105 protein-coding genes, 2 tRNA genes, 1 rRNA gene and 5 pseudogenes (2 of these 113 cut by a window edge) are annotated in these 111,432 nt (G+C 60.7%); 56 read left to right on the forward strand and 57 right to left on the reverse strand.

The genetic code is table 11. From position 1 onward, the window contains the following. Both AERO9A_RS15490 and AERO9A_RS15495 read left to right on the forward strand, forming a co-directional pair. A protein-coding gene (locus tag AERO9A_RS15490; protein ID WP_159972838.1) for a UDP-2,3-diacylglucosamine diphosphatase crosses the window boundary here: on the forward strand, nt 1–517 show its 3' portion. Its footprint begins 305 nt before the window's first position; 517 of the gene's 822 nt are visible here — the last part of the coding sequence; the start codon falls outside the window, past its left edge; its stop codon occupies nt 515–517. Continuing rightward, nucleotides 514–1,511, forward strand: a pseudogene (locus AERO9A_RS15495) (glycosyltransferase family 4 protein). The gene AERO9A_RS15490 and the pseudogene AERO9A_RS15495 overlap by 4 nt, the downstream one beginning before the upstream one ends. A gap of 8 nt (nt 1,512–1,519) precedes the next feature. Here the strand turns inward: AERO9A_RS15495 and AERO9A_RS15500 are convergent. Beyond that, nucleotides 1,520–2,908 carry an adenylate/guanylate cyclase domain-containing protein gene (locus tag AERO9A_RS15500; RefSeq protein ID WP_159972839.1) on the reverse strand — a complete coding sequence of 463 codons (1,389 nt, stop codon included), beginning with the start codon at nt 2,906–2,908 and terminating at the stop codon, nt 1,520–1,522. A 206-nt stretch (nt 2,909–3,114) separates the two neighbouring features. Beyond that, nucleotides 3,115–3,432, reverse strand: coding sequence for an Mpo1-like protein (locus tag AERO9A_RS15505; protein WP_159972840.1), 318 nt, complete (start codon nt 3,430–3,432; stop codon nt 3,115–3,117). Between the two features lie 121 nt (nt 3,433–3,553). Here AERO9A_RS15505 and AERO9A_RS15510 point away from each other — a divergent pair, with 121 nt between their 5' ends. Beyond that, a complete protein-coding gene (locus AERO9A_RS15510) occupies nt 3,554–4,609 on the forward strand; it encodes an AraC family transcriptional regulator (RefSeq protein ID WP_159972841.1) in 1,056 nt (351 codons plus the stop codon). Here the strand turns inward: AERO9A_RS15510 and AERO9A_RS15515 are convergent. Both AERO9A_RS15515 and AERO9A_RS15520 read right to left on the reverse strand, forming a co-directional pair. After that, nucleotides 4,566–6,020, reverse strand: a complete 1,455-nt coding sequence (locus tag AERO9A_RS15515) for a TrkH family potassium uptake protein (protein ID WP_159972842.1) — start codon at nt 6,018–6,020, stop codon at nt 4,566–4,568. The genes AERO9A_RS15510 and AERO9A_RS15515 overlap by 44 nt on opposite strands. A 3-nt stretch (nt 6,021–6,023) precedes the next feature. Then, nucleotides 6,024–7,478 carry a TrkH family potassium uptake protein gene (locus tag AERO9A_RS15520; protein WP_159972843.1) on the reverse strand — a complete coding sequence of 485 codons (1,455 nt, stop codon included), beginning with the start codon at nt 7,476–7,478 and terminating at the stop codon, nt 6,024–6,026. A 153-nt stretch (nt 7,479–7,631) separates the two neighbouring features. On the opposite strand from AERO9A_RS15520, the gene AERO9A_RS15525 reads away from it, so the two are divergent. Further along, complete coding sequence (locus AERO9A_RS15525) at nt 7,632–8,003, forward strand: YkgJ family cysteine cluster protein (RefSeq protein WP_159972844.1); 372 nt, start codon at nt 7,632–7,634, stop codon at nt 8,001–8,003. A gap of 227 nt (nt 8,004–8,230) precedes the next feature. Next, nucleotides 8,231–8,791, forward strand: coding sequence for a nitroreductase family protein (locus AERO9A_RS15530; RefSeq protein ID WP_159972845.1), 561 nt, complete (start codon nt 8,231–8,233; stop codon nt 8,789–8,791). A gap of 5 nt (nt 8,792–8,796) precedes the next feature. Here AERO9A_RS15530 and AERO9A_RS15535 read toward each other — a convergent pair whose 3' ends face one another. The 5 genes from AERO9A_RS15535 to AERO9A_RS15555 all read right to left on the reverse strand — a co-directional run bounded on the left by AERO9A_RS15535 (nt 8,797) and on the right by AERO9A_RS15555 (nt 12,132). Further along, complete coding sequence (locus AERO9A_RS15535) at nt 8,797–10,119, reverse strand: HAMP domain-containing sensor histidine kinase (protein WP_159972846.1); 1,323 nt, start codon at nt 10,117–10,119, stop codon at nt 8,797–8,799. A gap of 72 nt (nt 10,120–10,191) precedes the next feature. Beyond that, nucleotides 10,192–10,599 carry a Spy/CpxP family protein refolding chaperone gene (locus AERO9A_RS15540; protein ID WP_159972847.1) on the reverse strand — a complete coding sequence of 136 codons (408 nt, stop codon included), beginning with the start codon at nt 10,597–10,599 and terminating at the stop codon, nt 10,192–10,194. A gap of 134 nt (nt 10,600–10,733) precedes the next feature. Continuing rightward, on the reverse strand, nt 10,734–11,411 hold the full coding sequence (locus tag AERO9A_RS15545) for a response regulator transcription factor (RefSeq protein WP_159972848.1): 678 nt from the start codon (nt 11,409–11,411) through the stop codon (nt 10,734–10,736). A 5-nt stretch (nt 11,412–11,416) separates the two neighbouring features. Next, nucleotides 11,417–11,803, reverse strand: a complete 387-nt coding sequence (locus AERO9A_RS15550) for a translation initiation factor 2 (IF-2, GTPase) (protein WP_159972849.1) — start codon at nt 11,801–11,803, stop codon at nt 11,417–11,419. Between the two features lie 29 nt (nt 11,804–11,832). Then, on the reverse strand, nt 11,833–12,132 hold the full coding sequence (locus AERO9A_RS15555) for a YciI family protein (RefSeq protein WP_159972850.1): 300 nt from the start codon (nt 12,130–12,132) through the stop codon (nt 11,833–11,835). Nucleotides 12,133–12,251: 119 nt separating this feature from the next. On the opposite strand from AERO9A_RS15555, the gene AERO9A_RS15560 reads away from it, so the two are divergent. The 7 genes from AERO9A_RS15560 (at nt 12,252) to rluB (ending at nt 18,180) form a co-directional block, all read left to right on the forward strand. Beyond that, nucleotides 12,252–13,118 (forward strand): PHP domain-containing protein, encoded by an 867-nt coding sequence (locus AERO9A_RS15560; protein WP_159972851.1) that lies wholly within the window; start codon nt 12,252–12,254, stop codon nt 13,116–13,118. Nucleotides 13,119–13,131: 13 nt separating this feature from the next. Next, a complete protein-coding gene (locus tag AERO9A_RS15565; RefSeq protein ID WP_159972852.1) occupies nt 13,132–13,761 on the forward strand; it encodes an L-threonylcarbamoyladenylate synthase in 630 nt (209 codons plus the stop codon). Between the two features lie 44 nt (nt 13,762–13,805). Beyond that, the gene (locus AERO9A_RS15570; protein ID WP_159972853.1) at nt 13,806–15,020 is read left to right on the forward strand and encodes a tryptophan--tRNA ligase; all 1,215 of its coding nucleotides are present in this window, start codon (nt 13,806–13,808) and stop codon (nt 15,018–15,020) included. A gap of 133 nt (nt 15,021–15,153) precedes the next feature. Continuing rightward, entirely contained in the window at nt 15,154–15,852 is a 699-nt protein-coding gene (locus AERO9A_RS15575; RefSeq protein WP_178111182.1) for a ScpA family protein, read from the forward strand. Further along, a complete protein-coding gene (gene scpB, locus AERO9A_RS15580) occupies nt 15,849–16,625 on the forward strand; it encodes an SMC-Scp complex subunit ScpB (protein WP_159972855.1) in 777 nt (258 codons plus the stop codon). Before AERO9A_RS15575 ends, scpB begins: the two co-directional genes overlap by 4 nt. A 92-nt stretch (nt 16,626–16,717) precedes the next feature. Beyond that, nucleotides 16,718–16,900, forward strand: a complete 183-nt coding sequence (locus tag AERO9A_RS15585; protein ID WP_159972856.1) for a DUF1289 domain-containing protein — start codon at nt 16,718–16,720, stop codon at nt 16,898–16,900. A gap of 125 nt (nt 16,901–17,025) precedes the next feature. Then, nucleotides 17,026–18,180, forward strand: a complete 1,155-nt coding sequence (gene rluB, locus AERO9A_RS15590; RefSeq protein WP_159972857.1) for a 23S rRNA pseudouridine(2605) synthase RluB — start codon at nt 17,026–17,028, stop codon at nt 18,178–18,180. Nucleotides 18,181–18,269: 89 nt separating this feature from the next. On the opposite strand, the gene AERO9A_RS15595 is transcribed toward rluB, so the two are convergent. The 5 genes from AERO9A_RS15595 to AERO9A_RS15615 form a co-directional block, all read right to left on the reverse strand. Continuing rightward, nucleotides 18,270–19,196 (reverse strand): GGDEF domain-containing protein, encoded by a 927-nt coding sequence (locus AERO9A_RS15595; RefSeq protein ID WP_159972858.1) that lies wholly within the window; start codon nt 19,194–19,196, stop codon nt 18,270–18,272. A gap of 213 nt (nt 19,197–19,409) precedes the next feature. Further along, nucleotides 19,410–20,150, reverse strand: a complete 741-nt coding sequence (locus AERO9A_RS15600; protein ID WP_159972859.1) for a YciK family oxidoreductase — start codon at nt 20,148–20,150, stop codon at nt 19,410–19,412. Between the two features lie 86 nt (nt 20,151–20,236). Further along, nucleotides 20,237–20,908 carry an N-acetylmuramic acid 6-phosphate phosphatase MupP gene (mupP, locus tag AERO9A_RS15605; protein ID WP_159972860.1) on the reverse strand — a complete coding sequence of 224 codons (672 nt, stop codon included), beginning with the start codon at nt 20,906–20,908 and terminating at the stop codon, nt 20,237–20,239. After that, a complete protein-coding gene (gene ubiG / locus AERO9A_RS15610; RefSeq protein WP_372239686.1) occupies nt 20,908–21,606 on the reverse strand; it encodes a bifunctional 2-polyprenyl-6-hydroxyphenol methylase/3-demethylubiquinol 3-O-methyltransferase UbiG in 699 nt (232 codons plus the stop codon). Before ubiG ends, mupP begins: the two co-directional genes overlap by 1 nt. Before the next feature lie 138 nt (nt 21,607–21,744). Beyond that, complete coding sequence (locus tag AERO9A_RS15615) at nt 21,745–23,064, reverse strand: TRZ/ATZ family hydrolase (RefSeq protein WP_159972862.1); 1,320 nt, start codon at nt 23,062–23,064, stop codon at nt 21,745–21,747. 158 nt (nt 23,065–23,222) lie between these two features. On the opposite strand from AERO9A_RS15615, the gene mtnA reads away from it, so the two are divergent. The 9 genes from mtnA to rpsA all read left to right on the forward strand — a co-directional run bounded on the left by mtnA (nt 23,223) and on the right by rpsA (nt 36,139). Then, nucleotides 23,223–24,299, forward strand: a complete 1,077-nt coding sequence (mtnA, locus tag AERO9A_RS15620; RefSeq protein WP_159972863.1) for an S-methyl-5-thioribose-1-phosphate isomerase — start codon at nt 23,223–23,225, stop codon at nt 24,297–24,299. 244 nt (nt 24,300–24,543) lie between these two features. Continuing rightward, nucleotides 24,544–27,312: a DNA gyrase subunit A gene (gene gyrA / locus AERO9A_RS15625; protein ID WP_159972864.1), complete on the forward strand. Its 2,769-nt coding sequence runs from the start codon at nt 24,544–24,546 to the stop codon at nt 27,310–27,312. A 140-nt stretch (nt 27,313–27,452) separates the two neighbouring features. After that, the gene (gene serC / locus AERO9A_RS15630) at nt 27,453–28,538 is read left to right on the forward strand and encodes a 3-phosphoserine/phosphohydroxythreonine transaminase (protein WP_159972865.1); all 1,086 of its coding nucleotides are present in this window, start codon (nt 27,453–27,455) and stop codon (nt 28,536–28,538) included. 1 nt (nt 28,539) lies between these two features. Then, nucleotides 28,540–29,634 carry a prephenate dehydratase gene (gene pheA, locus AERO9A_RS15635; RefSeq protein WP_159972866.1) on the forward strand — a complete coding sequence of 365 codons (1,095 nt, stop codon included), beginning with the start codon at nt 28,540–28,542 and terminating at the stop codon, nt 29,632–29,634. 17 nt (nt 29,635–29,651) lie between these two features. Continuing rightward, nucleotides 29,652–30,221, forward strand: a complete 570-nt coding sequence (gene cysC, locus AERO9A_RS15640) for an adenylyl-sulfate kinase (RefSeq protein ID WP_159972867.1) — start codon at nt 29,652–29,654, stop codon at nt 30,219–30,221. A 72-nt stretch (nt 30,222–30,293) separates the two neighbouring features. After that, nucleotides 30,294–31,403, forward strand: coding sequence for a histidinol-phosphate transaminase (hisC, locus tag AERO9A_RS15645; protein WP_159972868.1), 1,110 nt, complete (start codon nt 30,294–30,296; stop codon nt 31,401–31,403). Between the two features lie 2 nt (nt 31,404–31,405). Further along, complete coding sequence (locus AERO9A_RS15650) at nt 31,406–33,646, forward strand: bifunctional prephenate dehydrogenase/3-phosphoshikimate 1-carboxyvinyltransferase (protein WP_159974067.1); 2,241 nt, start codon at nt 31,406–31,408, stop codon at nt 33,644–33,646. After that, nucleotides 33,643–34,308, forward strand: coding sequence for a (d)CMP kinase (cmk, locus tag AERO9A_RS15655; RefSeq protein ID WP_159972869.1), 666 nt, complete (start codon nt 33,643–33,645; stop codon nt 34,306–34,308). Before AERO9A_RS15650 ends, cmk begins: the two co-directional genes overlap by 4 nt. Before the next feature lie 148 nt (nt 34,309–34,456). Next, nucleotides 34,457–36,139: a 30S ribosomal protein S1 gene (gene rpsA, locus AERO9A_RS15660; RefSeq protein WP_159972870.1), complete on the forward strand. Its 1,683-nt coding sequence runs from the start codon at nt 34,457–34,459 to the stop codon at nt 36,137–36,139. A gap of 394 nt (nt 36,140–36,533) precedes the next feature. On the opposite strand, the gene AERO9A_RS15665 is transcribed toward rpsA, so the two are convergent. Continuing rightward, a complete protein-coding gene (locus AERO9A_RS15665; protein WP_159974068.1) occupies nt 36,534–36,974 on the reverse strand; it encodes a siderophore-interacting protein in 441 nt (146 codons plus the stop codon). Between AERO9A_RS15665 and AERO9A_RS22510 the strand changes: the two genes are divergently transcribed. The 9 genes and pseudogenes from AERO9A_RS22510 to nfsB all read left to right on the forward strand — a co-directional run bounded on the left by AERO9A_RS22510 (nt 36,941) and on the right by nfsB (nt 42,355). After that, nucleotides 36,941–37,063, forward strand: a complete 123-nt coding sequence (locus AERO9A_RS22510) for a hypothetical protein (RefSeq protein ID WP_256665978.1) — start codon at nt 36,941–36,943, stop codon at nt 37,061–37,063. The two genes, AERO9A_RS15665 and AERO9A_RS22510, sit on opposite strands and share 34 nt — an antisense overlap. Before the next feature lie 51 nt (nt 37,064–37,114). Then, the gene (locus AERO9A_RS15670) at nt 37,115–37,270 is read left to right on the forward strand and encodes a hypothetical protein (protein ID WP_159972871.1); all 156 of its coding nucleotides are present in this window, start codon (nt 37,115–37,117) and stop codon (nt 37,268–37,270) included. 182 nt (nt 37,271–37,452) lie between these two features. After that, a complete protein-coding gene (locus AERO9A_RS15675) occupies nt 37,453–37,662 on the forward strand; it encodes a hypothetical protein (RefSeq protein ID WP_159972872.1) in 210 nt (69 codons plus the stop codon). Nucleotides 37,663–37,766: 104 nt separating this feature from the next. Then, nucleotides 37,767–38,894, forward strand: a complete 1,128-nt coding sequence (gene earP, locus AERO9A_RS15680) for an elongation factor P maturation arginine rhamnosyltransferase EarP (RefSeq protein ID WP_159972873.1) — start codon at nt 37,767–37,769, stop codon at nt 38,892–38,894. Nucleotides 38,895–38,937: 43 nt separating this feature from the next. Beyond that, complete coding sequence (gene efp / locus AERO9A_RS15685) at nt 38,938–39,510, forward strand: elongation factor P (protein ID WP_159972874.1); 573 nt, start codon at nt 38,938–38,940, stop codon at nt 39,508–39,510. A gap of 100 nt (nt 39,511–39,610) precedes the next feature. Next, nucleotides 39,611–40,131: pseudogene (locus AERO9A_RS15690) on the forward strand (transposase); the annotation flags it as partial. 40 nt (nt 40,132–40,171) lie between these two features. Continuing rightward, a complete protein-coding gene (locus AERO9A_RS15695) occupies nt 40,172–40,360 on the forward strand; it encodes a hypothetical protein (RefSeq protein ID WP_159972875.1) in 189 nt (62 codons plus the stop codon). Nucleotides 40,361–40,647: 287 nt separating this feature from the next. Continuing rightward, nucleotides 40,648–41,520: a pyridoxal kinase PdxY gene (pdxY, locus tag AERO9A_RS15700; protein ID WP_159972876.1), complete on the forward strand. Its 873-nt coding sequence runs from the start codon at nt 40,648–40,650 to the stop codon at nt 41,518–41,520. Nucleotides 41,521–41,704: 184 nt separating this feature from the next. Then, nucleotides 41,705–42,355, forward strand: a complete 651-nt coding sequence (nfsB, locus tag AERO9A_RS15705; protein ID WP_159972877.1) for an oxygen-insensitive NAD(P)H nitroreductase — start codon at nt 41,705–41,707, stop codon at nt 42,353–42,355. Between the two features lie 23 nt (nt 42,356–42,378). Here the strand turns inward: nfsB and AERO9A_RS15710 are convergent, their stop codons facing one another. From AERO9A_RS15710 to AERO9A_RS15720, 3 genes are all read right to left on the reverse strand, one after another. Continuing rightward, nucleotides 42,379–43,317 carry an L-threonylcarbamoyladenylate synthase gene (locus tag AERO9A_RS15710; protein ID WP_159972878.1) on the reverse strand — a complete coding sequence of 313 codons (939 nt, stop codon included), beginning with the start codon at nt 43,315–43,317 and terminating at the stop codon, nt 42,379–42,381. Nucleotides 43,318–43,402: 85 nt separating this feature from the next. After that, nucleotides 43,403–45,298: a patatin-like phospholipase family protein gene (locus AERO9A_RS15715; protein WP_159972879.1), complete on the reverse strand. Its 1,896-nt coding sequence runs from the start codon at nt 45,296–45,298 to the stop codon at nt 43,403–43,405. A gap of 70 nt (nt 45,299–45,368) precedes the next feature. Beyond that, complete coding sequence (locus AERO9A_RS15720; RefSeq protein ID WP_159972880.1) at nt 45,369–45,647, reverse strand: peptidylprolyl isomerase; 279 nt, start codon at nt 45,645–45,647, stop codon at nt 45,369–45,371. A gap of 149 nt (nt 45,648–45,796) precedes the next feature. On the opposite strand from AERO9A_RS15720, the gene AERO9A_RS15725 reads away from it, so the two are divergent. Continuing rightward, nucleotides 45,797–47,005 carry a PilT/PilU family type 4a pilus ATPase gene (locus AERO9A_RS15725; protein ID WP_178111147.1) on the forward strand — a complete coding sequence of 403 codons (1,209 nt, stop codon included), beginning with the start codon at nt 45,797–45,799 and terminating at the stop codon, nt 47,003–47,005. Between the two features lie 16 nt (nt 47,006–47,021). Here the strand turns inward: AERO9A_RS15725 and AERO9A_RS15730 are convergent, their stop codons facing one another. From AERO9A_RS15730 to AERO9A_RS15760, 7 genes are all read right to left on the reverse strand, one after another. Further along, nucleotides 47,022–47,771 carry a transporter substrate-binding domain-containing protein gene (locus AERO9A_RS15730; protein WP_159972881.1) on the reverse strand — a complete coding sequence of 250 codons (750 nt, stop codon included), beginning with the start codon at nt 47,769–47,771 and terminating at the stop codon, nt 47,022–47,024. Between the two features lie 92 nt (nt 47,772–47,863). Continuing rightward, on the reverse strand, nt 47,864–49,819 hold the full coding sequence (locus AERO9A_RS15735) for an acetoacetate--CoA ligase (RefSeq protein WP_159972882.1): 1,956 nt from the start codon (nt 49,817–49,819) through the stop codon (nt 47,864–47,866). A 216-nt stretch (nt 49,820–50,035) separates the two neighbouring features. Next, the gene (locus AERO9A_RS15740) at nt 50,036–50,938 is read right to left on the reverse strand and encodes a hydroxymethylglutaryl-CoA lyase (protein ID WP_159972883.1); all 903 of its coding nucleotides are present in this window, start codon (nt 50,936–50,938) and stop codon (nt 50,036–50,038) included. A 287-nt stretch (nt 50,939–51,225) separates the two neighbouring features. Beyond that, nucleotides 51,226–53,157 carry an acetyl/propionyl/methylcrotonyl-CoA carboxylase subunit alpha gene (locus tag AERO9A_RS15745; protein WP_159972884.1) on the reverse strand — a complete coding sequence of 644 codons (1,932 nt, stop codon included), beginning with the start codon at nt 53,155–53,157 and terminating at the stop codon, nt 51,226–51,228. Nucleotides 53,158–53,159: 2 nt separating this feature from the next. After that, on the reverse strand, nt 53,160–53,954 hold the full coding sequence (locus AERO9A_RS15750; RefSeq protein ID WP_159972885.1) for a gamma-carboxygeranoyl-CoA hydratase: 795 nt from the start codon (nt 53,952–53,954) through the stop codon (nt 53,160–53,162). 81 nt (nt 53,955–54,035) lie between these two features. After that, nucleotides 54,036–55,643, reverse strand: coding sequence for a carboxyl transferase domain-containing protein (locus AERO9A_RS15755; protein ID WP_159972886.1), 1,608 nt, complete (start codon nt 55,641–55,643; stop codon nt 54,036–54,038). Between the two features lie 74 nt (nt 55,644–55,717). Beyond that, nucleotides 55,718–56,881: an isovaleryl-CoA dehydrogenase gene (locus tag AERO9A_RS15760; protein WP_159972887.1), complete on the reverse strand. Its 1,164-nt coding sequence runs from the start codon at nt 56,879–56,881 to the stop codon at nt 55,718–55,720. Between the two features lie 225 nt (nt 56,882–57,106). On the opposite strand from AERO9A_RS15760, the gene AERO9A_RS15765 reads away from it, so the two are divergent. From AERO9A_RS15765 to AERO9A_RS15775, 3 genes are all read left to right on the forward strand, one after another. Further along, nucleotides 57,107–57,496 carry a MerR family DNA-binding transcriptional regulator gene (locus AERO9A_RS15765; protein WP_159972888.1) on the forward strand — a complete coding sequence of 130 codons (390 nt, stop codon included), beginning with the start codon at nt 57,107–57,109 and terminating at the stop codon, nt 57,494–57,496. A 180-nt stretch (nt 57,497–57,676) separates the two neighbouring features. Continuing rightward, complete coding sequence (locus AERO9A_RS15770; protein WP_159972889.1) at nt 57,677–59,356, forward strand: AMP-binding protein; 1,680 nt, start codon at nt 57,677–57,679, stop codon at nt 59,354–59,356. A gap of 39 nt (nt 59,357–59,395) precedes the next feature. Then, a complete protein-coding gene (locus AERO9A_RS15775) occupies nt 59,396–60,586 on the forward strand; it encodes an acetyl-CoA C-acyltransferase (RefSeq protein ID WP_159972890.1) in 1,191 nt (396 codons plus the stop codon). Between the two features lie 51 nt (nt 60,587–60,637). Here the strand turns inward: AERO9A_RS15775 and AERO9A_RS15780 are convergent, their stop codons facing one another. From AERO9A_RS15780 to AERO9A_RS15790, 3 genes are all read right to left on the reverse strand, one after another. Beyond that, the gene (locus tag AERO9A_RS15780; RefSeq protein WP_159972891.1) at nt 60,638–62,740 is read right to left on the reverse strand and encodes a TonB-dependent receptor; all 2,103 of its coding nucleotides are present in this window, start codon (nt 62,738–62,740) and stop codon (nt 60,638–60,640) included. Between the two features lie 104 nt (nt 62,741–62,844). After that, nucleotides 62,845–63,870 carry a lipase secretion chaperone gene (locus tag AERO9A_RS15785; protein ID WP_159972892.1) on the reverse strand — a complete coding sequence of 342 codons (1,026 nt, stop codon included), beginning with the start codon at nt 63,868–63,870 and terminating at the stop codon, nt 62,845–62,847. A 51-nt stretch (nt 63,871–63,921) separates the two neighbouring features. Then, nucleotides 63,922–64,866 carry a triacylglycerol lipase gene (locus tag AERO9A_RS15790; RefSeq protein ID WP_159972893.1) on the reverse strand — a complete coding sequence of 315 codons (945 nt, stop codon included), beginning with the start codon at nt 64,864–64,866 and terminating at the stop codon, nt 63,922–63,924. A gap of 447 nt (nt 64,867–65,313) precedes the next feature. Here AERO9A_RS15790 and AERO9A_RS15795 point away from each other — a divergent pair, with 447 nt between their 5' ends. Further along, entirely contained in the window at nt 65,314–65,622 is a 309-nt protein-coding gene (locus AERO9A_RS15795; RefSeq protein WP_159972894.1) for a class I SAM-dependent methyltransferase, read from the forward strand. Nucleotides 65,623–65,659: 37 nt separating this feature from the next. Here AERO9A_RS15795 and greB read toward each other — a convergent pair whose 3' ends face one another. The 3 genes from greB to AERO9A_RS15810 are packed head-to-tail and all read right to left on the reverse strand — an operon-like array spanning nt 65,660 to nt 69,404. After that, a complete protein-coding gene (greB, locus tag AERO9A_RS15800) occupies nt 65,660–66,157 on the reverse strand; it encodes a transcription elongation factor GreB (protein ID WP_159972895.1) in 498 nt (165 codons plus the stop codon). A 59-nt stretch (nt 66,158–66,216) separates the two neighbouring features. Next, nucleotides 66,217–68,721 (reverse strand): ABC transporter permease, encoded by a 2,505-nt coding sequence (locus AERO9A_RS15805; protein WP_159972896.1) that lies wholly within the window; start codon nt 68,719–68,721, stop codon nt 66,217–66,219. Continuing rightward, nucleotides 68,721–69,404 carry an ABC transporter ATP-binding protein gene (locus tag AERO9A_RS15810; protein WP_159972897.1) on the reverse strand — a complete coding sequence of 228 codons (684 nt, stop codon included), beginning with the start codon at nt 69,402–69,404 and terminating at the stop codon, nt 68,721–68,723. The genes AERO9A_RS15805 and AERO9A_RS15810 overlap by 1 nt, the downstream gene beginning before the upstream one ends. A gap of 10 nt (nt 69,405–69,414) precedes the next feature. On the opposite strand from AERO9A_RS15810, the gene AERO9A_RS15815 reads away from it, so the two are divergent. The 3 genes from AERO9A_RS15815 (at nt 69,415) to AERO9A_RS15825 (ending at nt 71,395) form a co-directional block, all read left to right on the forward strand. Beyond that, the gene (locus tag AERO9A_RS15815; RefSeq protein ID WP_159972898.1) at nt 69,415–70,020 is read left to right on the forward strand and encodes an arylesterase; all 606 of its coding nucleotides are present in this window, start codon (nt 69,415–69,417) and stop codon (nt 70,018–70,020) included. 56 nt (nt 70,021–70,076) lie between these two features. Further along, nucleotides 70,077–70,358, forward strand: coding sequence for a hypothetical protein (locus tag AERO9A_RS15820; RefSeq protein WP_159972899.1), 282 nt, complete (start codon nt 70,077–70,079; stop codon nt 70,356–70,358). A gap of 71 nt (nt 70,359–70,429) precedes the next feature. Then, entirely contained in the window at nt 70,430–71,395 is a 966-nt protein-coding gene (locus AERO9A_RS15825) for a L,D-transpeptidase family protein (protein WP_159972900.1), read from the forward strand. A gap of 139 nt (nt 71,396–71,534) precedes the next feature. Here the strand turns inward: AERO9A_RS15825 and oprI are convergent, their stop codons facing one another. Next, a complete protein-coding gene (gene oprI, locus AERO9A_RS15830) occupies nt 71,535–71,786 on the reverse strand; it encodes an outer membrane lipoprotei OprI (RefSeq protein WP_003239826.1) in 252 nt (83 codons plus the stop codon). A gap of 284 nt (nt 71,787–72,070) precedes the next feature. Between oprI and AERO9A_RS15835 the strand changes: the two genes are divergently transcribed. Beyond that, the gene (locus tag AERO9A_RS15835) at nt 72,071–73,447 is read left to right on the forward strand and encodes a GntP family permease (RefSeq protein ID WP_159972901.1); all 1,377 of its coding nucleotides are present in this window, start codon (nt 72,071–72,073) and stop codon (nt 73,445–73,447) included. A gap of 206 nt (nt 73,448–73,653) precedes the next feature. Next, nucleotides 73,654–73,932, forward strand: coding sequence for a GNAT family N-acetyltransferase (locus AERO9A_RS15840; RefSeq protein ID WP_159972902.1), 279 nt, complete (start codon nt 73,654–73,656; stop codon nt 73,930–73,932). 60 nt (nt 73,933–73,992) lie between these two features. On the opposite strand, the gene AERO9A_RS15845 is transcribed toward AERO9A_RS15840, so the two are convergent. Then, nucleotides 73,993–75,069, reverse strand: coding sequence for a 3-deoxy-7-phosphoheptulonate synthase (locus tag AERO9A_RS15845; protein WP_159974071.1), 1,077 nt, complete (start codon nt 75,067–75,069; stop codon nt 73,993–73,995). A gap of 159 nt (nt 75,070–75,228) precedes the next feature. Continuing rightward, entirely contained in the window at nt 75,229–75,642 is a 414-nt protein-coding gene (locus tag AERO9A_RS15850; protein WP_159972903.1) for a PilZ domain-containing protein, read from the reverse strand. Between AERO9A_RS15850 and AERO9A_RS15855 the strand changes: the two genes are divergently transcribed. The 5 genes from AERO9A_RS15855 to cysB all read left to right on the forward strand — a co-directional run bounded on the left by AERO9A_RS15855 (nt 75,641) and on the right by cysB (nt 79,577). Then, nucleotides 75,641–76,027, forward strand: a complete 387-nt coding sequence (locus tag AERO9A_RS15855) for a thioredoxin (RefSeq protein ID WP_159972904.1) — start codon at nt 75,641–75,643, stop codon at nt 76,025–76,027. The genes AERO9A_RS15850 and AERO9A_RS15855 overlap by 2 nt on opposite strands. Further along, nucleotides 76,027–76,980, forward strand: coding sequence for a putative 2-dehydropantoate 2-reductase (locus AERO9A_RS15860; protein WP_159972905.1), 954 nt, complete (start codon nt 76,027–76,029; stop codon nt 76,978–76,980). Before AERO9A_RS15855 ends, AERO9A_RS15860 begins: the two co-directional genes overlap by 1 nt. A gap of 3 nt (nt 76,981–76,983) precedes the next feature. Continuing rightward, nucleotides 76,984–77,889, forward strand: a complete 906-nt coding sequence (locus tag AERO9A_RS15865) for a 5'-nucleotidase (RefSeq protein WP_159972906.1) — start codon at nt 76,984–76,986, stop codon at nt 77,887–77,889. Nucleotides 77,890–77,991: 102 nt separating this feature from the next. Then, nucleotides 77,992–78,492 carry a universal stress protein gene (locus tag AERO9A_RS15870; RefSeq protein WP_159972907.1) on the forward strand — a complete coding sequence of 167 codons (501 nt, stop codon included), beginning with the start codon at nt 77,992–77,994 and terminating at the stop codon, nt 78,490–78,492. Between the two features lie 110 nt (nt 78,493–78,602). Continuing rightward, on the forward strand, nt 78,603–79,577 hold the full coding sequence (gene cysB / locus AERO9A_RS15875) for an HTH-type transcriptional regulator CysB (protein WP_159972908.1): 975 nt from the start codon (nt 78,603–78,605) through the stop codon (nt 79,575–79,577). A gap of 63 nt (nt 79,578–79,640) precedes the next feature. Here cysB and AERO9A_RS15880 read toward each other — a convergent pair whose 3' ends face one another. Next, nucleotides 79,641–80,261 carry a phosphoadenosine phosphosulfate reductase family protein gene (locus tag AERO9A_RS15880; protein ID WP_159972909.1) on the reverse strand — a complete coding sequence of 207 codons (621 nt, stop codon included), beginning with the start codon at nt 80,259–80,261 and terminating at the stop codon, nt 79,641–79,643. Between the two features lie 175 nt (nt 80,262–80,436). Here AERO9A_RS15880 and thrH point away from each other — a divergent pair, with 175 nt between their 5' ends. Beyond that, entirely contained in the window at nt 80,437–81,054 is a 618-nt protein-coding gene (gene thrH, locus AERO9A_RS15885) for a bifunctional phosphoserine phosphatase/homoserine phosphotransferase ThrH (RefSeq protein WP_024308402.1), read from the forward strand. 34 nt (nt 81,055–81,088) lie between these two features. Here the strand turns inward: thrH and pabB are convergent, their stop codons facing one another. The 4 genes from pabB to AERO9A_RS15905 all read right to left on the reverse strand — a co-directional run bounded on the left by pabB (nt 81,089) and on the right by AERO9A_RS15905 (nt 85,687). After that, nucleotides 81,089–82,432, reverse strand: a complete 1,344-nt coding sequence (gene pabB, locus AERO9A_RS15890) for an aminodeoxychorismate synthase component I (RefSeq protein ID WP_159972910.1) — start codon at nt 82,430–82,432, stop codon at nt 81,089–81,091. A gap of 198 nt (nt 82,433–82,630) precedes the next feature. Then, on the reverse strand, nt 82,631–83,617 hold the full coding sequence (locus AERO9A_RS15895; protein WP_159972911.1) for an alpha-L-glutamate ligase-like protein: 987 nt from the start codon (nt 83,615–83,617) through the stop codon (nt 82,631–82,633). Between the two features lie 4 nt (nt 83,618–83,621). Then, nucleotides 83,622–85,148 carry an inactive transglutaminase family protein gene (locus AERO9A_RS15900; protein ID WP_159972912.1) on the reverse strand — a complete coding sequence of 509 codons (1,527 nt, stop codon included), beginning with the start codon at nt 85,146–85,148 and terminating at the stop codon, nt 83,622–83,624. A gap of 5 nt (nt 85,149–85,153) precedes the next feature. Then, complete coding sequence (locus AERO9A_RS15905; protein ID WP_159974072.1) at nt 85,154–85,687, reverse strand: ATP-dependent zinc protease; 534 nt, start codon at nt 85,685–85,687, stop codon at nt 85,154–85,156. A 300-nt stretch (nt 85,688–85,987) separates the two neighbouring features. Here AERO9A_RS15905 and AERO9A_RS15910 point away from each other — a divergent pair, with 300 nt between their 5' ends. From AERO9A_RS15910 to AERO9A_RS15920, 3 genes and pseudogenes are all read left to right on the forward strand, one after another. Then, the gene (locus AERO9A_RS15910; RefSeq protein ID WP_159972913.1) at nt 85,988–86,710 is read left to right on the forward strand and encodes a GntR family transcriptional regulator; all 723 of its coding nucleotides are present in this window, start codon (nt 85,988–85,990) and stop codon (nt 86,708–86,710) included. Continuing rightward, nucleotides 86,707–87,594 (forward strand): methylisocitrate lyase, encoded by an 888-nt coding sequence (gene prpB, locus AERO9A_RS15915; protein ID WP_159972914.1) that lies wholly within the window; start codon nt 86,707–86,709, stop codon nt 87,592–87,594. Before AERO9A_RS15910 ends, prpB begins: the two co-directional genes overlap by 4 nt. A gap of 57 nt (nt 87,595–87,651) precedes the next feature. Then, nucleotides 87,652–87,918, forward strand: a pseudogene (locus tag AERO9A_RS15920) (aspartate aminotransferase family protein); the annotation flags it as partial. A gap of 278 nt (nt 87,919–88,196) precedes the next feature. Here the strand turns inward: AERO9A_RS15920 and AERO9A_RS15925 are convergent. The 4 genes from AERO9A_RS15925 to rrf all read right to left on the reverse strand — a co-directional run bounded on the left by AERO9A_RS15925 (nt 88,197) and on the right by rrf (nt 90,909). Continuing rightward, on the reverse strand, nt 88,197–89,213 hold the full coding sequence (locus tag AERO9A_RS15925) for an alpha/beta hydrolase (RefSeq protein ID WP_159972915.1): 1,017 nt from the start codon (nt 89,211–89,213) through the stop codon (nt 88,197–88,199). A 50-nt stretch (nt 89,214–89,263) separates the two neighbouring features. Beyond that, a complete protein-coding gene (locus tag AERO9A_RS15930) occupies nt 89,264–89,689 on the reverse strand; it encodes an organic hydroperoxide resistance protein (RefSeq protein ID WP_159972916.1) in 426 nt (141 codons plus the stop codon). Nucleotides 89,690–89,960: 271 nt separating this feature from the next. Beyond that, nucleotides 89,961–90,413: a MarR family winged helix-turn-helix transcriptional regulator gene (locus AERO9A_RS15935; protein WP_159972917.1), complete on the reverse strand. Its 453-nt coding sequence runs from the start codon at nt 90,411–90,413 to the stop codon at nt 89,961–89,963. 380 nt (nt 90,414–90,793) lie between these two features. Continuing rightward, a 5S ribosomal RNA gene (gene rrf, locus AERO9A_RS15940) occupies nt 90,794–90,909 on the reverse strand. A gap of 70 nt (nt 90,910–90,979) precedes the next feature. On the opposite strand from rrf, the pseudogene AERO9A_RS15945 reads away from it, so the two are divergent. The 4 genes and pseudogenes from AERO9A_RS15945 to gspD all read left to right on the forward strand — a co-directional run. After that, nucleotides 90,980–91,213 (forward strand): annotated as a pseudogene (locus AERO9A_RS15945) (type II secretion system protein GspD); the annotation flags it as partial. Between the two features lie 21 nt (nt 91,214–91,234). Then, nucleotides 91,235–91,735, forward strand: coding sequence for a type II secretion system protein N (locus AERO9A_RS15950; protein ID WP_159972918.1), 501 nt, complete (start codon nt 91,235–91,237; stop codon nt 91,733–91,735). Nucleotides 91,736–91,870: 135 nt separating this feature from the next. Then, nucleotides 91,871–92,518 carry a type II secretion system protein N gene (locus AERO9A_RS15955; RefSeq protein WP_256665981.1) on the forward strand — a complete coding sequence of 216 codons (648 nt, stop codon included), beginning with the start codon at nt 91,871–91,873 and terminating at the stop codon, nt 92,516–92,518. Between the two features lie 4 nt (nt 92,519–92,522). Beyond that, nucleotides 92,523–94,463, forward strand: a complete 1,941-nt coding sequence (gspD, locus tag AERO9A_RS15960; RefSeq protein ID WP_159972920.1) for a type II secretion system secretin GspD — start codon at nt 92,523–92,525, stop codon at nt 94,461–94,463. Nucleotides 94,464–94,709: 246 nt separating this feature from the next. Here the strand turns inward: gspD and AERO9A_RS15965 are convergent, their stop codons facing one another. The 3 genes from AERO9A_RS15965 to metE form a co-directional block, all read right to left on the reverse strand. Continuing rightward, nucleotides 94,710–96,413, reverse strand: a complete 1,704-nt coding sequence (locus AERO9A_RS15965; protein WP_159972921.1) for an amidase — start codon at nt 96,411–96,413, stop codon at nt 94,710–94,712. 339 nt (nt 96,414–96,752) lie between these two features. Beyond that, complete coding sequence (locus AERO9A_RS15970) at nt 96,753–97,760, reverse strand: alpha/beta fold hydrolase (protein WP_159972922.1); 1,008 nt, start codon at nt 97,758–97,760, stop codon at nt 96,753–96,755. Nucleotides 97,761–97,927: 167 nt separating this feature from the next. Then, a complete protein-coding gene (gene metE / locus AERO9A_RS15975; RefSeq protein WP_159972923.1) occupies nt 97,928–100,240 on the reverse strand; it encodes a 5-methyltetrahydropteroyltriglutamate--homocysteine S-methyltransferase in 2,313 nt (770 codons plus the stop codon). Between the two features lie 167 nt (nt 100,241–100,407). Here metE and metR point away from each other — a divergent pair, with 167 nt between their 5' ends. Together metR and AERO9A_RS15985 are read left to right on the forward strand one after the other, a co-directional pair. Then, a complete protein-coding gene (gene metR / locus AERO9A_RS15980) occupies nt 100,408–101,325 on the forward strand; it encodes a transcriptional regulator MetR (RefSeq protein WP_159972924.1) in 918 nt (305 codons plus the stop codon). Nucleotides 101,326–101,535: 210 nt separating this feature from the next. Continuing rightward, nucleotides 101,536–101,861 (forward strand): annotated as a pseudogene (locus tag AERO9A_RS15985) (tyrosine-type recombinase/integrase); the annotation flags it as partial. A 73-nt stretch (nt 101,862–101,934) separates the two neighbouring features. Here the strand turns inward: AERO9A_RS15985 and AERO9A_RS15990 are convergent. The 10 genes from AERO9A_RS15990 to AERO9A_RS16035 all read right to left on the reverse strand — a co-directional run bounded on the left by AERO9A_RS15990 (nt 101,935) and on the right by AERO9A_RS16035 (nt 109,745). Continuing rightward, a tRNA-Pro gene (locus AERO9A_RS15990) sits at nt 101,935–102,011 on the reverse strand. 76 nt (nt 102,012–102,087) lie between these two features. After that, nucleotides 102,088–102,444, reverse strand: coding sequence for a MerR family transcriptional regulator (locus AERO9A_RS15995; protein WP_159972925.1), 357 nt, complete (start codon nt 102,442–102,444; stop codon nt 102,088–102,090). Continuing rightward, entirely contained in the window at nt 102,425–102,727 is a 303-nt protein-coding gene (ihfA, locus tag AERO9A_RS16000; protein ID WP_003243414.1) for an integration host factor subunit alpha, read from the reverse strand. Before ihfA ends, AERO9A_RS15995 begins: the two co-directional genes overlap by 20 nt. 3 nt (nt 102,728–102,730) lie before the next feature. Beyond that, nucleotides 102,731–105,109, reverse strand: a complete 2,379-nt coding sequence (gene pheT / locus AERO9A_RS16005; RefSeq protein ID WP_159972926.1) for a phenylalanine--tRNA ligase subunit beta — start codon at nt 105,107–105,109, stop codon at nt 102,731–102,733. 45 nt (nt 105,110–105,154) lie between these two features. Continuing rightward, complete coding sequence (gene pheS / locus AERO9A_RS16010; RefSeq protein WP_159972927.1) at nt 105,155–106,171, reverse strand: phenylalanine--tRNA ligase subunit alpha; 1,017 nt, start codon at nt 106,169–106,171, stop codon at nt 105,155–105,157. A 94-nt stretch (nt 106,172–106,265) separates the two neighbouring features. After that, nucleotides 106,266–106,622, reverse strand: a complete 357-nt coding sequence (gene rplT, locus AERO9A_RS16015) for a 50S ribosomal protein L20 (protein ID WP_003243409.1) — start codon at nt 106,620–106,622, stop codon at nt 106,266–106,268. A 30-nt stretch (nt 106,623–106,652) separates the two neighbouring features. After that, complete coding sequence (gene rpmI, locus AERO9A_RS16020; RefSeq protein WP_044401775.1) at nt 106,653–106,847, reverse strand: 50S ribosomal protein L35; 195 nt, start codon at nt 106,845–106,847, stop codon at nt 106,653–106,655. Nucleotides 106,848–106,907: 60 nt separating this feature from the next. Beyond that, complete coding sequence (gene infC, locus AERO9A_RS16025; protein WP_037055100.1) at nt 106,908–107,441, reverse strand: translation initiation factor IF-3; 534 nt, start codon at nt 107,439–107,441, stop codon at nt 106,908–106,910. Between the two features lie 17 nt (nt 107,442–107,458). Next, nucleotides 107,459–109,381 carry a threonine--tRNA ligase gene (thrS, locus tag AERO9A_RS16030; RefSeq protein WP_159972928.1) on the reverse strand — a complete coding sequence of 641 codons (1,923 nt, stop codon included), beginning with the start codon at nt 109,379–109,381 and terminating at the stop codon, nt 107,459–107,461. Between the two features lie 287 nt (nt 109,382–109,668). Further along, nucleotides 109,669–109,745: transfer RNA gene (locus tag AERO9A_RS16035), tRNA-Val, on the reverse strand. Nucleotides 109,746–109,928: 183 nt separating this feature from the next. Between AERO9A_RS16035 and AERO9A_RS16040 the strand changes: the two genes are divergently transcribed. After that, a complete protein-coding gene (locus AERO9A_RS16040) occupies nt 109,929–111,212 on the forward strand; it encodes an FAD-binding oxidoreductase (RefSeq protein ID WP_159972929.1) in 1,284 nt (427 codons plus the stop codon). 92 nt (nt 111,213–111,304) lie between these two features. Here AERO9A_RS16040 and AERO9A_RS16045 read toward each other — a convergent pair whose 3' ends face one another. Further along, nucleotides 111,305–111,432, reverse strand: partial view of a VacJ family lipoprotein gene (locus AERO9A_RS16045; protein WP_159972930.1) — the end only. 577 nt of this gene lie beyond the right edge of the window; only the last 128 of its 705 coding nucleotides appear in the window; its start codon lies off the right edge, out of view; the stop codon is at nt 111,305–111,307.

Raw genomic sequence — 111,432 nt, forward strand, 5'->3', positions numbered from 1 at the left:
CCTGCTGCTGGGCAATATCCAGTTGGTCGATGAGGCGGTGCACGTGACCGCCGACGGTCGCCGCCTGTTGGTGATTCATGGCGATCAGTTCGATGTGATTACCCGCTACCACCGCTGGCTGGCCTTCCTCGGCGATTCGGCCTACGAGTTCACCCTGACCCTCAACCGCTGGCTCAATCATTGGCGGCGCCGTTACGGTTACGGCTACTGGTCGTTGTCGGCCTACCTCAAGCACAAGGTCAAGACGGCGGTGAATTTCATCAGCGACTTCGAGGAAGCCATCGCTCATGAATGCGTCAAGCGTGGGCTCGATGGCGTGGTCTGCGGGCACATCCACCATGCCGAGATTCGTCAGGTCGGCGGCGTGGAATACCTGAACTGCGGCGATTGGGTGGAGTCCTGTACGGCGCTGATCGAGCACTGGGATGGGCAGATCGAGCTGTATCGCCTGGCCGAGGCGCAGGCGCGTGAGGTTGAACAGGACCGCGCCGCCGCGCTGCTTGAGCCGGGCGCATGAGGGTTTTGATTGTCAGCGATGCCTGGTCACCAGCCTGGCGGCGCTGGTGCGTGAGCTGCGCGGTCTGAGGCATCAGGTGAAACTGCTGTCACCTGCCGGTTTTCGCAGCCTGCCGTGCCCGACCTACCCGGAAATCCCGCTGGTGTGGGATCTGTGGCGCGTCGGCGCGGCGATTCGTGATTACCGCCCCGACTGCGTGCATATCGCCACCGAAGGGCCGCTTGGCTGGGCGGCTCGGCGCTGGCTGGTCAAGCGTGGGCTGGCTTTCTCGACGGCTATCCATACGCGCTTTCCCGAATACGTCAGCACCCGCTGGCCCTGGATCGCGCCACGCTGGGGCTATGCCTTCCTGCGCGCCTTCCATCGTCCCAGTCAGGTGGTGCTGGTGACCACCGAAGCGGCTGCGCGAGGAGTTCGCCAGTTGGGATTTCGCGGGTCTGCAGCGATGGCGCAAGGGCGCCGATACTGCGCTGTTTCGCCCGGATAACCAGCGTCTGCGGCCTGCTCTGCCGGTGTTTTTGTATGTCGGGCGCATCGCCGCGGAAAAGAAATTACCGGCCTTTCTCGATCTGGATTTGCCGGGCGAGAAGTGGGTGGTGGGTGATGGCCCGCAGCGTGAGGCGTTGCAGCTCCAGTATCCGCAGGTGCGTTTTCTCGGTTACCGCCATGCTCAGGCACTGGCTGAGGTTTATCAGGATGCCTCGGTGCTGGTCTTCCCTTCGCGCACCGATATCTACGGTCTGGTGATGCTGGAGGCGTTGGCCTGTGGCGCGCCCGTAGCTGCCTCCCGGTCGCGGGGCCGCAGGATGTACTGCAGGCGGGGGTGAGTGGGGTGATGGACGAGGATCTGCGCGCTGCCTCTCTGGCAGCGCTAGAGCTCGATCGCGAGCGCTACGCTGCGGCGCAGTCCTGGCGTGCCTCGGCGCTGGAGTTCCTCGCCCTGCAGCCGCTGATCAATGGCGAGCCTGCGTTGGCGGCAGCGCTGGGGACGTAGGTGCAGGCTTACAGAATAATCTTGTCGCGTAGCTTCTCGGCAGCCTGATTGAGCGCCTGGATCACCCGCTCCTTGTCGTAGTTTTGGATGCCGTTGGTGTCCAGGTACATGGAGAAGCCCGGTAGCTCGTGCTCGACGTAGCTGGAGGTGGCGCCGAGGTCGCGGCGGAAATCCACCACCTGATAGATCTGCACCGGGCGGGTGAAGCCTTTGACCGTAATCTGGCCTTTGTCGCGGCACATGATCACGTCTTTGACCAGTGAGTAGGCCTCGTGGGAAATGAGGATCTCGCCGGCTTCGGCGGCGCTTTCCAGGCGACTGGCTAGGTTCACTTCGCGGCCAACGATGGTGTAGTCCATGCGTGTGTCGGCGCCAAAGTTGCCCACCGTGCAATAACCGGTGTTCAGGCCCATGCGGATTTCCAGTGGCTTGGTGATGCCCTGAGCACGCCATTGCTGGCGCAGCACTTTCATGTGCTTGCGCATGGCGATGGCCATGGACACGGCGGCCACGGCATCCTTCTTGGCGCCCAGGCTGCTGGGGTCGCCGAAGAACACCATGACGCTGTCACCGATGAACTTGTCGATGGTGCCGCCGTATTTCAGGGCGATCTTCGACATCTCGTTGAGGTAGGTGTTGAGCAGGTCGGTGAGTTGCTCGGCTTCCAGCTCTTCGGTCAGTTCGGTGAAGCCCTTGATGTCGGAGAAGAACACCGTGAGCTTCTTGCGCTGGGTCTCCAGGCGCACGCTCTTCTTGCCACTGAAGATCGATTCCCACACCTGCGGCGACAGGTACTTGGCCAGGTTGCGTGCCAGGCGTGCGGCCTTTTCCTGCTCGCGCTTGATCTCCACGCGTACCTGCGCCAGGCGTAGACCCTGTTGGTGCATGAAGTAGGCGGTGATGCCGATATACAGCGCGGTGAAGAAGATGCTCGCCATGCTTACGGTGGTCGGGGTATCGACCGTTAGATGGAGGTTGGTCACGGCGGTGCACAGCAAACTGGCGCTGAGGGTGGCCAGCAGGGCGATACCCAGATAACGCAGGCCACCAATCACCAGCGCACTGAAGCTCAGAATCAGCAGGAGCATCGAGCTGGGCACGCTGGAAAAGCCCATCAAGGCTGCTGAGATACCAACATGCAAGGCATCGATGAACAGCAGGGCCAGATCGGTTTGTTGCGGGTGATCGTTCTTGAAGCGGCGGCTGACCTGATAGGCCAGGTGTGGATAGAGCAGGGCGTAGGGGACAACCCACAGGATGTCGTAGGTGAAGTGCCCGACTGCCGTGCCTGCGGCGATGCTGGCTGCCGTGGTGATGTAGGCAAGCACTCGGGAGTAGTATTCGCGCAGCGGCGGCGTCGGCAGACTACTGGATCGGCTTGAGGTGGCTGGCTTCATTCGCGCTAGGGATCCCTGATTGGGCGCCTTTTTCAGGCGCCTGAGCGGTCTGCGACACCCGAACCAGAGGCCGGGTGGGCGGGGATCATAACCAAGGGGACAAGAAGCAGCCAAGCATCACCGCCGAACGGCACAAGGCCAGCATACCGGCGGTCGCGTGCTGTTATGCCCTGCCTGCAGGAAACTGAGCGAACGCAGAGGGCCTGTTAGAAGCGAATGCGACCAGTACAAACATCCTTGAGCATCACCCAATCGCCCATCAGGCTATACAGCGGATATTGAAAGGTCGCTGGGCGGTTTTTCTCGAAGATGAAGTGCCCGACCCAGGCGAAGCCGTAACCGGCCAGCGGCATGGCCAGCAACCACAGCCACTGCTGGGTTAGCAGGGCATAGGCGAGGATCGCCAGCACCAGCAGGCTGCCGACATAGTGCAGGCGACGACAGGTGGCGTTACTGTGCTCCTGCAGATAGTAGGGATAGAACTCGGCGAAGCTCTGGAAGCGTTCGGCGGTTTGGGCGGTCATGGCGCACCTCCTGTTATTGTCGAACTCAGTTTAGAAGAGTGCTCTGTAGGGACCAGTGACTTGCAGGGCCAGTCTTGTATCCTTGCGCCGCCAGCCCGCACAAAAACACAAGAACAACAGCATGAGTGAAAGAACCACCTCTTCCAGTTGGGCCATGGCCATCGTTCAGGCGTTGGAGCTTGGCGGCGTTGATTGCTGCAGCTTGTTCGCCGAATTGGGGCTCGATTATGCGGCGTTGAACGACCCGGATGCGCGTTTCCCGCAGGATGGCATGACTCGCCTTTGGCAGCGGGCGGTTGAGTGCTCGGGCGACCCTGCCATCGGCTTGAACATGGCGCAGGTGGTACGGCCGGCTTCTTTTCATGTGGTCGGCTACGCGCTGATGGCCAGCCGCAATCTGCTTGATGGTTTTACTCGCCTGGTGCGTTATCAGCGCATCATCGGTGAGGGCGCCGAGCTGCATCTGCTGGCGCAACCCGACGGCTATGCGCTGACGTTGACCATCCATGGTGATCGGCTGCCCGCCGTGCGGCAGAGTGCTGAAGCCTCGCTTGCCTATTGTCTGGCGTTCTGTCGCTGGCTCAGTGGTAAGCCTTTGCAGCCGCGCGAAGTGCGTTTGCAAAGCCAGGCACCGAAGGATCTGGCGCGTTATCAGGCGGTGTTTCAGGCGCCGCTGCGCTTCAATGCTGAGCAGGATGCGCTGATTTTCACGCGGGCTGATCTGGAGGCTTCGCTGCCGAGCGCCAACGAGGCTTTGGCGCAGTTGCATGATCGCTTCGCCGGGGAGTATCTGGCGCGCTTTTCTGGCAGTCGCGTCACTCATCAGGCGCGTCAGGCGTTGTGCCGGTTGTTGCCGCAAGGCGAGCCGCGGCGCGAGGTAGTGGCGCAGCACCTGCACCTGTCGCAACGTACCTTGCAGCGGCGTTTGCACGAGGAGGGCACCAGCTTCCAGCAACTGCTCGACGATACGCGCTGCGAACTGGCCGGGCAGTACCTGCGGCAAGCCAATCTGACCTTGCTGGAAATTGCCTATCTGCTGGGCTTTGCTGATTCGAGCAATTTCTTTCGGGCGTTTCGTCGTTGGTTCGGGCAGACGCCGGGCGAGTACCGCACTGCTTTGCTGGGCGAGGGTTTCAGTGACGCCAGAACGCCGGGAATGCCAGCACCAGCACGGTGAGAATCTCCAGACGACCGAGCAGCATGCCCAAGGTCAGAAACCACTTGGCCAGGTCAGGAATGTTGGCGTAGTTGCCAGCCGGGCCGACCATCTCGCCCATGCCAGGGCCAACACCAGACACCATGGCGGCTGCACCGGTTAGTGCTGTGATCCAGTCCACGCCGCACATGGCCACTGCCAGTGCCAGGGTGGCAATGGTGATGGTGTAGAAAAAGGCGAAGGCCAGGATTGAGCGCACGATGTCTTCGTCGAGGCGATGGCCGTTGTACTGCTGCTTTATCACCGCGCGCGGGTGAACCAACAGCTTGAGGTTGGCCTTGAGCAGGATGTAGGCAACCTGGAAGCGGAAGATTTTCAGACCGCCGGCGGTGGAGCCGGAGCAGCCGCCGACGAACCCGAGGTAGAAGAACATCATGCTGGCGAAGGGGCCCCACAGGTGGTAGTCGCCGACAGCGAAGCCGGTGGTGGTCATGATCGAGGTGATGTTCACCGCGACCAGGCGCAGCGCATCTAGCCAATACAGGTCGGTGGTCAGCCACTTCCAACTGGCCAGCATCAGCCAACTGCCAACCAGTAGCAGGAGAAAACCGCGCACTTGGGCATCGCGTAGTAGCGGCCGATAGTTGCCGCGCAGCGCCGTGACATAGAGCACGAAGGGCAGGCTGCCGAGCACCATCACCAGTACCGCCACCCAATGAATGGCAGGCTGCTGCCACTTGCCCAGCGATGCATCGGAGGTGGAGAAACCGCCGGTGGCGATGGCCGACATGGCGTGGTTGATCGAGTCGAACAGCCCCATGCCGGCCAGCCAGAAGGCTGTCACAGCCAGAATGCTGAGGCCGACGTAGGCCAGCACCATGTATTTGGCGACCATGTGCGAGCGCGGCATGACCTTTTCCGAGCGATCCGAGGACTCGGTCTGGAACAGGCGCATGCCGCCGATACGCAGCATGGGCAGAATCGCCACGGCCATGGCGATAAAACCGATGCCGCCGAGCCAGTGCAGCAGCGAGCGCCAGATCAGGGTGCCGGGGGACATCTCATCGAGGCCGCTGAACACCGTGGCGCCGGTGGCGGTGATGCCGGACATGCTCTCGAAATAGGCATCGGTAATGCTCGCGCGCTCGGCGAAAAGAAACGGCAGAGCGGCGAAGATCGACACCATCATCCAGCTCGACACCGTCAGCATGTACATGTCGCGTGGGCGCAGGTTGGTTTGTTGTGGGCGGCCCTGAGCCACCATTGCCATGCCGCTCAGCGCGGTGATCAGGCTCGACCAGAGGAAGGCGTTGATCTCCTGCGGGCGCTCGAAAATGATCAGAGTCACCACCGGTACCAGCATGCTCAGCGCCAGCGTGAGCAGGAAGATGCCGTTGATGAAGGCGAGGATACGCAGGCTCGAGGCTGGCATGGTTTAACTTTTCCAGAAGCTGCGGGTGACCAGCACCAGCACGGTGAGAATTTCTAGGCGTCCGAGCAACATGCCGATGCTTAGCAGCCATTTGGCGGTGTCTGGCAGGCTGGCGAAGTTGCCGGCCGGGCCGATGATCGGGCCGAGACCCGGGCCGACGTTACATACCGCGGTGGCGGCGCCGGTCAGTGCGGTGATCCAGTCCAGCCCGGTGAGGGTCAGGGCCAGCGCCAGCACACCAATGGTGATGGTGAAAAAGAATGAGAAGGTGATCAGCGAGCGGACGATTTCCTCGTCCAGGTTGTGATCGTTGTACTGCTGCTTGATTACCGCCCGTGGATGCACCAACTGCATCAGGTTGGCCTTGAGCAGCACGAAGGCGACCTGAAAACGGAAGATCTTCAGGCCGCCTGCCGTGGAACCTGAGCAGCCGCCAACGAAAGTCAGATAGAAGAACAGCAGCACGGCGAAACTGCCCCAGGTGGTGTAGTCGCCGAGGGCAAAGCCTGTGGTGGTGACCACCGAGGTGACGTTGACCGCGACGATGCGTACGGCATCGAGCCAGGCGTAGTCGGAGTTCAGCCACAGCCAGGTGCCAAACACCAGCCAGGTCAGTACGAGAAAACCGAGAAAGCCGCGCACCTGATGATCTCTGAACAGGGCCCGGCGATTGCCGCGGATGAAGGCGACATAGAGCATGAACGGCATGCCGCCGAGGAGCATTAGCACCACTGCCGTCCAGTGCACGGCGGGCTGCTGCCAGTTGGCCAGTGAGGAGTCGGATGTGGAATAACCGCCGGTGGAGATGGACGTCATCGCATGGTTGAACGCCTCGAACAGGGTCATGCCCGAAGCCCAGAAAGCCAGTACACCGAACAGCGTGATCGCGACGTACACCAGCAACAGGTACTTGGCCGCCATGTGCGAACGTGGCATGACCTTCTCGCCCCAGTCCGAGGATTCGGTCTGGAACAGGCGCATACCGCCGACGCGCAGCAGCGGCAGAATCGCCACCGCCATGCCGATAAAGCCGATACCGCCCAGCCATTGCAGCAACGAGCGCCAGATCAGGATGCCGGGAGACATGCTGTCCAGGCCGGTCAGCACGGTGGAGCCTGTGGTGGTGATGCCGGACATGGTTTCGAACACTGCGTCGGTGTAGCTGATATGGGCAATCAGCATCATCGGTAGCGCGGCGAAGCTACAGACTACCAGCCAACTGCCGGTGGTCAGCAGGTACATATCGCGCGGGCGCAGTTGGGCATTGCTGGGGCGACCGGGTATCACCAAGGCAAGGCCTGCGGCCAGGGTGATCAGGCTCGACCAGAGGAATGCTTCAAGGTCTTCGGGGTGTTCCAGAATCAGCAGCGTCAGCATGGGAACAGCCATGCTCAGGGCCAGAGTGATGAGGAAAATGCCGATGATGAAACCGATGATGCGTAAGGTCGGCAAGGCCATGTGCAGTGGACTCTGGCGAGTGGCTGAGGAGGCGCCATTCTACCTGTGGCCCGGCGCCTGTAAACCAGCAGCGACAGGGGCTTTACAAGGCCATGGCGAATCATAGAATAGCCGCCAGTTACTGGCGCCCGCTGGTTTCCGAGTCCATCATCCATGTCCGAAGCTAATCCCTGCCTTACGTGCGGCGCCTGCTGCGCGTTTTTTCGTGTGTCCTTCTTCTGGGGTGAGTGCCAATCCGCCGGCGGTAGCGTGCCGGATGAACAGGTCATCCAGATCAGCCCGCACTATGTCGCCATGCGTGGCACCGAGAGTAAGCCTGCGCGCTGTACGCAACTGCTCGGTGACGTCGGTTGTGGCGTGCGTTGCACCATGTACGAAAATCGCTCCAGCAGTTGCCGAGAGTTCGAGGCGTCCTGGGAGAACGGTGTACACAACCCGCGCTGTGACGATGCGCGCAAGGCCCACGGTTTGCCGCCGCTGACACCGCCGGTACAGCCGGTGATATCGCCGGATCGGGTGGCCTAAGGCAGCCACAAGCGTCAAGCCTAAAGCTTCAAGTCAAAGTAATTGCGCGGTGTACGGCTGAGCGCATGATGCGATTGACCGCTATCAGGTATCGCTTGGCATTCTGATCGGCTTGCGGCTTGCGGCTTGCGGCTTGCGGCTTGCGGCTTGCGGCTTGCGGCTTGCGGCTTGCGGCTTGCGGCTTGCTGCATTGAGAATGCGCCATCGCTAACAGATGGAGGTGGCCGATGGAGGCTCTCGACGCGTTGTTCAACCGTGTTTCCGTTCCTCGCCTGGTGGCGCCCGCACCAACGGCTGAACAGCGCCAAGCATTGTTTCGTGCTGCCCTGCGGGCGCCGGATCACGGTCAGTTGCGTCCATGGCGTTTTCTGACCGTCGAAGGTGAAGCGCGGCAGCGTATGGGCGAACTGTTCGCCGAGGCACTGAACATCGCCGATGCTGATGCGTCGCCGGAAGCGCTGAACAAGGCGCGCGGCATGCCGCTGCGTGCGCCGCTGCTGGTGGTGGTTATCGCGTGCGTGCAGGTGCATCCCAAAGTGCCGGAGTCTGAACAGGTCATCGCCGCAGGTTGCGCGGCCCATGGCATGTTGTTGGCCGCGCATGCGCAAGGCATCGGTGCGGTCTGGCGAACTGGCGACATGGCCTATGACGCCCATGTCGCTAAGGGCCTCGGCCTGAGTGCAGACGAGCGCATTGTCGCCTATCTATACCTGGGGACGCCCGAGCGCGAATTGCGTCGCGCGCCTGAGCTGGCCGCCGAGGATTTTGTCCGCGTCTGGAACGGCTGAGCCGCTCAGGCGGGGTGTGCTCTGAGGGGAAGGTCGAGCGTGGCGATGAAGCCGCCATCGGGGTGATTGCTCAGCAACAGTTCGCCGCCGTGGCGCTGTGCTGCGCGCCGGGCGATTGCAAGCCCTAGGCCATGGCCCGCGCTGTTCTGGCCGGGCGCTCGAAAAAAGGGTTTACCCAGTTCCTGTAGATGTTGCTCGGCAGTGCCGGGGCCGTGGTCGCGTACGCTGAGCAGCAGATGCTCGCCAGTGCGTGTGGCGCTGATTTCGATGGGTTGGTCGGGCGGGCTGAAGCGCAGGGCGTTGCGTAGCAGGTTGTCCAGTGCGCGTTCGAGCATGTCCGGCCAGCCTTGCAGTTGTAGGTCGTCATCCTGCCGGATTTGTATTGGCTGCTGTGGTGCGCTGAGGTGGGCGTCGTCCTGTAGCTTGCTGAGCATGCTGGCGAGTTTGATTGGCTGCGCCGCGCCTGGTGCAGCATCCAGCCGCGCGAGGGCGAGAATCTCGCTGATCAGTGCCTCCAGGCGGTCGCACTCTTGGTTGAGGCGCGGCCAGAGTCTTTCGCGTTCGCTGGGTTCGGCGCGCTCGGCCAGGGCCAGGGCAATACGCAGACGCGCCAGCGGTGAGCGCAGTTCGTGGGAGACGTCTCGCAGTAGTTGACGCTGGCTGCCGATCAGCCCCTGCAGGCGCTCGCCCATGCGGTTGAAATCCGTGGCCAGTAGGCCCAGTTCGTCGCGCCGCGTGGCCAGGCGGGCCAGGCTGTTCTGCTGGTAGGTGGTTTGCCCCAGGTCATGTACGGCGCCGCGCAGGCGATCCAGCGGACGGGTGATCGACAGCGTCAGCAGCAAGCTGAACAGGGTCAGCACGACCAAGGCGATGATCAGTGCGCTGATTGGCCAGAACAGGCTGTCGCGGTGCCATTCGGCCAGCTCCGGGTAGGGAATGCGGTAGATGAACAAGTAGGTTTCACCGCTTGCGCTGCTGTACTCGGTGCTCAGCTGTCGCCAGGGCAGCGGACGATCGCGATTGCGTTGCTCGAAGGCGGCTGCCCGTGGGGGAAAGGTGCCCTTGACCAATGGGAGGCCGTTCTCACCGATGACCTGGGTATCGATACGGTATTGGCGTTTACGTTCTTCGAGGAAACGCTGGGCGGCTTGTTCGCCCTGTTGTTCGTAAAGTTCAGCCCACTGCTGGTCGAGCCCGTTGAGTCCAGGGTGCTGGCTGAGAATCCAGGCATCCTGATTCAAGGCACGGCCCAGCAGCATGGAGAGCCCGGCCGCCAAGGCGATGGCGAGCCAGAAGGTGGCAAGGATGCGCCAGAACAGTGAACGCACGGAGTGTCCTTATGCAGAAGCCGCCGAGCTCATGGAGCTCGGCGGCAGTGGGTTTGCGGAGGAGTTGACCAATTAGCTGGCCTTCTTGTCCTTCTCGGCTTTCCAGGCTTTGAATTCTTTCATTTCGGCGCGGCGTGCTTCCATTTTCTTCTGGTGCTCGTCGAACGCTTTCTGCTGCTCCGGGTTGAGCAGTGCGCGCAAGGCTTTCTGATTGTCTTCGCGAGCCTTGTCCAGATCCTTCTTCATCGCCTGTTTTTCCGCTTCCGGCAGCTTGTCCAGATAACGGCGGGTGATGTCATGGCGACTTTTCATTTGCTCACCCATCAGCTTGCGCACTTCCTGGCGCTGCTCCTTGCTCAGGTTCAGCTCCTTGAACATTTCCGGGCCGCGCTCATGCGGACGCGGGCCGCCTTCGGGCATGGCCATGGCCAGGGTTGGCAGGGTGGCGACGAACAGCAGGGCGGTGAGTGTCTTACGCATGGTGATTATCCTCGTCTCGAAACCGGTCGTTACCGGATGGGCTCAGTATGCGGCGGTCAAGGTCAAGGGCGGTCAGGCTAGGGTAAAGCCTGAGTAAAGGCATTTGCGCGCAGGCTTTACACTGTTCGGGGCGTTCAGGGGGCGTAGTAGTAACCGCGGCTGCGCAGGGCCAGGATGCGTGGGCGACCGTCTGGGTGCGGGCCGAGTTTCTTGCGCAGATTGCTGACGTGCATGTCCAGGCTGCGATCGTAGAGGGTGAGCTTGCGGCCCAGGGCCAGTTGCGCCAGTTCCTGTTTGTCCAACGGCTCACCCGGTTGGCGCAGCAAGGCTTCGAGTAGACGGCTTTCGGACAGGGTGAGGGGAATGTCATGGCCATCAAGCGTGGCGATGCCGCGGTTCGGGCTCATGCTCAGGTCGCCCAGCTCAAGCTGGCTGCTGACTGGGGCTGGAGTGGTGCGCCGCAGTACGGCGCGCAGGCGGGCTGTAAGCTCGCGCGGGTCACAGGGTTTGGCCAGGTAGTCGTCGGCGCCCAGTTCCAGGCCGAGGATGCGATCGAGCGGCTCTCCACGTGCTGAAAGCATCAGCACGGGCAATTCTGCATGCTCGCTGCGCAACTGCTTGAGCAGTTCCAGGCCGTTGCCGTCGGGCAGCATCACGTCCAGCACCACGGCGTCTGGCGCCTGTGTGGATAGGGCGCGACGGGCGCTGGCGGTGTCGTGGCAGGCGGTGATCTGAAAGCCCTCCTGCGCCAGCCAACTGCTCAACAGTTCGCAGAGTTCTTGGTCGTCATCGATCAGTAGCAATTGGCTCATGATGATCAGTTGATCCAGTCGCGGCGCGTCTTGCGCTGGCCGCGCAGCAGTGCGCCGAAGAGCATCGAAATCAGGCTGACGCCGCCGCCGATGGCGAACCAGGTTTGTTCTTCGCTGAGAAAACCTGGCTGCACCTGGGCCTGGCTTTCCTTGAGTTGCAGACGCAGGCGTTGGTTTTCCTGGCGCAGGCGTTGCTGCAGCGCGGTATTGCTATCTTCCTGCTCTCGGCGCAGTTGCTCGCTTTGCTCCAGGCGCTGTTGCAGTCCGTCTATTTGCTCGTGCAGGTGCGTTATATCCGCGGGCGGTGCTGGTAGTTCGGTTGTTTCTTCGGCCTGCACTACGCTTGTGGCCAACATAAGGGCGGCCACTAGGCTCAGCGGGATCGAACGCATGGCGACTCCTTGTCGATTCAAGGCGCAGTTCAGGGAAAGACTTTTTTGAAGGGTTTGACCAGGACATTAGCGTAGACGCCTGCGGCGCGGTACGGATCGGCTTCGGCCCAGGCTTGTGCTGTTTCGAGGGAGTCGAACTCGGCGACGATCAGGCTGCCGCTAAAGCCCGCTGCCCCCGGATCATTGCTGTCGATAGCCGGGTGTGGGCCTGCCAGTACCAGGCGACCTTCCAGCTTGAGTTGCTCCAGGCGAGCCAGATGCGCAGGGCGCGCTGCCAGGCGGTTGTCCAGAGAGTTTGCAACGTCAGTGGCGATGATGGCGTAGAGCATCTGAGTCCTTAGCTTGGAAGGGTGCTAGCGCCGTGCGGGTGTTTTTTACCCGATGGCGCAAGCCAGAATGGACATGTGGCGGCATAATAACAAACATCAAACCCAACGAAAGCGCCGCCATGAATGTCGATTTGCACTGCCACAGTACCGCCTCCGATGGTGTCCTGGCCCCAGCATTGCTGGTGGCTCGGGCGCAGCAGCGGGGCGTTCGGCTGTTGGCGCTGACCGATCATGACACGCTGGAGGGGCTCGACGAGGCGCATCGCGCGGCCGCGCAGTTGGACGTGCATCTGGTCAACGGTATCGAGCTGTCCTGCACCTGGGGCGGGGCGACTATTCATATTCTTGGTTATGCCTTTGAGCGCGATGCTCCCGCTTTACGCGAGGCTATTGAGGCGCTGCATCACGGGCGCTGGCAGCGTGCCGAGGAAATCGACCGACGCCTGGCGGCCAAGGGCATGCCAGGTGCCTTGGAGGGCGCGCGAGCGGTGCAGCAGGCGTTGGGCGATAGCGGCAATGCGCCGGCGCGCCCGCATTTTGCCGAGTTTCTGGTGCGTGCCGGGCATGTGCGTGATCGTGCCGAGGCGTTTCGTAAATGGCTGGGTGCAGGCAAGCTGGGCGATGTGAAGCAGCATTGGCCAGAGTTGGAGGCCGTGGTTGATACCCTGCGTGCTGCCGATGCCTGGATTAGCCTGGCGCATCCTTGGCAGTATGACTTCACGCGAAGCAAGCGCCGACGCCTGGTGGCGGCCTTTGCGGCGGCAGGTGGGCATGCTCTGGAAGTGGTCAATGGCATGCAGCCAGCCGAGCAGGTTGGTGGTCTGGCAATTCTGGCGCGCGAATTCGGTCTGATGGCTAGCGCAGGTAGCGACTTTCATGCGCCTGGCGATTGGTCCGAGCTGGGTCTCTATCGTCCCTTGCCGGACGACCTGACGGCGCTCTGGAAGCGCTTCGAATATGCACAGCCTGCCGTTGTCACCTTATGAACAGGGAGTGAGTGTGAGCCAATTCTTCCAGATACACCCGGAAAACCCCCAGGCGCGCCTGATCAAGCAGGCCGTGGAAATCATTCGCGCTGGTGGTGTGGTGGTCTATCCGACCGACTCTTCGTACGCGTTGGGTTGCGCCATCGGTGACAAGAACGCGGTCGAGCGTATCCGCCGCCTGCGCCAGCTTGATGACAAGCATAATTTCACCCTGGTCTGCCGCGACCTGTCGCAGCTCGGCCTGTTCGCCAAGGTCGACACCGCTGCCTTTCGCCTGCTGAAGATCCATACGCCCGGCCCTTATACCTTCATTCTAAACGCCACTCGCGAAGTGCCGCGCATGCTCCTGCACCCCAAACGCCGCACCATCGGCCTGCGCGTGCCGAGCCATCCCATCGCTTTGGCACTGCTGGAACAACTGGGTGAGCCGCTTATGAGCGTCAGTCTGATCCTGCCGGGGGACGATCTGCCGATGTCCGACCCGTACGAAATGCGCCAGTCGCTGGAGCATCACGTGGATCTGATCATCGACGGTGGCTTCGGCGGCCTGGAGGCCTCGACGGTGATCAACCTGTCCGGTGATACGCCCGAGATCATTCGTGTGGGCTGCGGTGATCCGTCCCCCTTTGCCGAAGACGATTGAGTGCTGGCTATAATCGGGACTTTTCTCGTTCAGGGTAGAACCTCTTGAGTGCCATTGACTCCGCGCGCCGTGTTATGTCCGGCATGCGTCCGAGCGGCCGTCTTCATCTCGGTCATCATCACGGTGTGTTGAAGAACTGGGTCAGGCTGCAACACGAATATGACTGTTTCTTCTGCATCGTCGACTGGCATGCGTTGACGACAGAATATGCCGAGAGCGGCGACCTCCAGCAGCATGTCATGGACATGGCCATCGACTGGCTGGCGGCTGGCATCAGCCCCAGTTCGGCAACGCTGTTCGTGCAGTCGCACGTGCCCGAGCATGCCGAGTTGCACTTGCTGCTATCGATGATCTGCCCCCTCGGCTGGCTGGAGCGTGTGCCGTCCTACAAAGAACAGTTGGCTCAGCATCCCGGCAAGGATCTCTCCACCTACGGCTTTCTTGGCTACCCGCTGCTGCAGGCGGCGGACATCCTGCTGTACCGCGCCGGTGTGGTGCCCGTGGGGGCTGATCAACTGCCGCATGTAGAGTTCGCGCGTGAGGTGGTGCGCCGTTTCAATCATCTGTATGGCGGTGAGGCGGACTTCGAACTCAAGGCCCAAGCCGCCGTTGGCAAACTGGGCAAGAAAGTCGGCAAACTCTACAGCAGCTTGCGTCAGGCCTATCAGGAACAGGGCGATGGTGAGGCGCTGGAAACTGCGCGTGCTTTGCTCAAGGAACAGAGCACGTTGACGCTGGGCGATCAGGAGCGTCTGTTCGGCTACCTGCAAGGCGCCGGTAAGCTGATACTGAGCGAACCTCATGCCTTGCTGGCCGATGCCGACCGCGTGCCTGGGCTGGACGGCCAGAAGATGGCGAAGTCGCGGGGTAACGCCATCTATCTGCGTGACAGTGATGAGGTGGTTGAGGAAAAACTGCGGCGTATGCCCACCGATCCGGCGCGCGTGCATCGCGATGATCCAGGCGAGCCGCAGCGCTGCCCGGTGTGGTCACTGCATCGCCTGTACTCCAGCGATGAGCGCATGCACTGGGCGCTGGAGGGCTGCCGCAGTGCTTCAATCGGTTGTCTGGACTGCAAGAGCGCGCTGTGCAGCTCGATTCAGGGCGAGCTGGCGCCGTTGCAGCAGCGCGCCATCGATTACGAAGGTAGTCCCGAACTGGTACGCAGCATCCTCGCCGAAGGCGCCGAGCGGGCCCGCGACGAAGCACGCGATACCCTGAGCGAAGTACGTTTGGCCATGGGCCTCAACCGCCGCTGATGGAGCCTGTGCGATGAGCGATGCCACGACCCCCGACGAACAGGCCGGCGCCCAGCAGGAGCTGCCGTTTGCTCTGGTGTACGGTGAGGCGGTCACCGAGCTGCCGCTGGATCTGTATATCCCGCCGGATGCCCTGGAGGTGTTTCTCGAAGCCTTCGAAGGGCCGCTCGACTTGCTGTTGTACCTGATTCGCAAGCAGAACATCGACATCCTCGACATCCCCGTGGCCGAGATCACCAAGCAGTACATGGGCTACGTCGAACTCATGCATTCGGTACGCCTGGAGCTGGCCGCCGAGTATCTGGTGATGGCCGCCATGCTCGCCGAGATCAAGTCGCGCATGCTCCTGCCGCGTTCCAGCGAGGCCGAGGAAGAGGAGGAGGATCCGCGCGCCGAACTGATCCGTCGTCTGCAGGAGTACGAGCGCTTCAAGGCAGCCGCCGAAGAGCTCGACGAGTTGCCACGGGTGGGGCGTGACGTGCATGTGCCGCGCCTCGATGCGCCGGAGGCGCGAGCGCGCAAGCTGCTGCCGGATGTCAGCCTGGAGGAACTGCTGGTATCGATGGCCGAGGTGCTGCGCCGCGCCGATATGTTCGAGAGCCACCAGGTCACCCGTGAGGCGCTGTCGACCCGCGAGCGCATGAGCGAGGTGCTCGAACGCCTCAAGGGCGGTGGCTTCGTGCCCTTTGTCGAGCTGTTCGCCATTGAGGAGGGGCGTCTCGGTGTCGTGGTGACCTTCATGGCGGTGCTCGAATTGATCAAGGAATCCCTGGTCGAGCTGGTGCAGAATGAGCCCTTTGCCGCCATCCACGTCAGAGCCCGTGCCGAATGAACCTGAGCGATCCGAAAGACCTGGCCCAGTTGCTCGAAGCCTTCCTCCTGGCATCCGGCAAGCCGCAGTCGCTGGAGCGTTTGTACGAACTGTTCGAGGAGGCCGAACGACCGGAGCCAGCGCAGTTCAAGGCGGCGCTTGAAGTGTTGCGTAAGTCCTGCACGGGGCGGGCGTTCGAGTTGAAGGAAGTGGCCTCCGGTTATCGTCTACAGGTGCGCGAGCGTTTCGCGCCCTGGGTTGGCCGCCTGTGGGAGGAGCGCCCGCAGCGCTACTCGCGTGCGTTGCTGGAAACTTTGGCGTTGATCGCCTACCGCCAGCCCATCACCCGTGGCGAGATTGAGGAAGTGCGCGGTGTAGCGGTCAACAGCAATATCACCAAGACCTTGCTCGAACGCGAATGGATTCGCGTAGTGGGTTATCGCGATGTGCCGGGCCGCCCGGCGATGTTCGCCACCACCAAGGGCTTTCTCGACCACTTCAACCTCAAGAACCTCGATGAGCTGCCACCACTGGCGGCGCTGCGCGAGCTGGAGCCCGAGCCGCAACTTGCGCTGGATGACGATGCTGAAGTGCCTGCTGGCCTGCAGGCGCGTGCTGATCTCGCCTTGCAGGATGAGGGCGAGCCGAGTGAGCCGCGTGAGGAAACCAGTTTCCGCAGCCTGCTGGCCGAGCTGGACTCGATGGAGGAGGGGCTCAAGACCGACTTCGACGACCTGCGCCAGGGTGAGGAGGTGGCGGCAGCCGACCGCGAGGATGATGAAACCTTGCATTGACGTGCTTTACCGGGCGCATGCATAGGATCAATCTCACTCGGGGCGCGCAGTCCTTATCCTGGCTGGCAAATCGTCATGCGAGGGGCTGTGTGGTGAGCAAGAAACCCTGTATCAAAATCTGCGAATTCGAGCGCGACATCTGCCTGGGCTGTGGCCGCAGTCGCCAGGAAATCAAAGCCTGGAAACACCTGGACAAGCAGGAGCGCCTGGCGCTGCTAGCCGAGGCTGATATGCGTTTACTGGCGTTGCAGGCGACCGGTCGTCGCAAGTATTGAGGCGGGCCGGAGTGAATAGGCGCTGCGGCGTGCATGTGCGTAAGCTTCGGCTACCCTAAGCGCTCGGCAGCGCGTATGATTCGCGCCCTTTTGATCATCCTTCATTACACCGGGAGGTGCCTTAGATGAGCGAACATGATGTCCAGCGTCCGGCTGGCGAAAAACTGCAGAAGGTACTGGCGCGCATGGGCTTGGGCTCGCGTCGGGAAATCGAAACCTGGATCGGCGAAGGCCGGGTCAAGGTCAATGGCGCAGTGGCCAGCCTGGGTCAGCGCGTCGAGATCAGCGATGCCATCGTGCTCGATGGTCGCCTGCTCAAACGCGAAGAAGTTGCCACCTCCGTGCGTCGCGTGCTGATCTACAACAAACCCGATGGTGAGATCTGCACCCGTGACGATCCAGAAGGTCGTCCCACCGTGTTCGATCGTTTGCCGCGCCCGCGTGAAGGTCGCTGGATCAACATTGGCCGCCTCGACATCAACACCACCGGCCTGTTGCTGTTCACCACCGACGGTGAGCTGGCCAACCGACTGATGCACCCGTCCTACCAGATGGACCGTGAGTACGCGGTGCGCGTGCGTGGCGAAGTGACCGAGGAAATGCTGGAAAACCTCAAGCGCGGCGTGATGCTCGAAGACGGCCCGGCCAAGTTCACCGACATCAAGCAAGCGCCCGGTGGCGAAGGCTTCAACCACTGGTATCACTGCGTGGTGATGGAAGGGCGCAACCGTGAGGTGCGCCGCCTGTGGGAATCCCAGGGGTTGGTCGTCAGCCGTCTCAAACGTGTGCGTTTCGGCCCGGTATTTCTCACTTCCGACCTGACCATGGGGCGCTGGCGGGAGATGGAGCAGCGCGAGGTGGATATCCTCAGCGGCGAAGTCGGTCTGACGCCGCAGGCATTACCTGCGATGAAGGAAAAAGTGCGCGAGAAGCTCGATCGTCTGCAGCGCAAATCGGCCAAGCCGCTGGAGTCGCGTGGTAAGCGCGTACTGCGTCCGGCGCAGGACGAGGCGGGTGAGACTGTGCGACCAAGTCGAGCGCCGCGTCAGAATAATGGCGAGCAGCGTCCGCAGCGTGGGTCGCGGTCGGAGTCCTCGGAGCGCGGTCAGCGTGATCGTGGTACGCCGGTGGCTGAGCGTCCGAGTGACGTGAAGAAGCGCCAGCCGCGCCCTGCGGTCGAGTTGACTGATCGCCCCGCGCGTAAGCCACGTCCGGCTGCACCCGGCAAGCGCTCGTCTGGCGATGATGGTCAGCGCCCAGGCTTTGGCCGCAAGCGCTAATACAGCGTTTGCAGAAACAACAACGCCCCGCACGCTTGACTGTGTGGGGCGTTTTCGTTTGTGGCGGCGTGTTCGGCTTGGTGTTGTGCTCAGCCGGCCATGTTCAATCGATTGCGCCCTTCGCGCTTAGCGACATACAACGCGCTGTCGGCTCGGCGCAGCAGGCTTTCACTGGATTCGCCGGGTAGCAGGGTGGCGCAGCCGAGGCTGATGGATACCTCAATGGGAGTGCCTGCATTGAGGCACTGCAGCTCCAGTACGGCAAAGCGCAGGCGCTCGCCGACCAGGGCGGCAGCTTCCCGGCTGGTGCTGGAGAGGATGATGAGAAACTCCTCACCGCCATAGCGGAATACCATGTCGACATTGCGCAATTGACCTTTAAGTGTCTGCGCTACGGCTTTGAGCACTTCATCGCCGAATGCATGGCCGTGGTTGTCGTTGATCTGTTTGAAGTGGTCGATATCGAGCATCAGCAACGACAGGGGTTGCAGGTTGCGGCGCGCGACATCCACTTCACGTTGCAGCACTTGATCCATGGCAATGCGATTGCCGGTGTCGGTGAGCGGGTCACGCAATGCGCTGAGCAGTGCGCTGCGATACAGCAGGGCATTGCGCAGTGGGAACAGCAGGCTGGCGAGCAGTGATTCCAGTTGCGCCAACTCTTCTTCATCGAACCGCTGACGTCGGCGGAAAGTGAGTTCACCGAGGTATTCGCCTTCGTGGCTAAGGCGATAGGCTGCCGAGTGTGGTGCGCGCTCGCCGAGCTCCAATCGCAGATCATGGGCCGAATGCTGGAAGCTCAGCGCGTCCAGCGGCACCAGGCGCTGCACCTCACGGAAGAACAGGCCGAGAATGCGTTCTATATCTAGGCTGGTCTGCAGTTGCAGGCCTAATTGCTGGCGCAGTTCGGCCAGCGAGGTGGACTTGACCGGCAGGCTACGTGCATCGGCAAAACCTATGCGCTGCAGTTTGGCTGCATCGAAATCGACGGTGTTGGTGCGGCTGGGGGGGAGCATTTGTCTGAACCTCTGGCGCAATGATGCGGCGACGAGGAGGCTAGAGCGATTTTCGTGCCATCTGTCTGTAACAGATTAAAGTCGTTTAAATTCAGTGTTTTATGGTTTTTATTGGCGCCGAGAGGCAAGGGTTTGCCGGTTGTATGGCGCTGCTGGTGGCAATTTGCTTCCGCTCGCGCCGGATTTTCGACGCGAGCTTTCAAGGTGGGGCGATTATTGCGCGTCTAGTGCTTGTCCGTTGACGCCCTGGCTGTCAGGGCCCATCAGGTAGAGGTAGACCGGCATGATGCTGTCTGGCTCAGGGCGGCTTGCCGGATTTTCACCTGGGTAGGCCTGGGCGCGCATCGAGGTACGGGTGGCGCCGGGATTGACGCTGTTGGTGCGGACGTTACTGATGCCGTCCAGTTCGTCGGCCATCACCTGCATCAGGCCTTCGGTGGCGAACTTGGACACCGCATAGGCACCCCAGTAGGCGCGGCCCTTGCGGCCGACGCTGCTGGAGGTGAAAACCACCGAGGCATCGGCCGACAGTTTCAGTAGCGGCAGCAGGGTGCTGCTGAGCATGAACATGGCGTTGACGTTGACGTGCATCACGCGCATGAAGTTGTCGCCGGAGAGCTGTTCCAGCGGCGTGCGCGGGCCTAGGATCGAGGCGTTGTGCAGCAGGCCGTCGAGGCGGCCGAATTCGTTCTCGATCAGCACTGCCAGCTCGTCGTACTGGTGCGGCAGGGCGGTTTCCAGGTTGAACGGAATCACCACTGGTTGCGGGTGGCCGGCCGCCTCGATCTCGTCGTAGACCTGGCTCAGATTGGCTTCGGTCTTGCCCAGCAGCAGCACGGTCGCGCCGTGGGCCGCGAAGCTCTTGGCGGCGGCGGCGCCGATACCGCGGCCGGCACCGGTGATCAGGATGACACGATCCTTGAGCAGGTCTGGGCGGGCGGTGTAGTCGAACATGTGAGGATCCTTCACAGAACTCTTGAGAGTAGGGCGGGTGAAACCCGCCTGATGGAGACATGGCGGATTTCACCCGCCCTACGTGATCAGCAGCCGCACAGGGCGCGGTCGAGTACGGCGCGTAGTTCTTGCGGGTGATCCACGACCACGTCGGCGCCCCAGTTGCGTGGGTTGTCTTCGGGGTGAATATAGCCGTAGGTCACGGCCGCAGTGCGGCAGCCGGCGGCGCGCCCGGATTCGATGTCGCGCGCATCGTCGCCGACGAACAGGACTTCCTCGGGGCGCACGCCGATTTGCTGGCAGGCCAGCAGCAGCATGTCTGGAGCGGGCTTGCTTTGCGCTACATGGTCTGGGCAGACCAGTACTGCGCAACGCTCTGCCAGGCCGAGGCGCTGCATGATCGGTTCTGCGTAGCGCACAGGTTTGTTAGTGGCAACGCCCCACAGCAGGCGCCCATGCTCGATGTCGGCGAGCAGGGTTTCGATGCCGTCGAATGGGCGGGTGAGCACCGCGCAGTGTTCCTGATAGCGCTCCAGAAACTCCTGGCGCAGAGCTTCGAAGGCGGGAGAGTCGGGCTTTTCGTCGAAGGCGCTGGCGACCATGGCGCGGGCGCCGCCCGACACCTGGTCGCGAATCGTCTTGTCCGCCAGGGGCGGCAGGTTGCGCGCGGCGCGCATAGCCTGGGTAATGGCGATGAAGTCTGGCGCCGAGTCGAGCAGGGTGCCATCCATGTCGAAGAGAACCGCTCTCAGGGGCATCAGTCTTTTCTCAGGGTCTGGATCATGTAGTTGACGTCGACATCAGCAGCCAGCTTGTAATGCTTGGTCAGCGGGTTGTAGGTCAGGCCGATGATGTCCTTGACCTCAAGACCGGCTGCGCGACTCCAGGCGCCCAGTTCGGAGGGGCGGATGAATTTCTTGAAGTCGTGAGTGCCGCGCGGCAGCAGGCGCAGGATGTATTCGGCGCCGATTACCGCGAACAGGTAGGCCTTGGGATTGCGGTTGATGGTGGAGAAAAACACCTGGCCGCCCGGTTTGACCAGCTTGTAGCAAGCGCGGATGACCGAGGATGGATCGGGCACGTGTTCGAGCATTTCCAGGCAGGTGACCACATCGAACTGGCCGGGCATTTCTTCGGCGATCTGCTCGGCGGTGATTTGCCGGTACTCGACCTCTACACCCGACTCCAACTGGTGCAATTGGGCGACCGACAGCGGCGCCTCGCCCATGTCGATACCGGTGACGGTGGCGCCGCGCTGGGCCATGGCTTCGCTGAGGATGCCGCCGCCGCAGCCGACGTCGAGCACGCGTTTGCCAGCCAGGCCGACGCGCTCGTCGATCCAGTTGACGCGCAGTGGGTTGATGTCGTGCAGGGGTTTGAATTCGCTCTCCCGATCCCACCAGCGGTGGGCGAGGGCCTCGAATTTGGCGATTTCGGCGCGGTCGACGTTGCTCATAAGCATCTCTTTCAAAGCGTGGAAGGCCTGGCCCGTCATGTTGCCAGTTTAAGGCGCGACGTGGTGCGGGCTGGGTTCATTCAATGTATGTCAGTTTGTCGCAGTCGTTTCGAGAAGGTGGCGTGGATTTTATCCGTGTTATCTGCTGGCCACTTTATTTCCCCATTCTCTGGCTTTGGCGATGAGTTCGTTTTCGTTCATGCGTGTCAGTCGGCCATCGTCCAGCAGTTGCTTGCCGCCCACCCATAGGTGCTTCACGCAATCGCGGTCACTGGCGTAGATCAGTTGCGAGACGGGGTCGTAAACCGGTTGTTGGGCCAGGCCGGACAGATCGAAGGCAACCAGATCGGCCTGTTTGCCTGGCTCCAGTGAGCCGATTTGGCTCTCCAGACCCAGCGCGCGGGCGCCGTTGAGGGTGGCCATGCGCAGGGCGCTATGGGCGTTCAGGGCAGTTGCCGAGCCAGATACGGCCTTGGCCAGTAGGGCCGCCGTGCGGGTTTCGCCGAGCAGGTCGAGGTCATTGTTGCTGGCGGCGCCATCGGTGCCGATGGCGACATTGACGCCGGCTTGCCACAGTCGCTCCACTGGGCAAAAGCCGCTCGCCAGCTTGAGGTTGGACTCCGGGCAGTGGATGACGCTGCAGTTGTGCTCGACCAGCAGGGCAAGGTCGTCGTCGTCGATCTGTGTCATATGCACGGCCTGAAAACGCGGGCCAAGCAGGCCCAGGCGCGCTAGGCGGGCCAGTGGGCGCTCGTCGTCCTCAGCGAGGGCGTCGGCGACTTCCTGGGCGGTCTCGTGCACGTGCATGTGAATGCCCGCGTCCAGCTCGTCGGCGAGCATGCGAACCTCTTCGAGCTTGTCATCGCTGACCGTATAGGGCGCGTGTGGGCCGAAGGCGATGCGGATGCGCGGGTGCTGTTTGAGGTCGTCGAACAGTTGCAGGCCCTTGCGCAGCGCTTCGGCTGCATCGCGGGCGCCCGGCACCGGGAAGTTCATTACGGGAATGCTGATCTGTGCGCGCACGCCTGCGTTGTGCACACACTCGCTGGCGACCTGCGGATAGAAGTACATATCCGAGAAGCAGCTAATGCCACCTTTGATCTGCTCGGCGATGGCCAGGTTGGTGCCGTCACGCACGAATGCCTCATCGACCCATTTACTCTCCGCAGGCCAGATGTGTTCGCGCAGCCAGGTCATCAGCGGCAGGTCGTCGGCCATGCCGCGTAGCAGTGCCATCGCGGCATGGCCATGAGCGTTGATCAGGCCGGGAGCGAGCAGGCAATCCGGTAGCTCGCGCACCTCGCATGCGCTATGGCGTAGGGCTTCTGTGCGGGGTGCGATTAGGGCGATCTTGCCGTCGCGAATGCCCAGGCCGTGGTCGCGCAACACCACGCCTGCCGGCTCCACGGGAACCAGCCAGGTGGGTAGAAGCAGGATGTCAAGCTCGGTGGCGGGCATGAATGAGGTGTCCGGTGCAATTGGGTTGTTCGGGCCGGTCGCCAGTCTATAGAGGAACGCCCGGTGCTTGAAGCGCTAGGCAGGGTGCGATCTCTGTCTGAGCGCGGGGCAGGCGGCGTATACTTGGCCGTTTTCGATTGCCAGATGTGAGGTAAGGAATGCGCGAGCAATTGCTGGCGGCAGAGAGGGTTCAGGCAATCGAGTGGCGTGACGGAGCGCTTTATCTGCTGGATCAGCGTTTGTTGCCCCATGAGCAGACGTGGTTGCTGATGGATTCGGCAACTGCGGTAGCGGTTGCGATCCGCGAGATGGCCGTGCGCGGTGCGCCGGCTATCGGCATCGCTGCGGCCTACGGCGTAGTGTTGGGCGCGCGACAGCGTCTGGCGGCCGGAGGTAACTGGCGTGAGGCGCTGGAGGCGGATTTCGAGCGCTTGGCGGCCTCTCGGCCTACGGCGGTCAATCTGTTCTGGGCACTGCAGCGCATGCGCGAGCGCCTGCAGCGTCTGAAGAATGATGAAACGGTGCTGGCGCAGTTGGAGGCTGAGGCGGTCGGCATCCATGCCAGTGATCGTGAGGCCAATCTGACCATGGCGCAGATCGGTATGGAGCTGATTCGCAAGCATCAGGGTAACGAGCAGGTACTGCTGACCCATTGCAATGCCGGTGCGCTGGCGACGGGTGGCTTCGGTACGGCGTTGGGGGTGATCCGGGCTGCGCATCTGGAAGGCTTGGTTGAGCAGGTCTATGTCGATGAAACGCGGCCCTGGCTGCAGGGCGCGCGGCTGACGGCCTGGGAATTGGCGAGTGATGGCGTCCCGGTTAGCCTGAATGTCGACTCGGCTGCCGCGCACCTGATGAAGGTCAAGGGTGTGTCCTGGGTGATCGTCGGCGCTGATCGCATCACTGCCAATGGTGACGTGGCCAACAAGATTGGCACCTACCAGTTGGCTGTCAGCGCCATGCACCACGGCGTGCGTTTTATGGTGGTGGCGCCCAGTTCGACCATCGACATGGCCCTGGACAGTGGTGAGGACATTCTGCTCGAAGAGCGTGATGGCGATGAGTTGCGGGCTGTGGCAGGTCAGCGTGTTGCCGCGGACGTACCCGTGACGAATCCGGTATTCGATGTGACGCCTGCGGATTTGATCGATTACATCGTGACTGAAAAGGGTGTGGTTGAACGCCCGGATGCCGAGAAGATGGCGCAGTTGATGTGCCGCAAGCGTCTGCATTGAGTTATGCGTTTGGTGTTTGCTGCTGGTGCCGCTTCGCGCTGGGCGGGGTAGGTGCAAGGCGGGCTTTGTGGTAACCTCCGGCAGTTTTCACGGGGCCTGCCCGCAGTTGCTTTTGGCGCCTCCTTATGTGGCATAACCCGTTGATTTATCGTGAGTCGTCATGGCTAGTCGCCAGGGCGACGAACTCCGTAGCGTTCAGGAAGAATGGCGCGGAGTTTCACCAGAAAAAGGAACCAGGCTTCTCATGGGCGAACTGGCCAAAGAAATCCTCCCGGTCAATATCGAAGACGAGCTGAAACAGTCCTACCTTGACTACGCAATGAGCGTGATCGTCGGGCGTGCGCTGCCAGATGCGCGCGATGGCTTGAAGCCGGTACACCGTCGTGTGCTCTACGCCATGAGCGAGCTGGGCAACGACTGGAACAAGCCCTACAAGAAATCCGCCCGTGTGGTCGGTGACGTGATCGGTAAATACCACCCGCACGGCGATACGGCGGTGTACGACACCATCGTGCGGATGGCGCAGGATTTCTCCCTGCGTTACTTGCTGGTCGACGGCCAGGGTAACTTCGGCTCCGTCGATGGCGACAACGCCGCGGCCATGCGATACACCGAAGTGCGTATGACCAAGCTGGCGCACGAGCTGCTGGCTGATCTGGAAAAAGAAACCGTCGACTGGGTGCCGAACTACGACGGCACCGAGCAGATCCCGGCGGTAATGCCGACCAAGGTGCCGAACCTGCTGGTCAACGGTTCTTCCGGTATCGCCGTCGGTATGGCCACCAACATCCCGCCGCACAACCTCACCGAAGTGATCGATGGCTGCCTGGCGCTGATGGACAACGCCGAGCTGAGCGTCGATGACCTGATGCAGTACATTCCCGGCCCTGATTTCCCCACTGCGGGCATCATCAATGGTCGCGCTGGCATCATCGAGGCCTATCGCACGGGCCGTGGGCGCATTTACATCCGCGCCCGCGTCGAGGTCGAGGACATCGACAAAGTGGGCGGTCGCCAGCAGTTGGTGGTGACCGAGCTGCCGTACCAGCTAAACAAGGCGCGTCTGATCGAGAAGATCGCCGAGCTGGTCAAAGAGAAGAAGATCGAAGGCATCACCGAGCTGCGTGACGAATCCGACAAGGACGGCATGCGCGTGGTGATCGAGCTGCGTCGCGGCGAAGTGCCTGACGTGGTGCTGAACAACCTCTACGCCCAGACCCAGATGCAGAGCGTGTTCGGCATCAACGTGGTGGCGCTGGTCGACGGTCAGCCGAAGACCATGAACCTCAAAGACATGCTTGAGGTGTTTATCCGTCACCGCCGCGAAGTGGTGACCCGGCGTACCGTTTACGAGCTGCGCAAGGCACGCGAGCGTGGGCACATCCTCGAAGGCCAAGCGGTTGCGCTGTCCAACATCGACCCGGTGATCGAGCTGATCAAGAGCTCGCCGACCCCGGCCGAGGCCAAGGAGCGTCTGCTCGCGACTGCCTGGGAGTCCAGTGCGGTGGAGGCCATGGTTGAGCGCGCTGGCGCCGACTCCTGCCGCCCTGAAGGGCTGGATGAGCAGTACGGTCTGCGTGATGGCAAGTATTACCTGTCGCCGGAGCAGGCGCAGGCCATTCTGGAGCTGCGTCTGCACCGCCTGACCGGCCTGGAGCACGAGAAGCTGCTGGCCGAGTATCAGGAAATTCTCGCCTTGATCGGTGAGCTGATCCGTATTCTCACCAGTCCAGAGCGCCTGATGGAAGTCATCCGCGAAGAGCTGGAGAAGGTCAAGGCCGAGTTCGGCGACAAGCGCCGTACCGAGATCATCGCCTCGCGTCAGGATCTGACCATTGCCGATCTGATCACCGAAGAAGAGCGCGTCGTTACCATCTCTCATGGCGGTTACGCCAAGAGCCAGCCGCTGGCCGCCTACGAGGCGCAGCGTCGCGGCGGCAAGGGCAAGTCCGCCACTGGCGTGAAGGACGAGGACTACGTCGAGCATCTGCTGGTGGCCAACAGCCATGCGACCCTGCTGCTGTTCTCCAGTAAGGGTAAGGTGTACTGGCTGCGTACCTTCGAAATTCCCGAGGCTTCGCGTGCGGCCCGTGGTCGTCCACTGGTCAACCTGCTGCCGCTGGATGAGGGCGAGCGCATCACCGCGATGCTGCAGATCGACCTCGAAGCGCTGCAGCAGAGCGCTGGTGCCGACGAGGACCTGGACGACGAAGGTGTGGTGATCGAAGGCGAAGCCGTCGAAGTGGTCGAAGCCGAGGAAGTCGAAGAAGTGGAGGGTGAAACCCCCGAGTTGGTCGCCGAGCCGACCGGCGCCTTCATCTTCATGGCCACTGCCTTTGGCACCGTGAAAAAGACTCCGCTGGTGCAGTTCAGCCGTCCGCGTAGCGCCGGTCTGATCGCTCTGCGCCTGGAAGAGGGTGACACCCTGATTGCTGCCGCCATCACCGACGGTGCCAAGGAAGTCATGCTGTTCTCCGATGCCGGCAAGGTGCTGCGCTTCGCCGAGAGCAAGGTGCGTACCATGGGCCGTACCGCGCGTGGTGTGCGAGGCATGCGTCTGGGCAAGGATCAGGAACTGATCTCCATGCTCATTCCTGAGTCCGGTGCGCAGATTCTCACTGCTTCCGAGCGTGGTTTCGGCAAGCGTACTGGTCTGGGCAAGTTCCCGCGTCGTGGCCGTGGCGGCCAGGGCGTGATCGCCATGGTCACCAGTGAGCGTAACGGCAAGCTGGTCAGCGCCATTCAGGTGCAGGACGGCGAGGAAATCATGTTGATTTCCGACCAGGGCACCCTGGTGCGTACTCGTGTCGACGAGGTCTCCAGCTCCGGCCGTAACACTCAGGGTGTGACCCTGATCAAGCTAGCCAAGGACGAGACTCTGGTTGGCCTGGAGCGCGTGCAGGAGCCGACTCCGGTAGACGAGGACGAGCTGGTCGAAGGCGAAGAGGGCGTTGAAGTCGCCGAAAACGCCGAAGCACCGGTTGCCGATGCCGAGGAAGGCAGCGAGGAATAAAGTCGGGCTTTGTGGGAGGGGCCGGGCGGCGTTCCGATTAGCGGCGACTGTCGCGGCTAAAGCCCCTCCCACGGCACGGCAGACAGTTTGGACATGCCATCGCCTGGTGGTGGCGCTCTGTGAATCTGAGAGAGACAGACGTGAGCAAGCGAGCTTTTAACTTCTGCGCCGGCCCGGCCGCGCTGCCGACCGCTGTACTGCAACGTGCCCAGGCCGAGATGCTCGACTGGCAAGGCAAGGGCCTGTCTGTGATGGAAATGAGCCATCGCAGTGACGAGTACGTGGCCATCGCCAGCCAAGCCGAACAGGACCTGCGCGATCTGCTCGCTGTGCCCAATGACTACAAGGTGCTGTTCCTGCAGGGCGGTGCCAGCCAGCAGTTCGCCGAAATTCCGCTGAATCTGCTGCCGGAAGACGGTGTGGCTGACTACGTCGAAACCGGCATTTGGTCGAAGAAAGCCATCGAAGAAGCCCGTCGTTACGGTGCGATCAACGTCGCCGCCAGCGCCAAGGTGCATGACTACTTCGCCATCCCGGGGCAGAACGACTGGCAGTTGTCGAAGAATGCTGCCTACGTGCATTACTGCAGCAACGAGACCATCGGCGGTTTGCAGTTCGACTGGGTGCCGCAGACCGGCGATACCCCGCTGGTGGTGGACATGTCCTCGGACATCCTCTCGCGCCCCATCGACGTCTCGCAGTTCGGCCTGATCTACGCCGGTGCGCAGAAGAACATCGGCCCCAGTGGCCTGGTGGTGGTTATTGTCCGGGAAGACCTGCTCGGTCGCGCCCGCAGCGCCTGCCCGACCATGCTCGACTATCGTGTCTCCGCCGATAACGGCTCGATGTACAACACTCCAGCGACCTATTCCTGGTACCTCTCCGGTCTGGTCTTCCAATGGCTGAAGGAGCAGGGTGGTGTCGAGGCGATGGAGCGTATCAACCGCGCCAAGAAGGATTTGCTGTACAAGGCCATCGACGACAGCGACTTCTACAGCAACCCCATTGCTCACAACGCGCGCTCCTGGATGAACGTGCCGTTCCGCCTGGCCGATGAGAAACTGGACAAAGCCTTCCTGGCTGGTGCCGATGCGCGCGGCCTGCTCAACCTCAAGGGTCACCGCTCGGTAGGCGGCATGCGTGCCTCCATCTACAACGCCGTTGGCCTGGATGCGGTCGAGGCGCTGGTGGCCTACATGGCCGAGTTCGAGAAGGAGCACGCCTGATATGTCCGAGCAGGAGCTGCAGGCGCTGCGGGTGCGTATCGATAGCCTCGATGAGCGCATTCTTGAACTGATCAGCGACCGTGCGCGCTGCGCCGAAGAAGTGGCGCGGGTGAAGATGAAGGAACTCAAGGAAGGCGAATCGCCGGTCTTCTACCGCCCCGAACGCGAGGCTCAGGTGCTCAAGCGTGTGATGGAGCGCAATCAGGGGCCGCTGGGCAACGAGGAAATGGCGCGGCTGTTCCGCGAAATCATGTCCGCTTGCCTGGCGCTGGAGAATCCGCTCAAGGTTGCCTACCTTGGCCCTGAAGGCACCTTCTCCCAGGCTGCTGCGCTCAAGCATTTCGGTCATGCGGTGATCAGCTCGCCGATGGCGGCAATCGATGAGGTCTTCCGCGAAGTAGCTGCGGGCGCGGTCAATTTCGGCGTGGTGCCGGTGGAGAACTCCACCGAGGGTGCGGTTAACCACACTCTCGACAGCTTCCTTGAGCATGATCTGGTTATCTGTGGTGAGGTCGAGCTGCGTATTCACCATCACCTGCTGGTGGGCGAGAACACCAAAACGGGGTCGATCACGCGCATTTACTCCCATGCCCAGTCGTTGGCCCAGTGCCGTAAATGGTTGGACGCGCACTACCCGAATGTCGAGCGCGTGGCTGTGTCGAGCAATGCTGAGGCAGCCAAACGGGTCAAAAGCGAGTGGAACAGTGCCGCTATCGCCGGCGATATGGCCGCCAGTCTGTACGAGCTGACCAAGTTGGCCGAGAAGATCGAGGATCGCCCGGACAACTCCACGCGCTTTCTCATTATCGGTAATCAGGAAGTGCCGCCCACCGGCGACGACAAGACCTCGATCATCGTCTCTATGCGCAATAAACCGGGTGCGCTGCACGAGTTGCTAGTGCCGTTCCACAATAACGGCATCGACCTGACTCGCATCGAAACTCGCCCATCGCGCAGCGGCAAATGGACCTACGTGTTCTTCATCGACTTCGTTGGCCACCATCGCGATCCATTGATCAAGGACGTGCTGGAAAAGCTGGCCCAGGAAGCCGTGGCGCTGAAGGTGTTGGGTTCCTACCCCAAGGCGGTGCTTTGAGTGGAGCCTGATCGGCAATGACGCTTCCCGTCGATCGCTGTCAGCGTGCCTCGATCAAGCATCAGGAGCCCTTCGTCATCTGGTTTACCGGGCTTAGTGGTGCTGGTAAGTCGACTCTGGCAGAGGCGCTGGAGCGTAGCTTGCTTGCTGCTGGTCGGCATACCTATCTGCTCGACGGTGATCGCCTGCGTCAAGGGCTCAACCGTGATCTGGGGTTTTCTCAGTCGGATCGGCGGGAGAATATCCGTCGGGTGGGTGAGGTCGCTGCGTTGATGGTCGAGGCGGGCCTAATCGTCATTGCTGCTTTGATTTCTCCTTTCCGTGCCGAGCGTGATTCTGCGCGCGCCTTGGTGCAGGGCCGATTTATCGAGGTGTTCGTCGACACGCCCTTGGCTGTCTGCGAGCAGCGTGATCCCAAGGGGCTCTATCGGCGTGCACGTGTCGGCCTGATTTCTAACTTCACTGGGATCGACTCGCCATTCGAGGCGCCATTGGCGGCTGAGCTGTGCATCGATGCCAGCCGTTGTACGGTCGAGGTGGCCGTGCAGCAGATCCATGACTACCTCAGGAGCCACCATGCCTTGTAGAGTGGCGCCTGCATCACCGGTTGCTGCCGGTGCCTTCGTCAACCGAGTTGCGTCAGAGAAGAGTCTCCGTTCATGAGTTGCGATTTCCTTGCCCTGGCTCTGCCGGGCGTGCAGAAGCTGTCACCCTATGTGCCCGGCAAGCCGGTCGATGAGCTGGCCCGTGAGCTGGGGCTCGACCCCGCGAGTATCGTCAAACTGGCCAGCAACGAGAACCCGCTTGGCCCCAGCGATAAGGTGCTGGCGGCTATCCGTGCCGAGTTGGGTGAGTTGACTCGCTACCCGGATGGCAATGGTTTCACCCTCAAGAGCGCTCTGGCCGCGCGTTACGGCGTCGATGCCGCGCAGGTGACTCTGGGCAATGGTTCCAACGATATCCTCGAGCTGGTCGCTCGCGCTTATCTGGCGCCCGGCCTCAATGCTGTGTTCAGCGACTACGCCTTCGCCGTGTACCCCATCGCCACCCAGGCTGTCGGTGCGCAGTGCAAGGTGGTGCCGGCTAAGGACTACGGGCATGACCTGTCGGCCATGCTGGCCGCTATTGACGACCATACGCGTGTCGTCTTCATCGCCAACCCCAACAATCCAACCGGCACCTGGTTTGGCCCGGATGCACTGGAAACCTTCCTTGCCAAGGTACCGGAACGCGTGTTGGTGGTGCTTGATGAGGCCTATATCGAATACGCCGAGGGTGACGAGTTGCCCGATGGCATGAATTATCTGGTGCGTTACCCCAATCTGCTGGTCTCGCGTACCTTTTCCAAGGCCTACGGTCTGGCCGCGCTGCGCGTTGGCTATGCGATCAGCTCGCCAGCCATTGCCGATGTGCTTAATCGTGTGCGCCAGCCGTTCAACGTCAACAGTCTTGCTCTGGCTGCGGCCTGTGCGGCTCTTGCCGATAACGATTACCTGGCTGAGAGCCGTCGCCTCAATGATGCTGGCATGCAGCAGTTACAGGACGGCTTGCGTGCGCTGGGGCTGAGTTGGATTGCCTCTAAAGGGAACTTCATTGCTGTGGACTTTGGTCGTGATACTGCGGCGATCAATCAGGCGTTGCTACGCGAAGGCGTGATCGTGCGGCCGGTGGCCGGTTATGGCATGCCCAACTTCCTGCGCGTGTCGATTGGCCTGCCGCGTGAGAATGCTCGCTTCCTTGAGGCTCTGGCCAAGGTGCTGTCGGCGTGACGGTGACTGTAACGGCAGTGCAATCGAGTGCCCCTAAGATCGGCCGCCTGGTGGTGGTTGGCCTTGGCTTGATTGGTGGCTCCTTTGCCAAGGGGGTGCGTGAGCGGGGGCTGTGTGAGGAAGTGGTTGGGGTTGATCTGGATGCGCAGTCGCGTCATCTGGCTGTGGCCCTGGGCGTCGTCGACCGCTGCGAGAGCGACCTGGCGCTCGCTTGCCAGGGCGCCGACGTGATTCAACTGGCGGTGCCGATTCTAGCTATGGAAAAGGTGTTGGCCGCGCTGGCCAAGCTGGATCTGGGGCGGGCGATACTGACTGATGTTGGCAGTGCCAAGGGCAATGTCGTTCGGGCTGCGCGCACAGCGTTTTTTGGTCGACCGGTGCGCTTCGTGCCGGGGCACCCGATTGCCGGTTCCGAGCAGAGCGGGGTGGAAGCGGCCAATGCCGATCTGTTCCGTCGTCATAAGGTCATCCTGACGCCATGTGAGCATAGCGATGAGGCCGCTGTGGCGGTCGTGGAGGGCCTTTGGCGTGAGCTCGGTGCGGATGTTGAGTCGATGGAGGTAGAGCATCATGATCAGGTGCTCGCCGCCACCAGCCATCTGCCGCACCTGCTGGCTTTTACTCTGGTGGACTCGCTGGCCAAGCGTAGCGAGAACCTGGAGATCTTTCGCTATGCCGCGGGTGGTTTCCGTGATTTCACGCGGATTGCCGGGAGTGACCCGGTGATGTGGCACGACATCTTCCTCGCCAATCGTGAGGCCGTGCTGCGCACGCTCGACGTTTTTCGCGACGACCTCGACGCCTTGCGCGACGCGGTTGTTGCAGGGGATGGGCACCAACTGCTTGGGGTATTTACCCGGGCACGGGTAGCTCGCGAACATTTCAGCAAAATTCTGGCCCGCAGGGCCTATGTGGACGCTATGCATTCGACCGATCTGATTTTTCTGGCCAATCCCGGTGGCAGCCTGAAAGGGCGCATTCGCGTACCGGGCGACAAGTCCATTTCGCACCGTTCGATCATGCTGGGCTCGTTGGCCAATGGCACCACCGAGGTTGAGGGTTTCCTCGAAGGTGAGGACGCTCTCGCCACCTTGCAGGCCTTTCGCGATATGGGCGTGGTTATCGAGGGGCCACACCATGGCCGTGTGACTATCCACGGTGTCGGTCTGCATGGCCTGAAGGCTCCGGCTGGTCCGCTGTACATGGGCAACTCGGGCACCTCCATGCGTTTGCTGTCCGGCCTGCTGGCTGCACAGTCGTTCGATACCACGCTGACTGGCGATGCCTCGTTGTCCAAGCGCCCGATGAATCGTGTGGCCAAGCCGCTGCGTGAAATGGGGGCGGTGATCGAGACCGGCCCTGAAGGCCGTCCGCCGTTGAGCATCAAAGGCGGCCAGCGCCTGACTGGCATGAGCTACGAGATGCCCATGGCGAGCGCTCAAGTCAAATCCTGCCTGCTGCTGGCGGGCTTGTACGCTTCTGGCAAAACGTCCGTGACCGAGCCAGCGCCGACCCGCGACCATACCGAGCGCATGCTGCGTGGCTTCGGTTACCCGGTGAACGTCGAAGGCAGCACCGCTAGCGTCGAATCCGGTCATGCGCTCAGCGCCACGCGTATCGAGGTGCCGGCCGACATTTCCTCGGCGGCCTTCTTCCTAGTTGCGGCGAGCATCGCTGAAGGCTCCGAGCTGGTGCTGGAACATGTGGGCATCAACCCGACCCGTACCGGCGTGATCGACATACTCAAGCTGATGGGTGGCGATATCACCCTGGAGAACCAGCGCGAAGTCGGTGGCGAGCCGGTGGCTGACATTCGTGTGCGCGCAGCCAAGCTCAAGGGCATCGAGATTCCCGAGAATCTGGTGCCGCTGGCCATTGATGAGTTTCCGGTGCTGTTCGTCGCTGCTGCCTGCGCAGAGGGGCGTACCGTGTTGCGGGGCGCCGAGGAGCTGCGGGTCAAGGAGTCTGATCGTATCCAGGTCATGGCCGATGGCCTGGTCGCGCTGGGTGTCAAGGCAGAGCCGACCCCGGATGGTATCGTCATCGAAGGTGGTGCGATGGGCGGTGGTGAAGTCTGGGCCCATGGTGATCACCGTATCGCCATGTCCTTCAGTGTCGCCTCGTTGCGTGCCAGTGCAGCGATCCGTATTCATGATTGTGCCAACGTCGCCACTTCCTTCCCCAATTTCCTTGGTCTGGCCGCTCAGGTGGGCATCCGCGTTGCGGAAGAGGGCAAGGCATGAGTGCTCCAGTCATCACCGTCGACGGGCCGAGCGGATCGGGCAAGGGCACCATTTGTGCGCTGCTGGCCAAGCAGTTGGGCTGGAATCTGCTTGACTCCGGCGCCCTGTATCGCTTGTTGGCGTTCGCTGCGGCTAACCATGGTATCGACCTGACCAATGAGGAAGCACTCAAGCAATTGGCTGCGCATCTGGATGTGCAGTTCATTGACAAGCGCATCATCCTCGAAGGCGAGGAGGTGACCGAGGCTATTCGCAATGAGCAGGTCGGTGCTGGTGCCTCGATGGTGGCCTCGCTGCCTGCCGTGCGTGATGCTCTGTTACAGCGTCAGCGCGCATTTCAGGAGATGCCTGGGCTGGTAGCTGATGGTCGTGATATGGGGACTGTGGTGTTCGCTGAGGCGCCGTTGAAGGTTTTTCTCACGGCCAGCGCCGAGGAGCGCGCTCGTAGGCGTTACCTGCAGTTGAAGGCCAAGGGCGATAATGTTAATCTTGCGAGTCTTCTCGACGAGATACGGGCGCGCGATGAGCGCGATACCCAGCGCGCGGTGGCACCGCTGAAGCCAGCGGTCGATGCAATCGTGTTGGATTCCACCGAGCTTTCCATCGAGCAAGTGCTAGAACGAATTCTGCGCGAAGTCGCTGATCGCGACCTCGCCGGTTAAGAGCCCCGGCTGTCTTAAGTCGGAAAGCTCGCAAGGAGGCATGCGGGAGACCAGTCCTTGTCCCGCAGGCCTCTTTTTACATGAACGAACCCACATGGTCTGGAGTGTGGTTTGGGCGAATCCCCGCCCTTGATCAACAGGAATCAACATGAGCGAAAGCTTTGCAGAACTATTTGAAGAAAGCCTGAAATCCCTCGACATGCAGCCGGGTGCCATCATCACCGGCATCGTGGTCGACATCGACGGTGACTGGGTTACCGTACACGCCGGCCTGAAGTCCGAGGGCGTCATCCCGCTCGACCAGTTCTTCAACGAACAAGGCGAGCTGACCATCAAGGTCGGTGACGAAGTCCACGTCGCGCTGGACGCGGTTGAAGATGGCTTCGGTGAAACCAAGCTGTCCCGCGAGAAAGCCAAGCGCGCTGAATCCTGGCTGGTTCTGGAAGCTGCGTTCAACGCTGAAGAAGTGGTCAAGGGCGTTATCAACGGCAAGGTCAAAGGCGGCTTCACCGTTGACGTCAACGGCATCCGCGCGTTCCTGCCGGGTTCCCTGGTCGATGTCCGTCCGGTGCGTGATACCACTCACCTGGAAGGCAAAGAGCTGGAATTCAAGGTCATCAAGCTCGATCAGAAACGCAACAATGTTGTCGTCTCCCGTCGCAGCGTCCTCGAAGCCGAGAACAGCGCCGAGCGCGAAGCTCTGCTGGAATCCCTGCAGGAAGGCCAGCAAGTCAAAGGTATCGTCAAGAACCTCACCGACTACGGTGCGTTCGTTGACCTGGGCGGCGTAGATGGTCTGCTGCACATCACCGACATGGCTTGGAAGCGCATCAAGCACCCGTCCGAGATCGTCAATGTTGGCGACGAGATCGACGTCAAGGTTCTGAAGTACGACCGCGAGCGCAACCGTGTATCCCTGGGCCTGAAGCAACTGGGCGAAGATCCGTGGGTTGCCATCAAGGCTCGTTACCCGGAAAACACCCGCGTCATGGCGCGCGTTACCAACCTGACCGACTACGGCTGCTTCGCTGAGCTGGAAGAAGGCGTTGAAGGTCTGGTGCACGTTTCCGAAATGGACTGGACCAACAAGAACATCCACCCGTCGAAAGTCGTCAACGTCGGCGACGAAGTGGAAGTCATGGTTCTGGATATCGACGAAGAGCGTCGTCGTATCTCCCTGGGTATCAAGCAGTGCAAGACCAACCCGTGGGAAGACTTCTCCAGCCAGTTCAACAAAGGCGATCGCATCAGCGGCACCATCAAGTCGATCACCGATTTCGGTATCTTCATCGGCCTGGAAGGTGGTATCGACGGTCTGGTTCACCTGTCCGACATTTCCTGGAACGAAGCCGGTGAAGAAGCCGTGCGTCGCTTCAAGAAAGGCGACGAGCTGGACACCGTGATCCTGTCGGTTGACCCGGAGCGTGAGCGCATCTCCCTGGGCATCAAGCAACTGGAAGATGATCCGTTCAGCAACTATGTTTCCCTGAACGACAAGGGCAGCATCGTTCGCGGTACTGTCAAAGAAGTTGACGCCAAAGGCGCCATCATCGATCTGGGCAACGAAATCGAGGCCACTCTGAAGGCTTCCGAAATCAGCCGTGACCGCGTTGAAGACGCGCGTAACGTCCTGAAGGAAGGCGACGAAGTTGAAGCCAAGATCATCAGCGTTGACCGCAAATCCCGTGTCATCAGCCTGTCCGTGAAGTCGAAAGACGTCGAGGACGAGAAAGATGCCATGAAGGAACTGCGCAGCAAGCAAGACGCTGAAAGCACCGGCCCGACCACCATTGGTGATCTGATCCGTGCTCAGATGGAAAGCCAGAACTAAGTTCAGGTATTCCATCCAGCAAAAAGGGCGGCCCTCGGGTCGCCCTTTTTCGTTTTAGCAAATCGTGTTGGCGTTCTACTCTCGCTTTTAGCCGCTCGTGCTAAGCCCTCTAGCGAATCTTAGGCGGTGAGTTGGTGGCTTTGCGAATGCACTGGTGCGTTCTGGCCTGAAACTTTGGGGCGATTTCGATATGGCGTGGCGCTTTTCGTCCAGGGTCAGTTTTGCCTGATGAAGTGCTTGGGCTAGCTGAGGGGTTGGCGAGCAGTACAGCGCGATACTGCGTTTATGCGAGCTTATCAGCGTGGCGTATTGCTGTGCTATTTGCAGTGGCGGGGGCTTAGCTGCTTCCTATGTGGTTGCCTTAGCGCTTCAGTCTTAACGAGTGGTGATCAGTTCACTCGGCATCCTGTTCGGTCAATTCTTCATGAAAGCCTTCGGCGCCTTGGCGCCAGTATGCGGCGACACGCATGGCTTCCTTGGGGTGACTCTTTTCTATCACTAGCGCCTTGCGAATGCGTTTCATCAGGCTGGCTTCGCCTGCGGCCCAGGCAAATCCTTCGCCTGTTGGAAGCACAAGGTCTTGTATCGCTGATAGCAGTTCTTCGGCATCGTTAAAGTGTTGAACCTTGGCAATATCAGGGAGGATGCGACGCGGTTTGCGACCGTCGAGCAGGAGCATGACGTGTACCAGGCTGGTCGCAGGTAGCTCCTCAAGGCGGCGATTAATGGCTGGGAGGGCGCTGGAGTCGCCGCGCTCAGCAATATCGCGCCTTGCGAGATGGGCCGTATGACATGACTCACATGGAATACAAGGTTCTGAACTTCTTTGCGGCAGAGCCGGATGCTACTTTGCGTGAATCGGTGCAGCGTTCTCGGCGTGACAAAGCGCAATTGGCGCAAGCATTTGTTGGAGGGGCAGGTTGATGCTGATGATCGCCGTATTACGCGACTACGTTTGACTCCGCAGGATTAGCGGTGCACGCGGCTTTCCAGCAGCAGGGGCGGCTCCTCAATGAAGTGGCGGGGCAGGGGCTCTCGCTTGAGGATCGAGCGCAGTTGTTGCAGTTGTTGCAGTTGTTGCAGCTGTTGGGGCGTGTCGGCAGTAGTTTGCGAAATGCTGCGGTCGACTGACCTATCCTTCAGGAGATCGTGCTAAGCCATCTCAAGCGGAGATGAGGGGCGGTGTTCGGTGCGAGGTGGATGTTGTCTGGGCATCGATTGCTCTCATGGTGACCATCAGAATCGTTGATTCATGTTCGGGAACACCTGCTTCTAAGCTGGTTCCAATGAAACCTAAAGGTTTGGAGGTGGCTATGCAGCGTATTGATGTGGTTTCTTTGGTGGGCAGTGCTGTTCCTGCCGAACTCAAAGCCGATGGTCATATGGTCTGCTGGGTGCTACTGGTCGATGGTCAGCCCGAGGCGGGACCTTTTATTTCGCGCGAGGCGGCTCTGGCCTGTCAGGCCGTCTGGCAGCTCGGCATGGTGGTTCGTACTAAGGTATCCCCTGTCTTTTGGGCTTGATAGCTTTTGCGCCCTCTTCATATGCTCCTTGTTCCGTTTTGATGGCGGGCTTCTTCGATGGCTTATGGCGGTAAACTGGCGTCTTTGTCGGTTGAGGTGCGGGTGTGAGGTGGGACATTTTCTGCGCTGTGGTAGACAACTACGGCGATATCGGTGTGACTTGGCGCCTAGCTCGGCAATTGGTCTCAGAGCATGGCCTGATGGTGCGCCTGTGGGTGGATGACCTGGAGGTCTTTGCTCATTTGTGTCCAGCGCTTGATCCGCACTTGTCCATTCAGGAGTATGCCGGTGTGGAGGTGCGTCACTGGGCTCGTACCTGGGAGCCGGTCGAAGTGGCTGATTTGGTGATTGAGGCTTTCGCCTGCAATCTACCCAGCGAGTACATCCAGGCAATGGCTGTGCGTGCGCAGCGACCTCTGTGGCTGAATTTGGAATACCTGAGCGCCGAGAACTGGGTGTCGGGGTGTCACGCATTGCCTTCGCCGCAAGTCGGTGGGCTGCAGAAGTTCTTCTTTTTCCCCGGTTTTGTAGAGGGTACTGGTGGCTTACTGCGTGAAGCTGAGTTGCTTGCTGAGCGAGATTGCTTGCAGGCCGACGTGGACGGGCAAGCAACTTTTCTGGCGCAATTAGGCGTTACGCGCCTGACTCAGGCGCAACTGATATCCCTGTTCGCTTATGAAAATCCTGGCCTGGGCGAGTGGCTGGATACTCTGGCGTCGAGTGATCGGCTCACGCAACTGCTAGTACCTCAGGGGCGCATTCTTGCTGAGGTTGCGCTGTGGTTCGGAGCGCAGTTGGTGCCAGGCGATCAACGCCAACGCGGTAACGTGCATGTGCAGGTTTTGCCATTCATGGCGCAAGCTGACTATGACCGCTTGTTGTGGTGCTGTGATTTCAATGCTGTGCGCGGTGAAGATTCCTTCATTCGTGCGCAGTGGGCAGGAAAGCCTTTGCTCTGGCATATCTATCAACAGGAGGAGGGCGCACATTGGGATAAGCTGCATGCTTTTCTCGCGCTCTATCGTCAGGGGCTCAGTGCTTCGGCAGATGCGGCACTGTTGCATTCATGGGCGGCCTGGAATGCCGGAAAGGGCATGGCGCAGGCCTGGGAGGCTGTGCAGGCAAATTGGTCTGAGCTGCACGCGCATGCCGTGCGCTGGTGCTCGCAGCAGGCCGCCCGGCCGGATCTCGCCTCAGCACTGGTGCAGTTTCATCGAAATTGGCTATCATAGCGGGCTTAGAATTCTGTACCTCCCGCATATTTCGGATATTCGCATGAAAACTGCACAGGAAATGAGAGTCAACAGCGTGGCCCTGATCGACGGCCAGCCGTGGCTGATTCAGAAGGCCGAGTTCACCAAGTCCGGCCGTAACAGCGCAATCGTCAAGATGAAGCTGAAGAACCTGCTCAATGGCTCCAAGACCGAAACCGTCTACAAAGCCGACGACAAGATGGAGCCGGTGATTCTTGAGCGCAAGGAAGTGACCCTGTCCTACATCAGCGGTGACGACTATGTGTTCATGGATCCGGAGTACAACTCCTACGAGCTGCGCGCCGAGGATCTGGAAAGCGTTCTGCCGTTCATCGAAGAAGGCATGAGCGACGTCTGCGAAGCTGTGTTCTTCGAAGGCAAAGTCATCTCCGTCGACCTGCCGACCACCATCGTGCGTCAGGTTGTCTACACCGAGAACGCTGCTCGTGGCGACACTTCCGGCAAGGTGATGAAGCCTGCCAAGCTGCGCAACGGCACCGAGATCAAAGTTGCCGAGTTCGTTGACATCGACGACTGGATCGAGATCGACACCCGCGACGCTTCCTACAAGGGGCGCACCCAGGCGCCGGCTTAAGTCCGAGCGTTTCGAAAAAACCGGCCCGCGTCAGACCGTGTGAAAATCTAGCAGTCTGAGTGCAAGCCGAAGACAATGCCTCCATCAGTCGATGGGGGCATTGTCGTTTATGGGCTACTTCCAACGCATCCGCTCCTCGCGCCGCCTGGAAACAGATTGCCAGCGCAATGTCGAAGTGGTGTGGCTGTTGGGCCGATTGGCACCGGGCTTCAAGACCATCGCCGACTTTCGCAAGGACAACAGTGCCGCGTTTCAGGCGACCTGCTGCGCCTTTGTGCAGTTTTGCCGATAGGTGGGGCTGATCAGCGGGCAACTCGTCGCCATCGACGGCAGCAAGTTCCAGGCGGGGCGTCACAACGCAAGCACCTGAGCCTGGCGAAGCTCAAGCGCCAATAAGCCAAATTGGAGGCGCAGATCGCCCGTTATCTGGCGGAGCTGGACGAGGCGAACCGCAGTGAAGCGACTGAAGTGGTTGATCGCAATGCCGTCAAGGCTGCGCTGCAACACCTAGAAAGCCGACATGCCGATAACCTGACCACTCAGGCGCTGATGGAGGTGCAGGGGCTGGATCAGTTCATTGTTGGCGAAAGCGATGCCCGCTTGATGCGTACCTACCAAGGGTGGCAAGCAGAACCTGAATGATCTGCTGGAAAACACCCTGATGAACTTCCATAACCTGCTGATCGCCAGCCTGAAGAACCAGGTCGCCCAACAGGCAATCACCAACGCCGAGCAACTGGGCATCGCCATGCCGCTGTCGGAGGCCGCACGCGACCCGAAGACCTCGACCTTGTTTCTCAAAGGTGGCAAGCGGGTGCTCTACCAGATTAACGATGCCCTGGTCTTCTAGGCGCTCACATCGCTGGCCGATCCGGGTCTCAATAACTTCGCTGTGCGCGCAATGGACAAGTTCAAGCGTATCTTCACGAACATGGAGGTGTTTGCGCTCGCACCATGAGCATGGTTGTCACGATCGGGGGCGACGTATCTTATGGCGACGGTAAATCTTTGATTTGGATATCGGTTTTAACTGTTATGTCTGCTTTAGGCGCAGTCATGTACGGCGAGCCAGTAGTGGCCTTGTAGCCTCGACATGACGAATAATCGCCGCTCCTTTCTTCACTGCTGGAGCCGCTGATGAGTGCCGTCCTGCCGCCCCTCGTTCTATCCATCCAATCTCACGTCGCCTGGGGCCATGTTGGCAATGCGGCGGCGGTATTCCCGTTGCAGCGCCTGGGTTTCGAGGTGTTGCCGATTCACACTGTGCAGTTTTCCAACCACACCGGCTATGGCCAGTTCCGTGGCCAGGTATTTGGCTCCGAGCACGTGCGCGAAGTGCTGTTGGGCTTGCGTGAGCGCGGCGTGCTGCCGCGCCTGTCGGCGGTGCTCTCTGGTTATTTGGGGGATGCCGACAGCGGCCGGGTGATTCTCGAAGCGGTCGGCGAGATCCGTCAGCACAATCCGAACGTGCGCTACCTGTGCGACCCGGTGATGGGCGATGTCGGCCGGGGCGTATTCGTCAATGCGGCGATTCCCGATTTTCTGCGTGACCAGGCGATTCCCTTCGCCAACATCATCACCCCGAACCAGTTCGAGTTCGAGCTGCTCACCGGGACAAAGTTGGGCAGCTTGCAGGAGGCGGTGAAGATCGCCCGGCAACTGCGTGGCCGTGGCCCGGATACTGTCGTCATCACCAGCCTGGCAACGCCGGATATTGCTGATAGTGATTTGGGCACCTTGGCCGTGAACGGTGAGGGCGCCTGGCTGGTGACCACGCCGCGCCTGGCGCTGCATCCCTTGCCCAATGGCATGGGCGACGTATTTTCTGCCACTTTGCTGGGGCGTCTGTTGGCCGGGCAGGCGCTGCCGCAAGCCCTGGAGCTGGCAACCGCGACGCTGTATGCCTTGGTCGAGCAAACCGCCGAGGGCGCGCGCGACTTGCCACTGGTGGCGGCGCAGGAGCAGATCGTCGCCCCAGCACTACGTTTCCTCGCGCATCCTTTGGGCTGAGTGGGGCTCTTTTGACAAACAGTCATGCCTAGTGACACATGGTTGAAACTGCAGGCTTGCCATAAGGTCGTTCAATGACTCTGTTGCTGGTGTATAGACCTTGCAGGGTTCCCAATGCTGTTTTGCAGGGGATTGCTAGGTTCAGCCTGGCGCCCCGTTTTTCCCATTGATCAGGAGATCGTTGATGAGCCTCGTTTCCTTCGCACGCAAGCGCTACACCACCAAGGCCTATGATGCGAGCCGCCAGGTGGATCAGGCGACCGTCGAGCAGTTGCTGGAGCTGCTGCGCCTGTCTCCTTCGTCGGTCAACTCGCAACCTTGGCACTTCGTCGTGGCCAGCTCTGCCGAAGGCAAGGCGCGTTTGGCCAAGGGCACCCAGGGCGCTTTTGCCTATAACCAGCCTAAGGTGCTCGACGCCTCGCATGTGATTCTGATTTGTACCCAGCGCGATATGAGTGACACGCATCTGGCGGTGCTGTTGGGCCAGGAGAGCGCTGATGGGCGTTTCCGCGATGAGGCGGCGCGTATCACGCAGCAAAACACCCGTAACAGCTATGTGAATCTGCACCGCGAACTGGGCGACATTTCGCACTGGATGGAGAAGCAGGCTTACCTTGCGCTGGGTTCGTTGCTGTTGGGTGCGGCCAGTCTGGGCCTGGATGCTACGCCGATGGAGGGTATCGACCGCGAGGCCCTGGATGCCGAGCTGGGCCTGGCCGAGCGTGGCCTGAGCAGCCTGGTGATGGTGTCGCTGGGTTACCACAGCGATGGCGACTTTAACGCCGCACTGCCGAAATCGCGGTTACCTGCCGAGCGCGTGTTCACGCGTCTCTAAGCAAGGCCATGGGGCGCGCGGCGCTATTGCGTCGTCGCGCGCTGCAGGCGTTCATGCACCGCTGCCCAGGCCGCTCCGGCTGGTGGCAGGGCGATATACAGATGGCGTAAATGCATGGCGTCGAGCTGGTACAGGGCGGCGTACAGACCGGCGGCGTAGTGCTCGGGGTCGGCGCTCAGATCGATGCCTGGGCCCTGGCTTGGGCGCGGCTGACCGCACCAGATCCAACCGCAGTCGGCGCAGTCCAGCGCCGCTTCAGGCGCCTCGATGAAGGTGCTGGCCAGAGTGCCCGGCGCATAGTGACGGCGATGCTGGCCCGGTGCCCGCAGGCCACCATCACGAGTCTCCAGCGCTTGCCCGAGTACCTGTTGCAGGCGCTGCTGATCGAGCATGCCGTGGCGCAACAGGCGTGGGCTGTCGCCGGGCAGCAGGGCGACGATGCTTGACTCCAGACCTACCTGACAGGCTCCACCGTCAAGAATCAGCAGTTCGCTGTCGGCGAATTGCTGAGCGACGTGGGCCGCGCTGGTCGGGCTGATCGACATATAGCGATTGGCCGATGGTGCCACCAGCCCACCGCCGAACGCGTGCAGCAAGGCGCGCGCGCCAGGATGGGCGGGCACGCGCAGGGCGACGCTGTCTTGCCCGGCGGTCACGCTGCGCAGCACGTCGTCACGGGCTGGCAATACCAGCGTCAGTGGCCCCGGCCAGAAGGTGTCCATCAGGGCCTGTGCCTGTGGTGGAATCTGGCTGACCCAGTCGCTGGCCTGGCTGGCATCGGCCAGGTGCACGATCAGGGGGTTACTGTCCGGGCGTTGCTTGAGTTGGAACACCTTGGCCACGGCATCGCCGTTGCGGGCGTCGGCGGCCAAGCCGTAGACGGTCTCGGTGGGCATCGCGACCAGGTCGCCGCCTTGCAGGTGCTGTGCGCAATGGGTGATGTCGTGGGTAATCGTCGGCATGGAAGCAGGTGGCTCGTGCATTCATCTGGTCGCCGGTAGTCGGCTGCGCGCGATTTTAGGGGATTTGCGCGCGGCATGGGCAGCTTCAGACACGTGGACGCAACTTCAGCTCCGGTGTTGGTTTGGGGGCCCCTTCGGCGGGGTGCAGCGCCGGATTGATCTGTGCGTGTTGCGCGATCTGCTGCGCCAGCGCTCGTAGGCTGTCGAGTTGTGCCAGGGCCAGTGCCGCCTGGGTCGGGTACTGGCCATGCGCGTTGGCGTCAAGTTCACCAAGGCCTTGCAGGGTGTAGCTGTAGCGCTCACTGAAGAAGCGGCGATAGTCCTCTGGCGTGTTTGCCAGCGTGCTGTAGGCGCGTTCCAGGCTGGCCAACTGTTCGGCGACGCTGGCCAGCATCAGGCGCAGACGGATGCTTTGATGGTTTTCCCAGTTCATCTTGATCGGCTGTGCGCCGCTCTGCCAGCAGTCCGGGCTGCCGAAGCGGTGCACAAATTCGATACCGGCCTGGCGCCCGTACTCGGTCAAACGGGCGATGCGCTCGGGGGGCATGGTCAGGTTCAGGCCGCCTTCTTCACGGGTCAGTTGGATCAGGCCAATACGGTCGCGAAAGCCTGGCAACAGCGACAGGGTTTCGTGGTTCCAGTCCTTGGCGACGTTCATCACGATGCGCAGAAAACTGCCGACGGCCCCCAGACCGCTTTCGGGAAAGCGCCGCCAATAGGCCAGACGTGCATCGCTGTTGCGCGCCGGGAAGTGTACGCGCGGGCCGTTGGCATCTTCGGTATTGCCCAGGTCGAGGCCGAAGGTGGGGCGTGTCGGCAGGGCCTGGTCGAAGAAGTGGATGGGAAAGTTGGAGGCGATGCCGCCGTCGGTGAACCAGCAGCGCTCCAGGCTTTTATGGCTGCTGCGGTAGTCCACGGCATACAGCGGCACGGCGCTGAGCAGCAGGGGAAAGCTGAGGCTCATTCGTACGGCCACCACCACCGGCAGGTCGTCCGGTAGCGGCAGGCGATACAGGCCGTCGGCCCGCTCGGGGCATTTCGACGGGCGCTGGCGCGCACGCATCCAGTTCACGACGTGCGGCGGAAATAGAGCGCAAAACTCGTCTTCGTGGAAGTAGAACTGGTTGTTTTCACGTACCTGCTCGTCGTTACGAAAGGGCAGGCGAAAAGGCCGCGCCATGCTGGCGCAGGTGGTCATCATCTGCAGATCGATGCCATGTCGGCGCAGGTCACCGAAGGTCAGAGGGCGTGCACGCTCCACTGCGTCGGCAGCGCTCGCACAGGCCTGAGGTTGACCGCTAAGGCGGTCGAGATAGGTGCTTAGCCAGGGCGTTAGCGCTTCTTGCGCGGCCGGATCATCCGGGCTGGACATACCACTGCACAGGCCGAAACCGTTGGCGGGTAGTTCGCGGCTGGTCTGGCGCAGCAGGCAAATGCCGGTTGCTAGCAGAGCACCGAGCAGGGCGGCCAGCAGCAGCCAAAGCCACAGCAGCAGGCTGTGGTTGGCGAGTGCTAGCGCCCATAGTGGGCCGCCGCCAAGCAGCGCGCCGAGGCCTGTTGCCAGTCCGTAATGACGTAGCACGGCTCGCAACAAACCGAGCGGCTTGCTCTTGGCATCGAGCGCGGCAGTAAAGGTGTCGAACAGGCCGCGGAGCCTGGGGCTCGGACGAAACAAGGCCAGCAGTTTGGTGCCATGGCCGCTGGTAGCCGCCGTGCACAGGTGAGTAGGCAGTCGTTCGATTTCGGCGAATCCTTGCGGATCTTCGCTCAGCTCACCGGCCTGGTAGCGCTGGCGCCCCAGTTCTGCCGCTGCCGCGGCTGCGGCTGCAATCGCTCCGGCGCTGGTGCCACCGATGCTGCGCAGGCGGAAAGCCTTGGCAATTTCACTAATGGCGAGTGGATAGACAATGCCGCTGGTGATGCCGCCCTTCATAACCAGGTCGCACTCGCGGGCGAAAACGGGCGGGCGGCTGGCGTTCATGCGGGCTCCAAGGGCGGGCTAGAGAGGCCGGTATGATAACGCGCTGATAGAGGCTATGTGCCATCATTTGTCAGTCGCGGTAGAACACCTGGATCAGGTGGTAGCCGAACTGGGTCTTCACCGGGCCGTGCACTTCGCGCAGTGCCTTCTTGAAAATCACCTGATCCACCGCGCGCACCATTTGCCCAGGGCGTACTTCACCGAGGTCGCCGCCTTTCTTGCTGGACGGACAGACGGAGTATTTACGCGCCAGGACATCGAAGGCTTCGCCAGCGGCGATGCGTTTTTTCAGCGCGGCGGCTTCTGTTTCGGTCTTGACCAGAATGTGGCGGGCCATTGCCTTTGCCATTGATGCGCTCCTCAAATTCGGCGGATGCTTATTGTGCCAGTATCCATCACGCCAGCAGAATGACGTCAACTTAAAGACAGGTCTCGTCGTCATCAAGTGGTGGCGAATCTTGGCTATGGTAATTCAATCGCCCCCACGGGAATGCCGCCATGGATCTCCATGCAATGCTCAAGGTGCTGTCCAGTCAGGACGGTTCCGACCTCTATCTGTCCACCGGCGCGCCGCCCTGCGCCAAGTTCAACGGCGTGCTCAAGGCGCTTAGCCAGGAGCCGCTGCGCTCGGGCGACGTGGCGGCCATTGCCGAATCGATCATGGATAGCGCGCAGCGTGAGGAATTCGAACGCGAGCTGGAGATGAACCTGGCGATTTCCCTGTCCGGTGTCGGGCGTTTTCGCATCAACATCTTCAAGCAGCGCAACGAGGTGTCCATCGTCGCGCGCAACATCAAGATGGAGATTCCGCGTTTCGAGGACCTCAAGCTGCCCGAGGTGCTGCTGAGCACGGTGATGGAAAAACGCGGTCTGGTGCTGTTCGTCGGCGGCACCGGTTCGGGCAAGTCGACTTCGCTGGCAGCGCTGATCGACTACCGCAACCGCAATAGCGGCGGGCACATCATTACCATCGAAGATCCGGTGGAATACGTGCATCGGCACAAGAAGTCGATCATCAATCAGCGCGAGGTGGGTGTGGATACCCGCAGCTTCCATGCCGCGCTGAAGAACACCTTGCGTCAAGCGCCTGATGTGATTCTGATTGGCGAGATTCGCGACCGCGAGACCATGGAGCACGCCCTGGCTTTTGCCGATACCGGGCACCTGGCGATCTCCACGCTGCACGCCAACAATGCCAACCAGGCACTGGACCGCATCATCAATTTCTTCCCCGAGGAGCGTCGTCCGCAGTTGCTCAATGATCTGGGTAACAACCTCAAGGCCTTTGTCTCCCAGCGTCTGGTCAAGACCCTCGACGGCAAGCGCCGCGCGGCGGTGGAGGTGATGTTGGGGACGCCAACGGTGCGCGATTTGATCAAGCGCAATGAGTTTTCCGAACTCAAGGAAATCATGGAAAAGTCGAAGAATCTCGGCATGCAGACCTTCGATCAGGCGCTGATCGATCTGGTGCATGAAGGTGCTATCGATGAGGAAGAGGCGGTGAAGAACGCCGACTCGGCCAATAACGTGCGCCTGAAACTCAAACTCTACCGTGATACTCCGCAGGCGGCGCCCGCCAAGCCTACGGTTGCCGTGGCGACTCCGGCACCAGCGGCCAAGGCCGCTGGCGATTGGGGGTTGGAACTCAAGCTTGAGGATATCGAGCAGGACGAGCCGCCTGAGGATCCTGGGCGCTCAGGCATTTGATGGCATCTAAGTGCGCTCAGTGCTCTTCGAGGTCCGGTAGATAGGCTGCGCGCAGACGCTGGCTGATGCCGTCGGACTCCAGTTGCTCCACGGCGGCCCGCAGTTGTGTGACAAGCTGCGGGTCGCACGTCTTGGAGCAGGCCAGATAGAGGTCGGTACTGGCCAAGGCAGGGCTTCTGCGCAATTTTTGCCGCTGCTGTGAGGATTTGTTCCAGATGTACAGGGCTTCCGGGATTCCGGTGAACCAGGCATCGATACGCCCGCGCTCCAGCAGGATGGCCGGATTCTCCCCCAGTTTGAGCTGGATGATCTGCTCATCGGCGAAGCCTTCACGGCGCAGAATTTCCACTTGCGCGGTACCGAGGCCGACCCCGATGCGGTGATAGCGCTGGCGCGCTTGCGCGAAGTCGGCGATCGGTTCGTCGAGGCTGAAGAACGCACGTTCGAGCACCATGATCGGGGCGATCCAGGTGTAGCGGTCTTCGCGATCCGGTGTGCGTGAAAGCGGGATGATCAGTTGATTCTTGCCGCTGGCAACCTTCACCTGGGCTCTGGGCCAGGGTTCTTCGATGATACGGGCGAGCCTGCCGGTGAGGGCGATGGCGGCGAGTGTCACATCGCCGACCATACCATTGCCGCCTTCATACTCGTACAGCGTTAGCGGAGGGGCGTCTGGCATATGCAGATCAAGAGGCTCGTCGGCAAGCAAGCGGCCTGTGTAGAGCAGGACAACCAGTAGGCAGACAGTAATACGCATTAGGAACATCCTGTCCGAGTTATGGGCCTAGTATAGAGGAACTCCCGTACCAGTTCTGTGCGGCCAGCTCAGTTATCTGCAGTGGATTTGGCCGGCAAAACCTAGACCTGCAGCTCTGGCAGGTCTTGGTATAACTGCAGCGCTTGTGGATTGGCCAGGGCGTCAGTGTTCTTCACCGGGCGGTCATGCACGACGTTGCGCACCGCCAGTTCGACGATCTTGCCGCTGAGGGTGCGGGGAATGTCGGCGACCTGGATGATCTTCGCCGGCACGTGACGCGGCGTGGTATTGGCGCGGATTACCTGGCAGATCGCGCTGCGCAGCTCGTCATCAAGTGTCAGGCCATCGCGTAGGCGCACGAACAACACCACACGTACATCGCCCTGCCAGTCCTGGCCGATGGCGATGGACTCCAGCACCTGCGGCACCTGTTCCACCTGGCGGTAGATTTCCGCAGTGCCGATGCGTACACCGCCGGGGTTGAGCACGGCATCCGAGCGGCCATGGATGACCAGGCCACCGTGCTCGGTCTCCTCGGCATAGTCGCCGTGGGCCCAGACGCCGGGAAAACTGGCGAAATACGCGGCGTGGAATTTCTCACCGCCTGCGTCGTTCCAGAACCCAACCGGCATCGAGGGAAAGTGTCGGGCGCACACCAGCTCGCCCTTGTCATCGGTCACCGCCTGGCCGTGTTCGTTCCACACCTGCACGTCCATGCCCAAGCCCTTGCACTGCAACTCGCCGCGCCACACCGGCAGGGTCGGGTTGCCCAGGGCGAAGCAGGAGACGATATCGGTGCCACCGGAAATCGATGACAGACACAGATCGCTTTTTATATCGCGGTAGACGTAATCGAAGCTCTCATGGGCCAGCGGCGAGCCGGTGCAAAGCAGCGTTTTCAGTTTCGCCAAACGGTGGCTCTGACGGGGTTTGACGCCCGCTTTTTCCAGCGCGGCAATGAACTTGGCGCTGGTGCCGAAGATGGAGATGTCCTCGGTGTCGATCAGATCGATCAGCCGCGTTGGTTCAGGGTGCAAGGGAGAGCCATCGTAGAGCACCAGGGTGGCGCCCAGGGCCAGGCCGGAAACCAGCCAGTTCCACATCATCCAGCCGCAGGTGGTGTAGTAGAACAGGGTGTCATCGGCGCCGAGGTCGGTGTGCAGGCCCAGTTCCTTGACGTGTTGCAACAGGGTGCCGCCCGTACTGTGCACGATGCACTTGGGCACGCCGGTGGTGCCGCTTGAATACAGGATGTACAGCGGCTGCTCGAAGGGTATGGGGGTGAACTGTGGCGCGCCACCGGGTTGGTAGAACTCCTGCCAGAGCGCCACTGATGCCGCTGACGTGTAATCGTCAGGGCTGGCCTCGTCACGTGAGTAGGGCACGATGACCAGGCGCTCCAGGTTGGGCAGTTGCGCGAGGATTTCGTTGAGCTTGCCGGTCAGATCGATGTTCTTGCCTGCATAGCGGTAGCCGGCGGCGGCGATCAGCACCTTGGGTTCGATCTGGCCGAAGCGATCGATCACGCCCTGAGTGCCGAAATCCGGCGAGCAACTCGACCAGATGGCGCCGAGGCTGCTGGCGGCGAGCATGCCGACTACGGTTTGCCAGGTGTTGGGCATGAAGGCCGCGACTCGCTCGCCAACCCCCACACCTGCTTGATGCAGGGCACGTTGCAGGCCGGCAACATGGGCGGCCAGTTGTGCGTAGCTGAGCTGCTCTCGGCTGCCGTCTTCTGCGATGGCGACCAGCGCCGGATGGCCGTCGCGCCGCCGCAGCAGGTGCTCGGCGAAGTTCAGCGTGGCGCCGGGGAACCACTGCGCATCCGGCATCGCCGGGCCTTCACGCAACACGCATGCAGCGGACGTGTGAAAACGAACTTCAAAGAAATCGACGATGGCCTGCCAGAAGTCTGCACGCTGCTCGACGCTCCAGGCGTGCAGGGCAGGGTAGTCGTGCAGTTGCAAACCATGGCGCTGATTGACGAAACGGCGCAAGGCGTCCATTTGGCTGGCGGTGATACGCTCGGGCGAAGGTGCCCACAGAGGGTGCTGCATGGGTCAGTCCTCGTCGTTCTTGTCCCTGAGCTTAAGGTTAGTGCGTTCAGGGTATTTGACCTTTAACCTAGACGACCTCGGCTGCCATTGCGCCGACCTTTTCACGCGCTCGGAGCGCGTTGCAAGGGGTGAACCGATAAAGAGCTTCGACCTGTGGGAGCGGATTCATCCGCGATTTTCGCGGCTAAAGCCGCTCCTACAGGTGCAGGTTGGCGCTCAGTGATTCACCAGCCGAGCACGCGCGACCCGCGAGCCGTTGGCCTTGCCCAGCTTGTCACAGATGCGCTGGCCAGCGGCGATCAGCGTGTCCATGTCCACGCCTGTTTCGATACCCAAGCCCTGCAGCAGGTACAGCACGTCTTCGCTGGCGACGTTGCCGGTGGCGCCTTTGGCATAAGGGCAGCCGCCCAGGCCTGCAACCGAGCTGTCGAATACATGGATGCCTTCGAGCAGGCTGGCGTAGATATTGGCCAGGGCCTGGCCGTAGGTGTCATGGAAGTGCCCGGCCAGCTTGTCACGTGGGATGTCGCGGCTGACTACCTCGAACATTGCACGCGTTTTGCCTGCGCTGCCTGTGCCGATGGTGTCGCCCAGCGATACCTCATAGCAGCCCATGGTGTACAACTCGCGAGCGACGCTGGCGACTTGTTGCGGCGTTACGTCACCCTCGTAAGGACAGCCCAGCACGCAGGACACATAACCGCGCACACGTATGTTCGCCGCCTTGGCTGCCTCCAGCAGCGGTACGAAGCGCTGCAGGCTGTCGGCGATGGAGCAGTTGATGTTCTTCTGTGAGAAGGCTTCGCTGGCGGCGGCGAATACCGCCACTTCCTCCACCTTGGCGTCGAGTGCAGCCTCGAAGCCTTTCAGGTTGGGCGTCAGGGCGGCGTAGGTGACGCCTGGTTGGCGTCCGATGCTGGCGAACACCTCGGCTGAGCCAGCCATTTGCGGCACCCACTTGGGTGAGACGAAACTGCCCACCTCCACATAGCTCAGACCCGCGGCGGTGAGGTCGTCGACTAGACGCACCTTGTCGCTGACGCTGATCGTTTGCTTCTCGTTTTGCAGGCCGTCGCGCGGGCCGACTTCGACCAGACGCACGGATTTGGGCAGGTTCATCGGTTGTCCTCGTAGGTGTTGCAGATGTCGTAAGGTGCGCCGCGCGAAGCGTCTGCGGCAAGACTCAGCTAAAACGGCGGGCTGAAGCGGATCGCCGCCCGGCCCACCCTACGCGACTGTAGAGCGTGGGCATCGCTTTTTATGTTGGTGGATCGATGAAGCGTGATCCACGCTTCGATTCGTAGGGCGGGTGTAACCCGCCAACATCATCTGGCGGGTTGCACCCGCCCTGTGCGGCATTGAGCTGAGTTGGTGGGCTAAAGCCCACCCTACCTTGGGGGGGCGGATCAGGCGTCCTCCAGCTCCACCAGCACTGCACCTTCGCTGACCATTTCCCCTTCATGGCAATACAGCGCTTTGACCGTACCGGCCTCGGGCGCACGGATGCTGTGCTCCATTTTCATGGCTTCCAGCACGACCAGAGCGGTGCTTGCTTCGACTGCCTGGCCAGGCTTGACCAGCACGCGAACGATGCTGCCGTTCATCGGTGCACTGAGGCCTCCTTGCTGGGTATGGCTGGTCTCGGCGGCGGCAATCGGGTCGAAACGGGTGATGGCATGCAGCTCGCCGTGCCATTGCAGGTAGAGGGTTTCGCCACGGCGGGTGGCGCGCAGGCGCTGGCGTGTGCCGTCGATCTCCGTCAGTAGCTCTTCGCCCTGCAAACGGCCCTGGTCGCTTGCGCATACCTTACGGTTTTCGCCCTGGCAGCTCAGGTGCAACTCGATTTCTGCTGCACTGCCGGAGCGCCAACCGCTGCGCGCGGCCCAGGGCGAATGCGGGTCATCGTCGCGCGCTAGTGGCGTTTCGCTCTGTACCCAGGCGTCGGCAGCCAGTTGCCAGAATATCTCCGGCAATTGAGCAGGAGGAGGCAGCAGTTGTTGCTGATGACGAGGGATAAAGCCCGTGTCCAGCTCGCACGCAGCGAACGCTGGGTGGGCGAGAATGCGGCGTAAGAAGGCCAGGTTGGTTTTCACGCCACCGACCAGGGTGTCGTCGAGCATGGCCAACAGGCGTAGGCGCGCCTGTTCGCGGTTCTCGCCCCAGGCGATCAGCTTGCCCAGCATAGGGTCGTAGAAGGGGGAAATGCTGTCGCCCTCGCTCACGCCACTGTCGATGCGCCGCCCCTCGCCGCCAGGTGCTTCGCGGTACAGGGCCAGGGTGCCGGTAGCGGGTAGAAACTCATGATCCGGGTCTTCGGCGTAGAGCCGCACTTCGATGGCATGGCCGTTCAGCGGCACCTGCTCTTGCGTAATCGGCAGTGGCTCGCCACGCGCCACGCGAATCTGCCAGGCCACCAGGTCGAGGCCGGTGATGGCCTCGGTGACCGGGTGCTCGACTTGCAGGCGGGTGTTCATCTCCATAAAGAAGAAGTCGCCGCGCTCGTCGAGCAAAAATTCCACGGTGCCGGCACCGACATAACCGATGGCCTGTGCCGCCTTGACCGCCGCTTCGCCCATGGCGCGGCGCAGCTCGGGGCTCAGGCCTGGCGCTGGTGCTTCTTCGACCACTTTCTGGTGGCGGCGCTGGATCGAGCAGTCGCGCTCGTTGAGGTACAGGCAGTTGCCGTGCTGGTCGGCGAATACCTGAATCTCCACGTGACGCGGCTTGAGCACGTATTTTTCCACCAGCATGCGCGAGTCTCCGAAGGCCGACTGCGCTTCGCGCTGCGCGGATTCCAGTGTCTCGGCGAGCTGCGCCTCGGATTCGGCCACCTTCATGCCTTTGCCACCGCCACCGGCTGCGGCTTTGAGTAGCACCGGGTAGCCGATGCGCGCGGCGGCCTCGCCGAAGGTGTCGAGATCCTGCTTGTCACCGTGGTAGCCGGGCACCAGCGGCACACCGGCGGCCTCCATCAGCGATTTGGCCGCCGACTTGCTGCCCATGGCGTCGATGGCTGAGGCGGGTGGGCCGAGGAAGATCAGCCCGGCGTCTTCACAGGCGCGGGCGAACTGGGCGTTTTCCGAGAGGAAACCGTAGCCAGGGTGGATCGCCTGCGCGCTGCTGGCCATCGCTGCCGCGATGATCTTGTCGATCAGCAGGTAGCTTTCGCCTGGCTTGGCGCCGCCGAGGTTTACCGCGACATCGGCTTCGCGCACATGGCGCGCGTCTGCGTCGATGGCACTGTGTACGGCCACGCTACGAATGCCCATGGCCTTGGCTGTACGCATGACGCGGCAGGCGATTTCGCCACGGTTGGCGATCAGCAGGGTATCGATCATGGTCAGTGCTCCTGCCAAGTGGGCTGGCGCTTTTCCAGGAAGGCGCGCAGGCCTTCCTGGCCCTCGGCGCTAACGCGCAGGCGGGCGATGGCGTTCTCGGTGTAGCGGCGCAGGGCCGGGGTTAGCTCGCCGCTGCCGACTTCACGCAGCAGATCCTTGCCAGCGCGCATGGCCTGTGGGCTGTTGTGCAGCAGGTTGGTCACCCAGGCTTCGACCTGGGCGTCGAGCTCGGCGTTTGCATAACACTCGGCGAGCAGGCCCAGTTCGCGGGCACGCTTGCCATCGAAGCGCTCGGCGGTCAGCGCGTAGCGCTTGGCCGCGCGTTCGCCGATGGTTTGCACGACGAAGGGGCTGATCACGGCTGGCGCCAGGCCGATGCGGACTTCGGAGAGTGAAAACAGCGCGTCTTCGGCGCCGATGGCCATGTCGCAGCAACTGGCCAGGCCCACCGCACCACCGAAGGCCGCACCCTGGACAACGGCCAGCGTGGGGATCTTCAGGCCATGCAGGTTGTACATCAGCTCGGCCAGCTCGCGGGCATCGCTCAGGTTGGCGTTGTAATCGAGAGTCGCGGCGTGCTGCATCCAGGCCAGGTCGGCACCGGCGGAAAAGTGCTTGCCACGGCCACGCAGCAGGAGAAAACGCAGGCTCTTGTCTTCACCCACGGTGTCGAGGGCGAGGATCAGTTCGCGGATCATCTCGGCGTTGAAGGCGTTGTTCTTTTCCGGGCGATTCAGCCACAGGGTGGCGAAGCCGCGCGGGTCTTTCTCAAGCTGTACGGTGTTGAAGTCGGTCATCTGAACTCCTGCGTAGGGCGGGTGCAACCCGCCGGAAAATGGCGGGTTGCACCCGCCCTACGGTTAATGGGGAGTGTCGGGTTACATCCTGAACACGCCAAAGTGGGTCGGCTCGATGGGCGCATTGAGGCTGGCCGACAGGGCCAGGGCCAACACCTCACGGGTCTGCGCCGGGTCGATCACGCCGTCGTCCCACAGGCGGGCGCTGGAGTAGAAAGCGTGTGCCTGCCGTTCATACTGCTCGACGATGGGTTGCGTCAGGTGTTGCTCGTCTTCTGCACTGAATGGCTGACCGGCGCGTTGCGCTTGTTCACGCTTGACCTGTACCAGCACGCCAGCGGCTTGCTGCGCGCCCATCACGCCGATGCGCGCGTTGGGCCACATCCACAGAAAGCGCGGATCAAAGGCGCGGCCGCACATGCCGTAGTTACCGGCGCCAAAGCTGCCGCCGATGATCACGGTGAATTTTGGCACCTGGGCGCAGGCCACGGCGGTGACCAGCTTGGCGCCATGCTTGGCGATGCCGCCTTCCTCGTATTTCTTGCCCACCATAAAGCCGGTGATGTTCTGCAAAAAAAGCAGCGGAATGCCGCGCTGGCAGGCCAGTTCGACGAAGTGCGCGCCTTTCTGCGCCGATTCGGCGAAGAGGATGCCGTTGTTGGCCAGAATCGCCACCGGGTAGCCGTTGATACGGGCGAAGCCGCACACCAGGGTGGTGCCGAACAGGGCCTTGAATTCATCCAGTTGCGAGTCGTCGACGATCCGCGCGATCACCTCGCGCACGTCGAAGGGCTGTTTGGCGTCTGCCGGGATCACCCCGTACAGCTCCTCGGTGGCATAGCGCGGGGCGATGGGCGCGCGGCTGTCGAGCTGGCCGAGCTTGCGCCAGTTCAAATTGCTGATGCAGCGCCGGGCCAGGGCCAGGGCGTGTTCGTCATCTTCGGCGTAGTGGTCGGCCACACCGCTGGTTTTGCAGTGCACGTCGGCGCCGCCGAGTTCTTCGGCGCTGACTACTTCGCCGGTGGCGGCCTTCACCAGCGGCGGGCCGGCCAGGAAGATGGTGGCCTGCTCGCGCACCATGATGGTTTCGTCGCTCATCGCTGGCATATAGGCGCCACCGGCGGTGCAGGAGCCCATGACCACGGCGATCTGCGCGATGCCCATAGCGCTCATGTTGGCCTGGTTGAAGAAGATCCGCCCGAAGTGTTCGCGATCCGGGAACACCTCGTCCTGGCGCGGCAGGTTGGCGCCGCCGGAGTCCACCAGGTAGATGCACGGCAGACGGTTTTCACGGGCGATGGTCTGGGCGCGCAGGTGTTTTTTCACCGTCAGCGGGTAATAGCTGCCACCTTTAACCGTGGCGTCGTTGGCCACGATCATGCATTCCACGCCTTCGACCCGACCGATACCGGCGATCACGCCGGCGGCGGGCACGTCTTCGCCGTACATCTGGTAGGCGGCGAGCGGGCTGATTTCGAGAAAGGGCGAGCCTGCATCGAGCAGGCGATTGATCCGTTCGCGTGGCAGCAACTTGCCACGCGCGCTATGGCGTTCCTGCGCCTTGGCGCCGCCGCCTTGATGAATGCGGGCGAGCAGGGCGCGCAATTCATCCACCTGGGCAAGCATGGCCGTCTGATTGCTGGCGAACTCTGGCGAGCGGGTGTTGATTTGGCTGTGCAGGATGGCCATTGGTGGCGCTCCATGTCGTAGCCCGGATGCAATCCGGGGCAGGGTTTCCCGGATTGCATCCGGGCTACACAGGCTTACTGAGTCTCGTTGAACAGCTCGCGACCGATCAGCATGCGGCGGATCTCGCTGGTGCCCGCGCCGATTTCGTAGAGCTTGGCATCACGCAGCAGGCGCCCGGCCGGGTAGTCGTTGGTGTAGCCGTTGCCGCCGAGTAACTGGATGGTGTCGAGGGCCATTTTGGTGGCCATCTCGGCGGTGTAGAGAATCACTGCGGCGGCGTCCTTGCGCGATTCCTCGCCGCGGTCGCAGGCGCGGGCGACGTTGTACAGGTAGGACTTGGAGGCGTTCATGCCCGCGTACATATCGGCGAGCTTGCCTTGCACCAGTTGGAATTCGCCGATCGATTGCTTGAACTGCTGGCGCTCATGCACGTAGGGCAGTACCACGTCCATGCAGGCGCTCATGATCCCGGTGGGGCCGCCCGAAAGTACGGTGCGCTCAAAGTCCAGGCCACTCATCAGTACGCGCGCACCGCCGCCTTCGCGGCCTAAGATGTTTTCTTCCGGCACCTCGCAGTCTTCGAACAGCAGCTCGCAGGTGTTGGAGCCGCGCATGCCCAGCTTGTCCAGCTTCTGGTGGCGGGAGAAACCCTTGAAGTCGCGCTCGACGATAAAGGCGGTCATGCCGCGCGAACCGGCGTCGATATCGGTCTTGGCGTAAATCACGTAGGTGTGGGCGTCCGGGCCGTTGGTAATCCACATCTTGTTGCCGTTGAGCAGGTAACGGTCGCCGCGCTTTTGCGCACGCAGCTTCATCGACACCACGTCGGAACCGGCGTTGGGTTCGCTCATGGCCAGGGCGCCGATATGCTCGCCGGAGCACAGCTTGGGCAGGTACTTATGCTTCTGCGCTTCGCTGCCGTTCTTGTGGATCTGGTTGACGCACAGGTTCGAATGCGCGCCGTAAGACAGGCCCACCGACGCCGAAGCGCGGCTGATTTCCTCCATGGCCAGCACGTGCGCCAGGTAGCCCATGTCGGTGCCGCCGTATTCTTCCTTGACCGTCATGCCGAGCAGGCCCATGTCGCCGAACTTGCGCCACATGTCCATGGGGAACTCGTTGTCACGGTCGATCTGCGCGGCGCGCGGCGCGAGTTCGGCCTGGGCGAACTGGTGCACCGCATCGCGCAGCATGTCGAGGGTTTCACCAAGGCCGAAGTTGAGGGTGGGGTAGTTCATGTGGGCACCTTGATTGTATTTGTTCGATAGGAAAAAGCGCCGGTATTGACGTTAACGTAAAGGTGAGTTCTGATGCTGTCAACTTCACGATGGATAGCGTAGTCGCGGCAGATGTACCGGAGGTGCTAGGTGGCAGTTGCGTTGACGTCAACGGAAGGCATTGCTAGCGTGCTGGCTATCTGGCCTCACTCTCGGTGGTGCCGTTCATTTGAGGAGTCACTCGGCATGGTCGCCCAGACTTATAGTATTTCCGAACTGGCGCGTGAGCTGGATATCACCACGCGCACGATCCGTTTTTACGAAGAGCAGGGCATGCTGGCGCCAACCCGAAGGGGTCAGGAACGTATCTACACGGCCAAGGATCGTGTCGTGCTGAAGCTGATTCTGCGCGGCAAACGCATTGGCTTCTCGCTGGCTGAGTGCAAAAGCCTGATCGAGCTGTACGACCCGCAGGACAACAACCGCAATCAGCTCAATATCATGCTGGGAAAAATTGCCGAGCGGCGTTTGCAACTTGAGCAGCAGTTACTCGATATCCAGCAGATGCAACTGGAGCTGGACACCGCCGAAGAGCGCTGCCGGGCAGCGCTGTTGGAGATACCTGAAGCCCACTGAACGGGCCTTTTGCTCTGCGCACAGCGCCATTGCTCGTCGGTGTGCGTGAACCTCGAAAGCGTTTTGTTGTTGCCGTGACCTGGCTGGTCATTAGGTGACCATTGGTTGTTCCGTTTCCGTAAACGGTATGCTTAATTGCGCTCTGGCTGTCCCCTGACAAGCATAAAAAGAGAGGGAACCATGACTTCACTGAGTTATAGCCGTGGCCCGCAGGACAACGCCTTGCTGGCGATGACCATAGGTGCGGCATTCGACCAGAGCGTGGCGCGTTTTGCCGAGCGTGAAGCGCTAGTGGTGCGCCATCAGCAAGTTCGTTTGACCTGGGCGCAATTGGCTGAGCAGGTCGAGGTCTGCGCCCGCGCGCTGCTCGCCATTGGCATGCAACCGGGAGAGCGCCTGGGCATCTGGGCACCGAACTGCGCCGAGTGGTGCATTACCCAGTTCGCCAGCGCCAAGGTTGGCGTCATTCTGGTCAACATCAACCCCGCTTACCGCCTCAGCGAGTTGGAATACGCCCTCAAGCATTCGGGTTGTCGCTGGCTGATCTGCGCCGATACGTTCAAGACCAGCGACTATCACGCCATGCTCGGTGAGTTGTTGCCGGAGCTGCCTGCGTGCGCTGTCGGGGCGTTGCAGTCCCGTGTATTGCCTGAGTTGCGCGGGGTGATCAGCCTGGGGCGTACGCCGCCGGTCGGCATGCTTGGTTGGTCTGAGTTGCTCGCTAAAGCCGAGCAGGTCAGTGCGCAGCGTGTACAGGCGTGCAGCGCGCTGTTGCAGTTCGATGAGCCGATCAACATTCAGTACACCTCGGGCACGACAGGCTTTCCCAAGGGGGCGACGCTCAGCCACTACAACATTCTCAACAATGGCTTCATGGTCTGCGAAAGCCTGGGTCTGAGTGAGGATGATCGCCTGGTGATTCCGGTGCCGTTGTATCACTGCTTCGGCATGGTGATGGGCAATCTGGGCTGTCTGACCCACGGCAGTACCATGATCTATCCTGGCGATGCGTTCGATCCCCTCGCCACCTTGCAAGCGGTGGCCGAGGAGCGGGCCACGGCACTGTACGGTGTGCCGACCATGTTCATCGCCATGCTCGATCATCCCCGGCGCAGTGAGTTCGATCTGTCCAGCCTGCGCACCGGGATCATGGCCGGGTCGACCTGCCCGGTCGAGGTGATGAAGCGTGTGATCAACGAGATGCACATGGCCGAGGTGCAGATCGCCTATGGCATGACCGAGACCAGCCCGGTGTCCACGCAGACTGCAGCAGATGACGATTTGCAGCGGCGGGTCAGCAGCGTCGGTCGCACTCAGCCACACTTGGAGAGCAAGGTTGTCGATGAGCACGGGCGCATCGTCGCACGCGGCCAGATCGGCGAATTGTGCACGCGCGGTTACAGCGTGATGCTGGGTTACTGGAACAATCCCGAGGCCACCGCGCAGGCAATCGACGCCGGGCGCTGGATGCACACCGGTGACTTGGCTGTAATGGATGAGGCGGGTTACCTGAGCATTGTTGGGCGCAACAAGGACATGATCATTCGCGGTGGCGAGAACGTATACCCGCGCGAGATCGAAGAGTTTCTCTTCGAGCATCCGGCGGTCGCTGACGTGCAGGTGGTCGGCATACCGGATGAGCATTACGGCGAGGCGGTTGTCGCCTGGGTCAAGTGCCATCCGCAGCAGGTACTCGATGACGCGCAACTGCGGGCGTTTTGTCAGGGACGGATTGCGCACTTTAAGGTGCCGAAACACTTCATGTTCGTCGATGCCTTCCCGATGACGGTGACCGGCAAGGTGCAGAAGTTTCGGATACGTGAGATCAGCGTCGAGCAGCTCGCCCTGGCGAAAGGCTAAGGCCGGGCGCGCAGGGCCAGATGAGTGAGGGTGAGGCCGATGAATCTGCAACATGATCCTGTCGTCATTGTCAGTGCTGCCCGTACGCCGATGGGCGGCTTTCTGGGCGATCTGTCCGGGCTTACAGCCGTCGCGTTGGGCGCCACTGCGATTCGAGCGGCGCTGGAGCGCGCCGGGCTTGCTGGTGAAACCGTCGATACGCTGCTGATGGGTTGCGTATTGCAGGCAGGGCAGGGCCAGGCGCCGGCACGTCAGGCGGCGCTGGCGGCGGGTTTGAGTCAGGCCGTGCAGTGCACCACGCTGAACAAAATGTGCGGTTCTGGCATGCAAGCGTTGATGCTTGGTCATGACCAATTGCTTGCCGGTAGCGCCGATGTGCTGGTGGCCGGTGGCATGGAGAGCATGTCCAATGCGCCGTACCTGCTGGCGCGTGCTCGCGGCGGTTACCGCATGGGCCACGGTCAGGTGCTCGATCATATGTTCCTCGATGGCCTGGAGGATGCTTATGAGCGTGGTCGGCTGATGGGAACCTTCGCCGAGGACTGCGCGCAGCATTACCGTTTCAGCCGTGAGCAGCAGGACGCCTATGCGTTGGAGTCGCTGCGCCGTGCTCAGCAAGCGATTGCCGACGGCAGCTTCGCCAGCGAGATTGTCGCCGTCGAGGCCGTGCAAGGGCGCGAGCGGCATCTGGTCAGCACCGACGAGCAGCCGCCCAAAGCTCGCCCGGAGAAGATTGCCACGCTGAAACCGGCGTTTCGTGATGGCGGCACGGTGACTGCGGCCAATGCCAGCTCCATCTCCGACGGCGCCGCCGCGCTGCTGATGATGCGCCTGTCGCAGGCTCAGCAACGGGGGTTGGTGCCACAGGCGCGGATTGTCGGCCACGCAGGGCATGCTCATGCGCCGAATCTATTTACCACCGCGCCGGTGACGGCGATTCGGCGTTTGCTGGCGCGGATTCAATGGCCGTTGGAGTCGGTCGATCTGTTCGAGATCAACGAGGCGTTCGCGGTGGTGCCGATGGTGGCGATGCGTGAGCTGGCGATCGCGCATGAGCAACTGAACGTAAACGGCGGCGCCTGCGCCCTTGGCCATCCCATCGGGGCTTCGGGCGCACGCATTGTGGTCACTCTGCTTGCGGCTTTGCAGCAGCGGGGCCTCAAGCGCGGGGTGGCCTCTGTCTGCATCGGCGGCGGTGAGGCCAGCGCACTGGCTATCGAGTTGTACTGAGCGGCGCAGCCTGGAGCAGGGCGCAAATCGGGGGCTGCGGGCTGGCCAGCTTCAGTCGAACTGATACTGCACGCCCGCGCCGACGTACCAGGCGCGCTCCGGGCCGGGCTCGTAGTAGCGGCCGCCGGGGCCAGGGGCTCCATTGTCGTTACCGACAATGACCGAGCCGATGTACTCGCGATCCAGCAGGTTGTCGAGGCGCAGTACCTGGTTGAAGGTCAGCGCCCCGACTTGCTGCTCGAAGCGCGCCTGCCAGTTGAATAGCGCATAGCTAGGGGCGGCCTTGGCGCTATTGCTGTCTTCGACGTACAGCTTGCTGCGGTACATGCCCTCCAGCGCAGTGCTGAACCACTCCAGTGGCTGCCAGGCCAGTTCGCCATATAGGCTGCGGCTGGGAATCCCCGGCAGCTTGTTGCCCTGTTCGATTTGCCGACCATTACTGGTGAAGGCCTGGCTGTAGGCAGCATCGATATGGGTGTAGGCGAGGTGGGCGCGCAGCGTATCGCTCAGGTTGCTTTGCAGGGCTAGTTCGAGGCCGCGGCGGCGGGTCTGGGCGGCATTCTGAAAGCGCGAACGGCCACCGCTGGCGGACTCGACCACCAATTCGTCGTCGGTGTCGATCTGGAACAGTGCCAGTTGCAGGCTAGTGGTTTCGGCCAGGCGGGCCTTGAGCCCCACTTCGATTTGCTCGCTGGTCGCAGGCTTGAGGTCGAAACCGAAGCTATTGCCTGGGCCCGAGTAGGACAGCTCGTTCAGTGTTGGCGTCTCCAGACCCTTGCCCCAACTGGCGTAGAGGCTCAGCGCCGCGCTTAGGGCGTAGCTGACGCCCAGCGTTGGGGTGAGCTCGCGGTAAGTGACCGAGCCGCTGTCGTCGCCATTGCCGAGAAAATGGTCGTCCACGTCGAAGGCTACTTCGCTGTGGCGCAGGCCCGCCTGCAGGCCGAGTTTGCCCGACTGCCAGGCAGCCTGGAGGTAGGGCGATAGGCTGGTGACTGCGTTGCGCTCGTCACGGCGCAGGTTACCTGTGACGCCGAGGTTGCTGCTGACAAAGTTTTCATAGCCCTGGCGGTCATCGCTGGCGTAGTCGTAATCCACGCCGACGGTCAGCGTCAGCAAGCTGCTACCCAGTTCGAAGGGCTGGATCCAGCGATTGCCGAGGCCGTGAAAGCTGCGCTCGAAATTGATGACCCCGCCGGCGCTGGATGGGTTGCCTTGCGCCGCAGGCGGAATCGAGAGGAACTGAATCACTCGCCTTGTGCCGCTGTAGAGCGTGCTCTGCCAGGTGCCGGTGGCGAAGCTGCGCTCAAAGTGGAGGGCGAACTGGCGGTGATCGACGGTCTTGCGTGTGTTGAACAGCAGCGCGTTGGGCGCGGCGGCTCGGCGGTCGGCTTGCACCTGAGTCCAGGTCAGCCCCTGCGGGTCTTGGGTGTCGTTCTGATCCAGTTCGCTGAAACTCAGGCTGAGTTTGCTGAAGTCGTCCGGGTGCAGGGTCAGCTTGGCGAAGGTCTTATCGAGGATGGCGCCGCTGTGCGCGCGGTAGCCGTCGGTCTCGAAGTGAGAGCGATTGACGATGAAACCGGCCTTGTCGTTGCCACCTTCGGCTGCGACGCGCGTTCTGCTGGTGCCGTAGGCTGCTTGCGAGGTATCGAGCGAGAACTTGGGTGGGCCTTCGCCATCACGCGAGAACAGTTGGATCACGCCGCCGGAGTTGCTGCCGTAAACGCTGGCGAACGGCCCGCGCAGGACTTCAATACGCTCCAGGGTGTCGAGGTCGAAGGTCGCCACCTGGCCCTGGCCGTCGGGGTTGGACAGCGGCACGCCATCGGCCAGCAGTTTGATACCGCGAATACCGAAGGCTGCGCGGGCACCGAAGCCGCGCGAAGACACCTGCAGATCCTGGGCGTAGTTCTGCCGGTTCTGGACCACCAGGCCTGGCACGCTGCCGAGCGCTTCGGAGAGGTTGACGCCGGGTTTGCCGAGTGTTGCTTGCTCGGCATTGATGCGGTTGACGGAAAAGGGCAGTTGCCAGCCGCTGCTCTCATAGCGGCTGCCGGTGACCACTAATGGGTCGAGCGTAAAGCGGTTGTCTTCGGCAACAGCGTGCAGTGGGAGGCAGAGCGCGGGCAGGTAGAGGCGAAGGCGAGTCGGGCGCATGGTCGGTGCCTGGGCGAGAGAAGGCCCGATGGTGCCGATTGCTTGAGAAGGCGACCAGTGCAGGTCGCGCTGAATGCTCTACCAAATATTGCAGGCCGCCAGCTTCAGCCTTTCTTGCGTGAGGCGGCCAGTTGTTCGGCTGCCTCCAGACGCAAGCGCTCGTGGGCATCGAAGCGTTGCGAGGCCAGAGCGTCGAGGGCAGCCTGGCGGTCGTTGGCGCTGAGCCCGCGATTGTTCTGGATGAGCGCCTTGGCCGCCAGGTAGTCATCCAGACGTTGTTGCCAGCGCTGGCGTTGGTCATCCAGTGCTTCGAGGCGCATGGTGGCTTCGGCGCCGACCAGTTGCTGGCGCATCTGGCGGATCTGCGTCGCACTGGCGCCGTTGGCTTGTAATTGCAGGGTGTGCTGGCGTAGCTCCTGCTGCAGTTGCGGCAGTACGACGTCCTGCAAGTCAGGGGGGAGGTTGGCGCGTAGGCGGTCGATGGCTTGGCCCTTGGCCACATCGCTTAGCTGGGCATTCTGCGCGATGGCGAGGCGTTGCAGAGTGAAGCGGTTGTAGCCTTCTTCCTGAGCAAAGAAGGCTTGGTGCGTTTGGCTGTCGAACAGGCGCGCCCGCAGTGCCTGCACGGCGGCCTCGCGTTGGCGCAGGGCGTCGAGGCTGCTCAGTTGCGGCAGATCGCGCTCCAGCAGCACCAGCTCGCGTTTGTAGTCCAGGTATTGGTCGAGCAGGCGCTGGGCGTGGGCGCGGGCAGGCTCGTGCAACTGGCCATCGATATAGCTGCGCAGGCGTTTGACGCTGGCTCGCAGGCTGTCCTCACCAATGCTGGCCAGGAAGTAGTCGAACAGGCGGCGGATGCCTTCATCGATTAGTAACTGGCCCGTCGCGTCGACGTGCAGACCGCCATCGATTTCAGTGCCCACGAACGAGGCTGGCAATGGCTGGCCATTGCGTTTTTCTGGCGTGCGCTCGGGTTCCGGCTCCGCTGTCGTTTGCACTGCGTGTTGGCCCTGGGCAACGCGCGCATCCGTTTGCACGGCTGTGTGCTCGATAGCGATTGGTGGCTGCAGATAAAGCATCAGCGCCAGGCTGACGGCGAAAAAACCGGGTATGAGCAATAACAGTCTATTCACGTATTGTTCTCGCACATGCCCTGGGCGGATCGAGCCCGCCCAGGGCGATGGTTACAGGCCAGCGTTCTTCAAACGATTGGCGTGTTGGCGATAGACCGTGACCGGATCAGTCTCGAACAGGCTGGTCAGGCCCAGGGTCTGGTTGACCTCGTCGAGGTGGTTCATCCGGTAGTTGTCGCGTATCACCTGGCCCATGTGCGAGCTGCAGCGGCCGACCAGACCGTCATTGGCTTCATTGCCAAATGTCAGCGAAGCGGCGCCGGTCAGCAGGTCGCTAGGGTCGAGCGCATTGGTCAACGGGCTGGTGCCGCTCCATGAGTAGTAGCGCACACCGCCGACGCTATAAGCCCCTTCACCACAGGCGCTGGTGGGGATGCCTTGTGGAAATTTTGCGTTGAAGCGGGCCGCGCCCTGGCTGTTGAGCGACTCCAGCGTGCCAAGGGCATTTTGTGGGGTGGTGCTGGAGCTGCCCGAGAGGAAGTTGATCAGCGTGCCCAGCGCGTTGGTGATGCCTGCCAGGATGGGGGTGGCCACCGGGCCAGTTGGGCCGTCGCTGATACCTTTGAGAAAATCTGCTGCTGCCGAGCCTTTGTGTGGCGCGCCAACGCTGGTCACCGAGGCCACCAGATCCGGGCGCACCGCCGCGACATAGCGGGTGGTCGGGCCGCCGTGGCTGTGGCCGATTAGATTGACCTTGGGCTTACCGCTGATGGCGACGATTTCCTCAACTTGTGCCAACAACTGCTCACCGCGTGCTTCGGAAGTGTCTAGCTGGCTGACTTCGGTGACGAAGACGGTCGCCCCGTCACGGCGCAAGGCCGCTGGAATGCCGTACCAGTAGTCGACGCCGAGGAGCCTGTCGAAACCGAGCATGCCGTGGCCAAGAACGATGGGGTAGCGGGTTTGTGTGTAGCCGGAGCTTGCTGCCTGGGTGGGTTCACTGGCCAGTAGGCCAGCAGCGAGACAGAGGGCGAGCAGGGTCTTGTTTTTATTCATGGGCGCTCTCGTGGTTGAGGCAATCGACGGGGCGTCTTGCAGTGCCGTGCGCGGCACTCAGGTAGTTGGCAGGAAACGTGCCATCACGGCGCGTGGGCAGAGAAAGGCGTCAGAAATGCGGCTTTCGGCGATCATGCGGGTTTAAGTCAATAACGTGCGGCGATCGAATCTGTTACGTGACGAAACGCCGTGTTTCTGTTTGTGCCTACGTGTGTTCTGTCATGGCTGTTCGACACGTGCTATAGGCCTGTTCCAGGCACGTGTTTGACTGCCAACAGTGCCTTGACGCTATGGCTGCGCTTGTCTAGGATGCCGCCCTGCGCCGATTTAAACAGCTACTTGCGGGGCGCCAGAGGGAGTCATAGACACCTGAAATTCCGCTAAAGCGCTGGTTCGGTGTCGCCTCCCACCGCTGCCCAGCGGTAACGACGAGGCGGAGACTCGAAAATGACCTGTCCCCAACCGCTTATTCGCCTGGCGCCCATCACTTCGGGCTTGCCTCTGCGCAATCCGCGTATTCTGCTTGGCGGTAATCATCAGCCCACTTTGCTGCGCTACCTCGAAGGTTGGCCCAAGCGTTGGAGCGGGCCGCGAGCCTTCCGCATCCAGTTCGTACAGAACGGCGAGTCGTTGCGGCGTTTCCCCCGCGACAGTTTCGATCTGGCCGTATTGCAGGCGCCGTCAGCCGAACGTCTTAACGAAACCATCGGTGATTTGGTGCGTGTAGCGCGCCAGGGCTTAATCACGCGGCGTTGACGGTGCACTCGATGTACTGAGGCGCTGCCAGAGCGCCTCAGTCGTATTGAATCTCGACGATGTAGCAGGTTTTCTCGCCAGTTGGGGTGTGCACGCGCACCTCGGCGTCCAACGGCTTGCCCACCAGGGCGCGGGCCAGCGGCGAGTCGATACTGATTAAACCCTGCTTTAGATCCAGCTCGTCAGGGCCGACAATACGATAGCGCGACTGCTCGCCTTCCTCGTCCTCGATGGTGACCCAGGCGCCGAAATACACCTTATTCGGATCAGACGGTTTATCGCTGACGACCTTGAGTTTCTCCAAGCGCTTGGTCAGAAAGCGCACGCGACTGTCGATTTCGCGCAGCATCTTCTTGCCGTAGGTGTATTCGGCGTTTTCCGAGCGATCCCCCTGCGCCGCTGCTTCGCTGACCGATTGCGTGACCTGCGGCCTGCGTACATGCCATAGCTCATGCAGCTCGGCGCGCAGACGCGCCTCGCCCTCGGGGGTAATCAGCGGTGTTGCGGCGGGGCGAGGCGGGCGATAGCGGCTCATAGCGACTCTTGGTGTGAAAGGGGCGCCAGTCTAGCAAACCCCATTTCGCGTTCCAGCCATTAACCTTCGCGTAATACGCTCAGTGGGCTGGCATTCAGCGCCCGGCGCGTACCCAGTACGCCAGCACTACCGACCAGCAGGGCACCGATCAGGGGCAATATCAACAGCCAGGGGTGCGGCTGCCAGGTGATATCGAAGGCATAGCGGTACAGCAGAAAACTCACCAACTCGCAGCCCACTGCCGCCAGCAGGCCGGCGGCAGCGCCGAGCAGGCCGAACTCCGCCAGGCGTGCACGCGTCAGCAGGCTTCGCTGCGCGCCCAGGGCGCGCAGCAGGGCGCCTTGGCGAATGCGCTCATCGAGCGTGGATTGCAGACCGGCCAGTAGTACCGTCATGCCTGCCGCCAGCACGAACAGCAAGACGTATTCGATGGCCAGGGTGACCTGGGCGAGGATGCTGCGCAGTTGTGCCAGTACCGCATCGACCTGTAGCAGCGTGACGCTGGGGAAGGTGCGGCTGAGGCTGACCAAATCGGCGTCGTGACCCGGTGGCAGGTAGAAGCTGGTGAGGTAGGTGACGGGTAGATCCTGCAGCGTATTTGGCTCGAAGATCATGAAAAAGTTGGGTTGAAAATTGTCCCATTGCACTTCGCGCAGGCTGGTGACCTGAGCCTCGTGTTCGATACCGGCGATATTGAAGCGCAGGCGGTCGCCGAGCTTGAGCTTCAGGCTTTGCGCGAGCTCCACCTCGACCGAAACGCCTGGCAGTGCATCTGCCTGGCGATCCGACCACCAGGTGCCTTCGACGATGTTGTTGTCGGCTGGCAGTTCCTGCGACCAGGTCAGGCTCAGGTCGCGTTGCACGGCGCGCTCGCCACGGCTGTCCTTGCTGACAATCTGCCCAACCGCTTCATCGTTGATGGCCACCAGGCGGCCAGGCACCACTGGGTAAAGCGGCGCGGGATGTGGCGAGAGTTCGGCCAGGCGCGCCGCGAAGGCCTCGCGTTCGGCAGGCAGTACGTTGAGGGCGAAGTGATTGGGGGCATCAGGCGGCAACTGCTCCTGCCAGGTGTCGAGCAGTTCGCCACGCAGCAGTGCGATCAAGGCCATGGCCAGCAGAATCAGGCCGAAGGCCAGCGATTGTCCGGCCGCTGCCAGTGGGTGACGCAGCAATTGACCTAAACCTAGGCGCCAGGGCAGGGCAGAGCGTTGCAGCAAGCGGCGTAGGCTCTGCAGCCCCACTAGCAGCAGACCGCCGAGTAGCACGGTGGCGAGCAAGCCGCCGCCCAGCAGCGATAGCGTCAGGCGCAGATCCAGGCTCAAGCGCCACATGATCAGGCCTAGAGCCAGCAGCGCCGCGCCATAGATCAGCCATGAACTGGCCGGTACCGGCAGTAGGTCGCGACGCAACACACGCAGCGGTGGCACGCGGCCAAGGGCTGCCAGCGGCGGCAAGGCGAAACCGGCCAGTGCTACCAGGCCAGTGGCCATGCCTGCCAGTGCCGGCCCAATACCTGCCGGTGGCAGGTCGGCGGGCACCAAACCGCGTAACAGATGAAACAGCACGTATTGACCGAACCAGCCGATCAGTGCGCCAAGCACGCACGCCAGTAAACCGAGTAGGGCTAGCTGCAGGCTAAATAGACTCAGCGCCTCGCGTCGCGACAGCCCCAGGCAGCGCAGCAAAGCGCTGGCATCGAAGCGCCGGGCGGCGAAACGGCTGGCAGATAGTGCCACGGCGACACCTGCCAGAAGCACGGCAGCCAAGCTGGCCAGATTCAGATAGCGCTCGGCGCGGCCCAGGGCACCGCCGACCTGGCGATTGCCGTCGCGGGCGTCATCCAGGCGCTGGTTCGGTTGCAGGCTCGGTTCCACAGTCTGGCGATAAGTAGCCAGGGCTTCATTCTCGCCGCGCCACAGCTCGCGATAGCGCACGCGGCTGCCGGGCTGCACAACTTCGGTGGCGGCCAGGTCGTCGAGGTTCATCAGCACGCGAGGTGTCAGGCTATAGAAATCGCCCGCTGTGTCCGGGTCATAGGTGAGCACACGTGCCAGGCGCAGACGCTTGGCGCCGATCTCAGCGTCGTCACCGACGCTCAGGCCCAGCGCGACCATCAGACGGGCTTCGGCCCAGACCTCACCGGGCGCAGGCCCCTGGCCGACTTCTTCGGCCTGGTAAGGCGCTGCGGCGCTCTTGAGTTCGCCGCGCAGCGGGTAGGCGCCATCGACAGCCTTGATGCTGGCGAGCTGGATGCCGTCATCGGCGGCGACCACGCTGGAAAATTCGACCATGCGGGCATGTGTCAGCCCCAGGCGCGTGCCTGCGTCGACCTGCTCCTGACTGGCAGGTGAGCTGCCGCTCAGGCGTAGGTCGGCAGCGAGAAACTCGCTGGCGCGCAGCACCATGGCATCGTTCAGGCGGGCGCTGAAATAGCCGATAGCGCTGCTGGCTGCAACTGCAACCAGCAGCGCGAAGAACAGCACGCGCAGTTCGCCCGAGCGGGCGTCGCGCGAAAGCTGGCGAGCCGCCAGCGACAGCAGGCGAGCGAAAGGCATGCGCGTCATCAGGGCTCCACGTGGTCGATCAGATGACCGGCTTCCAGGCGAATCAGGCGGTGGCAGCGGTGGGCCAGGCGTTCATCGTGAGTGACCAATACCAGCGTCGTGCCGCGTTCCTGGTTGAGCTGGAACAGCAGGTCGCTGATGCGCTCGCCGGTCTGGCTGTCGAGGTTGCCAGTGGGCTCGTCGGCGAACAGTACGTCCGGGTCGGCGGCGAAGGCGCGAGCGATGGCCACGCGCTGCTGTTCGCCACCGGAGAGCTGGCGCGGGTAGTGCGAGAGGCGCTGGCCCAGGCCTACGCGTTCGAGCAGCGCACGGGCGCGCTGACGGGCATCGGCATGACCCTCAAGCTCCATGGGCAGCATGACGTTCTCCAGAGCGTTGAGGCTGTCGAGCAACTGGAACGACTGGAATACGAAACCGACGTGCTCGGCGCGCAGGCGCGCACGCTGGTCTTCATCAAGCTGGCTCAGATCCTTGCCAGCCAGCAGGACGCAGCCTGCACTTGGCAGGTCGAGTCCGGCGAGTAGGCCGAGCAGGGTGGACTTGCCCGAGCCGGAGCTGCCAACGATGGCCAGGCTGTCGCCCTTGTCCAGGTTCAGATTGAGGTCATGGAGGATGGTCAGCTCGCCTTCCGCGCTGCTGACCACTTTGCTAAGGTTCCGCGCAGCGAGAATGCTCGAAGTCATGGAGATTCCAATGCGTGCATGGTGGTTGAGTGGTGCCTTGAGCCTGCTGTTCTGGGCCCAGGGGGCATGGGCAGGCACCCTGCTTGTGGTCGGCGATAGTATCAGCGCGGCTTTTGGCCTGGATAGCCGCCAGGGCTGGGTTGCATTGCTGGAAAAACGTCTGCAGGACGAGGGTTTCGACCATCAGGTGATCAACGCCTCGATCAGTGGCGATACCAGTGCAGGCGGCCTGGCGCGGCTGCCTGCGCTGCTTACAGCGCATCGCCCGCAGGTGGTGATTATCGAGTTGGGTGGCAACGATGGCTTGCGCGGCCAGCCGCCCATGCAATTGCAACAGAATCTTGCGTCGATGGTCGAGAAGTCGCAGCAGGCAGGGGCCAAGGTGCTCATTTTGGGGATGCGTTTGCCGCCCAATTATGGTCAGCGCTACACCACGGCTTTCGCGCAGGTGTTTACTGATGTGGCTCGCAGCAGTGAGGCGCCCTTGGTGCCGTTCTTCCTTGAGGGGGTCGGTGGTGTGCCGGGCATGATGCAGGCTGATGGTATTCACCCCAATGTCACGGCGCAGCCGGTGCTGCTGGATAATGCCTGGTCGGTGTTAAAGCCATTGCTCTGACCCTTTTCCGGGTCTGGGCTTTCGGCTAATGTGGCGGCCCCGCCCAGGAGCCTTCAATGCCGCGTCCCGTCTGGTCCCTTTATGCCTACCAGCTCATCGAGCCGGACGAGCAGCTCGATCTGTTCGCCTGTCGTGAGGTACGCCTGCATTTGGTCGCCCGACAGTTGCGCTTGGGTGGGCATGCCGACCGTACGCTGTGTGGCGGTTTGTTGCCGGCGCAGCCGCGCTGGCGCGCGCTGGATAACCTGATGCTGCGTGATCGACGCCTCTGTCCTGATTGCCTGGCAACCTTGCATGCTCAGCGTCAGGGGCTTTGCTCTAACTGGGTGGACGCCTGACGACTGCCTGGCTGCTTGGCGGCGGTGTACAATCACCTTCTTTTCTATTTCAACCCATCAAGGATTCCCGGATGTTGTCGCGATTCTCTGCGGTCAGCCGCTGTTTCGCTGCTCTGGCGTTGTGCTCCAGCGCGGCGGTGCAGGCACTCGAATTTCCCTTGCCGGCTCCTGGCGACGATATCGTCGGTCAGGTTCAGGTGGTCAAGGCCAAGTACGAGGACACCTTCGCCGATTTAGGCTCGGCCAATAATCTGGGCTATCTGGAGATGGTTGCGGCCAATCCGGGAGTCGATCCTTGGCTGCCGGGCGAGGGCAAGGACGTTGTTCTGCCGACGCGCTTTATTCTGCCGCCGGGCCCACGCGAAGGCATTGTGATCAACCTGGCCGAATATCGGCTGTATTACTACCCGAAAGACAAGAACGTGGTGTACACCTTCCCGCTCGGTATTGGTCGCGAGGGCTGGGGTTCTCCTCTTGGCACCGGCCGTATCACGGCGAAAACGCCGAACCCTGCCTGGTACCCCCCTAAGTCGATCCGCGAAGAGCATGCCGCCGATGGCGAGATTCTGCCGACTGTGGTGCCGCCGGGGCCGGATAACCCGCTGGGCCCTTACAAGATGACTCTGTCCTTTCCGGGTTACCTGATTCACGGTTCGAACAAGAAATTCGGTATTGGCATGCAGGTCAGTCACGGCTGCTTCCGCATGTTCAACAACAACGTGCTGGAGTTGGCCGCAATGGCACCGGTGAATACGCCGGTACGCATCATCAATGAGCCTTACAAGTTCGGCATCAGTGGCGGCAAGGTCTATCTGGAGGCGCATGCACCCTTGGATGATCAGGGCAAGCCGTCTGTTGTGGACAAGCACACTGCCGTGATCAATTCGCTGCTCAAGCGTGAAGACCTGACTGGGCTGCGTTTGGACTGGGACATGGTGCGCGAAGTCGTGGCTTCCGAGGATGGTTTGCCGGTACCTATCGCTCAGGTTGACAACAGCGTGGTTGCCAGCACCGGCAGCGATCAACCAGCTTTCTGACGCCAACTTACCCAATAACCCGCCCGTGTTCGCATCGGCGGGTTTTTTATGCTTTAAACAACTCAGTATTACTTGTGGATAGGTAATAAAAAAGCCGATCCGGTTTGCCCGGATCGGCTTTGGAAGTGGCCAGTCGCTATTACTTGCGGCTAGCTTTTTCCAGCATACGCAGAGCGCGCTCGTTAGCTTCGTCAGCAGTCTGCTGAGCTTTCTGAGCAGCGGCCAGAGCTTCGTCAGCTTTGCGGTAGGCTTCGTCGGCACGGGCTTGAGCGCGAGCAGCAGCGTCTTCGGTAGCGGTCAGACGTGCTTCGGTTTCTTTGGACATGCTGCTGCAACCGGTAGCCAGAACAGCGGCCAGAGCCAGAGCAGAGAATTTCAGAACGTTGTTCATCGTGTTCCCCTTGAGGTGGAGTTTTCCATAAAAAGCAATTTCCCAACTGCGGGAAATTAGCCGGCCTACATACTACCTATTACTTTTAGTAAGTAAACGGAGCGAGGGCAATAGTTGCAATTTTTTTCATGTGGCGCTGCTTTGTCGCAGGCTTGATCTACTGTTTTGTACAAAAAACAAACAGAAAGCGCTGGCTCGCTCAGGAGCCTCTACAGTAGGGTATTTGTAGGCGCTGAATTGGCGTTGCTGGCGATCCAACTAAAAACAATAAAGGGACGTAGAGAATGCTTGGGAATTTAGGCTTGCTGCTGGGGCTTGCGTTGTTGATCTTCATGGCTCTGCGTGGGGTCAATATTTTTATCGCTGCGCTGGTATGCGCGTTGTTGGTGGCCACGACCAATGGTGTCGCAGTGCCCAAGGCGCTGCTTGAACATTTTCCATTCGGGCCGCTCGGCGCGTTTACTTTTGCTGGTAAGTTCTTCGTGTTGTTCCTTTGCGGCGCTATTTTCGGCAAGGTCATGGCCGCCAGTCAGGCTGCCAGCAGCATTGCTCAGGCCATCACCCGCGTAGTGGGTACGCAGCGAACTCTGTGGGTCGCGATGCTGGTTTGCGCTGTGCTGACTTACGGCGGTGTGGTGGTGTTCGTGGTGATTTTCACCATGTATCCATTGGGTGTGTCTTTGATGCGCGAAGCGGATCTGCCTAAACGCCTGTTCTGCGCAGCGCTGGCTTTAGGGGCGGGCACTTTCACGATGACGGCGTTGCCGGGGTCGCCATCGATTCACAATGTCATTGCGGCCAGCGCGCTGGGGACTGATCTGTTTGCCGGTGCTTGGATCGGTCTGCTCGCGTCGTTGCTGATGGTTGGCTTGGGCATGGCTTATCTGCAGCGCGAATGGCGCTTGGCACGTGAGCGTGGCGAGGGGTTTCAAGCCAATGCGCAAGACATTCGTATGGAGCAATTGGCGAGTACGCCAGGTACCGGGCCGCATTGGCTGCTGGCTTTGATGCCCATTGTCACTGTGCTGGGAATCATCTTGTTGCCGCGGGTGCTGGGGCTCTCAGACCTAGTGGTGGTGGGTGAGGGTGTGCTGGGGTATCTGTTGGCCTTCAGTCAGACCCAGCCGATTCTCTGGCCGAGTCTGGCGCTGGTGCTTGCAACGGGCTTGGCAATTGTGCTCTTCCCTCCGTTGCGCCGTAATGCACTCAATACACTGGGGCAGGGCGCCGATGATTCGATCATGCCGTTGCTCAATACGGCTGTGGTGATCGGTTTTGGTGGGGTGGTGGCGCAAACGCCTGGGTTCACTCAGTTCGCACAATGGATCGTGGCTATGGACATGCCACCACTGCTTTCGTTATTCGCCTCTGTCAGTGTGGTGTCGGGCATCGTTGGTTCCTCATCCGGTGGCCTGCAGATCTTCATGCAAACCCTCGCTCCGCATTACCTGGAGATGGGTATTGAGCCGCAGGTACTGCATCGCATTGCCAATATTGCTGCTGGCGGGTTGGATTCATTGCCGCATTGTGGCGCGGTTATCGCCATGCTGATGATCATGGGCTTGACGCACAAGCAGGCTTATAAGGACATCTTCGTGATCACTGTGTTGATACCGGTGATCGCCTGCCTGCTCTGCATTGCGGTTGTCAGCCTGATTTAGAGTGAGCGCGTCCAGCGGAGCGCCGGGCTGGTCTAAGTGTTTGATTGTGCGTGGCTGTCAGTGCTTTTGCCTGATAAGCTGAATTGGTTACAGACTTTTGCAGGGCAAATGACTGCGCTTTATTTGAGGCGTCGGTATCAGTACCGAACGGTTGCCACTGCACCGATCCGCTGCGGCGAGATGCAGCGAAGTACAGAGGAATCGAAATGAGCGAAGGGTTATCTATCCACCACGACCAGGCCAGTCATCAGTTCGTGACCAATGTTGACGGTGACCGTGCCTACCTGGCCTATATGGATCTGGGCAAGCAGACGCTGGATATCTACCGTACGTTCGTCCCCAACTCGCTGCGTGGTCGCGGCATCGCTGCTGCTTTGACCGAGCATGCGCTGCGTTATGCCGAGGGGCGCGGTTACACGGTGATTGCGTCGTGCTCCTACGTTGAGCGTTATATGGAGCGGCGCCAGCGCCATCAGGTTGGTTGAGGGTGTGGTAGAGACGAAAACGCCGGGCAATGCCCGGCGTTTTCTTTGTTGCTGATGCCTTCAGGCGCGTTGCCGTTTCGGCAGCACGTCCTTGAGCTTGGCATGCATGCTGCGCAGCGCTTTCTCGGTGGTGTCCCAGTCGATGCAGGCGTCGGTGATCGATACGCCGTACTTGAGGTCGCAAAGGTTTTTCGAAATGGACTGGCTGCCCCAGCCCAGGTGGCTCTCGACCATCAGCCCGACGATAGAGTTGTTACCTTCGAGGATTTGGTTGGCGACGTTTTCCATTACCAGCGGCTGCAGGGCCGGATCCTTGTTGGAGTTGGCGTGGCTGCAGTCGACCATGATGTTTGGGCGGATGCCGGCCTTGGTCAGTTCTTGCTCGCAGACTGCGACGCTGACCGAGTCATAGTTGGGTTTGCCGTTACCACCGCGCAGCACCACGTGGCCGTAGGCGTTACCTTTGGTGGTGACGATGGAAACGCCGCCCTGCGGGTTGATGCCGAGGAAGCGGTGCGGGCTGGACACCGATTGTAGGGCATTGATGGCGACGGTCAGGCCACCGTCGGTGCCATTCTTGAAGCCGACTGCAGAGGACAGGCCCGATGCCATTTCGCGGTGGGTCTGCGATTCGGTGGTGCGCGCGCCGATGGCTGACCAGCTAATCAAGTCCTGCAGGTATTGCGGGGAGATCGGGTCCAGTGCTTCGGTTGCGGTGGGCAGGCCCATTTCTGCAAGGTCGCGCAGCAGTTGGCGACCGATGTGCAGGCCATCCTGGATTTTGAATGAGTCGTCGAGGTAAGGATCGTTGATCAGGCCTTTCCAGCCGACGGTAGTGCGCGGTTTTTCGAAGTACACGCGCATGACCAGGAACAGGGTGTCGGATACCTCGGCAGCTAGCACTTTGAGGCGCTCGGCATATTCATGCGCGGCTTTGATGTCGTGGATGGAGCAGGGGCCGACCACGACGAACAGGCGATGATCCGTGCCATCGAGGATATCGCGTACCACCTGGCGGCCAGCCGCGACAGTATTTTGTGCTGCCTCCGTCAGGGGGATTTCGCGCTTGAGCTGGTCGGGAGTGATCAGCGTTTCATTAGAGGCGACGTTTAGGTCGTTGATCGGTAAGTCAGCCATCGTGCTAGTCATCAGGTCGTTGTCGTCGGGTCACGGGTGCAGGCCGCCAGCGCTTCCCTGAGTAATCACGGCCAGTTTGCGCAGGGGGAGCCGAACCTTATCGCGTACGGCGCGGCACGACAATGGGCTTGGGGCTAATGAAGCCGATAGACGGGGCCTTCAGGACATTTGGGGAAACTCTGCAGCATGCTGGGCTATCCACTCGCGCGCGCAGTGTTCAATGGCCACCGGCGTACCATGGCTCTTTTCGAGCAGGTGGCGATAATGTTCGATTTGGCATACCTGCTCGACCATTCGTGCGCGAAACAGCGTGTCTTCATCGGTGAAGGCGATACCTACCAGATAGCCTTCTGTCTGGCGCCGACACCAGGCGATGACTCCAGGGTAGCGTGCGTGCTCGCCGAGCAGGGGGATTCGCATTTCTACTGAGGTGCCGCGGCGAAAGCCACGGCTTGAGTTGCAAGCCACCCCGCCGAGGCTGATATTGTGCAGCCTTTGCCGAGGTACGTTGGGCTGTTTGCGCAGTACCAGTTCCACCGGCATGTCGCTGGGATGACGCAGAAATTTACGCATGAGCACCGACCTCAATTACCGGCAAATTGACATCATTGACTCCAGTATAGCTACACAGTTGGAGCTGACTGACCTGGATGCAGACCGGCGCTTGCTAGACCTTGACGGCACCTCGCTGCTGATCTTTACAAGCATTGGCTGTGCCAGTTGTCGTAGCGCGCGCCAAATCCTGCCTAGCATGCGCCTGCCAGTCGATCGTGTGTGTTGGATTGATGCCGCTCAAAACGCCGGTCTGGTGACGCGCTATGAGGTTTTTCATCTGCCAGCCTTGTTTGTCGTCCATAAAGGTCAATTTCATGGCGCCCTGCATGCGCCACTCAACCCCCATGAATTGGTCACAGCAATTGATCGCGCGTTGCGCGGCACTGCCGAGGAGCTTCCCTGATGTCCCTGAACACACCGGCGCGTATTGGCATTATCGGCACGGGTGCCATTGGCGGTTTTTACGGCGTAATGCTGGCGCAAGCTGGCTTCGATGTGCACTTCTTATTGCGCAGTGAATATATGACTGTCGCTGAGCATGGGTTGCGGCTCAATAGTCGGGTGCATGGTGAGATGCATCTTCAGCATGTGCAGGCTTATACCCGAGCCGAGGACATGCCAGCCTGCGATTGGGTGCTGGTGGGGGCGAAAACGACTGCTAATGCTGAGTTGGCTCCGCTGATCAACCGGATCGCGGCTCCGGGGGCGTGCGTCGTATTGCTGCAAAATGGCCTTGGCGTGGAGGCAGCGTTGCAGCCTCTGCTGGATGATGGTCTGCATCTGCTGGGCGGCCTCTGCTACATCTGTGTTCACCGCAGCGCGCCTGGCGTCGTTGAGCATCAGGCTCTTGGTGCGATCAATCTGGCTTATCACAGTGGCCCAGCCTCTAGTGCAGATGTTCAGGCGTTGGTCGAGGAGGGCGCGGAGATGTTCAGGGCCGCCGGGCTGGACTCGCAGACGATGGCCAATCTTGAGCAGACACGCTGGCAAAAGCTGGTGTGGAATGTGCCTTACAACGGCCTTTCTGTGCTACTGAATGCTGATACCCGTGCAATGATGAGAAACCCTGATAGCCGTGCGTTGATTCGCGACTTGATGCTGGAAGTGGTGCAGGCCGCCCAAGCTCTCGGCCTGAGCATGCCGGAGAACTATGCCGACAAGCTGCTGGCGGCCACCGATCGTATGCCGGACTATCTACCGAGCATGTATCACGACTTTGCTCAGCATCGCCCGGCTGAATTGCAGGCTATCTATGCGGCGCCGTTGGAGGCTGCCACGGCGGTGGGGCAGGATATGCCGAAAGTTCGTGCTCTTTATCAGGTGTTGAGGTTTATCCAGGAGCGGCAGGAGATTTAAGGCATGAGTAAGGGGTTGGGCGATAAATTGGTATTGGCGATTTCCTCGCGAGCCCTGTTCGATTTGAGCGAAAGCCATCAGGTTTATGAGCAGGAAGGCGTAGAGGCCTATCGGCGTTATCAGATCGAGCATGAAGACGAAGTGCTGATGCCGGGCGATGCCTTTCCTCTAGTAGAAAAACTGCTCGGCCTCAATACTCGCCTAAGCGAGCAGCGTGTCGAAGTGATTTTGGTCTCGCGCAATAGTGCCGACACCGGCCTGCGGGCTTTCAATTCGATTCAGCACTACGGCCTGGGGATTTCTCGTGCCGCCTTTGTTGGTGGACGCAGCCCTGACCCCTATCTGGCCGCTTTTGGCTGTCACCTGTTCCTGTCCACGCACGCCGATGATGTGCGCAGTGCGCTCAAGGCTGGTTTCGGTGCGGCGACCCTGCTTTCTGGTGGTTCGCGTCGCGCCTCTAGCAACGAGTTGCGTATTGCTTTTGATGGCGACGCGGTGCTGTTTTCCGATGATTCCGAGCGTGTTTACCAAAGCGGTGGCTTGCACGCCTTCCAGAGCCACGAGCGTGATGCCGCGCGCCAGGCCTTGCCTGGCGGGCCTTTCAAGCCTTTTCTTGCAGCTTTGCATCGTTTGCAGCAGGAGTTTCCAGAGAAGGACTGCCCGATTCGCACCGCTCTGGTGACAGCGCGTTCCGCACCTGCCCACGAGCGGGTGATTCGCACCCTGCGTGAGTGGAATATCCGTCTGGATGAGTCCTTCTTTTTAGGCGGTTTGAACAAATCTGCAGTGCTTGAAGCTTTCGCGGCGGATGTGTTTTTCGATGACCAGACCGGCCACTGTGAGGCTGCACGCCAGGTTGTTGCTACTGGCCATGTACCGCACGGGGTGAGCAATGAGCCTGTACCTTGACGGCCGCATATAGCCATTCGTCCTAAATAGCGCGGCCTATCTTGCTTTATCTACCGCACTGCTAAGCTCAGTTAGGGGCCCTAGGTAGTCTAAGGAGGCCAGATGATCCGCTCGATACTTTACGCCACCGATCTTGGGCTTTATGCCTCCTATGTGCTGCAGCACGCCTTGGCGATGACTCGCAGCTTCAATGCCGATCTTTATGTGATTCATGCGGTGGAGCCTATGGGGCTGTTTGCCGAATCCGTGCTGCAAACCTATCTGGATGAAAACACGCTTAGCGAATTGCGCCGCAATGGTCTGGGTACTGTGATGTCGAGTATCGAGCAGCGGGTGCTGGAAGGGTTTCGCGATGAGCTCGGTGATGGGGTGGCGGATCTTCATTTGATTCGCGCCGTGCGGGTGGTGCAGGGGGATCCACCGGCAGTGATTCTCGAGGAAACGCAGAAACTCGGTGTTGATTTGCTGGTCGTAGGCAGTCATAGCCATGGTGCAGATTTGGCCGTGCCATTGGGCCGCACGGCTGCGCGTTTGCTGCAATTATCCGAGGTGCCGGTATACCTGGTGCCGATGCTGCAACACCGTGGGCATGGCGAGTTGTAGATGGCACGAAAGAAAAACAAAGAAATGATCTAGATTAAAGATCAAAACCAATAATATGGTTATATAAGTGCCGGTCGCATGAATTGGCCGTCCAGCTTTGAGGGAAATTTATGAAGCTTCAGCAGTTGCGCTACATCTGGGAAGTCGCGCATCACGATCTCAACGTGTCGGCCACCGCGCAGAGCCTATACACCTCGCAGCCAGGTATCAGTAAGCAGATTCGCTTGCTGGAGGATGAGTTGGGTGTGGAGGTCTTCGCTCGTAGCGGCAAGCATCTAACACGCGTCACCCCGGCAGGTGAGCGCATCATTACTACGGCCGGCGAAATTTTGCGCAAGGTTGAGAGCATCAAGCAGATCGCTCAGGAATTTTCTAACGAGAAGAAGGGCACGCTGTCCATTGCCACCACCCACACGCAGGCGCGCTATGCCTTGCCGCCAGTGATTAGCGCATTCATCAAGCAGTACCCGGATGTCGCCTTGCACATGCATCAGGGTACGCCAACCCAGATTGCCGAGATGGCTGCCGATGGCAGTGTCGATTTCGCTATTGCCACCGAAGGTCTGGAACTGTTCAACGATCTGATCATGATGCCCTGCTATCGCTGGAATCGTTGCGTCGTCGTGCCGCAGGGGCACCCGCTGACCAAGCTGCCGAAGCTGACTCTCGAAGCCTTGGCCGAGCATCCTATCGTCACTTACGTGTTTGGTTTTACCGGGCGCTCGAAGCTGGATGAAGCCTTCAGTCATCGTGGTCTGACGCCCAAGGTGGTGTTCACTGCCGCCGATGCTGATGTGATCAAGACCTATGTGCGGCTGAATTTGGGGGTCGGCATCGTCGCCAAGATGGCGGTAGACGCCAAGTTGGATCCAGATTTGGTGGTGCTCGATGCCGATGAGCTGTTCGAGCCTAGCGTGACCAAAATCGGTTTTCGCCGCGGCACCTTCCTGCGTGGCTTCATGTGCGACTTCATTGAGCGCTTCGCCCCGCATCTGACTCGCGAAATGTTGGCCAAGGCCGTGCAGTGTCACAACAAGACGGAGCTTGAGGAGTTGTTTGCTGGCGTTGAGCTACCGGTGCACTGAACCTGCAAATCAAAACGAAACATGGCGCCCTGGGGCGCCATGTTTCGTTTTGGCGATTGAGCATCAGTGACTCAGGTGCAGACCGCACTCGCGATTTTCTTCGCCCTTGGTTGGGTCGAAGTAATCGAACTCGTTCGGCAGGTCATGGGCGACCAGATACTGGTACAGGTCCTTGGACGTCCAGTGCAGCAGTGGCGCGACCTTGATCAGGCCGTCCGGGTTGATGCTGATTGGGTCCATCTGTGCGCGCACGGCGGTGTCGGTGGCGCGTAGCGCGGTGAACCAGACGCTCGGCGCGGTTTCGCGCAGGGCGCGGGCGAAGGGTTCGAGTTTCACTTCCTCGGTGAACGCGGCGTGGCGAGGATCGTCCAGAGCCGGCACTGGTCCATCGATGGCCTCACGGTGTGCACGCGAGCGCTTGGGCAGGTAGGTGATCAGATTCAGGTTGAGCTTGCGCGTCACCTCGTCAGCGAAGCGGTAGGTGGCTTCGGTGTTGTAGCCGCTGTCCATCCAGACGATCGGAATGTCCGGCTTGACCTGGCTGACCATGTGCAGGATCACCGCTTCGAAAGGGCGAAAGTTGGTGGTGCAGATGGCGGGCTTGCCGAGGCCAATGGCCCATTGCACCAGCTTTTCAGGTTGCTGGCCGTATTCGGCGTTGAGCGCGTCCAGGTCGAGTTCCATGCTGAGGACTCCAGGTCGAGTGTGCGTGAGGGCACTGATGGTAGCAAAGGCGGGTTATGCGGCTAAATAACTAAGGGCTCGGCTGGCCTTTGTTATGGTTATAAGCGCTGCGTTGCGCCGGTTATGGCAAGCCGATAGAGTGCCGCTTCTTTCAAGCTCAACCGAGGAGTGCCCTGTGGAAATCGCGTGTCTCGACCTGGAAGGCGTACTGGTCCCGGAAATCTGGATTGCCTTTGCGGAAAAAACCGGCATCGAGTCGCTCAAGGCGACTACTCGTGATATTCCCGACTACGACGTGCTGATGCAGCAGCGCCTGCGCATCCTCGATGAGCATGGTTTGAAGCTCAAGGATATTCAGGACGTCATCGCCACACTCAAACCGCTGGATGGCGCCGTCGAGTTCGTCGACTGGCTGCGTGAGCGTTTCCAGGTGGTGATTCTCTCCGACACCTTCTACGAGTTCTCCCAGCCGCTGATGCGCCAGCTCGGTTTCCCGACCCTGCTGTGCCACCGCCTGATCACCGATGAGAACGATCGCGTGGTCAGCTATCAGTTGCGTCAGAAAGATCCCAAGCGCCAGTCGGTAATCGCTTTCAAGAGCCTTTACTACCGCGTGATCGCGGCCGGGGATTCGTACAACGATACCACCATGCTCAGCGAAGCCCATGCCGGCATTCTGTTTCATGCGCCGGACAACGTGATTCGTGAGTTCCCGCAATTCCCTGCAGTGCACACCTATGAAGACCTCAAGCAGGAGTTCCTCAAGGCTTCCAACCGTAAGCTGAGCCTGTAGTCGACATAGGGCGGGGTGCACCCGCCCTAGATTTCTAAAGCTTCTCCAGCGTATCCAGGAGCACCTTCACCTTGGTGATCGACTCCTGGTACTCGGCCTGTGCATCGGAGTCGGCGACGATACCGCCGCCGCCCCAGCAGCTAATGCGCCCGTCCTTGACCAGCAGGCTGCGAATGGTGATTGAGCTGTCCAGCTCGCCGCGTACGTCGAGATAGAGCAGGGAGCCGCAATAGGGGCCGCGTCGGGTTGGCTCCAGCTCGTCGATAATCTGCATGGCGCGAATCTTCGGCGCGCCTGTTATGGAGCCGCCTGGAAAGCTACCGGCGAGAAGGTCCAGTGCATCCTTGCCTGCTGCTAGTTCGCCAGTGATGCTGCTGACCAGGTGGTGAACATTGGGGTAGCTCTCCAGGGCGAACAGCTCCGGTACCCGTACTGAGCCGATGCGGCAACTGCGGCCTAAATCGTTACGCAGCAGATCCACGATCATCAGATTCTCTGCCCGGTCTTTGGGGCTGCCGAGCAAGGCTTCGGCCTGTGCTTGGTCGCTTGTCGCGGTCTCGCCTCGTGGGCGAGTCCCCTTGATGGGTCTGGTCTCTACGTGGCCCTGGCTGACTTTGAGAAAGCGCTCAGGTGACAAGCTAAGGATGGCGCCACCCGTTGGCAGGTGCTGGTAGCCGGCGAAGGGCGTCGGGCACGCCTGGCGCAAGGCTCGATAGGCGCTCCATGGATCGCCTTCACAGGTGCTCTGGAAGCGTTGGGTGTAATTCACCTGGTAGCAGTCGCCAGCCAGAATGTAGGCCTGAATACGCTCGATGGCTGCAAGGTATTGGCTGGGGTGCAGATCCGGACGAAAGGGGGCGTGCAAGTGAAATTTTGGTTGCGTTGCGGTGCTGGGCTGCTCGAATAATTCGCACAGGCGCTGGCGCTCGTCGGTGGGCAGCTTGGGGTGAAACACCAGTTGGCTGGTCGCTGTGTGGTGATCGCTGATCAGCGCCCAGCCGTATAGGCCAAAGCCTGCATCCGGCAGGTTCAAATCATTTGTGGTGTCTTGCCCGAAGGACTCCAGGCGGCGCCCGAAGTCATACGCCAGATACCCCATCAATCCGCCTGCGAAGGGCAGTTCGAACGGCGCGGGGATATGCGCTTCACCCAGTCCGTTCAGCGCTTCGCGCAGGCGCTGGAGAAAATCCCTGGCAGGCTCGTCATTCAGTGGTGCCAACTCTGCCAATGGCCAGGCGCTCATCAGATCGTAGCGTCCGCGTGTGGCGACTGGGCGGCCTGCGTCCAGTAGAACTGCGCCAGGCGCTGCGTGAATGCGTTCGAAATAATCGCCGGGGTCGGCTCTGTAAGGCAGCGAGTGAATTTGGCAGGTGGGCATGCGCGTTGGTCAACGTGGGCTGAGCGGCGATTGTAATGTGCTGCCGGAAATGATCCTAGGGCTGCCTGAACTGCGCTCCATCAGGTTATCGTGGGTTGCGCATGGAGAATGGTGGCGTGTTACCGGCTCATCAGGGCTGAGGCTGTATATGACTTGAGAGCGGCGCAGGAGCCCGCCAGGCTCCTGCATTCGGTGCGATCAGTCTTGCTTGGTGGCGACGTGACCGAACAGCTTTTGGGAGAAGCGTACGCGCTCTTCGGCGTTTTCCTGAATGCCTTTGGCTTTCAGCTCTTCAAGGTGGGCCTCGACGGCATGAGTGCGTTTGGTCAGGCCGCAGTCATTGGCGATCTGGATATTCAGGCCTGGACGGGCGTTGAGTTCGAGAATCAACGGGCCCTTGTCCTGATCCAGCACCATGTCGACGCCGATGTAGCCCAGACCGCACAGCTCGTAACAGCCGGCGGCGAGCTTCATGAAGCCATCCCAGTTCGGCAGTTGCACACCATCTACCGCATTGGTGGTGTCTGGGTGCTTGCTGATCTTGTTGTTCAGCCAGGTGCCACGCAAGGTAACGCCGGTGGTCAAGTCCACGCCGACACCGATGGCGCCTTGGTGCAGGTTGGCCTTGCCGCCAGATTGGCGTGTCGGCAGGCGCAGCATGGCCATTACTGGGTAACCCATGAGGACGATGATGCGGATGTCTGGCACGCCTTCGTAGCTGATGCTCTTGAAGATGGTGTCCGGGGTTACGCGGTACTCGATTAGCGCGCGGTCGCGGTGACCACCGAGCGAATAAAGGCCGGAGAGGATGCTGGAAATTTGCTGCTCCAGCTCCTCGTGGCTGACGATCTTACCGGACACCGTCTTGAAGCGATCCTCGAAGCGGTCGGCGATTACCAGGATGCCGTCACCGCCAGCACCTTGCGCCGGCTTGATGACGAAGTCGTTACGCCCGGCGATGATCTCGTCGAGCTTGTCGATGCCTTTTTCGGTGTCGATGATGCCGTACAGCTCTGGCACATCGATACCGGCCTCGATGGCGCGTTCCTTGGTGATGATCTTGTCGTCGACGATCGGGTACAGGTGCCGTTTGTTGTACTTCAGCACGTAGTCCGCATTGCGTCGATTGATGCCCATGATGCCTTTGGCTTCAAGGGCCTTCCACGTCTTGATCAGGCCGAACATGGTCTTAGTCCTTGAGGAAGGCTTTGAAGCGGAACAGCTCGGTCAGGCGGTAGCCGCGGTAGCGACCCATCGCCAGCATGAAGCCCACCAGGATCAGCAGGATCGCTGGGAAGGTGAACACGAAGTAGACCAGTTCCGGTACGTTCATCAGCAGGTGCGCAATGCTGGCCGCGAACAGGGTGCCAATGGCGACTTTGAACGCATGACTACCACCGCGTTCTTCCCAGGTGATCGACAGGCGTTCGATGGTCATGGTCAAAATCACCATCGGGAACAGCGCTACCGATAGGCCGCGCTCCAGGCCTAGCTTGTGGCTGAACAGGCTGATAGTCGCGATCAGCACGACAACGAAGGTCAATACCACGGACAAGCGCGGCAGCATCTGTAGCTTGAGATGCTCAAGGTACGAGCGCAGTGACAGGCCGAGTGCGGTGATTACGGTGAATAGGAAGATGCCGAAGCCCAGTTGGGTCTCACGGAAGGCCAGGGCGATCAGCACCGGCGTGAAGGTGCCCAGGGTCTGCAGGCCGCCGAGGTTACGCAGAATCAGAATGACCAGCACGCCAATCGGGATCATCACCATGATCATGAAGGTCTGCTGAGTCTGCAGCGGCAGGCCGTAGAGCGAGTACTCGAGGAAGGTGGCGTCGGTGTTCTCGTCAGTCAGCTTGGCCAGGCGGATGGCGTTCATCTCGCTGTTGTTCAGGCTGAAGGTGACTTGCGCTTGTTTGCCGCCTTCGAGGTTGATCAGCTCGCCATCGCCGGTCCACCATACCAGGCGGTCGGCTGGCAGGCCTTGTTCACCGGTTTCCGGGTTGAAGTACAGCCATTTCTGACCATTGAAGCTGCGCAGCCAGAGCTCGGGCGATTGTGCGACTTCAGCCATCAGGCGAATGGTATGCACGCGCTCCATCGGTACGTGGGCGATGGACAGCAGCAATTCGGTCACTGCGGCTTTCTTGGCGCTGGAGGGGTCACCGCCGAGCAGCAGTTTGACGTTGTCGTCGTTGGTGTTATTGACGCGCTTGATGGTTTCGCTGATGAAGGTTTCAACATCCGCCGAGTGTTGGCGAATGGGCGCCAGCAGCGCTTCGGCGGCGATCTTTTCCGGGCCTTCAACCGGCAGGCTGTCGCGGAAGATCGGGCCTTTGACAGGAACCTGCTCACCGCTGTAGCGCTTGGTCAGCACCAGGCGGTAATAGATGGTCTGCTTGCCACTGGCGCGGCGCGCAGACCAGGTCACGCGGCGGTTGCCGTCGACACGGTTGACGCTTACCCCGTAGTTGTTGGAAATGAAGCTCTCGTTGAGGCTGACATAGTCCTGATTCAGTGGCGGCACGAACATTTGCAACTTTACCGGCTCGCGCGGATTGGCCTGGAATTCGACTTTGGCGTCGATATTCCATAGGTCGTCGGTTTCGTCTTCGGTTACAGGGATGCCGAGGATGAAGATTTGATATGCCGTAATCAGAACGCCCAATGTCACCAGTAGGGTGATCAGGACTTTCAGATGCAGGTTCAAAGAGCGCATGGGAATTACTCGCCAGGGGTTGCGTCGTTGGTGCAGCTAGGCTTGCCAGCTGCATATTTAAGGCTTGGATCGACCATGGCACCGAAATGCTTGAGCGCTTCGGAGCCAATCAAAAGCGGATATTGGAATGCACTTCGGTCGGTCAAGTTCACTTCAATTCTGCGCAAAGTGTCGCCCATGCACAGTTCTAGCTCGATTACCGGGCGGGCCGTGTAGGTTTTTCCGTCCTCTTCATCGAAGTCGGCCGCGCGGCGTTTTATTTTGCTGATGCGCGCCAGCGGGCGCTCGAACGTGCGCTCGTGCGTATCGTCGATAGCCAGGATAAAACTGACCCAGGGCTCACCGTCACGCTTGAAGCGCTTGATCTCTCGTGCGCTGAGTGATGCGGTCTTGGCGCCAGTGTCGAGCTTGGCGGCTACTAGCAGGTCAAGCTCTTCGATGTGGATGTATTCATTAAGGCCGTAGGCAGTCTTGCCAAAGGCCAGGCCTGGGCAGCAGAGCATTAGCAGCAAGAGAAGGCGGGGCGGTATCGGTCTCATGAGTCCTTGAGAGGATTGGGCCTGAGGCGGGTAAAGGCGAGCTGGTGGCTTTCGGCCATGCATCTGTCTGCCATGGAGTCTAGCAGGCATGGCAGTAGCAATGACCAAGCATAAGTTGAACGCATTCTAGCATGGGGTTTTTCCGCGCAGACAGACGCTTATAGCGCATTGTGCAGGTAAGGTCGCAGTTTCTCTTTTAATATCTTTCGCCATTTTGTCGACAATGCATTCGTTTTCTTTGACGGTTTAGCGCTTTTGGCTTAGATTTTGACTGTCATTTTTAGTGATGTGTCGACAATCATGGCGCTTGATTTACATGCTTCTGCAACCTCTGCTATGGATTCTGAAACACTTTCCGAGCATGTGTTTCGCCGTATCCAGGCTGCTATCGTCAAGGGCGAGATCGCTCCTGGCAGCAAGATTTCCGAACCCGAACTGGCGCGCACCTACGGCATCAGTCGGGGGCCGCTGCGCGAGGCGATCCATCGCCTAGAAGGGCAAAAGCTGCTGGTGCGCGTACCGCATGTAGGCGCGCGGGTGGTATCGCTCAGCCATGCCGAGCTGATCGAGCTGTACGAGATTCGCGAGTCGCTGGAAGGCATGGCCTGCCGTCTGGCCGCCGAGCGCATGACTCAGCAGGAGATCGATGAACTGCGCCGGGTGCTGGAACTGCACGAGCAGGACGCTGCTTTCAAGGCCGGCGTCGGCTACTACCAGCAGGAAGGCGACTTCGACTTCCACTACCGGATCATCCAGGGCAGCGGCAATCGCACCCTAGCCAAACTGCTGTGCGACGAGCTGTACCAACTGGTGCGTATGTACCGCCTGCAGTTTTCCGCCACGCCTAATAGACCGCACCAGGCCTTCGCCGAACACCACCGCATTCTCGATGCCATCGCCGAACGTGACGGCGAGTTGGCCGAGCTGTTGATGCGCCGCCACATCGGCGCCTCCAAGCGCAATATCGAGCGCCACTATAAAGAGGCGCTTACCACTTCATCCAAGACCCGAGGTGATTCATGATCCAGCTTTCCGCCGGCCAACGCTTCCGCCAGGCCCTCGCCATCGAGAGTCCGCTGCAGGTAATCGGCGCCATCAACGCCAACCACGCTCTGCTGGCCAAACGCGCCGGCTTTCGTGCCATCTACCTGTCTGGTGGCGGTGTCGCTGCCGGCTCGCTCGGGCTGCCGGATCTGGGCATCAACACCCTGGATGACGTGCTCACCGACGTGCGCCGCATTACCGATGTGTGCGACCTGCCGCTTCTGGTCGACATCGACACCGGCTTCGGCCCAAGCGCCTTCAACATAGAGCGCACCATCAAGAATCTAATCAAGGCCGGCGCTGCCGCTGCGCACATCGAGGATCAGGTCGGCGCCAAGCGTTGCGGCCATCGTCCCGGCAAGGAGATCGTTTCCACCGAGGAAATGTGCGACCGCGTGAAGGCCGCCGCTGACGCCAAGACCGATCCGGATTTCTTCCTTATTGCCCGCACCGACGCCATCCAGGCTGAGGGCGTGGACGCCGCCATTGAGCGTTGCCAGGCCTACGTCGAAGCCGGTGCTGATGGCATTTTCGCCGAGGCTGCCTACGACCTGCCGACCTATAAACGTTTCGTCGAGGCGCTGCAGGTGCCGGTGTTAGCCAATATCACCGAATTCGGCGCCACGCCGTTGTTCACCCGCGATGAACTGGCCTCGGTGGGCGTGGCCATCCAGCTCTACCCGTTGTCGGCCTTCCGTGCGGCGAACAAAGCGGCGGAAAGTGTCTACACCTCAATTCGCCAGAACGGCCACCAGAAGGACGTCATCGAGCTGATGCAGACCCGCGCGGAACTCTATGACCGCATCGGCTACCACGCCTTCGAGCAGAAGCTCGACGCGCTGTTCGCCGCCGACAAGAAGTAAACAGTAGGGTGGGCCGGGCGACGATTCGCTTCAGCCCACCGCATCAGCGCTGCTGGTGTGGGTGAGGTTCGTGGTCTGGGCATGCTTGGCGCCATCGAGCTGGTGCAGGACAAAGCGACGCGCAAGCGTTACCCGGATGACGTGGCCGCTGGCATGGTCTGCCGGGGGCACTGCTTCAACAACGGTCTGATCATGCGCGCGGTGGGCGACACCATGATCATCGCGCCGCCGTTGGTAATCAGTCCGACCGAGATCGACGAATTGGTGGAAAAGGCGCGCAAGTGCCTGGATCTGACCTGGGAGCAGGTGCGTAGCGCAGTATGACCAGCAATTCGCGGCTGAAGCGGAGTGCCGACCAGCCGCTCCACAAACATGGCCTTTGTGAGCGACTTTGGCCGCGATAGTCGCCGCTGAAGCGCCTCCCACGGGGTTTACGCAGGTGGATGCGCGCTTCACATCCCCCCCACTGGTAGGCATGTAGGCTGGGTAGAGCATCGCGAAACCCAGGCTACGTCAACTTCGAGCGGCTGTAGCCGCGAAAGACGATGATCAAAAGAAACCCCGCAACCGGCAACGGTGGCGGGGTTTCGTTTTTCAGTCGCTTACTTGAGGCTGTTATTCAGCGTCTGCGCTGCCTGATCCAAGGCGGAACGCACCGCCGGAACTGCAGCCACCACATTGAGCAGGCCGTAGTCGTGGATCATGCCGTTGTAGCGCACGGCGGTCACCGGCACGCCAGCAGCGTTAAGGCGGCGGGCGTAGGCTTCGCCTTCATCACGCAGCACGTCCATCTCGGCGGTTTGTACCAGGGCCGGCGGCAGACCTTTGAGTTGTTCCAGGCTGGCGCGCAGTGGCGAGGCGTAGATCTCGTTACGCTGCTTCGGGTCGGTGGTGTAGTTGTCCCAGAACCACTCCATCATGCCGCGAGTCAGGAAGTGGCCTTCGGCGAACTGGTTATACGACGCATTGTTGAAATTGGCGTCAGTCACTGGCCACAGCAGTATCTGAGCGCGCAGTTTCGGCGTACCGGCTTCCTTGGCCTTGATGGCGACCACGGCTGCCATGTTGCCACCAACACTGTTGCCGACCACGGCCAGGCGTGAGCCGTCGACGCCAATCTGGCTGCCGTTGTCGGCTACCCATTTGGTTGCGGCATAGGCCTGGTTGATCGCAGTCGGGTACTTGGCTTCGGGCGACGGTGTGTAGTCGACGTAGATCGCCGCTGCGCCGGAACCGACCACCAGGTCGCGGATCAGGCGCTGGTGGGTCGGGTAGTCGCCCAGCACCCAGCCGCCACCGTGGAAGAACATGAAGCCCGGCAAGACGCCGCGCGCACCTTCAGGGCGCACCACCTTGAGGGTGAGCGACTGGCCATTGACCTGAATCACCTTGGTGTCGACCACGATGCCGGACACATCCACCTTAACCCCGGCCTGAGCGCCGACCAGTACGGCACGGGCGTCTTTTGGCGAAAGGCTTTCCAGCGGCTGGCCGCCACCGGCGGCCAGGGCATCGAGGAAGCCCTGAGTGGTACGTTCCACGCCGGGGCTGCCGGCGGCGAAGCTGCTGTTGATGGCCAGGGCGAGCAGGCCGGCAGTGAGGATGCGCGAGATGTTCATATTCCTGTTCCTTTGTGAAGAGGGCGCCGGGCAGCCCGGCGCCGGATCGGTCATACGATGGTCAAGGTGACGTCGATGTTGCCGCGGGTGGCGTTGGAGTACGGGCAGACGATGTGCGCGCGATCCACCAGGGTTTGCGCGGCGTCGCGATCCAGGCCCGGCAGGCTGATGCGCAGTTCCACTTCGATGCCGAAGCCGGTGGGGATGGCGCCGATGCCTACGGTGCCTTCGATGAAGGTGTCAGCCGGGATGCTCAGTTTGTCGCGAGCGGCGACGAACTTCATGGCGCCAAGGAAGCAGGCGGAGTAGCCAGCGGCAAACAGTTGTTCCGGGTTGGTGCCGTTGCCGCCGGCACCGCCGAGTTCTTTTGGGGTGCTCAGGGCGATGTCGAGAATGCCATCGGAAGAAACGGCGCGACCTTCACGGCCACCGAAGGCTTCAGCGGTAGCGCGGTACAGAACATTTTCGATAGTCATGCTGGTATTTCCTTTTGATTGGTTTGGTGGCTAATGTTTTGCGTACAAAGTATTTCTGCGGGGAGAAACTTATCGCGCAAATATTTTGCGCGCAATGTAAATTGCGAAAATATTTAGCTATATGTGCAAACGGATAATGGAATAAGCAGGCGCGGCAGGGCTGCGCTTGTGTCTTTCAGAGAGAACGTATGGCCGTTCGCTCATGGGTGGACACAAAAGGGGGAGGCGATGAAAGGGAGGAGAAGAGGGCGATGACGCGCATCGCCGGGTATCAGAGTGCGTTTTGCAGGTGCTGGCGCAACTCGACCAAGTCGTTGCGCAGTTTGCCTAGCTCTTCTAAATCGAGGCCTGAGGCTTTGAGAATGCAAGCCGGCAGTGCCTTGGCTTGTTCATGCAGTGCGCGGCCTTTTTCGGTGAGGTGCAGTTGCACCACGCGTTCGTCCTGGCTGCTGCGCTGGCGATGCAGCAGGCCCTCGCTTTCCAGGCGTTTGAGCAGCGGGGTGAGCGAGCCGGGATCGGTGAGCATGCGTGCGCTGATCTCGCTGACGGTGATGCCTTCGTTCTCCCATAGCACCAGCATGGCTAGGTATTGCGGGTAGGTGAGCCCGAGCGCCTGCAGCAGTGGCTTGTAGGTTTTGGTCATTAACAGCGAGGTGGAGTAGAGGGCGAAGCATAGCTGGTTATCCAGCATCAGTTCGGCGCAGGGTTCCACGGAAGTGCTCATGGCGAGGGGCCTGTAAGGTGGCGGGTGATTCAAGTTAGCGTGCGTGGCGCTGTAGGAAAAGTATCTGTGTTCGATGACTGTTCGTGCAGCGCCTAATCGGGGCGGGGGCGGGCATAATCTTTCGACTCTCAGTCTTACTTCACAAGCACCCACACGAATTGCTTGATTCAGTTGTTAAAGAACAGTTGGTTAAGTCTTTCGTCTCAACCGAGGCCGCGCATTCTACAGCAGCCTTTCAATCCGTCAAGCTGTTTTTTGAAGTTTTAGCTTCAGATTTAAACAGCTTGCGTCCTGATGATCAGTGCTAAAAAGCACAAGACTCACCTTTATACAAAAAGGAAACCCCAGACCGCGTGTGCGATCTGGGGTTTCGTATAGGAGCTTGACGATGACCTACTCTCACATGGTGAAGCACCACACTACCATCGGCGATGCGTCGTTTCACTACTGAGTTCGGGATGGGATCAGGTGGTTCCAACGCTCTATGGTCGTCAAGCAATTCGGTTGGGATCTCGCGGTTAGGCGCTATCCCTTGGATACGTGATAGAGGCTTGTAGCTCTCGCANGGACGGCTGTTTCGCTCCACCCGCGAGGCACATATCAAGCGCAACCTGATGGTCTTCCTGCGGCCCACCGTCGTGCGTGATGGTGCCGGGCTGGCGGCGCTTTCCGGCAAGAAGTACAGCGATATACGCGTCATCGGCCATGACGCCAGCAATGACCGCCCAAGCATCCTGCCCAGCCAACCGAATCAGCTATTCGATGGCCAAGGTCGCCCGGCCGTGGACTTGCGCCAATGAATCAGGTCAGGAGCTAACGCCGTGCGCGGCCATCTTCAGCAACGCCTCAGCGCGTACGCGCCACGCCTGCTCAGCGCAGCAGTGGCGCTCACGACCCTGGCCTTACTCAGCCTGCAAGGCGTCGATCTGTACACACGCCTGAATGTACAACCCTTGGCGCAGGCACACACTCGACCAGATGACAGCGCGCGCCAGACCGAGCCACTTATCGCCGAGCTGTTCGGCCAGGCTCAGTTCAGCATGCCCACAACGTCCAGCACGCCGGATCTGCCATTGACCCTGCTGGGCAGCGTCGCGCACAGCGACCCGCAACGCTCCAGCGCACTGATCCAGCGCCAGGGCCAAGCCACACGACGTTATCGTGTCGGCGAAGAACTGGCGCCAGGCATAAGCCTACAGGCCGTGTATCCGCGTTATGTGGAGCTGCGCTATCAAGGCCGCCTGGAAATACTGGCCCTGTCGAAAGCGACCGAGCGCCCCGCTGCGCTTGCCCAGGAGCCGCCTCTGGCGCAGACGAACTAGGTTCACGCCTGCTGTCCTGAGCGCGCAGGCTGGCCTGCCGAAAAACAGGCGACTGGATATCCGTCTGGCGCTTGCTGCTATGATCGCCCCGTTACTTAGAGCAGCAAGAAGAACCAGAACGTCGTTTGCGGAGTGATGCTGTTGCCCATCTCGCCCCTTGCCCAGCGCCTCAAGAACAATGCCCCAAGCCTGCTCGGCATCCTCATCTTGGCCGTCATAGGCATCAGCCTGGCCATGCAGAGTGCCGAGCTGTTGCGCCTGCTACGCGCGCCCAGCACCTCGCCCGAACAAGCCATCAACAACGACTCGACGCCCACCGCCCAAGCCCCTCTTGGGCAACTGTTCGGCCCCCCTCAAGAGAACGCTGACGGCCCGGCCCCCGCCACCAACCTGCAGCTCACCCTGCTCGGCAGCTTCGTGCATAGCGACCCGCAGCGCTCCAGCGCACTGATCCAGCGCCAGGGGCAACCCGCGCAGCGCTATAGGGTGGGCAGCGAGGTGGACAACGGCGTGCGCCTCGATAGCGTCCAGCCCGATCATGTCGAACTCAGGCGCAATGGTCGCCTTGAAAGCCTGGCTTTTCCTAAGCCCAACAGCAGCCAGCCAAGCACTTATGTACCACCTGCGGAACCAAACGCAGGCGCTCTGGATCAACTCGATCAACTGCAACAGGACAACATGCAGCAGCTACAGGAACGCATGCAGGCATTGCGTCAACAAATGGAAAACAACGGCTCCTCGCAGCCGCAACCCCAGACTGATCAGCCATTAGATAACGACTAGGCCAATGCCCGTACTCCGAAGCCGACTGACACAGGCCCTGCTCACAGCCAGCCTGGTGCTACCGCTGCCCGTGCTGGCACAAATTACGCCCGCCCCCAGCAGCAGCAAGCAACAGGAAGATAGCTGGACGATCAACCTCAAGAACGCCGATATCCGCGAGTTCATCGATCAGGTTGCGGCCATCACTGGGCAGACCTTTGTTATCGATCCGCGCGTCAAAGGCCAGGTCAATGTGGTCTCCAGCACGCCTTTGGGAATGTCCGAGATCTATCAGTTGTTCCTCTCGGTCATGGCAACGCATGGTTTCAGCGTCATGACCCAAGGCGATCAGGCGCGTATTGTGCCCAATGCCGAGGCCAAGGCTGAAGCCGACAGCAGCCAGCCCGCACCCGATCGCCTGGAAACGCGCCTGATCCAACTACAACAGGTGCCCGTCGCCGAGTTGATCCCGCTGATTCGTCCACTGGTTCCGCAGTACGGCCACCTGGCCGCCGTAACCTCCGCCAACGCCCTGATTATCAGCGACCGCAGCGCCAACATCGCGCGGATCGAAGCGTTGATGCGCCAACTCGATCAGAGCGGCGCTCAGGATTTCAGCGTGATAACCCTGCAAAACGCCTGGGTGATGGACGCCGCCGAAGTCCTCAACAGCGCCATCTCCCGTGGCCAGGGCAAGGGCACCAGCGCCACCCAGGTGGTGGCCGACGCCCGCACCAACCGCCTGATCCTGCTCGGCCCACCGGAGGCCCGTAAAAAGCTAGCCGAACTGGCCCGCTCGCTGGACAGCCCCAGCAGCCGATCAGCCAACACCCGCGTCATCCGCCTGCGCCACAACGATGCCAAGGCCCTGGCCGAAACCCTCGGCGAAATCACTGAAGGCATGAACAATCAACAAGCTGGCGAAGCCACTGGCAAGCCCTCGAACATCCTCATTCGCGCTGATGAAAGCCTCAACGCGCTGGTGCTGCTGGCTGAGCCCGACGTTGTGGCGAATCTCGAAGACATCGTGCGCCAGCTCGATGTACCGCGCGCACAGGTAATGGTAGAGGCCGCCATCGTCGAAATCTCCGGCGATATCAGCGATGCCCTTGGCGTGCAGTGGGCCGTGGATGGCCGCGGCAATCGCGGCGGGCTCGGCGGTGTCAATTTCGCAGGCTCCGGTCTGTCTGTCGGCACCGTGCTGCAGGCGCTGCAGGACGGCGCCATCCCCGACGGCACCACCTTGCCCGACGGAGCCATCGTCGGTGTTGGCAGCAACCGCTTCGGCGCGCTGATCACGGCGCTGTCGGCCAACAGCAAGAGCAATCTGCTGTCCACACCGAGCTTGCTGACGCTGGACAACCAGAAAGCAGAAATCCTCGTCGGCCAGAACGTGCCCTTCCAGACCGGCTCCTACACCACCGATGCCGCCGGTTCGAGCAACCCCTTCACCACCATCGAGCGTAGGGATATCGGCGTCACCCTCAAGGTCACGCCACATATCAACGACGGCGCCACCTTGCGCCTAGAGATCGAGCAGGAAATTTCTTCCATTGCCCCTAGCACCGGGCTCAACGCCCAGGCCGTCGATCTGGTGACCAACAAGCGCTCGATCAAGAGCACCATCCTCGCCGATGACGGCCAGATCATCGTCTTGGGCGGGCTGATTCAAGATGACATCACCGAGTCAGAATCCAAGGTGCCGCTGCTCGGCGATATCCCCTGGCTCGGTCGGCTGTTCCGCTCCACCAACCAATCGCACGTCAAGCGCAACCTGATGGTCTTCCTGCGCCCCACCGTCGTGCGCGATGGCGCCGGACTGGCGGCGATATCCGGCAAGAAGTACGGCGATATCCGCATTCTGGGTAACGGCAACAGTACAGACGGCAGCCCGAGCATCCTGCCAAGCAATCCGACGCAACTATTCGACCGCCAAGGCGCCCCGGCAGTGGATTTGCGGCAATGACCAAGACTCATGGCAGGACGGGTGCACCCCGCCACCGGGGCAATGGCGGGTTGCACCCGCCCTACTTGTGACAAACCGTGGGAGGCGCTTCGGCGGCGATAACTGCTGCCGGTCGCCTCATAAACCGACGTCAGTTGTCATCACAAGCGCGACCAGCGATTTCGTAGGGCGGGTGCAACCCGCCGCAATGGCAATGGCTACTTGTGACAAACCGTGGGAAGCGCTTCAGCGGCTGCGCCATCCTATTCACGCCAACGGTGGCGTACGCGGCGGTACCAGACGTTTGCTGCCGGTCGCCTCGTAAGCCGACGCCAGTTGCAGCAGCATCGAGTCATCGTAGGCACGGCCGGCGAAGGTCAACCCGACCGGCATGCCGATATCGGCCATCACCCCCATCGGCACGGTGACGGTGGGCACGCCCAGGTGACGGATCGCCAGGTTGCCATTGGCCACCCACACGCCATTGCTCCAGGCGATATCGGCGGACGCCGGGTTCACATCGGCATCGGCTGGGCCAACATCGGCCACGGTGGGGAACAGCACGGCGTCCAGGCCGAGCTGATCCATCCAGTCCTCCAGGTCGATCTTGCGCGTATGCTCCAGGCCGCGCAGGCCGTCCGGCAGCGTGGCAATCTGATCCCAGGGCTTGATACCGCGCTTGGCCATCTTGACGTACTCGTCCATACCCGCGGCCAAATCACCCTCGCGGTTCGGCAACGTGCCGGGGTCGTGCGGGAAAATCTGCGGGCCATCGACATCGGCCAAGCAGTTGAGCTTGGGATCGCCGTTGGCCCGCAGGAAGTCATCAAAGGCCCAGCCGGAAAGCTCCCATAGCTCGTCATGCAGGAACTCGGGCGTGACGATGCCGCGATTGAACACGGTCGGCGCACCGGGACGGTCACCTTCGCAGTTGGACACCAGCGGGAAGTCCACCTCCAGCACCTCGGCACCGGCTGCTTCCAGCGCCTGACGCGCCGCTTCCCACAGGGCGATCACACTTGGCCGCGTGTGAATACGCTGACCCGTCGGCCCGCCGATGCCGGGGGATTCGCTGGTGCCCGCCAACTCGTCCTGGTTAATGAACATGCGCGGCACGCCCAGGCGCTTGCCGACCAGAGTTTCGGCCTTGGCAGCCAGTGCCAGGTAGGAATCCGGACGCACATCGGACGGACGCGGGATCGGCACCCAGGGCTGCAGGCGCCACAGGTCACCACGCGTGTCTGCATCCTCGGCCACCACCACATCGAGCACTTCCAGCAGGTCGGCCATGCTGCGGGCATAGGGCACCACCACATCCATGGTCGGCGTCAGCGGCCAGTTACCGCGCACCGAAATCACCCCGCGCGACGGCGTATAGGCGCACAGCCCGTTGTTCGAAGCTGGGCCGCGACCGCTCGACCAGGTTTCCTCGGCTAGGCCGAAGGCACAGAAGCTGGCGGCGGTCGCCGTGCCGGCACCGTTGGACGAGCCCGAAGCGAACGGAGCGGTCAGGTAATCGGCGTTATAGGGGCTTTCCGCGCGGCCATAAACACCGCGCTGCATACCGCCATTGGCCATCGGCGGCATATTGGTCTTGCCCAGACAAATGGCGCCGGCGGCGCGCAGACGCTCGATGGTGAAGGCATCGCGCTGAGCGACCAGATCCTTGAACGCCGGGCTGCCGGAGGCCGCTGTCAGGCCCTTGACCAGATAGCTGTCCTTGGCGGTGTAGGGAATGCCATCGAGCGGGCTCAGCGTCGCACCACGAGCACGCCGTGCATCGGAGGCCTCGGCCTCGTTGAGCGCATCGGGGTTATGCACCACCACCGCGTTGAGCTGGGTCGTCGTATTCGGGCCGTCGTAGGCCTCGATACGCGCCAGATAGGCCTTAACCAGCTCGACCGCCGTGGTGCGGCCAGACTCCAGCGCGGCACGCAGCTCGGCAATGGAAACTTCGGTTACTTCGATCATGCTGTCATCACTCGCAATTAGCAGGCGAAGCGCGCTTATCGCACTTAATCGGTGCTTGATGATACATGCCGACAAGGCATCTCAGCAGCAGGGGCAGACCGCCATATAAACAGGAAGACAATAGGGGACAGCCCACGTGTTTCACTAAAGACCAGGCGCAATCTTGGGACGCCCAGGCCTACTTCTTGTCACTCTTCGCCCCAGCGCAGCTTCAACTTCGGCAGAAAATTTCGGACTTCCCAGTGCGTAATTTCCATTTGTCGCGGCACGTATTTGATCAACCATCCCTGGGTCTAGCTGATAGCGGAACACTCTCTGTAAGCCTTAGCCCTAAGCCTTTCATCTCGACTCCATGCTTGGTAGAGAGTATGTGGATAGCGCAGCACTGTGCACAGCCAAATACGGTAATACTGCCGCGAGCAAGGGCTCCTTGAATGCCTCCTGAAAGCGATGAGCCAAGCCTGGGATCAGCTTTAGCTGGGCTCCGCGAATATGCGCCGCTACGTGCACACCATGCATCACCGGCAACAGTGGGTCAGCAGTGCCATGCACCACCAAAGTCGGCACCTGCAGGCGATTGAGCAGATCCACCCGACTGGGCTCAGCCAGAATCGCCAACAACTGGCGCTGCACACCTTCAGGATTGAACGCGCGGTCATAGGCTATACGGGCTTGCTCCAATAACACCTTGCGATCATCACGCACCTGCGGACTGCCCAGCGCGGCCAGCAGATCGGCTTGTTGCTCCAGCGCCTGCTCACGGCTGCTGGCCTCGCGCCGGGCCAGCAATTGCAACAAAGCATCGCTTGGCGCAGGCAGCCCCTGCGCGCCGGAGCTGGTCATCACCAAGGTGAGGCTGAGCACACGGTGAGGCGCCATATCGGCCAAATGTTGGGCGATCATGCCCCCCATGCTCGCACCCAAGACATGGAAGTCACCGATACCCAGATCATCCATCAGGCCCAGTGCATCACCCGCCATATCACGCAGTTGGTAAGGCGCACCGAGTGACAATCCCAGCCGATAGCGCACCACTTCATACCCTAGATTGATGCTCGGCACCGGTTTGCGCCAACTGCTCAGGCCCACGTCACGATTGTCGAAGCGGATGACGCGAAAGCCCTGCTGACACAGGCGTTCTACCACCTCGTCCGGCCAGTGGATCAACTGGCCACCCAGGCCCATGATCAGCAGCAGCGCAGGATCACCTGCACTGCCGACGCTCTGGTAAGCCAGGCGCACGTCGCCAACATCCGCGTAACGGGTCGGCTCGGACAGGTCGCAACGATTGGCCGCAAAAGACGGCACGCCGCACAACAGCGCAGCGATGAAAAAGAATGCACGCATGGAAATACCAGAAACGCAGAACCCCACTGAAACGCGAGTCTGATGAAAGTCAGTCGATGGCGCTGCCACACAAGCATGACAGTTTGATGAAGGAGGACGAGCGGTCTTCCTCGCGGTGACAAGAGGTCGGCGACAGAGCGTCTGCGCCGCCTCCCGATAATTGAAGATCAGGCCAGTTCGGCACGCAACTGCCGGGCAGCAGCCACCATGTTCACCAGCGCCGCCTCGGTCTCCGGCCAGGCGCGGGTCTTCAGCCCGCAATCGGGGTTGACCCACAGGCGCAGCGCGGGAATGCGCCGCGCCGCCTCGCGCAGCAAGGCTGCCATCTCCGCCGTATCGGGCACGCGCGGCGAGTGGATGTCGTACACGCCAGGGCCGATCTCGTTGGGATAGGCGAAGTGCTCGAACGCCTGCAACAGCGCCATGTCCGAACGCGAGGTCTCGATGGTGATGACATCGGCGTCCATCGCCGCGATCGACTCGATCACATCATTGAACTCGCTGTAGCACATATGGGTGTGAATCTGTGTTTCGTCGCGCACGCCGCTGGCGGCCAGGCGAAAGGCCGCGGTGGCCCAGTCCAGATAGCCCTGCCAGGCGCTCTGGCGCAGGGGCAGGCCTTCACGGAACGCTGCCTCGTCGATCTGGATGATCCGGATACCAGCGGCTTCGAGATCCAGCACTTCATCGCGAATCGCCAGCGCCAACTGGCGCGCCTGCACCTCGCAGGGCAGGTCCTCGCGCGGGAACGACCACAACAGCATGGTCACCGGGCCGGTCAACATACCCTTGACCACCTTGTCGGTCAGGCTCTGAGCATAGCGAATCCACTCCACGGTCATCGCCTGCGGGCGACTCAGATCGCCGACGATCACCGCCGGTTTGACGCAGCGCGAACCGTAACTCTGCACCCAGCCGAAACGCGTGAAGGCATAGCCGTCGAGCCGCTCAGCGAAGTACTCAACCATGTCGTTACGCTCGGCCTCGCCATGCACCAGCACATCCAGCCCGAGGCGCTCTTGAATCTCCACGGCATGGCGGATCTCGCCCTTCATGGCCTCGTTGTAGTCGGCGGCGCTCAACTGGCCCTGGCGCAACGCCTGCCGCGCCTGGCGAATCGCCGGGGTCTGCGGGAAGGAGCCGATGGTGGTGGTCGGCAACAACGGTAATTGCAGGCGCTCGCGCTGTTGCTCGATACGCGCGGCGAACGGCGACTGACGCTGCGCGTGCTGCGGACGAATCGCCGCCACGCGCGCCTGCACCTCCGGCTTGTGGATGCGCGAAGACGCAGCCCGCGTCGCCCGGATCGCGCGGTTCTGCGCCAGCGCGGCCTGTACCTCGGCCGATTCCGGCGCTGCCAGCGCGCGCGTCAGCAGCGCCACCTCCTCGCACTTCTGCACAGCGAAGGCCAGCCAGCTTTTCAGCTCGGCATCGAGCTGATCCTCGCCAGACACATCCACCGGGCTGTGCAGCAGCGAGCAGGATGGCGCCACCCACAGCCGCTCGCCCAGGCGTTCATGGGCATGCCGCAGCACGCCGAGCACCTTCTCCAGATCGCAGCGCCAGACGTTGCGGCCGTTGACCACGCCCAGCGACAACACTTTATAGGCAGGCAGGCGGTCGAGGATGGTCGGGTACTGCTCGGGCGCGCGCACCAGGTCGATATGCAGGCCATCGACCGGCAAGTTGGCGGCCAGGCCGAGGTTGTCCTGCAATCCGCCAAAATAGGTGGCGATCAGCTTCTTGCACGGCTCACGCTGGATCAGGTTATAGGCGCGCTCGAAGGCGTTCTTCCAATCCTGCGGCAAGTCCAGCACCAGAATCGGCTCGTCGATCTGCACCCACTCCACGCCCTGCTCAGCCAGGCGCCGGAATATCTCGCCATACACCGGCAGCAGGCGTTCGAGCAGCTCCAGCTTGTCGAAGTCGCTGCCCTTGGCCTTGCCCAGCCACAGATAAGTCAGCGGGCCGATCAGCACCGGCTTCACCCGATAGCCCAGGGCGTGCGCCTGCTCCACCTCCTCGAACAGTTGCTCCCAGCTCAGGGCGAACGCTTGATCAGCCGAGAACTCCGGCACCAGATAGTGGTAGTTGGTATCGAACCACTTGGTCAGCTCCTGCGCGACCAGAGGCTGATCATGCGCCCCGCCACAGCAGGCATTCGCGCTTCTGCCAGCGCCACGCGCCATAGCGAACAGCGTCTGCAGGGTCGGCTTGCCGGAGGCCGGACGAAAACGCTCGGGGATCACGCCAAAGGTCAGGGAGTGGGTAAGCACCTGGTCATACCAGGCAAAATCGCCGACCGGCAGCAGGTCGATGCCGGCCTCTTTCTGCACCAGCCAATGCTCGGCACGCAGGCGCTCACCGACGGCACGCAGCCCGGCTTCATCCAGTTCGCCCTGCCAGTAGGCTTCTAGGGCTTTCTTCAGTTCGCGGTCACGACCGATACGGGGAAAACCGAGGGAATGGGACAGGGACATGGCTTGGCGCTCCAGATTGAATCGAGATGGCGCCATTCTCCGCAGGGCTCTTGATTGAGACAAACTCAAGATTTTCGTCTTGATATACAAATTCACTCATGTAGGCTGCATGAACAGCTTTCATCCAAACAAGCGAAGCGGATGAATCAAACCTGAACGAGACCGACATGCTTGAGCTACGCCACCTGAAAACCCTGCACGCCCTGCGCGAAACCGACAGCCTGGTCGAAGCCGCCGACCGCCTGCACCTTACCCAGTCGGCCCTCTCCCACCAATTCAAGGAACTGGAAGAGCGCCTGGGGCTGCAACTTTTCGTGCGCAAGACCAAGCCGGTGCGCTTCACCAGCGCTGGCCTGCGCCTGCTGCAATTGGCCGACGCCGTGCTACCGCTGCTACGCGGCACCGAACGCGACCTGGCGCGCCTAGCCGGCGGTACTGCAGGCAGACTGCACATGGCCATCGAGTGCCATAGCTGCTTCCAGTGGTTGATGCCGACCATCGACCAGTTCCGCGACGCCTGGCCAGAAGTCGAACTGGACCTGGCCTCCGGCTTCTCCTTCGCTCCGCTACCCGCACTGGCACGTGGCGACCTCGACCTGGTGGTGACATCCGACCCGATCGAACTGGCCGGGATCACCTACGTCCCGCTGTTTACTTATGAAGCCATGCTGGCCGTAGCCAACCAGCACCGCCTAGCCAACAAAGCCTTCATCCAGCCGCAAGACCTGATCAGCGAAACCCTGATCACCTACCCTGTCGAACGCGACCGATTGGACATCTTCACCCGCTTCCTTGAACCAGCCGACATCGAGCCCGCCCAGGTTCGCACCTCGGAACTGACAGTGATGATGATGCAACTGGTGGCCAGCGGCCGCGGCGTATGCGGCCTGCCCAACTGGGCCCTGCACGAATACAGCTCACGCGGCTATGTCAGCGCCAAACGACTAGGGGAAAAGGGGCTGTACGCCACGCTCTATGCCGCCATCCGTAGCGACATGCTCGACGCCCCTTTCATGCGCGACTTCCTACTCACCGCCAAGGACACCTCCTTCGCCAGCCTGGAAGGCGTCAGCGTCGCCCGTTGAACAAAAACCTTCCGCCAGACATACAAAAGCCCTCACTAAGAGGGCTTTTGTATGTCTGGCATAGCAACAACTTAGCCAGGGGAATTAGTACCGAGCTAACGAAGTGCATGGGGTCGGCATCCTGCCTGTTGACCACTTCGTTAGCCCAGTAACCGGAGAGTATTTCATCGCATGTCCATGTGCCAAGCCTAAATTTCACTGAGCACCACAACTCCCGTTCACCGGATGAACGATTCGGCATGGAAGAAAGCCAGGGTCAAAGCAGCGAAGAAGTTCCAGAAGCGTTTTCTGGCCCTGCTCCAGCGTGTTTTGCTGCAATCCGCGTTCACGATCTGAAGCACACCTTCGGCCGAAGACTTCGGGCTGCTGGGGTAACGGAGGAAGACAGGAAGGCTCTGCTGGGGCACAAGAACGGTAGCATCACCAGTCACTACTCAGCCGCCGAGTTGGGCAAACTGATCGATGAAGCCAACAGGATTTCGGCCACCGACTCGCGCGAGCCGACCCTGAAGATTTTGAGGAGGATGGCAGCATGAAAAAATCCCCGCAAAAGTCCCTGAAACAAAAAAGCCTGATCATCACTGACCAGGCTTTAATGTAGGGATTTGTTGGTCGGGACGGAGTGATTCGAACACTCGACCCCTTGCACCCCATGCAAGTGCGCTACCGGGCTGCGCTACGCCCCGACTGTGTTTTCGGAACCCCGAAAACGGGTTGAACTATACATTAAGCTTTTGAAATAAGGCAACTTTTTCTTTTGCCTTATTTCCGTAGGACCAACAAAACATCTTCAAGCTCGGCAATCATTTGCTTGATCAATTGCCGATATTGAGTCGTGTCATCTTTAGCTTCATCACCGGACAAGCGCTGTCGTGCACCGCCAATAGTAAAGCCTTGATCGTAGAGCAACGCCCGAATCTGCCGAATCATCAGCACATCTTGACGCTGATAATAGCGGCGGTTACCCCGCCGCTTGACCGGGTTCAACTGTGGGAATTCCTGCTCCCAATAGCGCAGAACGTGAGGTTTGACCGCGCAGAGCTCGCTGACTTCACCGATGGTGAAATAGCGTTTGCCGGGAATTGCCGGTAATTCGTCGTTATGACTTGGTTCCAGCATAGGCCTCGACCCTGGCTTTCAATTTTTGCCCTGGACGAAAAGTGACCACACGACGAGCCGTGATTGGAATCTCTTCCCCTGTTTTCGGGTTACGGCCAGGTCGCTGGCGCTTATCGCGCAAGTCGAAATTACCAAACCCGGAAAGCTTGACCTGTTCATTCAGCTCAAGAGCCTGGCGGATCTCTTCAAAAAACAGCTCCACCAGCTCCTTGGCTTCCCGTTTGTTCAGGCCCAGCTCTTCATACAGACGCTCGGCCATCTCAGCTTTCGTCAGAGCCCCCATACGCTACTTCCTTAACGTGGCGTTGAACCTTTGTTCGAGGCAAGTGATGATATTTTGCGTGGTAGCACTTACCTCATCGTCGTTAAGAGTGCGTGATGGATGTTGCCAGGTCAAGCCAACGGCAAGGCTTTTTCTATGAGGATCAATGCCTTTACCGTGATAGACGTCAAATAGCTTGAGGTCCGTCAAGCATTCCCCAGCCGTCTCACGGATCACCGCTAAAACACTTTCAGCCGACTGCTCGCGATCAACAAGCAATGCCAGATCGCGCCGGACCTCAGGGAAACGCGACAGCTCGCTGAACGCAGGCATACGTCCGGCGGCTACCTCTGCCAACACCAACTCGAAAAGGAATACTGGCTGATCAAGACCCAAGGTATTGGCCAGCTCTGGATGCAATGCACCAATAAAACCAACCAGGCGCCCCTCTCGCTCAACACGAGCGGTTTGCCCCGGATGCAGAGCAGGATGCTCACCCGCAACGAAACTAAAGGCATCGGCGGCACCTGCATAACCAAGCAACGCTTCGACATCGGCCTTCAGGTCGTAGAAGTCTACGCTGTCACGCGTATTGGCCCAGCCTTCCGGCTGACGGTTACCCGTGATAACGCCGGCGAGCATAGATTCTTGCTGCAAGCCTTCTAACTGCCCCACGAAACGAAGGCCGCTCTCGAACAGCCGCACACGCGACTGCTGGCGGTTGAGGTTATGCTGCAACGCCTTGACCAAGCCCGGCCACAAGGACGAACGCATGGCAGCCATATCGGCAGAAATCGGATTAGCTAGCTGCAACGGCTGGATGCCCGGAGCAAACAACTCGAACAACTTAGGATCAATGAAGCTGTAGGTGATCGCCTCCTGATAACCACGAGCGACCAACAAGCGGCGTAGAGCTGGCAGTTCAGCGCGAGCCTCTGCCTTGGACTGCGGAGCCAGACGGGCTTGCGGGTAGCGTACAGGCAAGCGGTTATAGCCGTACAAGCGCCCCAGCTCTTCGATCAAGTCGACTTCCAGGCTGATATCGAAGCGGTGACTCGGCACGCTGACCAGCCACTCGCCTGCGCCCTGAGCGGTGACGCCCAGCCCCAGACCAGTCAGCAGGCGCTCGACCTCTGCAGCGTCCATGTCCAGCCCCAGCATCTGCCGGATACGCTCGGCGCGCAGGGTAATTGGCGCGTTCTGCGGCAAATATTCGCTACTGACGACCTCAATGACCGGCCCCGCTTCGCCGCCGACGATGTCCAGCAAAAGCGCAGTAGCACGCTCAATGGCATTGCGCGCCAGTTGCCAGTCGACGCCACGCTCAAAACGATGCGAAGAATCGGTGTGCAGGCCGTAAGAGCGCGCCTTACCAGCAATCGCAATGTTGTCGAAGAAAGCGCTTTCCAGGAACAGGTCCCGCGTCTTGCTGCTAACGCCGCTATGCTCGCCTCCCATCACACCAGCAATCGCCAAGGCACGCTGATGATCAGCAATGACTAGAGTGTCGGCACGCAAGCTGACCTCCTGACCGTCGAGCAGAACCAGCTTCTCACCCTCCACGGCCGGACGCACACGGATACCGCCATTAATCTCGGCAAGATCGAAAGCATGCATCGGCTGGCCCAATTCGAGCATCACATAGTTAGTGACGTCAACCGCAGGATCTATGCTGCGCACGCCTGAGCGACGCAGACGCTCAACCATCCACAATGGGGCCGCGCGTGACAAATCAACATTTCGAATAACGCGCCCCAGATAGCGTGGGCAAGCCTTGGGAGCCAGCACTTCAACTGGGCGAATTTCATCATGTACGGGAGCGGCTGCTGCAATGGCTAGCGGAGTAACCGCCGCGTCATACATAGCACCAACTTCGCGAGCCAGACCGGCGATGGACAGGCAATCACCACGGTTAGGGGTCAGGCCCAGCTCGATGCAAACGTCATCAAGGCCAAGGTATTCACGCAGGCTCTGACCAACTGGCGCATCAGCAGCCAGCTCCATCAGCCCAGCGTTGTCTTCGCTGACCTGCAGCTCGGAAGCCGAGCAAAGCATGCCGAAAGATTCCACACCACGTAGCTTGGCCTTCTTGATTTTAAAGTCGCCCGGCAGCTCAGCGCCGACCATGGCGAACGGAATCTTGATACCTACACGGGCATTGGGCGCACCACAGACAACCTGAAAGGTTTCACTGCCATTGCTAACCTGGCACACGCGCAGCTTGTCCGCGTCCGGATGCTGTTCCGCACCGACGATCTCACCAACTACCACACCACTGAAGGCGCCAGCCACCGGCTGCACCGCGTCGACTTCAAGGCCGACCATGGACAGGCGCGCGACCAACTCGTCACGCGTTACTTGAGGGCTAACCCAGCTACGCAGCCACTGTTCACTGAATTTCATACTGACTGTTCTCCTTAAACGAATTCGATACGTGGACTACGAGCTCTAGCGAAATTGCGCGAGGAACCGCAGGTCGTTATCGAAGAACAGGCGCAGGTCATTGACGCCGTAACGCAGCATGGCCAGACGCTCGACACCCATGCCGAAGGCGAAGCCGGAGTATTTCTCCGGATCGATGCCGCTCATACGCAGCACGTTCGGATGCACCATGCCGCAACCCATAACTTCCAGCCAGCCGGTCTGCTTGCATACGCGACAGCCTTTGCCGGAGCACATCACGCACTGCATGTCGACTTCTGCCGAAGGCTCGGTGAAGGGGAAAAACGACGGACGAAAGCGCACGCCCAAAGGCTTCTCGAAGAACACACGGAGGAATTCCTCGATGGTGCCCTTGAGGTCGGCGAAGCTGATGCCCTCGTCGATCAGCAGACCTTCAACCTGATGGAACATCGGCGAGTGAGTGATATCGGAGTCGCAGCGATAGACACGCCCCGGACAAACAATGCGAATCGGCGGCTGTTGCGACTCCATAGTGCGTACCTGCACCGGCGAGGTGTGGGTACGCAGCAGCATGTTCGCGTTGAAGTAGAAGGTGTCATGCATCGCCCGCGCCGGGTGATGGCCGGGAATGTTGAGGGCTTCGAAGTTGTGGTAGTCGTCTTCGACTTCTGGCCCCTCAGCGACGTTGTAGCCAATATGGGTAAAGAACTGCTCAACACGCTCCAGAGTACGAGTGACCGGGTGCAGGCCACCAGACGCCTGACCACGGCCCGGCAGGGTAACGTCAATCCGCTCGGCAGCCAGCTTCTCGGCGAGCAGAGCCTGCTCAAGCACGGATTTGCGGGCGCTCAGGGCGTCTTGAACCTGATTCTTGGCAGCGTTGATAAGAGCACCGGCTTTCGGGCGTTCCTCAGCCGACAGTTTACCCAGGGTCTGCATCAGGGCAGTCAGTTCGCCTTTCTTGCCAAGGTACTGAACCCGGAGCTGCTCCAGGGCGTTGACATCTTCGCTTTGTTGCACGGCCTCGAGCGCTTGGGAGACCAATGCATCCAGATTTTCCATTTACAGACTCCAGATACGAAATAGGGGAAGAGCTGTTAAGGCTCTTCCCCTATCTTTGACGTTGCCACCGGTTACCCGGTGATTGTCGGGGGACTTAAGCCAGAACGGCCTTAGCTTTCTCGACAATCGCAGCGAACGCCGCTTTTTCGTTCACAGCCAGATCAGCCAGAACCTTACGGTCAATCTCGATCGAAGCCTTTTTCAGGCCAGCAATCAGACGGCTGTAGGACAGGCCGTTGACGCGAGCGCCAGCGTTGATACGAGCGATCCACAGAGCGCGGAACTGACGCTTGCGCTGACGACGGTCACGGTAGGCATATTGGCCAGCCTTGATCACCGCCTGCTTGGCGACACGGAACACACGTGAACGTGCGCCGTAGTAGCCCTTAGCGAGCTTCAGAATTTTCTTGTGACGAGCACGGGCGATGACGCCACGCTTAACACGAGCCATGAGTAATAACCTCTAAAAATCTTGACCGAATTAACGAACGCGCAGCATGCGCTCGACTTTTGCCTTGTCCGACGGATGCATCAGCTCGCTACCGCGCAGTTGACGCTTACGCTTGGTGGACATCTTGGTCAGGATGTGGCTCTTGAAAGCGTGCTTGTGCTTATAGCCCGAAGCAGTCTTCAGGAAGCGCTTTGCAGCACCGCTCTTAGTTTTCATTTTTGGCATGTTTAGTACTCCGCATTCATTAACAACTGATAACCATCAGGCCTGCCAGTGCCCGGGAGGTTATTTACGCTTCTTGGGAGCGATGACCATCATTAGCTGGCGTCCTTCCAGCTTAGGATGCTGTTCGACGGTGCCAAGCTCGATCAGGTCTTGTTCGACCCGCTTGAGCAGCTCCATCCCCAGCTCCTGGTGAGCCATCTCACGACCGCGGAATCGAAGCGATACCTTGGCCTTGTCCCCATCTTCAAGGAAACGTATCAGGTTGCGTAGTTTTACCTGATAATCCCCTTCCTCCGTCCCTGGACGAAACTTGATCTCTTTGATCTGCTGCTGATGCTGATTCTTCTTGGCAATCGCAGCCTGCTTCTTCTTCTCGAACAGGTGCTTGCCGTAGTCCATGATGCGGCAAACTGGCGGTACTGCATCAGCTGAGATCTCTACCAGATCCAACTTGGCTTCTTCAGCCACGCGCAATGCCTCATCGATCGAAACAATACCAATCTGCTCGCCATCGGCGCCGATCAGGCGCACTTCACGAGCGGTAATGTTTTCGTTGATAGGCGCCTTGGGGGCGGCCCGCTTGTCCTGTCTCATATCACGCTTAATAGTTCTTACTCCAAATCTTGGCGACCACGCCGGGAAACCGTTTGCTGCAATAGCGCCATGAACTGCTCGATAGGCAAAGAGCCCATATCGACGCCTTCACGGGTACGCACAGCGACGGATCGTGTCTCGACTTCCCGATCTCCAATAACCAAGAGATAGGGAACCTTGAGCAAAGTATGCTCGCGGATTTTAAAGCCGATCTTCTCGTTTCTCAAGTCGGCCTTGGCACGGAATCCGCTTTGATTGAGCGTTTTTTCCACTTCCAGGGCGAAATCGGCCTGTTTATCGGTGATATTCATGATCACCGCCTGGATCGGCGCGAGCCAGGCCGGGAAGGAACCGGCATAGTGCTCGATCAGCATACCGATGAAGCGCTCGAAAGATCCGAGAATCGCACGATGCAGCATGACCGGGCGCTTACGGTTGTTGTCCTCGGCGATATAGCTAGCCTCAAGACGCTCCGGCAGGTTCGGGTCGTACTGCAGCGTACCACATTGCCAGTTACGCCCCAGGCAATCCTTGAGAGTGAACTCAATCTTCGGACCGTAGAAAGCCCCCTCACCCGGCTGGTATTCCCACTCTAGACCGGACTCGTTCAAGGCATCAGCCAGCGCCCCCTCGGCACGATCCCAAAGCTCTTCAGATCCTACACGCTTGGCCGGGCGAGTCGACAGCTTCATGGAGACATCAGTGAAGCCGAAGTCACGATAGACCTGCAGCGTCAGCCTGATGAAGTCAGCCGCCTCTTTCTTGACCTGCTCCTCTGTACAGAAGATGTGTGCATCATCCTGCACAAAACCACGCACGCGCATAATACCGTGCAGCGCACCAGACGGCTCGTTACGGTGGCAGGCACCGAACTCTGCCAGGCGCAACGGCAGGTCGCGGTATGACTTCAAGCCCTGATTGAAGATCTGCACATGGCACGGGCAGTTCATCGGCTTAACGGCGTAATCGCGGTTTTCCGACGCAGTGGTGAACATGTTTTCTGCATAGTTGGACCAGTGCCCCGAGCGCTCCCAAAGGATGCGATCAACCACCTGCGGCGTACGCACTTCCACATAACCGTGCTCACGCTGCACTTGGCGCATGTACTGCTCCAGCACCTGATAGACAGTCCAGCCATTAGGATGCCAGAACACCATACCCGGCGCCTCTTCCTGCAGATGGAACAGGTCGAGCTGCTTGCCAATGCGGCGATGATCGCGCTTTTCAGCCTCTTCGATACGCTGAATGTAGGCTGCGAGCTGCTTCTTGTCGGCCCAGGCGGTGCCATAGATGCGCTGCAACTGCTCATTCTTCGAGTCGCCGCGCCAGTAGGCACCGGAAATGCGAGTGAGTTTGAATGCTTTAAGAAAGCGGGTATTGGGCACGTGAGGGCCGCGGCACATATCCACATATTCTTCGTGATAGTACAGCCCCATGGCCTGCTCATCCGGCATGTCGTCGATCAAGCGCAACTTGTACTCTTCGCCACGCGACTTGAAGACCTCGATGACCTCGGCACGCGGCGTCATTTTCTTGATGACGTCGTAGTCCTTGTCAATCAACTCCTTCATGCGCTGCTCAATGGCCGCCATATCTTCAGGCGTAAAAGGACGACCAATGGCGATGTCGTAGTAGAAACCTTCCTCGATGACCGGCCCAATCACCATCTTGGCATCCGGGTAGAGCTGCTTGACCGCATGCCCAACCAGGTGCGCACAGGAGTGGCGAATGATTTCCAACCCCTCATCATCCTTCGGCGTAATAATCTGCAGAGCCGCGTCGGCTTCGATCACATCACAGGCGTCAACCTGTTTGCCGTCGACCTTACCGGCCAGCGTGGCCTTGGCCAGGCCCGCACCAATGGATTGAGCGACCTCCAGCACGGATACCGGATGATCGTACGAACGCTGACTACCGTCGGGAAGAGTAATGATTGGCATGGCGCCTCCTCTCCTAGTGGTGACCCCTACCAAAGGTCACATGGGTTGGGATGAGCCAGGAAGCGATTCGGCGGCGTATCTGCCTAACGATGGCAGGAGCCCTATTACGGGCCGACCAGAACCGAACCAAGTCACTGGAAGTAAAGTTGCGAATGCTTCCAGAAAGCACCGCCCTCTGACAAGACATCCTTACGAATATCAGGCACTTTCCTGCAGCAACCCGAAAAAACAGAACCACTAAATCGCAGGAACAAAAAAGGGTCGCTAAGCGACCCTTTTTATCGATTTGGTAGGCACAATTGGACTCGAACCAACGACCCCCACCATGTCAAGGTGGTGCTCTAACCAACTGAGCTATGTGCCTTCGATGGGTGCACATTCTACGCAGATCTTTTCAGGCGTCAACAAGTTTTTTCGCTAACCCACTGAAATAATCCATTTTTTTATCGTGAGCGCTACGCTGAATAGTTTACCCAGCTACTAGTCGGCCATTTTCAACTCGGGTAGCATCAGGCTATTCGTAAAAAATAAAGAACAGAGGTTCAAAATGGCGCACACGGCATATCCTCAGTCCTATTACGCGGCATCGGCCAATCCAACTCCCCAGCGCCCTGCCCTGCTGGATGAAGTCGAAACCGACGTCTGCGTCATCGGCGCCGGTTACACCGGGCTGTCCACCGCCCTTTTCCTGCTGGAGAACGGCTTCAAGGTCGCTGTACTCGAAGCAGCCAAGGTCGGTTTCGGAGCGTCAGGGCGCAACGGCGGCCAGATCGTCAACAGCTACAGCCGCGACATTGATGTAATCGAGCGTAGCGTCGGCCCTAAGCAGGCGCAGCTACTCGGGCAGATGGCCTTCGAAGGCGCTCGCATCATCCGCGAACGTATCGCCAAGTACGACATCCAGTGCGACCTGAAAGACGGAGGCGTGTTCGCAGCGCTGACCGACAAGCAGATGAGCCACTTGGAGGCACAAAAAAAACTATGGGAGCGCTACGGCCATAACCAACTGGAACTGATGGACGCCAGACGCATACAAGAGGTTGTGGCAACAGATAATTATGTTGGCGGCATGCTGGATATGAGCGGCGGGCACATCCACCCATTGAATCTGGCGCTAGGCGAAGCCGCTGCCGTCGAATCGCTCGGCGGCGTAATCTACGAGCAATCCCCTGCCACACGCATCGAGCGTGGCGCCAACCCCGTGGTCCATACGCCGCAAGGCCGCATCAAGGCCAAGTTCGTCGTGGTCGCAGGCAACGCCTACCTGGGCAATCTGATGCCAGAGCTGGCATCGAAATCAATGCCATGCGGCACTCAAGTAATCACCACCGAGCCCCTGAGCGATGACGTGGCTGCCAGCCTGCTTCCACAGGATTACTGCGTCGAGGACTGCAACTATCTGCTCGACTACTACCGGCTTTCCGGTGACAAGCGCCTGATCTACGGCGGCGGCGTGGTCTACGGGGCGCGCGACCCGGCCAACATCGAGTCGATCATTCGCCCGAAAATGCTCAAGACGTTTCCGCAGTTAAGGGATGTGAAAATCGACTTTGCCTGGACTGGCAACTTTCTACTGACGCTGTCACGCCTACCACAGGTCGGCCGCATTGGCGACAACATCTACTATTCCCAGGGCTGCAGCGGCCATGGCGTGACCTACACGCATCTGGCAGGCAAGGTGCTGGCCGAAGCCTTGCGCGGCCAAGCCGAGCGCTTCGATGCCTTCGCCGACTTGCCGCACTACCCCTTCCCCGGAGGGCGGCTGTTACGAGTGCCTTTTACCGCCATGGGCGCCTGGTACTACAGCTTGCGCGACAAGCTCGGTTTCTAGCCAAATACCAGAACAATCCTCATGACCTAAAAAAACGCCCCGACTGATTCGGGGCGTTTTTCCTACGCAACGATGCTGACAGCCTGCCGACTCTAGAAGTCGTCTTCTACCTCGCCATCCTTGACCTTGAACTCACGATTCTGCAGGTAAGCATTGCGGATGAAGATGTACTTGTCGCCACTGATCAGGCGCTCCGCCGACAACAGATTGGCACGCGTAT

Origin of the sequence: Pseudomonas sp. 8Z (assembly GCF_902506535.1) — a bacterium.
Lineage (GTDB): Bacteria > Pseudomonadota > Gammaproteobacteria > Pseudomonadales > Pseudomonadaceae > Aquipseudomonas.

What these genes read in the sequence shown, in the direction of transcription:
- AERO9A_RS15595 (WP_159972858.1), bottom strand. Translation starts at nt 19,196, where the DNA reads ATGCTCCCCCCCAGCCGCACCAACACCGTCGATTTCGATGCAGCCAAA.
- AERO9A_RS15905 (WP_159974072.1), bottom strand. Translation starts at nt 85,687, where the DNA reads ATGAGACCGATACCGCCCCGCCTTCTCTTGCTGCTAATGCTCTGCTGC.
- cysB (WP_159972908.1), top strand. Translation starts at nt 78,603, where the DNA reads ATGAAGCTTCAGCAGTTGCGCTACATCTGGGAAGTCGCGCATCACGAT.
- AERO9A_RS15515 (WP_159972842.1), bottom strand. Translation starts at nt 6,020, where the DNA reads ATGCCAGCCTCGAGCCTGCGTATCCTCGCCTTCATCAACGGCATCTTC.
- AERO9A_RS15675 (WP_159972872.1), top strand. Translation starts at nt 37,453, where the DNA reads ATGCAGCGTATTGATGTGGTTTCTTTGGTGGGCAGTGCTGTTCCTGCC.
- AERO9A_RS22510 (WP_256665978.1), top strand. Translation starts at nt 36,941, where the DNA reads ATGGAATACAAGGTTCTGAACTTCTTTGCGGCAGAGCCGGATGCTACT.
- AERO9A_RS15870 (WP_159972907.1), top strand. Translation starts at nt 77,992, where the DNA reads ATGATCCGCTCGATACTTTACGCCACCGATCTTGGGCTTTATGCCTCC.
- AERO9A_RS15815 (WP_159972898.1), top strand. Translation starts at nt 69,415, where the DNA reads ATGCGTGCATGGTGGTTGAGTGGTGCCTTGAGCCTGCTGTTCTGGGCC.
- nfsB (WP_159972877.1), top strand. Translation starts at nt 41,705, where the DNA reads ATGAGCCTCGTTTCCTTCGCACGCAAGCGCTACACCACCAAGGCCTAT.
- AERO9A_RS15750 (WP_159972885.1), bottom strand. Translation starts at nt 53,954, where the DNA reads ATGACCGACTTCAACACCGTACAGCTTGAGAAAGACCCGCGCGGCTTC.
- AERO9A_RS15525 (WP_159972844.1), top strand. Translation starts at nt 7,632, where the DNA reads ATGTCCGAAGCTAATCCCTGCCTTACGTGCGGCGCCTGCTGCGCGTTT.
- AERO9A_RS15695 (WP_159972875.1), top strand. Translation starts at nt 40,172, where the DNA reads ATGAACTTCCATAACCTGCTGATCGCCAGCCTGAAGAACCAGGTCGCC.
- pheT (WP_159972926.1), bottom strand. Translation starts at nt 105,109, where the DNA reads ATGAAATTCAGTGAACAGTGGCTGCGTAGCTGGGTTAGCCCTCAAGTA.
- AERO9A_RS16040 (WP_159972929.1), top strand. Translation starts at nt 109,929, where the DNA reads ATGGCGCACACGGCATATCCTCAGTCCTATTACGCGGCATCGGCCAAT.
- AERO9A_RS15900 (WP_159972912.1), bottom strand. Translation starts at nt 85,148, where the DNA reads ATGCGCTCTTTGAACCTGCATCTGAAAGTCCTGATCACCCTACTGGTG.
- AERO9A_RS15755 (WP_159972886.1), bottom strand. Translation starts at nt 55,643, where the DNA reads ATGGCCATCCTGCACAGCCAAATCAACACCCGCTCGCCAGAGTTCGCC.
- AERO9A_RS15735 (WP_159972882.1), bottom strand. Translation starts at nt 49,819, where the DNA reads ATGCAGCACCCTCTGTGGGCACCTTCGCCCGAGCGTATCACCGCCAGC.
- cmk (WP_159972869.1), top strand. Translation starts at nt 33,643, where the DNA reads ATGAGTGCTCCAGTCATCACCGTCGACGGGCCGAGCGGATCGGGCAAG.
- pdxY (WP_159972876.1), top strand. Translation starts at nt 40,648, where the DNA reads ATGAGTGCCGTCCTGCCGCCCCTCGTTCTATCCATCCAATCTCACGTC.
- AERO9A_RS15765 (WP_159972888.1), top strand. Translation starts at nt 57,107, where the DNA reads ATGGTCGCCCAGACTTATAGTATTTCCGAACTGGCGCGTGAGCTGGAT.
- AERO9A_RS15995 (WP_159972925.1), bottom strand. Translation starts at nt 102,444, where the DNA reads ATGCTGGAACCAAGTCATAACGACGAATTACCGGCAATTCCCGGCAAA.
- mupP (WP_159972860.1), bottom strand. Translation starts at nt 20,908, where the DNA reads ATGCCCCTGAGAGCGGTTCTCTTCGACATGGATGGCACCCTGCTCGAC.
- scpB (WP_159972855.1), top strand. Translation starts at nt 15,849, where the DNA reads ATGAACCTGAGCGATCCGAAAGACCTGGCCCAGTTGCTCGAAGCCTTC.
- AERO9A_RS15880 (WP_159972909.1), bottom strand. Translation starts at nt 80,261, where the DNA reads ATGGAACTCGACCTGGACGCGCTCAACGCCGAATACGGCCAGCAACCT.
- AERO9A_RS15790 (WP_159972893.1), bottom strand. Translation starts at nt 64,866, where the DNA reads ATGAATAAAAACAAGACCCTGCTCGCCCTCTGTCTCGCTGCTGGCCTA.
- AERO9A_RS15505 (WP_159972840.1), bottom strand. Translation starts at nt 3,432, where the DNA reads ATGACCGCCCAAACCGCCGAACGCTTCCAGAGCTTCGCCGAGTTCTAT.
- AERO9A_RS15530 (WP_159972845.1), top strand. Translation starts at nt 8,231, where the DNA reads ATGGAGGCTCTCGACGCGTTGTTCAACCGTGTTTCCGTTCCTCGCCTG.
- greB (WP_159972895.1), bottom strand. Translation starts at nt 66,157, where the DNA reads ATGAGCCGCTATCGCCCGCCTCGCCCCGCCGCAACACCGCTGATTACC.
- AERO9A_RS15850 (WP_159972903.1), bottom strand. Translation starts at nt 75,642, where the DNA reads ATGCGTAAATTTCTGCGTCATCCCAGCGACATGCCGGTGGAACTGGTA.
- AERO9A_RS15540 (WP_159972847.1), bottom strand. Translation starts at nt 10,599, where the DNA reads ATGCGTAAGACACTCACCGCCCTGCTGTTCGTCGCCACCCTGCCAACC.
- AERO9A_RS15780 (WP_159972891.1), bottom strand. Translation starts at nt 62,740, where the DNA reads ATGCGCCCGACTCGCCTTCGCCTCTACCTGCCCGCGCTCTGCCTCCCA.
- AERO9A_RS15825 (WP_159972900.1), top strand. Translation starts at nt 70,430, where the DNA reads ATGTTGTCGCGATTCTCTGCGGTCAGCCGCTGTTTCGCTGCTCTGGCG.
- hisC (WP_159972868.1), top strand. Translation starts at nt 30,294, where the DNA reads ATGAGTTGCGATTTCCTTGCCCTGGCTCTGCCGGGCGTGCAGAAGCTG.
- AERO9A_RS15600 (WP_159972859.1), bottom strand. Translation starts at nt 20,150, where the DNA reads ATGTTCGACTACACCGCCCGCCCAGACCTGCTCAAGGATCGTGTCATC.
- AERO9A_RS15725 (WP_178111147.1), top strand. Translation starts at nt 45,797, where the DNA reads ATGGATCTCCATGCAATGCTCAAGGTGCTGTCCAGTCAGGACGGTTCC.
- AERO9A_RS15615 (WP_159972862.1), bottom strand. Translation starts at nt 23,064, where the DNA reads ATGCCCGCCACCGAGCTTGACATCCTGCTTCTACCCACCTGGCTGGTT.
- AERO9A_RS15545 (WP_159972848.1), bottom strand. Translation starts at nt 11,411, where the DNA reads ATGAGCCAATTGCTACTGATCGATGACGACCAAGAACTCTGCGAACTG.
- AERO9A_RS15740 (WP_159972883.1), bottom strand. Translation starts at nt 50,938, where the DNA reads ATGAACCTGCCCAAATCCGTGCGTCTGGTCGAAGTCGGCCCGCGCGAC.
- AERO9A_RS15860 (WP_159972905.1), top strand. Translation starts at nt 76,027, where the DNA reads ATGTCCCTGAACACACCGGCGCGTATTGGCATTATCGGCACGGGTGCC.
- rpmI (WP_044401775.1), bottom strand. Translation starts at nt 106,847, where the DNA reads ATGCCAAAAATGAAAACTAAGAGCGGTGCTGCAAAGCGCTTCCTGAAG.
- pheS (WP_159972927.1), bottom strand. Translation starts at nt 106,171, where the DNA reads ATGGAAAATCTGGATGCATTGGTCTCCCAAGCGCTCGAGGCCGTGCAA.
- AERO9A_RS15510 (WP_159972841.1), top strand. Translation starts at nt 3,554, where the DNA reads ATGAGTGAAAGAACCACCTCTTCCAGTTGGGCCATGGCCATCGTTCAG.
- thrS (WP_159972928.1), bottom strand. Translation starts at nt 109,381, where the DNA reads ATGCCAATCATTACTCTTCCCGACGGTAGTCAGCGTTCGTACGATCAT.
- AERO9A_RS15550 (WP_159972849.1), bottom strand. Translation starts at nt 11,803, where the DNA reads ATGCGTTCGATCCCGCTGAGCCTAGTGGCCGCCCTTATGTTGGCCACA.
- AERO9A_RS15730 (WP_159972881.1), bottom strand. Translation starts at nt 47,771, where the DNA reads ATGTTCCTAATGCGTATTACTGTCTGCCTACTGGTTGTCCTGCTCTAC.
- AERO9A_RS15770 (WP_159972889.1), top strand. Translation starts at nt 57,677, where the DNA reads ATGACTTCACTGAGTTATAGCCGTGGCCCGCAGGACAACGCCTTGCTG.
- AERO9A_RS15560 (WP_159972851.1), top strand. Translation starts at nt 12,252, where the DNA reads ATGAATGTCGATTTGCACTGCCACAGTACCGCCTCCGATGGTGTCCTG.
- infC (WP_037055100.1), bottom strand. Translation starts at nt 107,441, where the DNA reads ATGAGACAGGACAAGCGGGCCGCCCCCAAGGCGCCTATCAACGAAAAC.
- metE (WP_159972923.1), bottom strand. Translation starts at nt 100,240, where the DNA reads ATGTCCCTGTCCCATTCCCTCGGTTTTCCCCGTATCGGTCGTGACCGC.
- AERO9A_RS15895 (WP_159972911.1), bottom strand. Translation starts at nt 83,617, where the DNA reads ATGTTCGGCCTGATCAAGACGTGGAAGGCCCTTGAAGCCAAAGGCATC.
- AERO9A_RS15775 (WP_159972890.1), top strand. Translation starts at nt 59,396, where the DNA reads ATGAATCTGCAACATGATCCTGTCGTCATTGTCAGTGCTGCCCGTACG.
- ubiG (WP_372239686.1), bottom strand. Translation starts at nt 21,606, where the DNA reads ATGAGCAACGTCGACCGCGCCGAAATCGCCAAATTCGAGGCCCTCGCC.
- AERO9A_RS15935 (WP_159972917.1), bottom strand. Translation starts at nt 90,413, where the DNA reads ATGAGCACTTCCGTGGAACCCTGCGCCGAACTGATGCTGGATAACCAG.
- AERO9A_RS15930 (WP_159972916.1), bottom strand. Translation starts at nt 89,689, where the DNA reads ATGACTATCGAAAATGTTCTGTACCGCGCTACCGCTGAAGCCTTCGGT.
- AERO9A_RS15500 (WP_159972839.1), bottom strand. Translation starts at nt 2,908, where the DNA reads ATGAAGCCAGCCACCTCAAGCCGATCCAGTAGTCTGCCGACGCCGCCG.
- AERO9A_RS15835 (WP_159972901.1), top strand. Translation starts at nt 72,071, where the DNA reads ATGCTTGGGAATTTAGGCTTGCTGCTGGGGCTTGCGTTGTTGATCTTC.
- ihfA (WP_003243414.1), bottom strand. Translation starts at nt 102,727, where the DNA reads ATGGGGGCTCTGACGAAAGCTGAGATGGCCGAGCGTCTGTATGAAGAG.
- AERO9A_RS15955 (WP_256665981.1), top strand. Translation starts at nt 91,871, where the DNA reads ATGCTGTTGCCCATCTCGCCCCTTGCCCAGCGCCTCAAGAACAATGCC.
- metR (WP_159972924.1), top strand. Translation starts at nt 100,408, where the DNA reads ATGCTTGAGCTACGCCACCTGAAAACCCTGCACGCCCTGCGCGAAACC.
- AERO9A_RS15855 (WP_159972904.1), top strand. Translation starts at nt 75,641, where the DNA reads ATGAGCACCGACCTCAATTACCGGCAAATTGACATCATTGACTCCAGT.
- AERO9A_RS15910 (WP_159972913.1), top strand. Translation starts at nt 85,988, where the DNA reads ATGGCGCTTGATTTACATGCTTCTGCAACCTCTGCTATGGATTCTGAA.
- AERO9A_RS15865 (WP_159972906.1), top strand. Translation starts at nt 76,984, where the DNA reads ATGAGTAAGGGGTTGGGCGATAAATTGGTATTGGCGATTTCCTCGCGA.
- AERO9A_RS15810 (WP_159972897.1), bottom strand. Translation starts at nt 69,404, where the DNA reads ATGACTTCGAGCATTCTCGCTGCGCGGAACCTTAGCAAAGTGGTCAGC.
- AERO9A_RS15845 (WP_159974071.1), bottom strand. Translation starts at nt 75,069, where the DNA reads ATGGCTGACTTACCGATCAACGACCTAAACGTCGCCTCTAATGAAACG.
- mtnA (WP_159972863.1), top strand. Translation starts at nt 23,223, where the DNA reads ATGCGCGAGCAATTGCTGGCGGCAGAGAGGGTTCAGGCAATCGAGTGG.
- rpsA (WP_159972870.1), top strand. Translation starts at nt 34,457, where the DNA reads ATGAGCGAAAGCTTTGCAGAACTATTTGAAGAAAGCCTGAAATCCCTC.
- AERO9A_RS15805 (WP_159972896.1), bottom strand. Translation starts at nt 68,721, where the DNA reads ATGACGCGCATGCCTTTCGCTCGCCTGCTGTCGCTGGCGGCTCGCCAG.
- AERO9A_RS15715 (WP_159972879.1), bottom strand. Translation starts at nt 45,298, where the DNA reads ATGAACGCCAGCCGCCCGCCCGTTTTCGCCCGCGAGTGCGACCTGGTT.
- AERO9A_RS15925 (WP_159972915.1), bottom strand. Translation starts at nt 89,213, where the DNA reads ATGAACATCTCGCGCATCCTCACTGCCGGCCTGCTCGCCCTGGCCATC.
- AERO9A_RS15965 (WP_159972921.1), bottom strand. Translation starts at nt 96,413, where the DNA reads ATGATCGAAGTAACCGAAGTTTCCATTGCCGAGCTGCGTGCCGCGCTG.
- AERO9A_RS15555 (WP_159972850.1), bottom strand. Translation starts at nt 12,132, where the DNA reads ATGCTCTACGCCATCATCGCCACTGACGTTGCAAACTCTCTGGACAAC.
- AERO9A_RS15710 (WP_159972878.1), bottom strand. Translation starts at nt 43,317, where the DNA reads ATGCCGACGATTACCCACGACATCACCCATTGCGCACAGCACCTGCAA.
- AERO9A_RS15720 (WP_159972880.1), bottom strand. Translation starts at nt 45,647, where the DNA reads ATGGCAAAGGCAATGGCCCGCCACATTCTGGTCAAGACCGAAACAGAA.
- AERO9A_RS15760 (WP_159972887.1), bottom strand. Translation starts at nt 56,881, where the DNA reads ATGAACTACCCCACCCTCAACTTCGGCCTTGGTGAAACCCTCGACATG.
- gspD (WP_159972920.1), top strand. Translation starts at nt 92,523, where the DNA reads ATGCCCGTACTCCGAAGCCGACTGACACAGGCCCTGCTCACAGCCAGC.
- rplT (WP_003243409.1), bottom strand. Translation starts at nt 106,622, where the DNA reads ATGGCTCGTGTTAAGCGTGGCGTCATCGCCCGTGCTCGTCACAAGAAA.
- pabB (WP_159972910.1), bottom strand. Translation starts at nt 82,432, where the DNA reads ATGCCCACCTGCCAAATTCACTCGCTGCCTTACAGAGCCGACCCCGGC.
- cysC (WP_159972867.1), top strand. Translation starts at nt 29,652, where the DNA reads ATGACGCTTCCCGTCGATCGCTGTCAGCGTGCCTCGATCAAGCATCAG.
- prpB (WP_159972914.1), top strand. Translation starts at nt 86,707, where the DNA reads ATGATCCAGCTTTCCGCCGGCCAACGCTTCCGCCAGGCCCTCGCCATC.
- AERO9A_RS15820 (WP_159972899.1), top strand. Translation starts at nt 70,077, where the DNA reads ATGCCGCGTCCCGTCTGGTCCCTTTATGCCTACCAGCTCATCGAGCCG.
- AERO9A_RS15795 (WP_159972894.1), top strand. Translation starts at nt 65,314, where the DNA reads ATGACCTGTCCCCAACCGCTTATTCGCCTGGCGCCCATCACTTCGGGC.
- pheA (WP_159972866.1), top strand. Translation starts at nt 28,540, where the DNA reads ATGTCCGAGCAGGAGCTGCAGGCGCTGCGGGTGCGTATCGATAGCCTC.
- oprI (WP_003239826.1), bottom strand. Translation starts at nt 71,786, where the DNA reads ATGAACAACGTTCTGAAATTCTCTGCTCTGGCTCTGGCCGCTGTTCTG.
- gyrA (WP_159972864.1), top strand. Translation starts at nt 24,544, where the DNA reads ATGGGCGAACTGGCCAAAGAAATCCTCCCGGTCAATATCGAAGACGAG.
- AERO9A_RS15520 (WP_159972843.1), bottom strand. Translation starts at nt 7,478, where the DNA reads ATGGCCTTGCCGACCTTACGCATCATCGGTTTCATCATCGGCATTTTC.
- AERO9A_RS15840 (WP_159972902.1), top strand. Translation starts at nt 73,654, where the DNA reads ATGAGCGAAGGGTTATCTATCCACCACGACCAGGCCAGTCATCAGTTC.
- rluB (WP_159972857.1), top strand. Translation starts at nt 17,026, where the DNA reads ATGAGCGAACATGATGTCCAGCGTCCGGCTGGCGAAAAACTGCAGAAG.
- efp (WP_159972874.1), top strand. Translation starts at nt 38,938, where the DNA reads ATGAAAACTGCACAGGAAATGAGAGTCAACAGCGTGGCCCTGATCGAC.
- AERO9A_RS15970 (WP_159972922.1), bottom strand. Translation starts at nt 97,760, where the DNA reads ATGCGTGCATTCTTTTTCATCGCTGCGCTGTTGTGCGGCGTGCCGTCT.
- AERO9A_RS15745 (WP_159972884.1), bottom strand. Translation starts at nt 53,157, where the DNA reads ATGATCGATACCCTGCTGATCGCCAACCGTGGCGAAATCGCCTGCCGC.